Source organism: Streptomyces sp. KM273126 (assembly GCF_004337435.2).
GTDB classification, from domain to species: Bacteria; Actinomycetota; Actinomycetes; order Streptomycetales; family Streptomycetaceae; genus Streptomyces; species Streptomyces acidicola.
Genome location: NZ_SJXB02000001.1, coordinates 3,899,967 through 4,015,309, shown reverse-complemented (window position 1 = coordinate 4,015,309; position 115,343 = coordinate 3,899,967). Strand labels below are relative to the sequence as shown.

The following is a 115,343-nucleotide window of genomic DNA, read 5'->3' as shown; positions in this document are numbered from 1 at the left end:
AAGCCGCGACCGGACAGCGACACCGTGTCGCCCGGCTTGCCGACCGCCTTGTTGATCGCCACGGTTCCGATCCCGCCCCCGCTGACCACCTGTGCCTCGGCCGTCTTCCCGGGCCTCTTGGCGGTGCCGCCGCGCTCCTGGGCGACCACGGTCGTGGGCGCGCTGCCCGAGTTCTGCGGCAGGCGGACCTGTGCTACGAACGCGCCGGACCCGTTGGACTTGACCGTCGCGGCCGGCTTGCCCGCCGCACCGGGCTTCTGGCCGCCCTCCAGCCGGAGGTCCACGGTGGCCATCGCGCTGAAGCCCGCGCCCTGGACGGTCACCTTGCCGCCCGGCGCGGCCCGGCCCTGGCCGACCACGATGATGGGCTGCTTGCTGCCGAAGTTGACCTCCTTCGTCGGACGGCCCTCGGGCCTCTCGGCCTCGTGGGTCTCGGACTTCTTCGCGCCTCCTCGCTCACCGGTGGTACTGAGAGCACCGCCGAAGCCGCCGGTCCGGACGACCACCTGCGCCAGAGATCCGACGACCGCGAGGATGATGACAGCCATCAGGACCTGCTTCACACCGAAACGCTTCTTCTTGTCGGGACCGCCGGGGACGTTCTTTTCCTCGTTCTCAGGCACGATCCCGTTCTCGTTCTCAGGCACGACCTTCACCTCCCGCCCTGAGGCTATTCCACCCGGTAGATTTCCAGCTTGATATCGCCGCGTTGGATGTACCAGACCCTCTTCGAATTGCGCAGGCCCTGGAGGATCCAGTTCTCCCGGCCATCACCGTTGTTGTCGTCGATGGACTTGCGCATCTTGTTCGACATGATGATGTAGTCGATGTTCTGCCATTTCTTGCGGAACAGTTTGTCCCGCACGGCCGGGTCGGACGCAGCATTCCAGTGGGAATGCGCATACGGATAGAACGGGCGCACATCGTGCAGCATCATCCATATGTCGTCGTCCGTGATGATCCTTGCGTCGGGCGGGATGTGTTTGCGTATCCACTCGACCTGTTGCCCCTGCAGGGCGGTCAGGTTGAGCTTCGGGTCGTACTGGTCCGCAAGTTTCACGCGTCCTTCGGTGTTCGTCGTCATGAGGTATCCCGAGGTCGGTGACATGATCAGCAGGGCGATGACGAAACAGGGCAGCCCGACCCGCAGCCCGCGATAGACCGGGCCACCCTGCTTCAGCATGGGACGCATCCACTTCATCACCCGGTCCGTCGCCATTCCGATGTTGATGGCGAACATCGGAATCAGCGGAGCCACGTAAAAGTCCAGGACCACGCTGCCTCGCAGCAGGTAGAAGAAGTAGCCGAAAGAGAGCGCTCCACTGATCAGGAAACCCAGATCGCGATTACGGTCCTTCAGGCCCCAGAGCAGGCACAGGGCCATGGCGACCACTCCGACGTACAGGAAGAAAGCGTCCCGGAAAAGCCAGCTCTGGTACAGGAGCCCTTCGTGACTGAACAGTTTTCCCTCGGTGCGGTTTACCTGCCACCAGGCGGTGTAGAGGAGCGATACGTGCTCGGTGGGCGGGCTGTTCAGATTGAAGCTGAGTCCGCTCGGCAGGAGCTCGTTCTTGAGCGTCGCGTACATGAGGTACCCGCCGACCGGAATCAGCATCGTGAACGGCCAGAACATCTGCGTGAACCGGAGGTTGGACGTGCCCTTGATCCTGCGGTGCAGGAGATACAGGAAGGCCGGAACGAAGAAGAGAGCGTTCTCCTTGGTGATCAGGCCGATCCCCAGGGCCATCCCGCCCCCGACGGCGTCCTTGATACGGAACTCCGGGCGCAGCAGGGCGAGCAGCCCCAGCAGCACCCAGAACATCATCATGTTGTCCAGCAGGACCTGACGCTGGAAGTAGACGGCCAGCGGAGAGACGTTGTAGAAGAAGGCGGAGACCGAGGCGGCCAGCACACTGCCGGACAGCCTGCGGGTGACCTCGAACAGCAGGTAGACGCTGGCGATGTGCACCAGCAGCATCAGGAATCGGCCGGTGTTGATCGCGTTGCCGAAGGTCTCGAACTGCTTCGGCAGCGGATACGCCCACCCGGCGAGGGTGATCCAGCCGCCCGGAGCGTGGTCGTAGGAGTAGGTGTACGGAGAGAGTCTGGTCTCCCGTATCAGCGACCACGCCCGCTGCATGTAGATGCCCTCGTCGGTGAGGTACAGCGGGTACTGGAACAGATGCCAGGCGTGCGTGACGAGCCCGGTGGCCATGGCGAAGACCAGCGACATCCTGCCCTTCCGTCCCAGCGGGGGGAAGCGGCCTTTCGCCACGGACAGGTTCTCGTCCGGGCGCTGCCTGGCCTGCGCGGTGGTCTCGGGCGACGCGGCGGTCTCGGCCGGTGCCGTGGCCCCGTCCGGCGCCGCGGCCTTCTCGTGGACCACACTGAGCCGCGGTTTCTGCTGATCATGCGACACGGGACTCAGCTCCCTCGGCCTGGGCCCGGTGGGCGCCTACGTGCGCTGTCTTCTCCCAGTCGTGCCGCCCCTGCATCTGCCTCCGCATGGCGCGCATCGCGGCGTAGCACAGGACCAGTTGGTACGGGTACCAGGCGAGGGCCATGCGGAACACGGTGCTCGACGTCGCCTGCAGCCCGTGGGCTTCGGCGAACTCGTACAGTCCGACCACCGCGGTCAGGAAGTGCGCCACGAGCATCAGCACGGGCAGGTACGAGATGAGCGCGACCAGCACCGGCACCTTGAAGAGGAGGATCATGCCGAGGGAGAACAGCAGGTACACGCCCAGCAGCGCCTGCCCGTGCGGGAAGGCCAGCACATAGAAGGCGAGCCAGCGCTGTTTGCGGGTGGGCATCTGTTTCCAGGTGCCCTTGCGCAGGGTCTGCATGAAGCCCTGGCTCCACCGGGTGCGCTGGCGGATGAAGTGGCCGAGCGTGGGCGGGGTTTCCTCCTTGGTCACGTAGCGGTCGTCGTAGACGACCCGCACCCGTTCCCCCGCGGCGGAGACCCTCAGGCCCAGGTCGGCGTCCTCGGTGAGGTTGTGCTCGTCCCAGCCGCCGAGGCGCACCAGCAACTCCCGTGTGAAGAACACCGTGTTGCCGCCGAGCGGGATGGACCCCCAGTGGGCGTGGTAGTGCAGACGGCTCTTGAACCAGAAGAAGTACTCCAGGACGTTCAGGGCGGAGTACCAGGTGGACTGATAGTTCATCAACTGCACGCCGGCCTGGACGACATTGACCTCGTCCTGGATCATCACGGTGTTGACCAGGTCGAAGATCGCGGGGTGGATGTCGTCCTCGGCGTCGAAGATGGTCACCACGTCGTGGCTCGCGTGCGGCAGAGCGGCGTTGAGCCCGTGCGGTTTGTTGATCGGCTTGTCGTCGAAGACGATGACCTCGACGTTGTGCAGCCCCTCCCGGCCGAGTTCTTCGATCTTCTCCTCGGCCTTGCCGATGGTTCCGGTGTCGTCGGCCGAGCAGATCACGAAGACCTCCAGCAGATCGTCCGGATAGTCGGCGCGCACCACTCGCTCGATGGTCGTCTGGATGACGTCCTCTTCATGCCGGGCGGGCAGCAGCACGCTGAACGACAGCTGCGGCGGCAGGAAGGTCTCCGGTGCCGCCGCCTTCCGTTCGGCACCGGGCTGGTCCCAGGTGTAGAGCATCAGAAAGAGCACATGGGCCGACTGCACGGTGAGCAGGACGGAGATCAGGACCAGTCCTGCGTACAGGAGGAAGGTCATCGATTCCTCCCCCAGGTCCCGTGCCACACCCAGAGGGCGCTGGAGGTGTAGTTGACCGCGAAGGCGACGCCGATGGCGACCACGTTCGCGAGCACGAGATGGCGTCCGCCGTGCACCAGGGCCCACAGGACCAGCACGTTGACGGCGAGGCCGGCGAGCATGGACGCGTTGAACTTGCCGAACCGCTTCAGTGAGAGGGCTCGCATCCCGAAGGTCCACCGGTCGTTCAGCACGTAGTTGTGGATGACGGCCAGCTCGACGGCCGCGGCCGAGGCAACGACGAGCGGCACGCGCAGCAGACGGTGAAGGGCGTACAGCGCTACCGTGTTCACAACCGCACCCGCGCAACCGACCAGCGCGAACCTCAGCATGCGTCTTGCGGCAGGTCCTCGGAGCCTGCCGCCGCGCGCCGGGGACCCGGGAGGACTCCCGGAGGGTTCTCCATCCGATGTGCGCGGCACGTCGGCTCGTACGGGTGCCGTCCGAGAGCGGTGCATCAGGTGCATCGCGACTCCTCCAAGCGAAGAGAATGCCCCTCGGTCCCGCACGGCGAGACCACCGCAGACCAGCGTGCGCTCATGGACGGTCGCGTACATCACGTGAACGGGTGAGGGGTCTTCCCCGCCTTCGGGGGAGGCGTCGGCTCCCCCATTTGGGGGAGAGACGCCCGGTCGGCCTCAGGTATCGGGTTCACCGGGCCCTCGCGGTCCCCCGAAGAGGGGACCAGCTTCTCCCCCATTCGCGGGTGCAATGCCTCGCGCGGGACCCGGACCATGGGCGGGCAGGCGAGTTCCCGCCGGGTGCTCCGGTCGGGAGCCCGGGCCGGAACGGCCGGGGCCGCTCCATCACCGCGGCCCGGCCCCACATCCACCAGCACTACGGGGCTTCTGACGGATCTCCGTGGAAGAAGGAGCGGCGTTCGGTGCGTGCTCTCGGCGTGCGGCGTGGAGGGTCATGTGGCGGAGCCACTTGTCCCTTCGCGCCGTGCGGCGAGTGGGGGTACCTCCCACGCCCTCAAGGCAGTGGGGGAGTGCCGGGCGTCGCGACGCCGCGGAGATCCGTCAGAAGCCCCCTAGGGGTAGCAGGGGTAGGTGCTTCGCCATGACAGGACGTACAACCTCGGGCTCCGCGCTCGCCGGACGCGCCCTGGCCGCCGTCGCGGCGCTGGCGCTCACTCTCGCCATGCCGGGTAAGGCGGCTCCGGCGGTCTCCGGGGCGCTCCGCGACTCCGAGTGGGCTCTGACCTCGCTCAAGGCCGAACAGGCATGGAAGATCACCAAAGGTGAGGGCGTGACGGTCGCGGTGATCGGCACCGGAGTCGACGCGTCCCATCCTGACCTCAAGGGCCGCGTCATCAGTGGCTCGGACGTCTACAACACGCGCGACGAGGGCAGCGAGACGTTCCAGGGCACCTACGCCGCGGGCATCATCGCCGGAACCGGCCGCAACTACCGCGGCGACGGCCTGGTCGGGCTCGCTCCCGAGGCACGCATACTTCCCTTCCGGGTCTTCCTCGACAACACGAGCCCCACCAACGCGACCGCGAAGTCGATCAGGGCGGCCGCGCGTCAGGGAGCCCGGGTCATCGACGTCACTGTGGGCTTCCGCCGTTCGAGCCCCGCCCTGAAGGCGGCGGTCGAGTACGCGGTCCGGCACGGCGCCCTGGTCGTGGCCGGTGCGGGCGACACCGGCGGGACCGGCAACGCGCAGACCTACCCGGCGGCGTACCCGGAAGTCCTCTCGGTCACCGCCATCGACAAGAAGGGCGCGCTCTGGCCGGACGCCCACCGCGGCAAGCACGTGGACCTGGCCGCACCGGGTGTCGACATCCTGACGACCGCCCGGAACGACGACTACTGGACCGGTTCCGGTACCGGGTTCGCGGCATCCTGGGTGTCGGCCTCCGCCGCGCTGGTGCGCGCCCAGCACCCGAAGTGGACCGTGGACCAGGTCACACGGCGGCTGACCGAGACCGCCACCCCTCGGGGCCGGGGTCAGGGCTCCGCGATCGTCGCCCCCGCGGCGGCGCTGCCGCAGCGGGCGGCCCTGTCCGACTCCGCGTCCACGGTGTCCGCCGACAAGGACGCCGCTGCCACCCGCTCCTCGGACACGGGACCGATCATGGTGGTGTCGGCCGCGACGGGCGCGCTGATCGTGCTGGCCGCCGTCTCCTGGTTCCTGATCCGGCGCACTGTGTCGACCACGGACGACGGCTGACGGCGGCAGCGGCTTGTACACCTCTGCCTCCCCGTACACGCGCCTCGGAGTACCGGACCCGGGGCGCGTGTATCCGCACGCCTGGCGGGTGCGGATGACGGCCCTGCTGTCCGCTCTCGGCCTCCTGGTGACCTTGGCCACGGCGGCGACCACCGCTCCGTTCTTCACCGCTCCCAGTGTCGGTGCCGCGGCGCCGCTCATCCTGCCGCCGCCCCGTTTCCCCGCCGACACCCGCCTCTACACCGACCCCGACACTCCGGCCGCCCTCTGGGTGCACCAGAACGCCGGGGACCCCCGGGCGGCAGTCATCGCCAAGCGCATCGCGGACCGGCCGCAGGGGTCCTGGTTCACCGACCCGGACCCGTTGAGGGTGACGGAGCAGGTGCGGGCGGTGATCGACGCCACCCGGGTCCGGGACACGCTGCCGGTCCTCGTCGCCTACGCGGTGCACCGCCGTGACTGCTCCGGACACAGCAGCGGCGGCACCGGAGATCCCACCGCCTACCGGGAGTGGATCAGGGCCTTCTCCCGGGGAATCGGCCCCGGCCGCGCCGCGGTGATCCTCGAACCGGACGCCCTCGCGCTCGCCGACTGCCTCAGCCCCCGGGAGCGGCAGGAACGGTACGCGGCCCTGGCCTACGCGGGCCGTGTGCTGCAGCGCGAGGCCCCGAACGCCCGGGTGTACTACGACGCGGGCCACTCCGACTGGCACCCCGCGCGGGCTATGGCCGACCGGCTCCGGCGCGCCGGGGTGACCCGGTACGGGGACGGCATATCCCTGAACGTGTCGAACTTCAACAGGACGGATGACGAGATCCGCTACGGCCTCGCGGTGCTCGGGGACCTGGCCGACGCCCGGCTGAGCATGGTGATCGACACCAGCCGCAACGGTGCCGGGCCGATCCGGGGCCATCATCCCTGCGATCCCCCGGGCCGGCGGCTCGGCCACGTCCCCACCACCGACACCGGTGTCCGTGGGGTCGACGCCTATCTGTGGGTGAAACCGCCGGGACAGGCCGACGGCTGCGCCGCGGCCCCGGGGACGTTCGACGCGCAGTACGCCTACCTGCTGGCCCGCTGACCCGTTGAGCCGCTGACTCGCTGAGTCGCTGAGTCGCTGACCAGCGCGCTCCGGGCGGCACAGGGCTGCGTGCAACACCGCGAACACCGCCTTCACCAACCGATCCACAGCCATATCAAAGAGCTCAAAACGGCCGAATTCGGGCTACCTCAATTGAGGTAGCCCGAATTCGGCCGTTTGGTGTGCGCGGATTTCGATCCGTCGTACGTCGATTCGGGCGGGGCCTCTTTTCTAGCCTTCTGGGCATGGCAGAAAAACGCTCGAAGGAGTTCCCCGCCCGTGAAAAGAGTTCTCGTCGTGGAGCCCCATCCGCAGGTAATGGCTGCTCTCGCAGATCTCGTCACGGAAGCGCCGGGATGTGAACTCGTGGGCGCAGTGGCCACCGTCTGTGAGGCAATTTCGCTGGTCAGCGGAGTAAGCCCGGACGTGGTCCTGGTCGACACGGACACGCCGCACTGGCCGTACTGGCCGTCGCATCAGCTCGGCAAGGCGCTCTCCGAACTCCTCCCCATGGCCGCACTCGTCTTCATTTCAACGGCCACGGAACCGTACACGGAGTGCCCGGAAGCGTCGGCGACCACGCCCCCCATCAGCATTCTCAAAACTGCCGTACCCGAATTCCTCAGGAGTCTTACCGCATGAATTCCCCCATGGAAAACCACGCCGAAACGACCACGACCGCGACCGAAAAGAAGCGAGGTCTCAGCCGCCGCATGATTCTCGGGGCCGCAGGGGCGGCCGTCGCGGTTGCCGCCGTCGGAGGGACAGTCTCCGCGTTTACGATGGATTCCGTGAAGAGCGGCAGCAGCTCCAGCGCCGAGGCCGGGAGCCAGGGTCCGCTGCGCACCTCCGGGGCCGACATCGTGGACTCCAAGGGCAAGACGGTGACCCTGACCGGCGTCAACTGGTTCGGCCTGGAGACCGGCACTTTCGCACCGCACGGCCTGTGGACGCGCAACCTTGACTCCATGTTCCAGCAGATGGTCGACACCGGGTTCAACACGCTCCGGCTGCCTTACTCCAACGAGCTCTTCGACGCCAAGAGCAAGCCCAACGGCATCGACCTCAAGCAGAACCCGGATCTCAAGGGGCTGAACGGGCTCCAGCTCATGGACAAGGTCGTCCAGAGCGCCACCAAGCACGGGCTGATGGTCATTCTCGACCAGCACCGCCCGGACCAGTGGGGTCAGAGCGAGCTCTGGTACACCGACAAGCTCCCCGAGAGCAAGTGGCTGTCCGACTGGAAGATGCTGGCCCAGCGGTACAAGAACAACGACCTGGTCATCGGCGCCGACCTGCACAACGAGCCGCGCGGCCAGGCCACCTGGGGCGACGGCAACCCGAAGACCGACTGGAAGATGGCCGCCGAGAAGGCCGGCAACACGATCCACTCGGTCAACCCCAACTGGCTGATCTTCGTCGAGGGCAACGACAAGTACAAGGACGAGACGACCTGGTGGGGCGGCGAACTGCGCCACGTCAAGGAACACCCGGTGAAGCTCAAGGAAGCCAACAAGGTCGTGTACTCCCCGCACGAGTACGGCCCGGGTGTCTACAACCAGAACTGGTTCATGGACAAGGACTTCCCCAACAACATGCCGGCCTTCTGGGACAAGCACTGGGGCTACCTGAAGAAGGACAACACCGCTCCGCTGATGCTCGGTGAGTTCGGCGGCAGGAAGTCCACCGGCAACAGCACCGAGGCCGTCTGGCAGCAGAGCCTGATGAAGTACCTGAAGAAGAACGGCATCAGCTACACCTACTGGTCCTGGAACCCGAACTCGGGCGACACCGGTGGCGTCCTCAAGGACGACTGGAAGACCCTGGACCCGGGCAAGAAGGCGCTGCTCGGGGACTACCAGGCGCCGCTGCTGAAGGGCAAGCCGGAGAACTCGTCGAAGTAAGCCGAAGCAAGTCGGAGTGAGTCGGAGCAATCCGACGTACACCCCGGAGTGACGTACGCCCGAGGTGACGTGCACCCGGAGTGAGCGGCGAGAGGCCGCGGGCGCGATGCCCGCGGCCTCTCAGCCGTGTCCGCCCGCTTCCGCCCGGCCGATCGCCCAGGCCGCGTTGACCAGGCCGATGTGACTGAGCGCGTGCGGAAAGTTGCCGCGCAGCTGACCGTCGTCCGGGTCCGCCTCCTCGGCCAGCAGCCCGACGTCATTGGCGCAGGAGGCCGCCCGCTCGAAAACCGCCCGCGCGTCCGCGACCTCGCCCATCAGGGCGAGCGCGTGGGCGAGCCAGAAGGTGCACATGAGGAAGGGACCCTCCCCGCCAGCCGGGCCGTCGCCAAGGCCGTGTCCGTTGTCGAGGCCCGGTCCGTAGCCGAGGCCCTGCCCGTAGCCAAGGCCCTGCCCGTCGTCGAGGCGCTGACAGCGGTGGACCAGCCCGCTCGGGCCGGTCAGCCGCTCCCGTACGGCGGCGACCGTGGCCCGCGCCCGCACGTCACCGGGCGATGTGAAGCCGGTGATCGGCAGCATCAGCGCGGAGGCGTCCAGCACGGCGGATCCGAACGCCTGGCTGTACGCCCCCGCCCGGTCGCTCCAGCCGTACGCCTCGATCGCCACGCGGATGCCGGCGCGGGCCGCGGTCCAGGCGGGCACCCGGGCGGCGGCCCGGAGTTCGTCGGCCAGGGCGATGGCGCGGTCGAGCGCGACCCAGCACATGAGCTTGGAGTGCAGGTAGTGCTGCGGGTGGCCGCGGAACTCCCAGATGCCGTGATCCGGCTGGGGCCAGTGCACCGCGGCCGCGTCGGCCAGGCTCGTCAGAAACCGCCGTCCGTCCGCGTCGAGCCGGTGCAGTCGGCCACGCAGCCGGTACGCGGCGTCCAACAGCTCGCCGTAGATGTCGAGCCGGCGCTGACGCCACGCGTCATTGCCGACGCGCACGGGCCGGCTGCCGCCCCAGCCGGCCAGATGGTCGAGCGTGCGCTCGGTCAGCTCCCGTTCGCCTCCGACCCCGTAGACCGCCTGGAGGGGGTGGCCGTCGGCGGGGCCCTCCGCGGAAGCGGTCCGCGCCATCCAGGCGAAGAACGCCTCCGCCTCCCCCGGACAGGCGGCCACCGACAGCGCGTGCAGGGCGAAGGAGGCTTCCCGCACCCAGGAGAACCGGTGGTCCCAGTTGCGCTCGCCGCCCGCCGCCTCCGGCAGCGATGTCGTGGGTGCCGCGACAACCGCGCCGGTCGGGGCGAAGGTGAGCGCCTGGAGCACCTGGCCGCTCCGGCGCACCGCCTCCCGCCACGGTCCCTCGTACCGCTGGTTCCGCGCGGCCCAGGACCGCCAGGCGTCGAGCGTGGTGGCCAGGGCCGCCTCGATCTCGTCCTGGGTCCACAGCCTCCGCCGGGCGCCGGCCGGCACGCACTGCAGGGCGAAGCCGGCCCGGTCCCCGGCGTTCAGCACCAGCTGTCCGCGGGCCGTGGCGGCCCGAGCCTGGAGCCGCACCGGTGAGGACAGCAGAAGCGATCCGGAACCGAACGGGCAGAGCAGGCCCCCGTCGGCGGGCGCCAGCAGCGGCCGTACAGCGCCGTACTCCGGCCGCGGAACGTACTCCACCGCCATCCTGACCGACCCCCGGGTGCACTCCACCACCCGCAACAGCGTGTGCGGCACCTCCCGGCCGAGGTCACGGCCGCTCGCGCACGCCCCCACCTGCAACGCGTCGGTCACCACGACCGTGCCGGTGTCGGTCCGGAACTCCGTACGCAGCACCATCGACGCGTCCACGTACGCCCGGCGCACGGTGAAGACGCCGACCGGACGGATCCACCAGTGACCGGCGGAACGGTCCAGTAACCGGGCGAACACAGACGCGGAGTCGAAGCGGGGAAGGCACAGCCAGTCCACCGACCCGTCACGCGCCACCAGTGCCGCGCCCTGACGGTCCGACAACAGCGCGTAGTCGGCTATCGGCCGCGCCTCCGTTCCGACCACCACGGCGGCGCGAGCGGGGTCCCTCGTCCACTCGGACATCTCAGTCACGGCATCTCCATGAACACGAAGCGACACCGGCGAACTAGAAGGAAACCCGCCTCGCAACCGGCGCATTCCACCATCCGGGCCCCGGGCTGAACCCGCGCGTGGCGCCCGTATGCATGCAAACACCTGCAAAATCATGTCAAGCGAGCGCGCACGTGGAATCCGCTGCACGTGGCGCCGGGTTTCCGGCGGGGGCCGGCCCGGTGCACCGGGCCGGCCCCGGCGCCAGGAGACGTTCATGGTTCACGGCGCACCGCGGAGCAGACCTCGGCCGCCGCCGGCCACCGTCCCACGCGGCCATGCACAGGCAGGAGCGCCCATGACCATCGCCCACGTCTTCGGCCGGAACCTACGGGACCGCGCTCTTCGGGCCCACCTCCTGGCCGGGGCGGAGGCCGTCGAGGAGGGCCTGCTGGCGGCCGTCAAGAGCGACGTCCCCTTCATCGCCGAGTCCGGCCGGAGCCTTCTGCGCACGGGGAAGGGGTGGCGGCTGCGCCCCCTGCTGGTACTGCTGGCCGCACGCTTCGGCGACCCGCACGCTCCCGGGGTCGCACCCGCGGCGGTCGCCGCCGAACTGACACACCTCGCCGCGCTCGGGCACGACAGCGTGCGCGACACGGAGGCGGCCGCGCGCCCCGGGCCGGGCTCCGGAGTCCTCGGGGCCACCTCGGTCGCGGTCCTCACCGGCGACTTCCTGTTCGCCCGCGCCTCGCAGATCGTGGCCGACCTCGGCCCCGACGCCGTTCGCGCCCAGACGGCCGCATACGCGCGCATGGTCACAGGCCAGGTGCTGGCCCGGACGGGCCCGGGTGAGGGATGCGATCCGGTCGCGCACCATGTCGAGGTCGCCGCCGCCCGGACGGGCTCGCTGACCGGCGCCTCGGGGCGGCTCGGCGCCCTCGCGTCGGGTGCCGACGCCCGCGTCTGCGACGCCCTCGCCCGGTACGGCGAGCGGCTCGGCACCGCCCTCGGGCTCACGGACGACGTGCTGGGGGCCGCCACCGTCGACCCGCCGCCCACACACCCGGCGCCGCGGCGGGCCCTGCGGGACGCTCGGCGCCGGGCTCACCATGCACGGTCGGCACTCAGGGACCTCCCGGACTGCGCGGCCAAGGACACGCTGGCCGGGCTGTGCGACACGGTGACCGCCCTCGGGCCGGGACGTGACCGGCCGGGGGATGACTCGCCGTAGAGCGGTCACCGAGCCATTGAGCAGTCACCGGTCCGCAGAACAGTCACCCGCCCGTGGAACAGTCGCCGGCCCGTGCAGCGGTCACCGGCCCGTAGAGCGGTCACCTCCGCGGAACCTCAGGACGACGGTCCGTCAGGCGGACCACCGGTATTCCTCGTTCACGACGAGACCACGGGCGAGTTCGCCGGGCGGCACCAGCCCCAGTCGCAGGGCGTGCGCGACAGCCTGGGTCCGGCTGTGCACCCCGAGCTTGTCGAAGATGTGGCTCACGTACGTCTTCACGGTCTGCTGCCCGATGTGGAGGTCGCGCGCGATCTCCTTGTTCGCCTTGCCTCGGGCGAGCATGACCAGGACCTCCGACTCGCGCTCGGTGAGACGCGCCGGCCCGGTCGGGCCGCTGACCTGGTCCACCAGACGGGCGACCGCGGCGCTGGAGACGTACGTCCGCCCGGTCGCCGCCGCCTTCACCGCGTGCCGCAACTCGTCGGCCTCCGCGTTCTTCAGCAGGAAGCCCGTCGCGCCCGCCCGGACCGCCGCCATCACCATGCCTCCGTCGAGGACGCCGGTCAGCGCCACGACCCTGACCTCGGGCAGTTCCCGGCGGATCTGTTCTGTGGCCTCGATGCCGTCCATGACGGGCATCATGAGCTCCATCAACACGACGTCAGGACACAGCTCCCGGGCCAGCCGTACGGCCTCCCGCCCGTTCGTCGTCTCACCGGCCACCGCGATGTCGCCGTCAAGGCTCAGAAAGTCACGCAGGCCCTGTCGGACCACCGCGTGGTCCTCTGCGATCAGAACTTGAACTGCCACTGGTGTTCTCCGTTGTCGAGCACCGGCTCACGGGCCGCCACCACGGTTCTCCCGCGGTACGCGTCCCGCGACCTGCGCGGCCCGCATCGCCCCAGGCGTTCATTCCGCCGGCACCGGACACAGCCGGCACCGGGCACAAGGGAATGACACAAGGGAATGCTGTGGGGAATTCAAGACATATCGGAAACCCGCGGCGGCCCGCGCTCATTCCATATCCGGGGATGGAATGCGGCCGTCACGGCGGCCGGGTTCAGCCACCGCGACGCGAACGCACGGAACGCGGAGGCCGCCCAGCCACCCGGCCCTCTCCGCCCACGAACCGCCCGAACTGCCGGAACCGCCCGAACTGCCGTACCCGCGGCCGCCCCTGGGCCCAACCATGACGCCGGGTCAGCACCCAGCCGCGCCCCCAGCCTCCTGACCCGAACCACCACCCACTCGGCGAACGGCTCGCAGTACGGAAGGGCCAGCAGCACGAGCGCACCGGCCGCCCAGCCGCCCAGCACGTCGCTGAACCAGTGGGTGCCCAGGTAGACGGTGGCCAGGCCGACCACCACGGCGGCCAGCGCGGCCGCCACGGCCGCCGCGGTGCGATGGCGCGTGGCGAGATGGGCGAGCGTTCCCCAGATGACGAGGCAGTTGGCCGTGTGGCCGGACGGGAAGACGTCGCCGCCCCGGAGGAACTCGGTGGAGCCGATGGTGTGCGCGGAGCCGGGCCCCAGGCGCCCGGTCCCCAGCTTGACCGCACCGACGCTCACGTTGAGCAGCACCAGCGCCGTGAGGAAGACCAGCAGCGGGCGCGGGTTCCTGCTGCGCCAGTAGCGCCACCCCAGCCAGGCCAGCGCCGCCGTCATCGTCGGCCCCCGTTGCCCGGCGACGACGAGGATGTCCAGGAGCTCGCGCAACTCGGGCCACTGTCTGTACGGCCGCCACATGGCCAGGCGCCAGTCCAGCCGCAACAGGGGCGACCGGGCGAGCAACGCCACGAAGACGGCCGCGTACACACCGGCCACCAGAGCGAAGAGCGTCACCGCGCGGCCCCGGCGCACCGGCCGACCGCGCCCGCACGGAACGGCGCGGCGCGCAGGAGCGGCTTCGCGTAATCCGGGAAACCCTGCTCGCCCCAGAAACCCTGCTCGCCCCAGCGGAAGACCCATGATGCCCAAGTCGCCCTCCCGGCCCCTCGGGAACTCCGGCCACGCCCTCCGGCACGGAGTCCGGACACGACGTGACCGAACAGCACTCGGACAGGAAACCCGACCCCCTCCGCACGACATTCCCTTTTCGCGAAATACGACCTCAAATGTCCGAGAGGGCGGGTCAGGCTCCGGGGCTTCAGGAGGCCGGGGTGAAGTGCCCCTTGCAGGAGCGGGTGCCGATGGATTTGGTGCCGTCAGGGCACACGACGTTCTCCCAGCTCGCGCCCGACAGATCGGCCCCGTCCAGCCGCGCACCGCGCAGTGTGCTGCCGGACAGCTCCGCGTCCGACAGATCCGCGTCACGCAGGTCCGCGTGGCTGAAGTCGACGTTGGTGAGGGAGGCGGAACGCAGGTTCGTACCCCGGAGCCGGCCTCTCGCGAAACTGACGTTGGTGAGCATGGTCCGGTCGAGCGCCGCCCCGCCGAGATCGGCACCACGCAGGTCGACCTCGGCGAGGGTGCCGGCGGTCAGACGAGCGCGGCGGAGATCCGCGTCACGCAGGTCCACGCTCTCCAGGGACACATCGGCCAGCCGCGCCCCGAAGAGGTTGCCCCGGCTCAGGTTCGCCTCGGAGACCGAACCCGTCAGCTCCGAGCCCTCCAGGTTGATGCACCGGAGCTTCTTCTGCCACAGGTCCACCCCGTCGACGGTGCGGCCCGAGAGGTTCCTGCCCGCCCCGCCGGGACAGCTACGGCCCCGCTCGTCCTCCTCCTGCCCGCAGCCGACCGCAAGGGCGACGGACAGGGCGAGCACGGTCGCCCACAGCCCCGTGCGGGACACATACACGTTCACGAGCCACCTCGGGCGCGGTCGGGCGGTGCACCTGCGTGCACGCGCAGCAGACGGCAGTCGCCCCGTCCATGATCGGGGCCGTTCACGTCCTGCGCCTCCTCTTCGGCGCGAGCCCGGCCGCCACCAGCTGGGTCCTTATCCGCTTGCGGGCCCGGTGCAGGCGGCTCATCACCGTCCCCTCCGGCACATCCAGCACCTGGGCCGCCTCCCCGTAGCTGAGCCCTCCGATGTCCACCAGCCGGACGACCTGCTTGTGCTTGTCGGGCAGTGCGGCGAGCGCGGCGCCGACCACCGCGTCGAAGCTCTCGCCGAGCACCAGTTCCTCGGGCGATTCGACCACCCCGGCCGAACTCAGCCGGTCCAGGTCGGCGTCCGGGTCGTCGAGCAGACGGGGGGTACGGCGGCGGTGCCGGTTGATCTCGGCCCGGCGCATGATGGTCAGCAGCCAGGCACGCGGATGCTCGCCGTCGAACCGGCCGATGGCCCTGTAGGCGCGCAGCAGGGTCTCCTGCACCAGGTCCTCGGCGTCGGCGGGCTGCGCGGTCAGCGTCATCGCCACCCGCAGCAGCACTTCCACCTCGGGCAGCACGAACTTCGCGAACGCCTTGTCCCGCACCTCCGGCGGCTGCGCCATTGTGTCTCCCACGGGCTGGTGAAAACCCTCCGGACCAATCGGAGCATTCCACGGAATGTCCCGCCTTTTAACGCGGGTTTCCGATACATGACGAAGCTGAGTACCCAACGGCCGAACAGACTCTGGTGGGAATGCCGCGAAAAGCTGCGCCATCTACGGCTGCACGGTGCGGTCGGGGCGTTCGCGGACGGGCAGCTCACCGGAGTGCGGCACACGCGTGTCGCGGCTCATGTGGCCCGCTGCTGGGCGTGCAGCGGCGAACTGATCGCCCTCCGGCTCATGAAGGCGTCGATACGCGGCCATCCGCACCGGGCACCGACCTCGCCGGCCTAGAGCCTGCCCTCGAACTCCCTCTCCCACCTGTCCGAAGGGCGAGTGCCCAAAAGGCGCGGGAGGTACCCCCAGCCCGGACTCCGACAGCTCACCGGCAGCGCCGGCGGGAGCGCTCACCCACCCGGTGTCCGATCGTGCCGGTCGCCCGGGGCAGGGTCCAGCAGGGACTCGCCGAAGCCGCGCAGGCGTGCCACCGCCCGGGCGTCGGGCTGCTCCTGGCGTACGAGTGCGTTCTTGATCTCACGGTAGGTGCGGGCCTCCAGCCCGCAGTCGCGGCAGCCGTCCAGGTGCGCCCGTACGCGTCGGGCGGTGGCGTCGTCCGTCTCCCCGTCCAGGTATGCCTGCAGGACGCGGAGCACCTGGGCGCAGCTCATCCTCCCCGTCGGGTCCCGTCGTCTCGGCCACACCCTCATCGCTCACCTCGGTTCCGGACCGGCCACCGTGTCGAGTCGTCACTGGCCGCGGCGGCTGCGGCGCCCGGACCTCCGTCGGCCCCGCTCATCGCTCGGGACCGGCCCGGACGCCCGGCTGAGGCCTTCCCACGCGCAGGAAACCCGCCGACGGCACCGCAACATTCCCATCCACCCGCTGATACACCCGAATGCCGCTCAGGCCACCGGAGTCTGTTCCTCCCCCTCGCCCTGCGTCTCGTGCTGCAGCAGTCCCCGCGCGAACCCGCGCAGACGCTCGACCGCGTCCGGGTCCGGCTCCGCCCGGCGGACGAGGGCGTTCTTGATCTCCCGGTAGGTCCTGGCCTCCGGGCCACAACGGCGGCAGTCCGCCAGGTGTACCGCGACCCGGCACACGGTCGCGTCGTCCGTCTCCCCGTCCAGGTATGCCTGCAGGACCCGGCCCGCCTGCATACAGGTCATCGTGCGCTCAGCCGGTTGTCTCCGCTTGGACCACATGCTCACCGTTCACCTCGTCCCGGCACCAGCCCGGCTGCCGCCAGCCGGACGCGGATACGCCTGCGCGCACGGCGCAGTCGGCTCTTCACGGTCGCCTCGCTCGTGCCCAGCGACCCGGCCGCCTCCGCGTACGACAGACCGTCGATGTCCACCAGACGTACCACTTGTCGGTACCTCACGGGCAGGGCCGCCAGAGCGAAATCCACGACTTCGTGGAACGACGGGCCGACCACGACTGGTTTCGCCGACTGCCCGGAAACGCCCGCCGGTGACGGGCGGGGGCCGGTATCCCGGTCACGCCGCGGACGCGGTCCTCGGGCACGACGCCGGTCGGTGCGCTCTTCGTACATAAGAGTGAGGAGCCAGGTCCGCGGCTGCCGGCCGTCGCACCGCTCTAGGGTCCGGTACGCGCGCAGCAGGGTGGCGCGCACGAGCTCCTCGGCGTGGTCCGGTCGCGCGGTCAGCGTCGTCGCCACCCGGAGCAGCATCTCCACCTCGGGCAGCACGCACTCCGCGAACTCCCGTGTTCGCTCCGCCCGGTCATGCGGCGACCGTTCCTCCATGTGACGGAAACCCTTCGTTCCTGATTCGGCATTCCGTTCTCTTGCCCTGCGGAGCGGAAATCCGCTCCACGGGATCCTCTGTTCGGGCGCACAGGGCCACGCGGAGACCGCGCACTACCGGAACGGGAACCTTCCGAACGTTGGCCCATAAGGGGGTGAGGCGGGGCGAGCGAGGGAAAGGCAAAAGTAGGTTCGCCCCCCACAGGTACTGTCGATTGCCCTGTCCCCCCATGCCCGGAGGCGCCTCATGCTGCGAGGCATCGACGTCAGCTCGTACCAGTCGTCCTCGTACGACACGGACGGCCTTTCCTTCGTCTTCATCAAGGCGACGGAAGGCCGGACGTACACCAACCCCAAACTGGCCGCACAGACGAAGACCGCCAGAGACGCGGGCCTCGTCGTCGGCTTCTACCACTTCCTCTGGCCCGGCAACCTGACCGCCCAGGCCGAGTACTTCGTGAGCAAGGCCCCCGAAAAGGGGGGCGACATACTCGCCGTCGACTGGGAGACGACGGGTGACGGCACCCACGCGAGCAATGCCGAGAAGGACCGGTTCATACGGAAGGTGAAGGAACTCCGTCCGAACCACCGGGTCGTCCTCTACACGAACCGCAACTACTGGTTGAACGTCGACACGACCTCCTACGCGGGCGACGGCCTGTGGATCGCGGACTACGTGACCGCGGGCAAGCCCCGCATCCAGGCGAAGTGGCGTTTCCACCAGTACACCGACGACCCGCTGGACAAGAACGTCGCCGACTTCGCCAGCAAGTCCGCGCTGCGGACGTGGGCAGAGGCCTGACCTTCTCTCATCCCGGGTCCTTCCACCCGAGAAGGGAGAAAGAGGGTGCCCGCCGCGCAGCGCGCACGGGCACCCTCTCCTTGCGGGCTCACTTGTTGAGGTGCCCCCAGAACTCCTCGAACGAGAGCAGCTTGTCGCCGTTGAGGTCCTGGGCGGCTATGACGGCCTCGGCCACCGATTCGGTGACGTGCCAGTCGCCCTTCTGGGCCAGGGCGGTCTTGAACTCGGCGGCGGTGATGAACCCGTCACCGTCCTTGTCGATCCGCTGGAACTGCGTGCGTGCTTCCTCGATGTCCGCCACCGGTCCGCCCCTTCATCATGCTTCCGTGCTTTCGTGCCGTACAGCCTTGTCGGCGGGCTCAGACTAACCGGCGAGCCTGGCCCGCAACGCGGCGACCACCCAGGCGAACTCCTCGGTGTGCGCGGGCAGCGGCTCGGTGCCCCGGACGAGCGCGGTGAGCTCCCGGAAACGGGCCATTTCGGCGTGCGCGGCGGACTCCATGCGTTCGAGTACGGCGGCCCGGTCGGCGTTGCCGAGCAGCGGGCCCAGCACCTCTTCGGCGCGCGGCGACTCGGGGGCGATTCCCTGTTCCCGCGCCTGTGCCGCGAGCTGCACCAGGCGGCTCATGAACCACAGGGACGTGCCGGGCGGCACCTCCGGCCCCCGGTCCGCGGCGTTGAACTCGATCGTCCTGCGCATGCGCGCCCGGAATCCGGGGTCCTGCAACAGCTCCGCGAGCTCCACCCAGGCGTCCACCTGCTCGGGCGTCGGGTCATCGGGCAGATCGGCGACGCTGAACCGCATCCGGGTGCGGATGTCGGGGTCCGCGGTCTCGAGGCCCCCGAAGGTCTCCTCCATGAAGTCGTCGATGATGCGTGTGCGTTCGGCGGCCGACAGCCGCGCCAGCTTGTTCATGAGTGTCATCTCCTCCGCGGTCGAACCGCGTCGCGACACGGTCGACAGCACCGCCCGAGTCAGCTTCAGGGCACGGATCTGAGCGTCCAGGGCCGCCACATGCGTGACCGCGACCTCCGCGACCGTCGTCTCGCCCGCCACCACCCTGCGTACGTCGTCCAGGCCGAGGCCCAGCTCCCGTAGCGTGCGGATGAGTTCGAGGCGGGCCACCGAAGCCGCGTCGTACAGCCGGTAGCCGCCCTCGCTGCGGGTCACCGGGGGCAGGACGCCCGCGTCGGACCAGTAGCGGATGGTGCGCACGGAAAGGCCCGTGGCCCGCGCCAGCCGGCCGATGGTGAAAAGTCCGGTGCCGTCGTCGATCATGTCTGAGAGTCTGGGCCCTCCAGTGGCTGGAGACTCAAGCGAGCGCAGGCGCTTCCGGGCGACTTCTCGCGGCTTCTTGCGACTTCTTTTGATTTCTTGCGAAGGGGAACAGGCGTCTTGGCCGGCACTCTGCGGGACATTCTGGATGCGGCGGCTCGTGGGAGCTTCCCTCCCGCCGACGGGGGCGTGACCGTCGTCCGCCAGCACTCCCACCGCGACGCCGGCGTCCTCGCCTTCACCGCCCACTCGGTGGTCTTCACGGACGAGGATCCGGAGTGGGTGCACGAGACACTGGGCTCCCTGAGGTGCGATGCGCTGGCCGCGACCATGAACCCGCGGTTCCTGGTGGCGTTCATGGAGCGTACGGGGCGGTCGAACGACACCATCGACATGCTCGCCGTCGCGTCTCCGCTGCCCGGGGAGCCGTCGGTCGCGCTGACGGAGATCAGCGATCCCGGGCATCCTCGGGTCGTCCGGGCCCGGAAGTACCGTGACGACGTCCGGGTGTGGGCCGCCGACGGCGGTGTGCTCGTTCTGGGGCGCGGGGTCGCGGGGCGGCTGGAGGCCGCGGTCGAGGTGGCCGAGGAGGTACGGCACCGGGGGCTGGGGCGGACGCTTGCGGCGGCCGCGCGGCAGTTGGCGGGCGGGGAGCCTGTCTGGGCCCAGTCGGCACCGGGGAACGCTCGCAGCGTGCGAGCGTTCCAGGCGGCCGGTTACCGCCCCGTGGGGGCGGAGGTGCTGCTTGTCGCCCACTGAGCCGCAAAGCCGTGAGTTCCGGCCCCGGCTTTTCCTCGCCCCCGCCGCCCCTACCCGTCCCATCCCCGGGGGCGCCGCCCCCAGACCCCCGTTCGATGGCTTGGGGGCGGTGGGTTGTGTGCGGGTGGGTGGGTGGGTGGGTGGTTCATCGGCCTGAACGGCCTCGTCCTCAAATGCCGGACGGGCTTAGTGGCACCTGACCTCGGCTGAGCTCCCCAGCCGGGGCATTCCAGCCCCGGCCGCACATTCCAGCCCCTCCGGCGTTTGAGGAGCGGGGGTCCGGGGCGGAGCCCTGGGGATGGGACGGATAGGGGCGGCGGGGCGGGACAACCCTGCTAACGGTCCGGCACCCGCATTTCGAACCATGTCGTCTTGCCGCGAGGCAGCAGGTCGACACCCCAGCGATCCGAGAGTTTGTCGACGAGGAAGAGGCCCCGGCCGCTGATGTCCAGCTCCTGGACGGGCATGAGACAGGGAAGGCCTCGCGAGGGGTCGCGCACCTCGATCCGGATCCACCGGCGCTGGCGGCGCATACGCAGCCCGAAGACACGGGCCCCGGTGTGACGCACGGCGTTGCCGACGAGTTCCGAGACGAGCAGCACCGCGTCCTCGGTCATCTTCGGCGAGAGCCCCCAGTGGCGGAGCACGACGACCTGGGTCAACCGCCGCGCGGTGGCCGCGGACTCGGGGCGGGACGGCAGGGGAACCTCGGCCTCGGCGGGATTGCCGAACAACTCCAGCGCCTTCAGAGCCCGTTCGTCCTCGACAGCAGGCGACCAGCGCGCCGCGGTCGCACTCCCGTGCCGCCGCGGCTGTTCGACACCCTCCAGCCCCGCCATGCCCCCATCATGGCCGCCCATGGCTTGGTTCGGGGCCGTTCCTCAGGAATAGGCCCCCTGGGACCTTCCTTCCCGCGGAGTCCATCTGGCATATGCCGGAGGCAGGGAGGAGGGTGCCGCACACCTTCCGAGCTGCGGCGATTCACCGGAATTGGGCAATCACCAACGGGCCACCCCAGGGTTCACTTAAGACTGTCTTAAGGCTCCGATAAACCGCCCCATTGAGGGACGCGGGTAAGACACCACGTCAACTGCAAGTCGATCAGCGGAACTTGGGGAGTGGAACGCATCACCGCACGCACAGCACCGGGCGGGGTCACACGAACTTCGCCTTGCCCGGCCCCTCCTCGACGAAGCTCCGCATCCCGCGCTCCCGGTCCTCCGTCGCGAACAGCCCCGCGAACCAGTTCCGTTCCACTGCGAGCCCGGTCTCGATGTCCGTCTCCAGGCCCGTGTCGATCGACTCCTTGGCCGCGCGCAGCGCGATCGCCGGGCCCTGGGCGAGCTTCGCCGCCCACTCGTGCGCCTGCGTGTAGACCTCGCCGGCCGGTACGACCCGGTCGACGAGGCCCAGCGTCAGGGCCTCGTCGGCCTTCACCATGCGGCCCGTGAAGATGAGGTCCTTGGCCCGGGACGGGCCGATCAGCCGGGACAGGCGCTGGGTGCCGCCCGCGCCCGGGATCAGGCCCAGCAGGATCTCCGGCTGCCCGAGCTTCGCGTTCTCCCCGGCGATGCGGTAGTCCGCGCAGAGCGCGAGCTCACAGCCACCGCCCAGCGCGTACCCGGTGACGGCGGCCACGACCGGCTTGGGGATGCGCGCCACGGCCGTGAAGGAGTCCTGCAGGGCCCGGGAGCGCACGACCATCGCCGCGTGGTCCATGGCCTGCATCTCCTTGATGTCCGCGCCGGCCGCGAACACCTTCTCCCCGCCGTACAGGACCACCGCGCGCACGTCCGCACGGTTCGCGGCCTCCTCTGCGAGTTCCTTGAGGCGGTCCTGCGTGGCGATGTCCAGCGCGTTCATGGGCGGGCGGTCGAGACGGATGGTGCCGACGCCTTCTGCGACTTCGAGATGCACTGTCATGCAGGCAGGTTAACGGGCACTAACGGCATACGGCCCCGGTGCCGTACCTCACATGCTCACACCGGGGCCGTATGCCGTCGAAGTGCCGTCGAAGGCTCACGCCTTCCACTTCTCCCATGACATGTTCCACCCGTTGAGCCCGTTGTCCGGGTCGACGGTCCGCTCGTTGGCGTTCTTCACGATCACCACGTCGCCGGTCATCGAGCGGTTGAAGAACCAGGCTGCCGAGATGCTCTTGTCGTAGCCGCCGCGCACGTCGCGCAGGCCGATGCAGCCGTGGCTGGCGTTGTAGTTGCCGAAGGCGCCGCCGCCCCAGTAGTTGCCGTGGATGAAGGTGCCGGAGCTCGTCAGGCGCTGGGCGTGCGGGACGTCCTTGATGTCGTACTCGCCGTCGTAGCCGACGGTGTCACCGTTCATACGGGTCACGGTGAGACGTTCGCTGATGACCATCTGCCCGTTCCAGGTGTCGTAGCCGGGCTTGCCGGTGGTGACGGGGATGGTCTTGATGACCTTGCCGTCGCGCTTGACGGTCATCTTCTTCGTCTTGACGTCGACGGTGGAGATCTGGCTGCGGCCTATGGTGAAGGAGACCTTCTTGTCCTGCTCGCCGTAGACGCCGGGGCGGCCCTCGACGCCGTCGAGGTCGATGTCGACCGTCACCTTCGTGCCGGGCTTCCAGTACTTCTCGGGGCGGAAGTCGAGGCGGTCGTTGCCGAACCAGTGACCCTCGACGTCGACGGCCGGCTCGGTCCTGATGGTGATGGCCTTCTCGACGTCCTCGGGAGCCGTGATGCCGCGGGTGAAGCGGAGCGAGAACGGCATGCCGACGCCGACCGTGGAGCCGTCCTCGGGTGTGAAGGTGCCCACGAAGGTGTTCTTCGGCTTCAGCGTGGTGAACGAGGACTCCTCCGTGGCCTTGCGGCCCTCCTTGTCCTCGGCGACGGCACGGACCGTGTACCTGGTGTCCGAGGCGAGGTGGGTCGACGGCGCCCATCCGGCACCGTTCTCCGTGATCTCCCCCGCTATCTCGTCGCCCTTGGAGTCCTTGACCGTGACCTCGGTCAACTTGCCCTTGGCCGCGGTGACCTCAAGGGCACCGCTGGTCTTCACGTCGTCGGCGCCGCTCTTCGGAGCTATGGTCACCACGGCCACGGAGGCCTTGCTCTCCGCCGCGCCGGAACCCTTGTCCCCCTTCCCCCCGCCTGAGCCGGAGTCCGACCCGCCGTCTCCGCCGCCGCACGCGGTCACCGTAAGGAGCAACGCCCCCAGCATCAGCGCCGGTATCCCCTGGCTGCGCCGGCTCCTCCGCGTCCGCGCACCAACCGACGCCCCCGATATCGGTCGCCCGTTCACGTTCGTATCTCCCCTCGCACGGCCTGTTCAGGCCCGCACCCCCAACGCGTCCCGCGCGTTTGTGCGTACGTTAACCGCAAGATCGGGATGGCGGGGGCCTCGTGATGGTCACTGTTCCGTCCCAAGTAGGACCGTCGTGTTCGCCATCCCGTTCCGTCCGGCTCCCCCCATGTCGCCGCCCTGTCGGCCTACTTCACCGCGCCGCCCGCCTTCCACTCCTCCCAGCCCATGTTCCACCCTCCGAGGCCGTTGTCGGGAGAGACCGTCCTGTCATGGCTGTTGACGACCTCGACGACGTCTCCGATGAGGCTGCGGTCGAAGAACCAGCCCGCGGGCGTGCTCGAACTGCCGCCCTTCACATCGCGCAGGCCCACACAACCGTGGCTGACGTTGGTGTTTCCGAAGGCGTCCGGCGCCCAGTAGTTGCCGTGCAGGAAGGTGCCCGAGCGGGTGAGCCGCATGGCGTGGGGGACGTCCGGGATGTCGTACTCGCTCTTGCCGTCGGCCTTCCTGAAGCCGACCGTGGCGCCGTCCATCCGGGTCACCTCCAGCATCTCGGTGACGACCATCTTCCCGTTGTACGTCTTCGTCGTGGGCGCCCCCGCCGTGATGGGGACCGTGGCGAGGAGCCCGTCGCCGCGGGACACCCGCATGGTGTGGGCGGCCGCGTCGACCAGGCTGGCCTGGTGGCGGCCGACCGTGAACGAGAACGTCTTGTGCTGCAGGCCGTACACGCCACGCGAGCCCTCGACGTCCCTCAGCCGCAGTCCCACGGTGACCCGCGTGCCGGGCTTCCAGTAGTGCTCGGGGCGGAAGTCCACCCGGTTCGGGCCGAACCAGTGCGGGCGGATCTCCACGGGGGGCCGTGCGGTCACGGCGATGGCCCGCTCGACGGCGGCCCGGTTCTGGATCGCCCGGTTGAACTCCAGGGACACGATCATGCCGGTGCCGACGGTCGCCCGGTTCTCCGGCATGGCGTAGGCGATGAAGCGCTTCTCGGGGACGTACGTCGTGAAGGTGACGTGGCGGGCCGAGCGGCGGCCGCCTCCGTCGAGGGCCACCGCGTCGACGGTGTATCTCGCGGCGAGCGCGAGTCCCCCGGCGCCGGTGGGGCGCCAGGTCAGGCCGTCGGTGGAGATGCGCCCCCGTACGGGCGACTCCTGTGCGTCCCTCGACACGACGACCTTCACCGACTCCAGGCGCCCGCTGGGCACCCGCACCTCGAACGGCTCGTCGGCGTGCACGTCCTTGCTTCCGTCCGCCGGTGTGACACGGATGGTGCCGCTCGGTGCTCCGGGCTTGCCGTCGAACCCCTCCGGCGTGCACCCGGAGGCCGCGGCCACCAGTCCCACCCATGTCAGTACGGCAGCCAGCGTGACCCCGGCGCGTCGGGGAGCATGTGTGGTGATGGGCACTCGGACCTCTGTTTTTCCGGCCGGGGGCGGGAAGGGTGTCCCCCGGAAAAGTGCAGTACGTGCGGCCCAACGACGGCGCACGCCTCGGGGAAACGTGAGTGCGAGCCACCGTCTGGGCAGAACTGTGGGGAGAACGACACGAGGGGGAACCGAGGCCGGGACGCCTTGGGGGTCCTTGCACCGCCGCGCGACCCGGGCGGGCACAGTGCAAGGACCCCCAAGGGCCCCGCACGGTCGTTCCGCCGAGCCGCAGGAGGCCGTGAGGTGGCGAGCGCACCCGAGCAGGAGGCAGTCCAGGAGGGACGCGGACCATCCGCGCGCCCGGCCGCCGTGCTGAACGGCAGGCGGCGGCGCACGGCGGACGACACCGCGCAGACGCCCGTGTGGCCGGGGGCTCCCATGCCGCTCGGGGCGCGGTTCCGGGTGGGGCCGGACGGAGTGGCGGGAACCAACTTCGCGCTGTGGTCGGGCGGGGCGGAGGCGGTGGAGCTGTGTCTGTTCTCCGCCGAGGGCGTGGAGACGCGCCTCCCGCTCACCGAACTGACGCACGAGATCTGGCACGGCTTCGTGCCGGGCGTGCTGCCCGGCCAGCGGTACGGCTACCGGGTGCACGGCCGCTGGGACCCCTGGACCGGCGCCCGCTGGAACCCGGCGAAGCTGCTCCTCGACCCGTACGCCCGCGCCGTGGACGCGGGCGCGGGGAACGACTACGGCAGGCTGCCGCCCGAGGTGTACGGGCACGTCCGTGACTGGCCGCAGCAGCAGGTCGCGGACACCGTGCGCGACGACCGGGACTCGGCGCCGTACGTACCGAAGGGAGTCGTCGTCCACGACGACGCCCCCGACGACGAATGGGTCGACGACCGCCGCCCGAAGACTCCGTGGGCGGACTCGGTGATCTACGAGCTGCACGTGCGCGGCTTCACGAAGCTGCACCCGGGAATCCCGGAGGAACTGCGCGGCACGTACGCCGGGCTGGCGCACCCGGCGGCGATCGAGCACCTGGTGAAGCTGGATGTGACGGCCGTCGAGCTGCTGCCCGTCCACCAGTTCGCCCACGAGGACCATCTGCTGCGGCGGAACCTGCGCAACTACTGGGGCTACAACTCGATCGGCTACTTCGCGCCGCACGCGGCGTACGCGGCGTCCGGCACGACCGGCCAGCAGGTGGGCGAGTTCAAGCGGATGGTTCGGGCGCTGCACACGGCGGGCATCGAGGTGATCCTCGACGTGGTCTACAACCACACCGCGGAGGCGTCCGAGCTGGGCCCGATGCTGTCGCTGCGCGGGATCGACAACCGCGGCTACTACCGGCTGCAGCACGACGCCCGCCGGTACGCGGACTACACCGGCTGCGGCAACACCCTGCACGTGGTCCAGCCGCACGTCCTCCGGCTCATCACGGACTCGCTGCGCTACTGGGTGACGGAGATGGGGGTGGACGGCTTCCGCTTCGACCTGGCCGCGGCGCTGGCGCGCTCGATGCACGACGTCGACATGCTGTCCCCGTTCCTCGCGGTCATCGCCCAGGACCCGGTGCTGCGGCGTGTGAAGCTGATCGCGGAGCCGTGGGACGTGGGGGCGGGCGGCTACCAGGTGGGCGCGTTCCCGCCCCTGTGGACGGAGTGGAACGACCGGTACCGGGGTGCCGTACGGGACTTCTGGCGCGGCGCCCTGCCCGACGTACGGGACCTGGGGTACCGCCTGTCGGGGTCGAGCGACCTGTACGCGTGGGGCGGCCGGCGCCCCTACGCCTCGGTCAACTTCGTCACCGCGCACGACGGGTTCACGCTGCGCGACCTGGTGTCGTACGAGCGCAAGCACAACGAGGCGAACGGCGAGGGGAACCGGGACGGCACGGACGACAACCGCTCGTGGAACTGCGGGGCGGAGGGCGAGACGGACGACGAGCGCGTCCGCGCCCTGCGCCGCCGCCAGTTGCGGAACCTGCTGACCACCCTGCTGCTGTCGACGGGCGTGCCCATGCTGGTCGCGGGCGACGAGCTGGGCCGGACGCAGGGCGGCAACAACAACGCGTACTGCCAGGACAACGAGACCAGCTGGCTGGACTGGGGGCTGCTCCAGGAGCCCGGCTGGAAGGCGCTGTTCGACCTGACGTCCAGGCTGATCGCGCTGCGCCACGCGCACCCGGTGCTGCGCAGGCGGGCGTTCTTCTCCGGGCGCGCCCACTCGGCGGACGGACTGCGGGACCTCGCGTGGTTCACGGCCCGGGGCACCGAGATGACGGAACAGGACTGGTACGCGCCCGCCGCCACCCTCGGCATGTACCTCTCCGGCCGGGACATCCCGGGCCGTGACGCACGTGGTGTGCCGGTGGTCGACGAGAGCTTCCTGGCCGTGCTGCACGCGGCGGACCGCCCGGTGTCCTTCGTCCTGCCGGGTCCGCCGTGGGCCGAGCGGTACGAGGTGCTCGTCGACACCTCCCGCGAGGACCAGGAGGGTCCGCCGGGCGTGGAGCACCGGGCGGGGACGGAGATCACGGTGCCGGCGCGGGCGGTGTTGTTGCTGCGGGTTCTCTGAGAGCCGGATGACCGGATGGCCGGATGGTGCTGTGGGCATCCCCGTTCCGGGGGGTTCGAACGCGAGTGCCTCGAACACGCGGCTCGCAGGCCCGGGGACCGAATCCGCTCCGGCCAAAACTCGGTGGGCAGTGTCAGTGCCGATCCGTACGCTCCGAGTGATGCCCACACAACCCGCACCCGCCAAGGACCACTCGGACCGGTCCACCGTCCGTACTCTCGTGCGTCTGTGGCCGTATGTCCGGCCCGTCCGCGCCCGGCTGCTCACCGCCGCCGCGGTCGCGATCCTCGCCTCGTGCGTGGGCCTGGTGATCCCGCTCGTCCTCAAGTGGATGGTCGACGGGCCGATCGCCGACCGCGACCCTGCGGGCGTGTGGCTGGGGGCGCTGTACCTGCTGCTGCTCGGGCTCGCCGAGGCGGGGCTGTTCGGGTTGCGGAGGTGGCTGGTGGCGCGGCCGCTGGCGGGCGTCGAGGCGGGGATGCGGGCGGATCTGTACGGGCATCTGCAGCGGCTGCCGGTCGCCTTCCACGACCGTTGGGCCTCGGGGCAGCTGCTGTCCCGAGGGACGACGGACCTGATGCTGCTCCGTCTGTTCCTCGCCTTTCCGCTGACGTTCCTGCTGGTCAACGGGGTGACGATCCTGGTCGGCCTGTTCATCATGCTGATGCAGGACTGGACGCTCGGGCTGCTGATCCTGGGTCCGACCATCCCCGTCATCGTCACCTGCTCCGTCTTCGAGAAGCGGTACGCCGGCGTGGCGCGGCTCGCCCAGGACCAGGTGGGCGATCTGACGACGGTCGTCGAGGAGAGCGTCCTCGGGATCAGGATCATCAAGGGGTTCGGGCGGCACCGCAGCCAGGCACGGGCCTTCCGCGATCTGGCCCTGACCCTGCGCGGGACCGAGCTGCGCAAGGCCCGGCTGCTCTCCGCCATCTGGGCCGTGATCATCACCCTGCCCGAACTGGCCATCGGCGCGGCGCTGGTGCTCGGCACGATCCAGGTCGCGGACGGCGAGCTCTCCGCGGGCACGCTGGTCGCCTTCCTGTCCACCGCGCTCGCCCTGCGCTGGCCGATCGACTCGATCGGCTTCCTGCTGGCGATGACGCAGGAGGCCGCCACGGCGACCGAACGGTACTTCGAGGTCATGGACGCGGAGCCGGAGCCGGAGACCGCGGAGGGTGCCGCCGCGGGTACGGGCGGGGCGGCGGACACGAACGCCGGGCTCCGCTTCCACGACGTCCGGTTCCGTTATCCCGACGCCCCGGAGGACTCCCCTCCCGTCCTCGACCTCATCGACCTCCACATCCGCCCCGGCGAGTCCATGGCCCTGGTCGGGGCGACCGGCAGCGGCAAGACGACACTCACGGCCCTGGTCCCCCGTCTGCACGAGGTGACATCGGGGCGGATCACGCTGGACGGGCGGGACATCACCGCGATGCCCCGGCAGACGCTGCGCGAACTCGTCGCCGTCGCCTTCGAGGAACCCACCCTCTTCTCGGCGAGCGTCGGGGAGAACGTGCTGATGGGAGCGGACGACAGCGCGGGCAGGACTGAACTGGACCGGGCACTCGCCGTCGCCCAGGCCGGTTTCACGCACTCGCTGCCCCGGGGCACGGACACCCAGGTCGGCGAGCAGGGCCTGAGCCTGTCCGGGGGCCAGCGGCAGCGGCTCGCACTGGCGCGGGCGGTCGTGGGCCGCCCGCGCTTCCTCGTGCTGGACGACCCGCTGTCCGCCCTGGACGTCCACACGGAGGCCGCGGTCGAGGCGGCCCTGCGCCAGGTGCTCGACCGGACCACGGCGCTGATCGTGGCGCACCGCCCGTCCACGGTGCTCCTCGCCGACCGTGTCGCCCTGCTCTCCGGGGGCCGCATCGCCGCCGTGGGCACCCACCACGAACTGCTGCGCACGAACGCCGAGTACGCCTGGCTGATGTCGGGCGCGGACACCCCGCACACCCCGCACACCTCTCAGACCGCCGACGGCCGCGAGGAGGCCCACCGATGACGGCGCCCACGACGCCCGCGCCGACCACCACCGACGACGACCCGGACCTCCCCGGACGGGACGCCGCCGGCGACCCGTTCGACCACGACGCGCTGCCCACGCCGCCCGGCGCCACAGCCACTCTCCTGCGCTCCCTGCTGGCCCCGATGAAGGCCCGCGTCGCCCTCACCACGTTCCTGCTGCTGCTCCAGCAGGCGGCCGTGCAGGCGGGCCCACTGCTCGTCGCGTACGCCATCGACAGTGCCGTACCCGCGTTCCGCCGCGCCGACCACGGTCCGCTGATCGCGGTGGCCGTGGCCTATCTGCTGTGCGCGGTGGCGTCCGGCGGGCTCCAGTACGCCTTCATCGGCGTCGCCGCCCGCGTCAACCAGGACGTGCTGCTCGACCTGCGCGGCCGTATCTTCCGGCACGCCCAGGCGCTGAGCGTCGACTTCCACGAGCGATACACCTCGGGCCGGCTGATCTCCCGGTCCACGACGGACGTCGAGTCGCTGCGCGAGCTGCTGAACGAGGGTCTTCAGGAGCTCGTCACCGTCATCCTGTCCTTCGTCTACATCTCGGTGATGCTGCTCTGGCTGGACCTCTCTCTGGGCGCGGTCGCGGTGGCGTCGTTCGTCCCGCTGTACGCCCTGGTCCGGATGTACCGGCGGCGCGCCGCCCGGGTGTACAAGCTGCGCTCCACCGCGATCGCCGCCGTCATCGTGAAGTTCGTGGAGACGATGAACGGCATCCGCCCGGTGCGCGCGTTCCGCCGCGAGACCGCCAACGACGCCGAGTTCAAGGTGCTCAACCGGCGTCACGAGCGCACCAACGGCGACGCGATGCTGGAGATGGCCCGCTATGTGGTCGGCTCGCGCATCGTCGCCAACATCGCGGTCGCGGGGATCGTGCTGTGGGGCGCGTACCGGGTGGCCGACGGCACGCTGGCCCTCGGTGTGCTGGCGGCCGCGGTGCTGTACCTGCGCCGGCTGTACGACCCGATAGACCGGCTCGGCATGTTCCTGAACTCCTACCAGTCGGCGGCGGCCTCGCTGGAGAAGATCGCGGGCCTGCTGGCCCAGACGCCCTCGGTGCCGGAGCCGTCGACACCCAAGGAACTGCCCGCTCTTCAGTCCGCGTACCCGGGCCGCGAGGTCGTCTTCGACGGTGTGCGCTTCGCCTACCGCACCGGCGGCGAGGTGCTCCCCCGCTTCGACCTGACCCTCCCGGCCGGGCAGACGGTCGCCGTCGTCGGCACGACCGGCGCCGGAAAGTCCACCCTGGCCAAGCTGCTGGCCCGCTTCTACGACCCCTCCGACGGCCGTGTCCTCCTCGACGGCGTCGACCTGCGCGACCTCGCCGTGCCCGAGCTGCGGCGCGGCGTCGTCATGGTCACCCAGGAGGCGTTCCTGTTCTCCGGCACGGTCGCCGAGAACATCGCCATCGGCCGCCCCGACGCCACACGCGCCGACATCGAGCGGGCCGCGAAGGCGATCGGCGCCCACGACTTCATCAGCACCCTGCCGGACGGGTACGACACGGACGTACGCAAGCGGGGCGGCCGGATCTCCGCCGGGCAACGCCAACTGGTCGCGTTCGCCCGGGCGTTGCTCGCCGACCCGGCGGTGCTGATCCTCGACGAGGCGACCAGCTCACTGGACGTGCCCGGCGAGCGAGCCGTCCAGCGCGCCATGTCGACCGTGCTGAGGGGCCGCACGGCCGTCGTGATCGCCCACCGGCTGTCGACCGTGGAGATCGCCGACCGGGTGCTCGTCATGGAGCACGGCCGGGTCGTCGAGGACGGCGCACCGGCCGAACTCGTCGCGGACACGGGCCGGTTCGCGGATCTGCATCGCGCCTGGCGGGAGAGCCTCGCCTAGGTCCTGTGACGACAGGGCCCGGCGGACCGGAGATCGTTCGGAAAACGAGGGGGTGGCGGATGGTCGACGCGCACGGGGATCCGGGGGTGCCCGGCTGTCGCAGCGGTGGTGGGTATCTGTGGTGGCTGGTCACCCGTCAGTGGAGGAGATCCCTCGCCGGTGCGGTGATCGCCAGCGTCTGGATGGGGCTGCTGGCGCTGCCGCCCTACCTGCTCTCCCGCGCGATCGACGACGGCCTGGAGCCATCGGACGGGGCCGCGCTGGTCGGCTGGACCACCGCTCTGCTGGCCGCCGGGACACTCAACGCCTTTCTGGGACTCCTGCGGCATCGCACCATGACCCAGCTCCGGATGGACGGCAACTTCCGTACGGTCAAGGTCGTGGTCGACCAGGCGACCCGGCTCGGGGCCGTGCTGCCTGGGCGGACCGGCGCCGGGGAGGTCGTCACGATCGGCGTCGGCGACGTCCAGACGATCGCCTTCTCCCTGACCGCCGTCGGGCCCGGTGTCGCCGCGATCGTCGTGTACGGCATCGTGGCCGCGCTGCTGCTGTCGGTCTCGCTGCAGCTCGCCGTGGTGGTGCTGCTCGGGGTGCCCCTGATCGCCGTACTCGTGGGGCCGCTGATGGGCCGGCTACAGGGGGCGGAGACCGAGTACCGCGAGCGGCAGGGCGTGCTGACCGCCCGGATCGGCGACCTCGCGGGCGGTCTGCGGGTCCTCAACGGCCTCGGCGGCAAGGGGCTGTTCGCCGACGCGTTCCGGCGTGACTCGGGGGCCCTGCGGGCGCAGGGGTACCGCGTCGGGTCGGTGACGAGCTGGATGCAGGCCCTCGGCCTCGGTCTGCCGACGCTGTTCCTCGCCGTGGTGACCTGGCTGGCCGCCCGCCTGGCGGCCCAAGGCGAGATCTCCATCGGTGAGTTGGTGGCGGTGTACGGCTATGTCGCGGTCCTGGTGGTACCGGTGGCCTTCTTCGTCGAGTGCGGTTACCAACTCAGCCGGGGCGTGGTGGCCGCGCGGCGCGTCGTACGGTTCCTGGCCCTGGAGCCCGTCGCCAGTGGCCCCGACGCCCTGGACGCGCCGTCCTCCGAGGCGGTGCTGTGCGATCCCGAGTCCGGTGTGCGCGTGGTGCCGGGACGGCTGACCGCGCTGGTCGGCGCCCGGCCCGGCGACCTGGCCACCGTGGTCGACCGCCTCGGCCGGTACACCGAGTCGGCGGCCACGTGGGGCGTCGCGCGCCTCGACGGGATCGATCTGGCGCAGGTGCGCGAGCGGATCCTGGTCGCGGACAACGAGGCCGACCTGTTCGCCGGGACGCTGCGCGACCTGGTCTCCGGCCGCCGGGACCACGGGGTCGGCGACGACGACATCGCCCGCGCTGTGCGCGCGGCCGTGGCCGACGACATCGTGCGGGGTCTGCCGGACGGTCTCGACTCGGCCGTCGACGCGCAGGGCCGCAACCTCTCCGGCGGCCAGCGGCAGCGCGTACGCCTGGCCCGGGCTCTGCTCGCCGATCCCGAGGTGCTGCTCGCGGTCGAACCCACCTCGGCGCTCGACGCCCACACCGAGGCCACCGTCGCCGCCCGGCTGCGCGCCGCCCGCGCGGGCCGTACGACCGTCGTCACCACCACCTCTCCGCTGCTGCTGAACCAGGTGGACACCGTGTGCTTCCTGGTCGACGGCAAGGTCACCGCCACCGGATCCCATGACCGGCTCCTCGTCGAGGAGCCGGAATACCGTGCGCTGGTGGCCCGGGACACGGAAGTGGGCATCGAGGAGGGCTCCCGGTGAGCGCGCAGCTTCCCGTCGCCGAACCCGCCGAGGTGCGCCGCGCCGCGTTCCGGCTGGTCCGGGCCGACCGGCGAGCCTTCGCCGTCGTGCTCGGCCTCAACTCGGCGGCCGCCGGGGTGGGGCTGGTCGGGCCCTGGCTGCTCGGGCGGATCATCGACGAAGTCCGGGCCGGGAGCGGTGTGGACGTCGTGGACCGGATGGCGCTCGCCATCGTGGTGTGCGCGGTGGCGCAACTCCTGCTGGCCCGATGGGCCCGGTACATGGGACATCGCTTCGGGGAGCGGACCTTGGCGCGCATCCGCGAGACGTTCGTCGAACGCGCGCTGGCTCTGCCCGCCTCGGTGGTGGAGCGGGCCGGGACGGGCGATCTGACCGCGCGCGGCACCGCCGATGTCACCACCGTGGGCACCACCCTGCGCGACGCCGGCCCGGAACTGCTGATCACCTCGGTCCAGGCGCTGTTCATCCTGAGCGCGGTCTTCGTACTCGACCCACTGCTCGGCGCCTGCGGAAGTCTCGGTCTGCTCGGCATCTGGTTCGCCCTGCGCTGGTATCTGCGCAGGGCGCGTACCGCCTATCTCGCCGAGGGCGCGGCCACGTCGGAGGTCGCCGAGATCGTCGCGGCCACCGCGTCCGGCGCCCGCACGGTCGAGGCGTTCGGGCTGCAGCGGCGCCGGATCACCGCGAGCCGGGAGGCGCTTGAGACCTCCCGCCGCACCCGGATGCGGACCCTGTTCCTGCGCAACGTGTTCTTCCCTTCGGTGGAGATCTCGTACGAGATCCCGGTGGTCGCCGTGCTGCTGGTGGGCGGCACGCTGCACGCGGGGGGCGGGATGAGCCTGGGCACGGTGGTCACCGCGGCGTTGTATCTGCGGCAGCTGAGCGAGCCGCTGGACCTGCTTCTGCAGCGGGTCGAGCAACTCCAGTCCAGCAGCGCCTCGTTCGCCCGTGTGGAGGGCCTGGCCCGGGCCCCACGGACGGGCTCCGACCGCTCTCCGGCTCCGGCTCCGGCGGGCGACCGTATCGACGTGACCGGTGTGCGCTACGCGTACGACCGTGGCGGCGAGGTGCTGCACGGGGTCGACCTCACGGTGAAGCCGGGCGAGCGACTGGCGGTCGTCGGGCCCTCCGGTGCCGGGAAGTCCACACTGTGCCGGCTGCTCGCGGGCATCGACGCGCCGCGTTCCGGGTCGGTGACGGTGGGCGGGGTGCCCATCGCGGCGCTGGACCCCGAGCAGCTGCGGCGGCAGGTCGTGCTGGTCACCCAGGAGCACCATGTGTTCCTGGGCACGGTCCGGGACAACCTGCTCATCGCCGAACCGGGCGCCACCGACGGCGAGTTGTGGGCGGCGCTGGCCGCGGTCGGCGCCGGTGACTGGGCGGGCGAGCTGCCGGCCGGCCTGGACACCGAGCTGGGCTCCGACGGCTACCGGACGGACGGCTCGCAGGCACAGCAACTGGCCCTGGCACGCGTGGTGCTGGCCGATCCGCACACGGTGATCCTGGACGAGGCGACCGCGCTTCTGGACCCGACGACGGCACGGCACACGGAGCGTGCGCTGGCCGCCGTACTCGAAGGGCGCACGGTGATCGCCATCGCCCACCGTCTGCACACGGCGCACGACGCGGACCGGGTGGCGGTGATGGAGGACGGCCGCCTGACCGAACTGGGCACGCACGACGAGCTGGTGACGGCGGACGGCGCGTACGCGGCGCTGTGGGGGTCGTGGCACGGGGACAGGCCGTCACCGGGCTGACGGCTTACGACCCATGGCTCACCGCTTGGACATGAGCAAGGTGACGGCTCCGCATATCGAACACGTCCACCCGGAAAACGGAATATTTCGGCAAAGTTGTTGACGCGCTCCTGACAGACCTGAGCTTTCCTGCCACTCTTCCCACGGCTGCGTCACAGCAATCCCACAGACACCGCCGCACCGTGCCGCAGCGCATGTGCCGCACGTGGTTCCGCGTTCCACCTTGTTCTGCCCGGACGGCCACCCACCGTCCGTCTCCCCGGCCGCGCGAACCGCGGCCACGCAGAAGGAGTTCCGTGTTGAGACGCCAGTCCCACAGACGCACCTCGCACGCCACACAGCGTTCCCGCACCACGCAGCGTTCGCACTCCACCCGGCGGCGCGCCGCCGCCGGCGCGCTCGTCGCCGTCACCGCCCTGCTGGCCGCGGCCGTGCAGACCGGTGCCGCCACCGCGGCCCCGGGGAACGCACCGTCGGCCGCGGGCAAGGGCTCCGAGTCCGTCAGCCTCTCCCCCGCCCAGCGCGCCGAGCTGATACGCGAGGCCAACGCGACGAAGGCGGAGACGGCCGACGAACTGGGCCTCGGCGCCAAGGAGAAGCTCGTCGTCCGTGACGTGCTCAAGGACCGCGACGGCACCGTGCACACCCGCTACGAGCGCACCTACGACGGGCTCCCCGTGCTCGGCGGCGACCTGGTCGTCGAGACCTCCGGGTCCGGCAGGACCGAGGGTGTCGTCAAGGCCACGCGGGCCACCGTGAAGGTGGCGACCACGAAGGCCGCGCTGCCCGTCGCGAACGCCGAGAAGCAGGCGCTCGGCGCCGCCGCGGCGGAGAAGGCCGAGAGCCCGGACGTGGCCCGCGCCCCCCGCAAGGTGGTCTGGGCGGCGAGCGGCGAACCGGTCCTCGCCTACGAGACGGTCGTCGGCGGCTTCCAGAAGGACGGCACCCCGCAGGAACTGCACGTCGTCACCGACGCGACGACCGGCGAGAAGCTGTACGAGTGGCAGGCGATCGAGACCGGCACCGGCAACACGGTGTACTCCGGCACGGTCGACCTCACCACCACGCAGTCCGGGTCGACGTACAACCTCACCGACGGAGCGCGCGGCGGCCACAAGACGTACAACCTGAACCGCGGCACCTCCGGCACCGGCACGCTCTTCTCGGGCTCCGACGACGTGTGGGGCAACGGCAGCCCGTCCAACCTGGAGTCGGCCGCCGCCGACGCGCACTACGGTGCCGCGCTGACGTGGGACTACTACAAGAACGTGCACGGCCGCACGGGCATCCGCGGAGACGGCGTGGGCGCCTACTCGCGCGTGCACTACGGCAACAACTACGTCAACGCGTTCTGGTCCGACAGCTGCTTCTGCATGACGTACGGCGACGGCTCGGGCAACACCAACCCGCTCACCTCGATCGACGTGGCCGCGCACGAGATGACGCACGGTCTGACGTCGAACACCGCGGGCCTCAACTACAGCGGCGAGTCCGGCGGCCTCAACGAGGCGACCTCCGACATCTTCGGTTCGACGGTCGAGTTCTACGCGGGCAACTCCTCCGATGTCGGTGACTACCTCATCGGCGAGGAGATCAACATCAACGGCGACGGCACGCCGCTGCGCTACATGGACCAGCCGAGCAAGGACGGCGCGTCCAAGGACTCCTGGTACTCGGGCATCGGCTCGATCGACGTGCACTACTCGTCGGGTCCCGCGAACCACTTCTTCTACCTCCTCTCCGAGGGCAGCGGCAGCAAGACGATCAACGGCGTCACCTACAACTCGCCCACCTCGGACGGGCTCCCGGTGACCGGCATCGGCCGCGACAAGGCGGAGAAGATCTGGTTCCGCGCGCTCACCACGAAGTTCACCTCGACCACGAACTACGCGGGCGCCCGCACCGGCACCCTCGCGGCGGCAGGTGAGCTGTACGGCACGACGAGCGCCGAGTACACGGCCGTGCAGAACGCGTGGGCGGGCATCAACGTGGGTGCGCGGCCCGGCGGTGGCGGCGGTGGCGGTACGACGTTCGAGAACACGACCGCCGTATCGATTCCGGACAACGGCGCCGCGGTCTCCTCGTCGATCACCGTCTCCGGCCGCACCGGCAACGCGCCCTCGAACCTCGCGGTCGCGGTGGACATCACACACACCTGGCGCGGTGACCTCGTCATCGACCTGGTGGCCCCGGACGGCACGGCGTACCGCCTGAAGAACGCCAGCTCCTCCGACTCGGCGGACAACGTGAACGAGACCTACACGGTCAACGCGTCCTCCGAAGTCGCCAACGGGACCTGGCAGTTGAGGGTCCAGGACACGGCATCCCTGGACACCGGGCGGATCAACGGCTGGAGCCTGACGTTCCCGTAGTCCCCTCCTCAGGACCTCCTGAGAGACGGCTGTGAGTCAGTGGCGCCGTCGCGGTCGGCCAACTCCCGTGGCGGCGCCACCCTTTGCCCTTCGAAGGACTCGCTTTTGTCGGCCCTTTACCGAGGTCAGGACGGGTTCACACACCCGCAACATTCATCGGGCCGCCGCTTTTGAGCCAACATCACTTCGGGGTCCTGACATGCACACGCCCCTGGGTGCACTCTTCCATCAACCGCCGCACCAGCACCGCAACTTCACAACTGTGCCGGGTAGTTACCCCATTTCGCCCGGCTCCCCCACACAAGGAGCTCGTGTGACCCCCTCGTACGCGCGTCACAAGCGCACCGCTCTGGCCATCGCGACCGCCGTTGCCGCCGGAGCACTGCTCACCACCGGTCTGACCACCGGTGCCTCCGCCCAGACGGAGCCCTCCACCGCCACGACCAAGGCCGCCGCCGTCCCGGTCTCCCTGACGCCGGCCGCGCGCACCGCCCTGATCAAGAAGGCCGACGCCGCCGCCGGCGAGACCGCCGGCGAACTGGGCCTGGGCGCCAAGGAGGAGCTCGTCGTCCGCGACGTCATCAAGAACTCCGACGGCACGACCGCCATACGCTACGAGCGCACCTACGCCGGACTGCCCGTCCTCGGGGGCGACCTGGTCGTCCGCCAGTCGGAGTCCGGCGAGACCGCGGGCGTCACCAAGGCCACGAAGGCCACCATCGAGGTCGCCGACCTCACGGCGGACGTCACCAAGGCCGCGGCCGAGAAGCAGGCCCTGAAGGCCGCCAAGGCGGAGGGCTCCACCGAGTCCGAGGCCGACAAGGCCCCGCGCAAGGTGGTGTGGGCCGCGAGCGGCAAGCCGGTCCTCGCCTACGAGACGGTCGTCGGCGGCTTCCAGAAGGACGGCACCCCGCAGGAACTGCACGTCATCACCGACGCGACCACCGGCGCGAAGCTGTACGAGTGGGAGGCCGTCCAGACCGGCACGGGCAACAGCCAGTACAGCGGCAGAGTCACGATCGGCACGTCGCTCTCGGGCTCCACGTACCAGCTCAACGACACGACGCGCGGCAGCCACAAGACGTACAACCTCAACCGCGGCACCTCCGGCACCGGCACCCTCTTCACCGACGCCGACGACACCTGGGGCACGGGCGCCGCCTCCGACACCCAGACCGCGGCCGTGGACGCGCACTTCGGCGCCCAGGTCACCTGGGACTTCTACAAGAACGTCCTGGGCCGCAACGGCATCAGGAACAACGGCGTCGCCGCCTACTCCCGCGTCCACTACAGCAGCAACTACGTCAACGCCTTCTGGCAGGACTCCTGCTTCTGCATGACGTACGGCGACGGCTCGGGCAACGCCAAGCCGCTCACCTCGATCGACGTGGCGGGCCACGAGATGACCCACGGCGTCACGTCGAACACGGCGGGCCTCAACTACAGCGGCGAGTCCGGCGGCCTGAACGAGGCGACCTCCGACATCTTCGGTACGGCCGTGGAGTTCTACGCGGCGAACTCCTCCGACGTCGGCGACTACCTCATCGGCGAGAAGATCGACATCAACGGCAACGGCACACCGCTGCGCTACATGGACAAGCCGAGCAAGGACGGCGCGTCCCGCGACTCCTGGTCCTCGACCATCGGCTCCATCGACGTCCACTACTCCTCGGGGCCGGCGAACCACTTCTTCTACCTGCTCTCCGAGGGCAGCGGCAGCAAGACGATCAACGGCGTCACCTACAACTCGTCCACCTCCAACGGCTCCACGGTCACCGGCATCGGCCGCGACAAGGCGGTCAAGATCTGGTACAAGGCGCTGACCGAGTACATGACGTCGACCACCAACTACAAGGGCGCCCGCACGGCGACCCTGAACGCGGCGGCGGCGCTGTACGGCTCCGGCAGCACGGAGTACAACACGGTGAACGCGGCGTGGGCCGGGGTGAACGTCACCGCGTGACCCCCGCGTAGCCGAGTGTCCCGGGCGGTACCCGAAGGGAATGCCCCTTCGGGTACCGCCCTAGGCTGTGGCCCCATGCCCCCCAAGGACGGCCTCCCCCAGAACCACTCCTCCGACAGTGCCTTCACCTACGCGGACGTGGGCGCGACCCGGTCCGGTCACTGCCCGCCCGGCTTCAGGCCGCTGGACGTCAGAACCCGCATCGGCGAGGGCACCGACGTCTTCGACCGGGCCGCCCGTCTGCTGTTCACCTGGGAGCTGCACCGGGCGGTCGGCGTGGGCATCACCACCGACGCCCCCGAGGCCGCACCCGGCGTCGAGGTCACGGTCACCCTCGGCGGAGTCATCACGGCCCCCTGCCGCGTGGTCTGGACTCTGGACGAACCCCGCCGCAGGGGCTGGGCCTACGGCACCCTCCCCGGCCACCCCGAGTGCGGCGAGGAGGCCTTCGTCCTCGACCGCACGGGCGACGGCACGGTGTGGCTGACCATCACGGCGTTCAGCCGCCCGGCGAAGTGGTACACGCGTGCCGGCGGGGCGGCGGCCCGCGGCCTGCAGCACGCGTACGCACGTCGCTGCGGGGCAGTGCTGCGGAAACTGTGCGAGGACCTCGACGACTGACCCTGGAAGGGGGCCCGGCGTGCGGCCGTACCGCCCCAAACGGGGCGCGGGGCCGTACCGACACGCGGCCTCGCCGCGATGGGGGTTCCCCCGCTCATGGGGGTCCCCCCGCTCGAGCGAAGCCGAGAGTGGCGGAGAAGCCGAGAGTGGGGGAGCGGCCGGCCACAACGAACCCGCAGATCACGACGGACCCGCACACGACGCACCGGTTCCAGCGGAGCGTACCGGCTCCTTCACCAGCGCACCGGCAGTTCCCGCACACCCCTGATCAGCAGCCCCGGCACCCAGGGCAGCCCGGCCTCGTCCGCGTCCGGCGCGAGGTCGGGGCAGCGCTCCAGCAGGGTGCGGATCGCGATGCGGCCCTCCAGCCGTGCCAGCGGCGCGCCCAGACAGTGGTGCAGGCCGTGGCCGAAGGCCATGTGGCCGCGGGCGTCCCGGCGGATGTCGAACCGGTCCGGCTCCTTGAAGCGCTCGGGGTCACGGTCGGCGTCCGCCATGGCGATCAGTACGGTGGCGCCCGCGGGAATGGTCACACCGCCCGTCTCCACGTCTTCCAGCGCCAGCCGTTCCGTGCAGTTCTCCACCGGCCCGTCGTAGCGCAGCATCTCCTCGATCGCCCCGTCGAGCAGCCCGAAGTCGGCGCGCAGATCGGCGAGTTGGTCGGGGTGTGCGAACAGCGCCCGCACCCCGTTGCCGATCAGATTGACCGTCGTCTCGTGACCGGCGACTAGCAGCAGGCTGGACATGCCGATGAGCTCGTCGTGCGAGAGCCGGTCGCCCTCCTCGTCGGCGGTGTGGATCAGCGCACTGAGGAGATCGTCGCCGGCATTCGCCCGCTTGGCCGCGATCAGCTCGACGAGATACCCCGTCATGTCCTGGTAGGCCCGCGCCTCCCGCTCCCGACCCGTCCGCGCGACGATCTCGTTGGACCAGCCGCGGAAGGCGTCCCGGTCCAGCTCGGGCACGCCGAGCAGTTCACAGATGACGGTCATGGGCAGCGGGAAGGCGAACGACGCGATCAGATCGGCCCGCCGCTCCGGTGCCGCCAGCATCGCGTCCAGCAACTCGTCGGTGATCTGCTGGACGCGCGGGGCGAGCCTGTCGATACGACGCGGGGTGAACTCCCCCGCCACCAGCCGCCGCAGCCGGGTGTGGTCCGGCGGGTCCGACATCAGCATGTGCATGAAGGCAGGCGTGCTCTCCCCGGTGTTCTTGATCTGCTGGATGTCCCCGGCCCCCAGCCAGTCCCGGCTGAGCCGCGGATCGGTGAACGCGGCCCGGCACGCCTCATGGCCGACGACGAGCCACACCTCCTCCCCGTTGGGGGCGAGCACACGGTGGACCGGCCCTTCCGCACGGAGGCGGGCGTAGACGGGATAAGGGTCACGGGTGAATGCCGTACCGAGTTTCTGCAGGTCGACGGTGGGTTGGGTGACCATGCTGTTTCCCCCTGTCCAAAGGTCGAACAGCACGTTAACCGGGATCAGCGGCTGATCAGGGTCGGTTTTCGGTCGGCTGTGCGCCTGCCACCGAGGCTGCTGTGCCGAGGCACCGGGCGATGTGCGATCGTGGGTGGCAGAGCCCGACAGGCTCCTGGACGAGGTGCGCCGTACCCAGTCATGACAAGACGACGCGAGGAGTCTGTCATGGCGTGGATCATTCTGGTGGTGTCCGGAGTACTGGAAGCAGTGTGGGCGACCGCACTGGGTAAATCGGAGGGCTTCACCCGCCCCGTGCCGAGCGTCGTTTTCGTGCTCGGGCTGGTGCTGAGCATGGCGGGTCTGGCCTTCGCGCTCCGGACGGTGCCCGTGGGCACCGGCTACGCGGTCTGGGTCGGTATCGGGGCGGTACTCACCGCGACGTACGCCATGCTCTTCGACGGTGAATCCGCGGGCTTGCTGAAACTGCTCCTGCTGGCCGGCATCGTCGGCTGCGTGGCCGGCCTGAAGCTGACGCACTGAGACCTTCCCGCCCCGGTTCGGCACTGAGACCTTCCCACCCCGGTTCGCTTCTTGACCCTTCCAGCGGGACGCGATAGGCATGCCCATGCCAGGTCTGGACCAATGAGGGAGTGGATGCTCCATGGGCAGCGTGGACAGCGTGGACAGCGTGGACAGCGGCAAGGAAATCCGCAGGAGGTCGTTACTCGTCGGCGGGGCCGGAGCCGCGCTGGGCCTGGCCGGCTGGGGGCTGTCGGCCACCGACACCGTGGCGGCGCCGATCGGCAGCGGCTGGACGGAGGTGTCGGCCGACTACAACCTGCACCAACCGCCCGACAGGACGCGCCACACGGTCGGTGCCGACGGCGAGCACCACTTCTGGCTGTACGACAGCGACCCGAGCACCTTCCCCGGCCAGGACTCGGGTCCGCGCAGCGAGCTCCGCTTCCGTGACCAGTACACCTCCGGCGCGGCCCAGTTCGAGGCCGACATCAAGGTGGGCGCCGGGTCGCACGACGTCTGTGTGATGCAGGTCTTCGGGGGCTCGTCCTGGGCCACAGCCTTCATGACGCTGGCCACGCACGACAGCCTGACCTACTACCACTACGCGGACCAGGTCATCCACGCCCCCGTGTACGACACCTACCTGCGGCTCAACGTCGTCCACGACACCTCCGCCGGCGTCGTCCACGTCTTCGTGAACCGCCAGTTCCAGGCGAGCTATCCGGACCACGGCCGGGCCACGCACTACTTCAAGTGCGGGCTGTACGGCCGGGAGGGCATGTCGGCCCGCTCCGACTCGTACATCAAGAACATCCACCTGTACCGCAAGTAACTGCCCCTCGCCTCACCGCATCAGCACCCCCGCCCCCTCCCCCGCGTCCTCCGACGGCAGCGCCACCAGCCCGAGCTCCGCGCGTGACGCCAGCAGCCGGTGGTCCGGGAGGATGCGGACGGTGTAGCCGAAGGGGCCGGTGCGGTCCAGGGACAGCGGGCCCTCGTACACCCAGCGGCCCTCCTCGTCCGGGCCACCCGTCGGCTTCAGCGGGACGCCCGCCGCGTCCGCGATGCGGTCGTCCCCGTCCACCCGGCCGGAGACCGCCTGGACCTCCACGTCGTCCGGGGCCAGGCCGCCCAGACCGACACGCACGCGCAGGTCCAGCGTCGTCCCCAGCTCCGCCGTGGCCGTCGAGGCCGACGTCTCCACATGGTCCACCGTGACCCGGTGCCAGGCCGCGCGCACCCGCGCCTTCCACTCAGCCAGTTCCCGTGCCGCGTCGGGTGCCAGCTCCCGGTGGGCGCGGGCCGCGGGGGCGTAGAGGCGCTCCACGTACTCGCGGACCATCCGGCCCGCCAGCACCTTCGGGCCCAGATGCGTCAGGGTCCGGCGGACCATCTCGATCCAGCGGTCGGGCAGGCCGCCCCGGCCGCGCTCGTAGAAACGGGGGGTCACCCGCTGTTCCAGCAGGTCGTACAGCGCCGCCGCCTCCAGGTCGTCCCGGCGGTCGTCGCCCTCCCCCACCGCTGAACGATCCGTGCCGTCCGCCGTGGGGATCGCCCATCCGAAGTCCGGCTGGAACCATTCGTCCCACCAGCCGTCCAGGACCGACAGGTTCAGGCAGCCGTTCAGCGCCGCCTTCATCCCCGACGTCCCGCACGCCTCCAGCGGTCGCAGCGGGTTGTTCAGCCAGACGTCGCAGCCGGGGTACAGCTTCTGGGCCATCGCCATGCCGTAGTCCGGGAGGAACACGATCCGGTGCCGTACCCGCGGGTCGTCCGTGAACCGCACCAGTTCCTGCACCAGCCGCTTGCCGCCGTCGTCCGCCGGGTGCGCCTTGCCCGCCACCACGATCTGGACCGGCCGCTCCTCGTGCAGCAACAGGTCCATCAGGCGGTCCCTGTCCCGCAGCATCAGCGTCAGGCGCTTGTACGAGGGGACCCGCCGCGCGAAGCCGATCGTCAGGACGTCCGGGTCCAGGACCTCCTCGATCCAGCCGAGTTCGGCCGTGCCCGCGCCCCGCTGTCGCCAGGACGCGTACAGCCGCCGCCGTACCTCCGTCACCAGTTGCTCGCGCAGCGACCGCCGCAGGTCCCAGATGTCCTGGTCGGGGATGTCGGCCACCGCGTCCCAGCGGTCCGTGCCGTCGGCGGTCATCGCGTCCTCGGTGCACTGCGCGCCGATCTGGCGGACGCCCAGACGGAAGACCTCGGGGGCCACCCAGGTGGGGGCGTGCACGCCGTTCGTCACCGAGGTGATCGGGACCTCGTCCGGGTCGAAGCCCGGCCACAGGCCCGAGAACATCTCCCGGCTGACGCGGCCGTGCAGCAGCGAGACGCCGTTGGCCCGCTGGCCCAGGCGCAGCCCCATGACGGCCATGTTGAACAGGTTGGGCTCGCCTCCGGGGTACGTCTCCATGCCCAGCCCGAGGATGCGCTCCACGTCGATGCGCGGGAGTTCCGCGTCGGGGCCGAAGTGGCGGGCCACCAGCTCACGGTCGAAGCGGTCGATGCCGGCGGGGACGGGGGTGTGGGTGGTGAAGACCGTGCCGGCGCGCACCGCCTCCAGTCCGGCGTCGAAGTCGAGTCCCTGGTCGCCGAGTTCGGCGATGCGCTCCAGGCCGAGGAAGCCCGCGTGTCCCTCGTTGGTGTGGAAGACCTCGGGCTGCGGGTGGCCGGTCAGCCGGCAGTACGTGCGGACCGCGCGCACTCCTCCTATGCCCAGCAGCATCTCCTGGAGCAGTCGGTGTTCGCTGCCGCCGCCGTACAGCCGGTCGGTAACGCCCCGCTCGCCGTGCTCGTTCTCGTCCACGTCCGAGTCGAGCATCAGCAGGGGGACACGGCCGACCTGGGCCTGCCAGACACGGGCGCGGAGCCGGCGCCCGCCGGGGAGAGCCAGGGGGACCTGGGCGACGGAGCCGTCGGCCTCCCGCAGTGGCACCAGTGGCAGTTCGTGCGGGTCGAGCACCGGATAGTGCTCCTGCTGCCAGCCGTCGCGCGACAGGGTCTGGCGGAAGTAGCCGTGCCGGTAGAGCAGGCCGACGCCGATGAGCGGTACGCCCAGGTCGCTGGCCGCCTTCAGATGGTCGCCGGCGAGGATGCCGAGGCCGCCGGAGTACTGCGGCAGGGCCGCGGTGATGCCGAACTCGGGTGAGAAGTACGCGACGGCGGCCGGGAGTCCGGGCGGCTGGGTCTGGTACCAGCGCTCGCCGGTCATGTAGTCGCGCAGGTCGTCGGCCACGGCGGCCAGGCGCCGCAGGAAACGCCGGTCCTCGGCCAGTTCCGCGAGACGGTCCATCGAGACCCCGCCGAGCAGACGTACGGGGTCGCCGCCGGAGGAGGCCCAGCGCTCCGGGTCGACGGACTGGAAGAGGTCACGGGTCTCGGCGTGCCAGGACCAGCGCAGATTGCGCGCCAGGTCGCTGAGCGGGTGAAGGGCTTCGGGCAGGACGGGTCGAACGGTGAATCTGCGGATCGCCTTCACTGGGTTCCACCTTCGCGAGGACGTACGCGGCCGAGGGCCACACGCGCTGTGCGCCCCTTCGTCCCCCGACCGTAGCGGCGTGAGTGCCTCTACGACATGGCGCCTCGCTGGATGCGCCCCTCCAGTGCCACCGAGCGCAACCATCAACTGAGAAACCACGACGGCGACCAGCCAGGTCCGCGAGAGCGGCGCCGGTTCAGGCGCAAAACCTGCCCTTGTGGTACTTCGCACCGCACGAGAGGCTGCGCAGGGTCGTATCGGCCGGACACTGCTGTAATGGGCTGACTCCGGCCGTCATGGGTCGAGTTGAGGAGGGGAACTCACACATGGCACAGACGGCGAACAGGCGTCTGCGCTGGGCGGGAGGCCTGACCGCGGCGGCCACGGCCGCGGTGCTTTCGGCCATCACCCTGCCCGCGCACGCCGTCCCGCAGGGGCGGATACTCGGCGCCGGCGCGGCCGGCTCCGTGAGCGGCAGTTACATCGTGACACTCAAGGGGGGAACGAAGGCCCCCTCGGCGGCCGGAAAGGGCATCGCCGAGAAGTACGGGGCGAGAATCAGCCACACCTACAGCTCGGTCCTGAACGGCTATGCCGTGCGGGTGGGCGAAGGACAGGCCAGGGCGCTCGCGGCGGACTCCCGCGTGGCGTCGGTCGTCCAGGACACCCGGGTGGCCTACGACCACACACAGCAGAACCCGCCGTCCTGGGGGCTCGACCGCATCGACCAGACGAACCCGCCGCTCGACAAGTCGTACACATGGCCGGAGTCGGCGGGCAAGGGCGTCACGGTCTACGTCATCGACACCGGCATCCGGATCACCCACAAGGACTTCGGCGGGCGGGCGTCCTACGGCTGGGACTTCGTGGGCGGCGACAAGGTCGCGGCGGACGGCAACGGCCACGGCACGCACGTCGCCGGCACCGCCGTGGGCGCGAAGTACGGCGTCGCCAAGAAGGCGAAGGTCGTCGCCGTCCGCGTCCTCGACAACGACGGCGGGGGCACCACCGCCCAGGTCATCGCGGGCATCGACTGGGTGACCAGGCACGCGAGGAAGCCCGCGGTGGCCAATATGAGCCTGGCCGGCTTCGGCAACGCGCAGCTCGACGCGGCCGTCCGCAGCTCGATCGCGTCCGGCGTGACGTACTCGGTGGCGGCCGGTAACGACGGTCTTTCGGCGGGGCTCTACTCGCCCGCCCGGGTGAGGCAGGCGATCACCGTCGGTGCCACCGACAAGAGGGACCGGCGAGCGAGCTTCTCCAACTGGGGTTCGAGCCTGGACCTGTTCGCGCCCGGCGTGGCGATCACCTCCGCGTCGCACCGGAGCGACACCGGGAAGGTGACCTTCGACGGTACGTCGATGGCGGCCCCGCATGTCACGGGTGCGGCAGCCCTCTACCTCGCCGACCACCGCGGAGCCACCCCGGCCCAGGTGAGCCAGGCGCTCGTCAACCGTTCTGTTTCGGGCAAGGTGACGGGCCGTGGCCTCGGCTCACCGGACAAGATCCTGCAGGTCGACAACCCCTAGTACCAGGCCGAACGCCCGACCGGAGCGGCACGGCACGGACCGGGCTCGCCCTCACAGGACGAGGCCGGTCTTGTGTGTAGACATACGCGTGAGTAGTTAACAAAGTGCCGGAATGCCCACCCGCGTAGGGTGGGAAGGCTCCTCCGGTACGTCCCGCAGGCCCCACCTCCCCACACCCTCATCCGCCCACCCACGTTGACGCGGACAGGAGCGGTCATGCCCGCCATGCACCATTCGTCAGCACCCCCGACGACCGGCACCACCCCCGCACCCCCGTGCGCCGGCCGAGCGCCGACCCGCCCTCCCCGGCACCCGAACCCCCCACGATCGGACGCATACCGGTCCTCGACGTCCGCCCCCTCGTCCACCAGGGGCGCCGCCCCGCCAAGGCGGTCGTGGGCGAGGAGTTCGAGATCTCGGCGACGGTGTTCCGTGAGGGGCATGAGGCCGTCGCCGCCAGTGTCGTCCTGAAGGACCCCGAGGGCCGTACGGGCCCGTGGACGCCGATGCGTGAGCTGGCGCCCGGCACCGATCGCTGGGGCGCCACCGTGTCCCTGCCGCGCGAGGGCCGCTGGACGTACCAGGTCCAGGCGTGGGGCGATCCGGTCTCCACCTGGCGGCACCACGCACGCATCAAGATCCCGGCGGGCCTTGACACCGACCTGGTACTGGAGGAGGGAGCGCGCCTGTACGAACGGGCGGCGGCCGGAGTGCCGAAGAACGAGGGCCGGCGGGACGTGATCCTCACGGCCGTGGACGTGCTGCGGGACGAGACGCGTCAGGCGGCTGTGCGTCTCGCGGGCGCGTTGACGCCCGAGGTCGATGAGGTCCTCGCGCGGTATCCGCTGCGGGAACTGGTCACCGCTTCGGAGGAGTTGACGCTGCTGGTGGAGCGGGAACGCGCCCTGTACGGGTCGTGGTACGAGTTCTTCCCGCGCTCCGAGGGCACGCCCGAGTGCCCGCACGGCACCTTCCGTACCGCCGCCCGGCGGCTGCCCGCGATCGCCGCCATGGGCTTCGACGTCGTCTACCTGCCCCCGATCCACCCCATCGGGCGCACCTTCCGCAAGGGCCGCAACAACACCCTCTCCCCCGAGCCCGGCGATGTCGGCGTGCCCTGGGCCATCGGCTCCCCCGAGGGCGGCCACGACGCCGTCCACCCCGACCTGGGCACCCTCGACGACTTCGACGACTTCGTGGAGGAGGCCCGGTCGCTGGGGATGGAGATCGCGCTGGACTTCGCCCTGCAGTGCTCCCCGGACCATCCCTGGGTGGACAAGCACCCCGAGTGGTTCCACCACCGCCCCGACGGCACCATCGCCCACGCCGAGAACCCGCCGAAGAAGTACCAGGACATCTACCCCATCGCCTTCGACGCCGACATGGACGGCCTGGTCACCGAGACGGTGCGCGTCCTGCGGCACTGGATGGCCCACGGGGTGCGGATCTTCCGCGTGGACAACCCCCACACCAAACCGGTCGTCTTCTGGGAACGCGTCATCGCCGACGTCAACCGTACCGACCCGGACGTGATCTTCCTGGCCGAGGCGTTCACCCGCCCCGCGATGATGCACACCCTGGCCCAGACCGGCTTCCAGCAGTCCTACACCTACTTCACCTGGCGCAACACCAAGCAGGAACTGACCGAGTACCTCACGGAACTGTCCGGGGACGCGGCCTCCTACATGCGGCCGAACTTCTTCGTCAACACCCCCGACATCCTCCACGCCTACCTCCAGCAGGGCGGCCGCCCCGCCTTCGAGGTACGCGCCGTACTGGCCGCCACACTGTCACCGGCCTGGGGCGTCTACAGCGGCTACGAACTGTGCGAGAACACCCCCCTGCGCCAGGGCAGCGAGGAATACCTCAACTCCGAGAAGTACCAACTCACGCCCCGCGACTGGGAAACCGCCGAACGTGAGGGGCGCAGTATCGCGCCTTTGCTCGGCAGGCTGAACGAGATCCGCCGAAGCAGTCCGGCGCTGCGGCAGCTGCGGGATCTTCACTTCCACGACACCGACAAGGAGGCGGTCATCGCCTACTCGAAACGTGCGGGTTCGAACACGGTCCTGGTGGTCGCCAACCTCGACCCCCACCACACCCAGGAGGCCACGGTCTCGTTGGACATGCCGCAACTCGGCCTGGACTGGCACGAGTCCCTGCCGGTGCGCGACGAGCTCACCGGCGAGATCTACCACTGGGGCAGGAACAACTACGTACGTCTGGAGCCCGGCCGGGCACCCGCACATGTACTGACCGTCCTGCGACCGTCCCACCCGCAGATCGGAGGGTCACCCGCCATATGATCGTCAACGAGCCCGTTCCGGACACTTTCGAGGACACCCCCGCCAAGGACCGGGACCCTGAGTGGTTCAAACGCGCCGTCTTCTACGAGGTCCTTGTCCGCTCCTTCCAGGACAGCAACGGCGACGGCGTCGGCGACCTCAAAGGACTGACCGCCAAACTCGACTACCTGCAATGGCTGGGCGTGGACTGCCTCTGGCTGCCCCCCTTCTTCAAATCCCCCCTCCGCGACGGCGGCTACGACGTCTCCGACTACACCGCCGTCCTCCCCGAATTCGGCGACCTCGCCGACTTCGTGGAATTCGTCGACGCCGCCCACCAACGCGGCATGCGCGTCATCATCGACTTCGTCATGAACCACACCAGCGACCAGCACCCCTGGTTCCAGGAATCAAGAAAAGACCCCACCGGACCCTACGGCGACTACTACGTATGGGCCGACGACGACAAACAGTTCCAGGACGCCCGCATCATCTTCGTCGACACCGAAGCCTCCAACTGGACCTTCGACCCCGTCCGCAAGCAGTACTACTGGCACCGCTTCTTCTCCCACCAACCCGACCTCAACTACGAAAACCCCGCCGTACAGCAGGAAATGCTCGCCGGACTCCGCTTCTGGCTGGACCTCGGCATCGACGGCTTCCGCCTCGACGCCGTCCCCTACCTCTACCAGGCAGAAGGCACCAACTGCGAAAACCTCCCAGCCACCCACGAATTCCTCAAACGAGTCCGCAAAGAAATCGACGCACACTACCCCGACACCGTCCTGCTCGCCGAAGCCAACCAATGGCCCGAAGACGTCGTCGACTACTTCGGCGACTACCAGACCGGCGGCGACGAATGCCACATGGCCTTCCACTTCCCCGTCATGCCCCGCATCTTCATGGCCGTCCGCCGCGAATCCCGCTACCCCGTCTCAGAAATCCTCGCCAAAACCCCCGCCATCCCCACCCACTGCCAATGGGGCATCTTCCTCCGCAACCACGACGAACTCACCCTCGAAATGGTCACCGACGAAGAACGCGACTACATGTGGGCCGAATACGCCAAAGACCCCCGCATGCGCGCCAACATCGGCATCCGCCGCCGCCTCGCCCCCCTCCTCGACAACGACCGCAACCAGATCGAACTCTTCACCGCCCTGCTCCTCTCCCTCCCCGGCAGCCCGATCCTCTACTACGGCGACGAAATCGGCATGGGCGACAACATCTGGCTCGGCGACCGCGACGCCGTCCGCACCCCCATGCAATGGACACCCGACCGCAACGCCGGCTTCTCCTCCTGCGACCCCGGCCGCCTCTACCTGCCCACCATCATGGACCCCGTCTACGGCTACCAGGTCACCAACGTCGAAGCCTCCATGTCCTCCCCCTCGTCACTGCTGCACTGGACCCGCCGCATGATCGAGATCCGCAAACAGAACCCCGCCTTCGGCCTCGGCTCCTACACCGAACTCCCTCCACCAACCCCGCCGTCATCGCCTTCCTCCGCGAAGCCCCCGCCACCGACGACACCACCGACGACACCACCGACGACCTCGTCCTGTGCGTCCACAACTTCTCCCGCTTCGCCCAACCCACCGAACTCGACCTCAGCACCTACACCGGCCGCCACCCCGTCGAACTCATCGGAGGAGTCCGCTTCCCCGCCATCGGAGAACTCCCCTACCTCCTCACCCTCGCAGGCCACGGCTTCTACTGGTTCCGCTTGCGGCGGGAGCACGGCGAGTAGCGGTACGCACTACCGGTCACAGCATCTGGCCACCATGAGGGCGGGACGGTTTCCGCCGTCCTGCCCTGGGAACCCTTCACGCAACCCGACGCTCCTCCGCCACCCGACGCGGAAAGGACGCATTCCATGTCGGAAGTCGTTACGCACTCCGCTCGCACGGCCGGTCCCGGCCTTCTCGCGTCTCTCGATCCGCTGCTGCGGGAGTGGCTGCCGCGGCAGCGCTGGTTCGCGGGCAAGGGCCGGCCGGTCACCGGGTTCACCCTGGTCGCGGCCACCGAACTGCTGCCCGTGAACTCGAAGCTGGGGCTGCTCCACCTCCTCGTACGGGCCCATCAGCCGCTCGTACCCCTCCAGACCGCGGTGGCGCACCCGGCCGACTGCTACCAGCTGCTGATCGGGGTACGCGAGACCCTGCCTCCACGGCTCGCGCCCGCTCTGATCGGGCACTTGGAGGAGGGGCCGCTGGCGGGGCGCACGGTGTACGAGGCGCTGTACGACCCCCGACCCGCCGATGTGCTCCTCGAAGCACTGCGGACGCGGGCCCGCGTGGGCGATCTGCGCTTCGAACGGGACATGCGGCAGGAGATCCGGTCGGAGCTGGTGCCCCGCATGGTGACGTCCGAGCAGTCCAACTCGTCCGTCGTGTATGGAGATACGTTCATCCTCAAGCTGTTGCGGCGGATCGTGCCCGGCACCAATCCCGATCTGGAGCTGCCCCTGGTGCTGGCGCGCGAGGGGTGCCCGCGGGTGCCGGCCCCGGCGGGCTGGATGATGGCGGACCTCGCCTCCTCCGACGACTCCTACGTCCTGGGCGTGCTGCAGCCCTTCGTGCAGGGCGCGTCAGACGGCTGGGAGCTGGCACTGCGGGAGCTGGCCAAGGGAGAGGACTTCGGCGCGGAGGCGCGGGCGCTGGGGCGTGCGACGGCCGAGGTGCACACGGCGCTGGCGCGGGCCCTGCCGACGGTCACGCTCGGGCGGCCCCAACTGGAGCTGCTGGTGGCCGGGATGACGGAACGGCTGGACGCGGCCGCGCAGGCGGTGCCGGCGCTGCGGCGGTACGCCCCCGGGTTGCGCTCGGCCTTCGCGGCGCTGGCCGACCTGGCGGCCGAGGGCCGCACCTGGACGGCCCAGCGCATCCACGGGGACCTGCATCTGGGCCAGTGCCTGCGGTCGCCCGACGGCGAGTGGTCGCTCATTGACTTCGAGGGCGAGCCCTCCAAATCGCTCACCGAGCGCCGTATGCCCCAGCCCATCGTGCGGGACGTCGCGGGGATGCTGCGCTCCTTCGACTACGCGTCCCACGCCCACCACCCCACGGAGCCCGACTGGGCGCCCCTCTGCCGGGCCGCGTACTGCGCCGGGTACGCGGAGATCTCCGAGGTCGACCCGCGGACCGATCCTGTGCTGCTGCGCGCGTACGAGACGGACAAGGCGGTGTACGAGGTCGTCTACGAGGCCAGGCACCGCCCCGACTGGCTGCCGGTGCCGCTGGCCGCGATACGCCGGCTGGCGGCGAACGACGACACCCCCTGACGCTCTGATCTGTCCGTGCCCATGCCTGTGCCTGTGCCGAGGAGGCCGTACCCGTGACCCCCCGTCCCCCGTCCGACGACAGTACGAACGCCACCGAAGGCAGGGCCACCGCGAAGAAAACCACTGGGGCGAAGAGGAGCGCAGAGAAGAAGGCAGCGGAGAAGAAGGCCGTCGCGAACAAGGCCGTCGCGAAGAAGGCTGCCGCCAAGAAGACAGCGACGAAGAAGACCGCGACTAAGAAGACCGCGGCCAAGAAAACCGCGGCCAAGAAGTCAGCGGCGGAGAAGGCGACCGCGAAGACGTCCCCCAAGAAGACCGCCGCGAAGACGACCACCGCCACCAAGACGGCCACCGCCAAGACATCTGCCAAGAAGACAGCTGTCAAGAAGACGGCTGCCAAGAAAGCTGTCGCGAAAGCTGCTGCGAAGAAGCCCACGGCGTCGAAGAAGGGTGCCGAGGCAGTCCCGCGGTCTCCCGAGCGTTCGGTCCCGGAGGCCACCGCCACCGAAACCGTCGTACGCATCCCCGAGCCCACCGCGCCCGAACCGCCCGCCCCCACCGCGGACGTCCCGTCCATCCCCGAACCCCGGGCCGCTCGGGGCCCCGGTGAGCCGCCCCCGACCGTCCCCGAGCCGCGGGTGCCCTTCTCGCCCGCGGTGGACGGCGGGGACCGGGAGCGGTTGCTCAGTGGTACGCATCATCAGCCGCACGCCGTGCTCGGGGCGCATTCCGCGCCCGGGGGCGTGGTGTTCCGGGCGTTCCGGCCGTACGCGCTGGGGGTCACCGTCGTCACGGACGAGTTGCGGGCCGATCTGCACGACGACGGGGACGGCTTCTTCTCGGCCGTACTGCCGCTGAGGGCCGTTCCGGCGTCGTACCGGCTGCTCATCGCGTACGAGGGGACGGTGCAGGAGACCGAGGACGCGTACCGTTTCCTGCCCGCGGTCGGGGAGCTGGACCTGCACCTGATCGGCGAGGGGCGGCACGAGGAGCTGTGGAAGGCGCTGGGCGCGGAGCCGATGGTGCACCAGGGTGTGACCGGCACCCGCTTCACGGTGTGGGCGCCGAACGCGCGCGGTGTGCGCCTGGCCGGCACGTTCAACTTCTGGGACGGCACGGGGTATCCGATGCGCTCGCTCGGCTCCTCCGGCGTGTGGGAGCTGTTCGTGCCGTCGATCGGTGAGGGGGAGCTGTACAAGTTCGAGATCACCCGGCCGGACGGGACGAGGACCCTGCGGGCGGACCCGATGGCCCGCCGTACCCAGGTTCCGCCGGACACGTCGTCCGTCGTGCACGCGTCCCACTACGAGTGGGGCGACGCGGAGTGGATGACGCACCGGGCCGACCGCCCGGCCCACGAGGCGCCGTTCTCGGTGTACGAGGTGCACCTGCCGTCCTGGCGACCGGGGCTGACGTACCGGCAGTTGGCGGATCAGCTGCCCGCGTACGTGCGGGACCTCGGCTTCACTCATGTGGAGCTGCTGCCGGTGGCCGAGCACCCGTTCGGCGGCTCCTGGGGTTACCAGGTCACCGGTTTCTATGCGCCCACGGCCCGGCTCGGCACCCCCGACGACTTCAAGTACCTCGTCGACCGGCTCCACCAGGCCGGCGTCGGTGTCCTGATGGACTGGGTGCCCGCGCACTTCCCGCGGGACGACTGGGCGCTGGCGGAGTTCGACGGGCGTCCGCTGTACGAGCACCAGGATCCGGTACGGGCCGCGCACCCGGACTGGGGGACGCTGGAGTTCGACTACGGGCGCCGGGAGGTGCGGAACTTCCTGGTGGCGAACGCGGTGTACTGGTGCGAGGAGTTCCATATCGACGGGCTGCGCGTGGACGCGGTGGCGTCGATGCTGTACCTCGACTACTCGCGCGAGCCCGGTCAGTGGACGCCGAACGAGCACGGGGGTCGCGAGAACCTGGACGCGGTGGCGTTCCTCCAGGAGATGAACGCGACGGTGTACCGGCGTGAGCCCGGTGTGGTGACGATCGCCGAGGAGTCCACGGCCTGGGACGGCGTCACGCGTGCCACGCACCACATGGGTCCCGGTGGCTTCGGCGGCCTCGGCTTCGGGCTGAAGTGGAACATGGGCTGGATGCACGACTCGCTCGGCTACATGTCCAAGGACCCGGTGCACCGCAGGTACCACCACAACGAGATGACGTTCTCGATGGTGTACGCCTACAGCGAGAACTACGTGCTCCCGATCTCGCACGACGAGGTCGTCCACGGCAAGGGATCACTGGTGTCGAAGATGCCGGGCGACTGGTGGCAGCAGCGTGCCAACCACCGCGCGTACCTCGGCTTCATGTGGGCCCACCCCGGCAAGCAACTGCTCTTCATGGGGCAGGAGTTCGCCCAGGGAGCGGAGTGGTCGGAGGGGCACGGCCCGGACTGGTGGCTGCTGGACCCGGCGTACGGGGCGGAGGCGGACCACCGGGGCGTACGGGACCTGGTCCGCGACCTCAACTCCGTCTACCGCGAGGCTCCGGCCCTGTGGGAACGGGACACCGTCTCCTCGGGATTCGCCTGGGTCGCGGGGGACGCGGCGGAGGACAACGTGTTCGCGTTCCTGCGGTTCGCGGCGGACGGGGCGCCGTTGCTCGCGGTGTCGAACTTCTCGCCCGTGGTGCGGCACGAGTACCGGCTGGGGGTTCCGGACGACGTGCCGGCGTGGCATGAGGTCCTGAACACGGACGCCGGTGCGTACGGCGGCGGCGACGTCCGCAACCCGCATCCCGTCAAACCCGAGCCTCAGCCCCGTCATGGTCGGCCCGCGAGCATCCGTCTGACGCTGCCCCCGCTCACCACGCTCTGGCTCCGCCCCGCGTAACTGTTTCCCTCCGTCGTCCCTTCGACCCCGGTCCAAGGGGCGGAGCCCGCTGGGCCCCCGGCTCCGAGGCTGCGTCCCCGGAGCCGGGTCCTCCGGGTCAGCGTCCAGTCCTCACCGCCTGCCACGCCTCTGCCAGGCGGTCCGCCATCGCGGTCTGGTCCCACAGCTCGGCCGGGTCGTCGGGCATGGCGGCGTCGTAGACCTCCAGGCGGGCGACCTCCGGTATGCCACGGAGCCGGTCGCGGGCGGTCCTGGCCTCCGTCGCCTTCAGGCCCAGGGTTGCGCGGGTCTCCGGCGGCAGGAAGTTGTGCCCGTCGTCGGTGATGTGCGGCAGACCGGCCATGAGCAGGGCCGCCGCGGCGTGGTCGAGGTCGGTGGCTTCGGCGAGCCGGGAAGCAGCGGCGGAGTCGAAGGGGACCGGTCCGCCGCGCTCCAGTTCGTCCAGCAGCCGGCGCAGCCGCTCGGGCGTGGCCCAGCCTTCGGGCACCGATTGGACGTCGAGGAGACCTGCGGGGCCGGGCACGGTTCCCTGTTGCAGAAACGCCGCGATGTTCCGGGTGTCATGGCGATGGGACCGACCCCAGTCGCCGGCGAGCATGGTGATGTTCAGCGGCATCAGTGTGCCGTTTTCGTCAGACAGTGCGGCTCGTTGCTCGCTGTCCAGAAGCCCTCGCCGCAGGCCCGGTGCGGCCAGCGGTGAGCGGGCCCAGAACCTCAGCAGCCGGGCCAGCGCCAGGCGGTGCGCTGCACTGGTGACGGCGCTGACCGTACGGACCGCGAGGCCCCCGATCCGCCCGGGGAGCTCGGTCCAGTCGAACGCACTCACATTGTCCAGCCAGCGTTCCATCGCGGTCGCCGCGTCGATCGTGCCGGCGAAGAACGCCGAGGTCAGCTCGATCTGCGCCGCCGTGCCGCCGTAACCGACGCTGTAGTGGCCGACCAGCCCCTCCAGCGCCCCGCCCAGGTCCTCCTCCGACCCCCTGAGCCGTGCCCGGTGTGACCGCGTCAGCCGGGTCAGGATCCGGTCCCGGTGGGAGATCATCTCGGTGGTTGCCTGGACACACCCGACGACGCCCCGTACGAGCAGCGGATGGCCGGCCTCGGGCAACAGCTCCCGGACGGCGGTCCGCAGCGCCTCCTCCGAGGTGGCCGCTGCTTTCAGCAGACTCCGTACGGTGTCCTCGGTGATCTCCCGCAGGGCCCGCGATCCGGCGGGGTCGCGAGGCGTGAGGAAGTGCCAGAAGGCGGGCGGTGGTATGAGCCGCGTCCCGGCGGCCATCGGGTCGGGCTTGTTGTCCGTCCAGCCGTCGTTCTTCAGTTCGGCCTGCCAGTAGAGCTCACCCGTTTCGGCGTCGCGGGCAACCACCGGGTCGTACAGGCCGACACCGCCGCTGAGTACCAGAGGCTTCTCGGCGCCCGGTAGGTCGAGCAGCCCCCACAGGGAAGTGATCCCGGTCCCATGGAGGGTGCCGTGGACACCGTCGACGCGGTGATAGCGGACCTGTCCGGTCGTCTTGTCCTCGGCGACCCGCAGGCCCACGTGTGTGCCGTCGCTGCCCAGCGGCGACTCCTTGACGCCGTACGGCAGCGGCGCCAGGCACGAGCACGCGAAGTTCCACTGTTCGTCCTCGTCCAGCAGGGACGGGTCGAAGAACTGTGGCAGGCCGGCCTCGGCAAGGTCGCCGGTCGCCAGGTCGACGCGGTGCACCCGCGATTCCGGACCGTCCCCGCTGTGCCACCAGAAGTCCCGGCCGTCATGGAACATATGACCGTTCGGGCCGACCCGCTTCTCGTGGGAATCGAGGACCCGGTGGCCCATGAACCGTCGGCCGCTCGGAGCCATGAAGGTGTATCCGGGCCGAGCCGGTTCGTAGTAGAGCGACTCCCATGTCCTGGGCCGTAGGGCGAAGAACTCGTCCGGTGCGTCCGACCAGTAGTGCCGCTGGTTGCCGTTGACGTAGTGCAGGACGAGGAACTGCCCGTCGGAGAAGTAGACCTCGGGTGTGTAGTGGTACCGGGCGGCTTCGCCCGGTACCTGCAGCCGGTGTTCCGCGAGGCGGCCGCCCGGCCCTATCGCGATGGCCTTCCTGCGGTCATGGACGGTCAGGGCGGGCCAGCTCGCCCGGCACCAGAAGTTCTTGCCCCCGAGCTCCGCGATGGCCTCGTCCAGGGCGGCCCAGCCCAGCTCGTCCAGGATGCCCGCCCGCAGCGTACGGGTCAGCGGCGTCACCATGTCGAGCTCCGCGATGCGGGCCGGCAGGTCGGGTGCCACTTTCAGCAGGTCCGCACGGATGTTGTCCTCCATCCAGCGGAGTGCGAGGGTCGCGTCCGCCAGGCCACCCGACCGTACGCGCGCGAGCCTGGCGTCGACGATCGCGTGCAGGACGGGCTGGAGGGCCTTCTCCCTCCACAGCCGGTGGAACGCGTCCCCTCCCTGTGGCACGGACCGGACCAGCACCGGCCCGAACCGCTCGTCATCGATCAGCGCCTGCAGATCGATGTGAGCAGTTCCCTGCCAGTTCCTCAACGTCGCCCCCGGGCCGGGGTCCGCGACCGGGATTCCCGCGTCCAGGCAGCGGACCAACGCGACGGCGTCGATGCTGCAGTGGTCCTCGGGCGCGCCGACGCCGAACCGTACCGGCGTCCCCGTTTCCCGGACACGGTCCGCCAACAGGGGCAGCAGCCGCAGCAACTCCTCGGGAACCGAGGGGGACGAGGCCCCGCTGTAGCGGCCGAGCATCGCGGACAGCCACGCGCCCGTATCGGCGGAGAGCTCGTCAAGCGCGCCGGTCTCTTCGAGGAGGCCGCACCACCAGGCGTCCATCTCCGACAGGGATGCCTCGGTCAACCGCCACAACAGCCGCTTCTTCAGCGCCGTGGAGGCGGCGACCGCGGGCTTCAGCAGCTTGCGCTGCGACGTCCAGAAACTGTCCGCCGACCGCCACAGAGCCGGTGCGTCCACCAGGCTCTCCAGCAGCAGCCGGTGCTCGGTGACGACGTCCAGCTCCGCGGCCTTGGCGAGTTTGCCGATCTGCTTGAGCATCTCGGGCCAGGGGGCGAGCCCACCCGTCGTCCGCCGTACGGCCAGCTCCCGCAGCTCGCGGTACGCCTCCTCGGCGTCGGGTGCCTGGGACAACTCTCCGACGTACGCCTTGATGTCCTTGGCCGACAGGGCTCCGGCCAGGGCGAACTCCAGGAATACCGCGCGCCGCCGGGCCGGATCGTTGCCCACGGTGGCATGCCGGTCGGCCGCCCGTGCCCTGCCGAACATCAACGCGCCCTGTTTGTCCCGTCCGGCCGCGATGAACATCCGGCCGACCTCTTCCCAGAACACGGGCAGGTGGCCATCGGGAAGCGTCGACGCGATCCGCTGGAACTCATCCAACGCGGGACCCGGCCGGGGACCGACCAGACGCCCGGCCCGCGCCATCTGCATGCCTGCGGACAGGGCGACCTCGGCGTGTGCGAGGTCATGCACCATCGCCCAGGTCGGATAGCGGAGTTCTGGGCGATACCCGGCCGCCACGGGCTCCCCCACGTCCGGCGCGGAGTACCCGAGGTCGGCCAGGAGCCGGTCCTCGACCGGTGCGGCTGTCCGTCCCGTCAGCCGGATCAGAGGCCGCGCGCCCAGCAACGGATGGCCGTACCGTCGCGCTGTGATGTCCTCCCCGCCCGACGTCCCGGCCGGTGCCAGCCCCGCCGTCAGCGCTGCTGACATGTCGGTGGCCGCCGCGGCGTTCACGCTGCTGTTCGTCTCCACGTCATGCGTCATCGGTCGCCGGACCCCCGTGATCAGTTCCGCCGTAGATCAGTGCCGCCATCCGCCGGCCCTCGGACCAGGCCACCGGCCCCACCTCGCCGAGTGGGACCGCTTGTTCCGCATCGTCGACCCACAGGAGCCGTCCGGTCTCCGGGGACTCGTCGCTCCCCAGCCAGCAGCGTGCCTCCACCGTGACGCCGCGCTCGGTCATCCTCAGAGCGGCGAATCCGCCCCGCACGTCAAAACCGTTCTCCACGGCGCGCAGCCGAGCGGACCCGCGGTTCTCGGCATCCTCGTCACCGTGCACGTCGATGCCGGTGGCCTCGGGGTCACTCACCTCGCGCCGACGACGAACCCGACGGTTCACCTGCTCGACCCCCTGGGTGGCCGCTTGCTCCTCCAGAAGCCGCCGCCACGACCTGAGATCGTCATCGTCGAGCAGAACGGGGTGCACCAGCGTCACAGCCGACCCGGTCGGGGGCTCGTACAGCGCGCCGTCCGATTCCCGTATGCACACCTGCCCGTTCACGGACACCGTCTCCAACAGCCCGACCCGCCCGTCCGCTTGCACCACCAGGTGCTGCAGGCTGGTCTGCCAGCTGGGATCCGGCCAGACGCGTGCGAGGAGCCGGGCGGGGACCGGCACCCCGCTCAGCAACCACGACTCCACGGCGGCCCGGCACTCCTTCGCATGCCGGGTCAACTGCTCCTGCAGCACCGCGAACTGCTCACCGACCTGACTTCTCCGTACGGCGTGGGGGATGGATTTCAGAGCCGTGCCGTCGGTCTTGCGGCATCTCAGATTCGTCCCGTCCAAGGCCAGCTCATGGCCCCGAATCGCGGGCACCCACGCCAGTGAAGTCGTCATGCCGTCGAACTATGGCAGCAACCACTGACAACCGACCGCGAGGTCCCTCGAAGGCCAGACGTCCGCCAATACCCCTTGTGATGCCTCACCCCACGCCCGTCACCAGCCCTTCCGGCAGCTCCCCCTCGTGCACGACCCCCAACGTCTGCGTCGCACGAGTGAGCGCCACATACAGATCACTCGTACCGAACCGCCCCGGCTCCACGACCAGCACCGAGTCGAACTCCAGCCCCTTGGCCTGCCGGGGGTCGAGCAGCACGACCGTCCGCGTCAGGTCCGGCTCCCCGCCCGCCGTCACACCGTCCAGTCGCGCGGCGAGCACCCGGTGCAGGTCACGCGGCGCGATCACCGCGAGGCGCCCCTCGGCGGGCGTCAGCTCGGCGACCGCCTTGGCCACCTCGCCGGGCAGGTCGCCGAGGGCCTTGCGGACCCAGGGGCGCACACCCGTCGAGCGGACCGAGCTCGGCGGCTCGAAGGCGGGGTTCTCGGCCCGTACGATCCCCGCCGCGAGCTCCATGATCTCGGCCGGGGTGCGGTAGTTGACGCCGAGGCGGGTGTGCTCCCAGCGGTCCTCGACATACGGCTGGAGGATGCCGGCCCAGGAGCCGACGCCCGCTTCCTCGGCGGTCTGCGCGGGGTCGCCGACCAGGGTCATCGAGCGGGTGGGCGAGCGCCTCATCAGCAGCCGCCACGCCATGGGCGACAACTCCTGCGCCTCGTCGACGATGATGTGCCCGAACGCCCAGGTACGGTCGGCCGCCGCACGCTCGGCGGCGCTGCGGTGGTCGTCCTCCTCCTGCCGTTCCGCGAACCGCTCGGCGTCGATGATGTCGTGCGCGGACAGCACCTCGGAGCTTTCGGGGTCGCTGTCCTCCTTGTCCTCGAACTCGTACGTACGGGACGCGAACGACACGTCCAGCACACCCTGCGCGTACGCGATCTGCTCCTCCCGCTCGCGCTCGGCGACCGCCCGTGCCACCCGGTCGTCCACGCCGAGGAGTTCGGCCGCCTCGTCGAGCAGCGGTACGTCCGCCACGGTCCACGCCCGTGTCACCGGACGGCGGACGGCGGCCGCGTCCTCGTCGGACACGTACCCCTCGGGCGCGGCGAGGAAGTCGGCGAGAAGGCGCTGCGGGGTGAGCCGGGGCCACAACTGGTCGATGGCCGACCAGACTTCGGGGTTGTCGGCGAGTTCGTCGCGGATCTGGGTGATGTCGCTGGGGTCCAGCAGGTTGGAGCCGTCGTAGGGGTCGGTGCCGATGCGTTCGGCGACCATGTCGGTGAGCGTGTTGAGGATGCGGCCCTCGAAGTGCTCACGCGCCACGTTGTGCGGGAGCTTCGCCTCGCGGGTGTGCTCGCGGGCGACCCGTACGAGGTCGTCGTCGAGCATGAGGATCTCCCGGTCGTGCTCGATGGCGATCACCGGGTCGGGAAGCGCCTGCCGGTCACGTACGACGGCGGCGAGGACGTCGGCCATGTCCGCGCGGCCCTTGACTCGGGCCGCGTCCGGGGTGTCCCGGGCGGTGGCCTTCACTCCGGGGAACAGCTCGCCGACCGTCGCGAGCAGGACACCCGTCTCGCCGAGGGAGGGCAGTACCTCGCCGATGTAGCCGAGGAAGGCGGGGTTGGGGCCGACGATCAGGACGGCGCGCTTGGCGAGCAGCTCACGGTGCTCGTAGAGCAGATAGGCCGCTCGGTGCAGGGCGACGGCCGTCTTGCCGGTGCCCGGGCCGCCCTCCACGACCAGCACGCCGCGGTGCGGTGCGCGGATGATGCGGTCCTGGTCGGCCTGGATCGTCTGCACGATGTCGTGCATGCGGCCGGTGCGGGCCGCGTCGAGCGCGGCGAGCAGGACGGCGTCACCGGTGGGGTCCTCGTGGCCGGTCCGGGTCCGGTCGCCGAGGTCGAGGAGTTCGTCGTGCAGGGCGGTGACGTCACGGCCCTCGGTGGTGATGTGGCGACGCCGGCGCAGCCCCATGGGGGTGTGGCCGGTGGCCAGGTAGAAGGGGCGGGCGACGTCGGCCCGCCAGTCGATGAGGATCGGCGTGAGGTCGGCGTCGTCGGCGCGGATGCCGATACGGCCGATGTGGTGGCTGACACCGGAGGTCAGGTCGATCCGGCCGAAGCAGAGCGAACCGTCCACGGCGTTCAGCGCGGCGAGCAGCCCGGAGCGTTCGGCGACGAGAATGTCCCGCTCCAGCCGCGCCTGCATGGGCGTGTTCCCCTGTGCGAGCGCGTCCGAGACGGAGATCTCGGCGTCCCCGCGCAGGGCGTCCACGCGCGCGTACAGTCCGTCGATGAATTCCTGCTCACGCCGCAATTCATCGTCGGAGAATTCTTTGTGCGAGCCCCTGTTTGACAATTCCACTCCCGCCCGGATATACTTCGTTCAATTGAACTTCCCCGCGACAGACTTTCATCAAATCGCGAACCATTAAATATACGCAGAGAAATCCCCCGAGCGCAATTGCAGCTCTCAAGAACAGCTGCCCCTGCTCATCCTGTACGGGAGTCACCCCGACACCTCCGACTCGGCGGACATCCGGCTGCGCGCCCTGATCGCCGGCGGCCTGGAAAGCGACGGGTTAGAGGGCGTTGGAGGAGCTGTGCCGGTGCCTGCGGCTTCACGAGGGGCTGCTCCGCCCCGGTGAACAGTGCGGCTCGCATGGACAGGTCGCCCACCGAGCCCGGAGTGATTCACCCGTATGACTCCGCCGAGGCCCAGGACACCTCAAGCTGCACCCTGCCCACCCGCCAGTGCTCGGGCTCCGAGCCTGCGGCTCCAAAGTGCGCGACAGCAATGGCCCGCCTAGCGTGCGAAGTGCGTTGGGATTGCCCAACCGTGGGCGCGCCGACGCGTGAAGTCGGGACAAAGGAGCATTGGGTATGGCGAAGGTACTGTTCATCGTCAGCGGTGCCAGCTACTGGGTGCTTAAGGACGGCACGCGGCATGCCACGGGTTACTGGGCGGAGGAGTTCGCGAACCCGTACAAGATCCTCACGGATGCCGGTCACGAGGTGATCATCGCCACTCCGGACGGCGTGATTCCCACCGTCGACATGATGAGCCTGCGCCCGTCCTTCAATGATGGTGAGGACGGGGCTCTGAAGCAGGAGAACATCATCCGCGACGCCGAGGGGATGCGGCGGCCGCTCAAGCTCTCGGACGTACGGCTCGAGGACTACGACGCCGTCTACCTACCGGGCGGTCACGGGCCGATGCAGGACCTGGCGTTCGACCCCGACGCTGGGCGCCTGCTGACCGAGCAGCTGCAGTCGGGCAAACCCCTGGCGATCGTGTGCCACGCCCCGGCCGCGATGCTGGCCACCCGGATCCACGGTGTCTCGCCGTTCAAGGGATACAAGATCACGGCCTTCACCAACGACGAGGAGGAGGGCGTCGGATTGGCTCCCCGAGCCCCGTGGCTGCTGGAGACCGACCTCAAGGAGAAGCTCGGGGTCGACTTCAGCCGGGGTCCGAGCTGGGAGCCGTACATGGTCGAGGACCGCAACCTCATCACCGGCCAGAACCCGCATTCGGCCGGAGTCCTGGGCAAACGACTACTCGAAGTCCTGGCCTGACGGCGTCGCGGCGTGCTTCTGGCGGAAGGCGTCGAACGTCCCATCCTGCTGCCGCTGTCCACCACGATCAAGCATGTGAAACCCACCATCCTCATCGGCACGTCGACCGCCCACAACGCGTTCACCGAAGACGTGGTCCGCGCCGTCAGGACGTCGATCTGTCCGTCGGCCCATCCGGCTGCCTCGGCTTTCGGCCGTGCGTGGACCTGCTGGTAGTCGGGCAGGTCCCGCATGTCGTCCGTCACCAGGCCGTGGATGTCGACGAGCCAGATGTTGTTCTTGGCTAGGTCCGGTGTCGCGCCGGCGCGCAGCATGGCCGCGTGGATCTGGTCGGCCATGCCGGTGCCGGCGGTACCCGCGCCGAAGACCACGAGTCGCTGATCGGCTGGTTGGTGTCACGCGGCCCTTGCCGGGGGGCGCCATGTTGATGCGATGCCGGTTCAAGCCGAGACCGGCGTCTCCGGCTTCATCTTGTAGGCGTTCTTGATGGCCTGATGCCGGGTACCGAGGCCATCGGTGACCTTGCGCTCCCACGGAAGCTGCTGCAGCTGCTTGGTCTCGTCGATCATCGACTTCGGCTCCAGGTTCCGGAAGCTGTCGACCTCGCCGGCCGCCACGGCCGTCAACGTGGCGAAGACCGCCTCAGGGTCGAACTGCGCCCGCGGGAAGGCAAGTTGGGAGTAGTCGAACAGCCGCTCCGAGGGGTCGTCCTCCCAGCTCTCCCACGTCTGGAACATTCGGTCGTTGAAGCCGGTCAGGAACGGCCCCGGATTCACCGTGGCGACCTCGATGTTGTACTCCTGCAGCTCATACACCATGGTCTCGGCGATCGCCTCGATCGCGTGCTTGGACGCCGAGTAGATACCCGTGAACGGATTGACGTTCAGGCCCTCCCGTGAGGAGACCCAGACGATACGGCCCTCGCCGCGCTTGATCATCTGCTTAGCGATCCCCTGGGTGAGCAGAAGCGGCCCCGTGACGTTGACCTCGAACTGGTGCCGGATGTTCACGCCAGGGATGTCGACCGTCGAACCTCCTTCTCCGACACCCGCGTTGTTCACGAGGATCTCCACGCCCCAGTCGAGAGCCTTGCGTCGGTCGCCGTCATTGGTGACGTCGAGCTTCTCCACGTGCAGGTCGACCTTCCGCTCGGCCGCCTGCCACTTCAGGGTCTGAACCTGGGCATAGATCTCGACGCTGGCGATGACGTCGAATCCCTTCTGGGCCAGCCGCATGGCCGCCTCGAAACCGAAGCCGGAACCCGCTCCCGTGATGAGAACCTTCTTCAGCGACGAATTCGACATGGTGACACACTCCCTCTTCGTCTACCCGATTCGCGCGATTATCAAATTCTCAATAGCCTTCATCGCCTGCCACAGCGGCAGATTCCACGGCATCACCGCCAGCACCACGCCGATCGGCTGGTACGTCACAAAGGACTCCTTGGCGCCGACGTTCCCGGCGTCGTTCCGCAGATCCCGCAGGAATGCCGGGCCGTGGGCGGCGTAGAAGCGCAGTCCGTGGACGCACTTGGCCACCTCTTCGCGGGCGGCCTGGAGCGTCTTGCCCATCTCCGTGGTGGTCATCCGGCTGACGGCGTCGGCGTCCTTCTCCAGCACGTCGGCCGCCTGGTTCAGCCACTGAGCGCGCTGCTCCACGCTCGTCAGGCGGTAGGACTTCGCCGCGGCGGCGGCCCGGGCCAGCTTGTCATCAAGCTGCTCGGGGGTGAGTTCATCGAAGGTCTTAATGACCGCGCCCGTCACAGGATTAGTGGTGGCAATAGCCATAAAAGGAGCCTAGATCCGTCGGCCATTTGTAGCAAAAGATTTCATGTCTCCATGTATGGAGGCGCCGTGTGTCCTGTTTGCGCGAGCGCCATTGGCGTCGCACCGTACCCCGGGGAGGATCAACGCATCGGGCGGCGTCCGGCACTCCTGCTGCTCCGCGGTGGCCACAAACATCGGCGTAGTGGAGGGCCAGATCCTGTCCTCGAAGGCAGACGAGGCGAGGCTCGGTACACCGCTGCGAAGCGACATCGAGTCGCCATGTCGGACCTGGACAAGCTGCATTCTGCGATGGAGCCATCAGCTGACGCCGACCAAGCCGAACCGTTGATGGATGGCGGCGACATCGCCCACTCAGGGAAGCGACTTCGCCGCCGCGACGCCCTACCTCAACACCAGTAACGGGCCGAGACCCGGACCGTGCACATCTCCGCGGCGACCGTGAACCTGCTGCCCGGCAAGACCGCGCCGGCTGTGATCCTGTCGGACATCAGCAAGACGCAAGTTGCTGACCTGGCGCGGTGGGCGAAGATGCGCTGGCGGATCGAACACCACTACCGCGAACTCAAGCACGACCGGGGTGGTGGCGGACAGCTTGCTCACCCAGTAGCCGGTCGGCTCGTCGGCCTGGATTTCTTCGTGTCCGGAGCGGCGTCCGGGGGGCGCGTCACAGCACGTCGGACAGCTCCTGAAGCAGCCTCCGCTTGGGGCGGGCGCCCACCATCGCCCGTACGGGCTCACCGTTCCGGAACAGCATGAACGTCGGCATCGACAGCACCTTGTACGCGTTCGTGGTGACCGGACTGGTGTCGACGTCCAACTGGACCACCTTCAGCCGTTCGCCCTCCTCCGCGGCGAGGGCGCTGAGCACCGGCGCCATCTGCCGGCACGGCGGGCACCAGTCGGCGGTGAACTCCACCAGCACGGGCAGCTCCGCCCCGATCACCTCCGCGTCGAAATTCGCGTCCGTCACCTCGGCCACTCCCGTTGCTCTGCTCATGTCGCCCGCCCTCCCAGCTCACACTCGGGCTCCGGACCACCCGGAACCCCCGCCTCGGCCGCCAGCTCGTCCCGCGCCCTCTCGGCCCGCACGAGCTGGTCGGCGACCTGCGCGCGTACGGCCGTCAGCTCGCCGATCAGTGCGTCGAGCTCGCCGAGCTTGCGGCGGTAGACCACGAGCGAGGCCGGGCAGGAGTCGCCCTCAGGGTGCCCGGCCCGCAGACACTCCACGAAGGGCCGCGTCTCCTCCAGGCCGAACCCGAAGTCCTGCAACGTACGGATCTGCCGCAACAGCCGCAGATCACTCTCGTCGTACGTCCGGTACCCGTTGCCGCTGCGCCGCCCGGGGAGCAGACCCAGCGACTCGTAGTACCGCACCGCCCTCGCGGTCGTCCCGCCCCGCGCCGCCAGCTCGCCGATTCGCATGGGCCGACGGTATGCCTTGACGTCGGCGTAAAGGCAACGGCCGCCCGGGTCCGAGCCACCGAGGTGGCGGAGCCGGGCGGCCAGAACACGGAGCCGAGGCGAGCGGCCGGAACACGGAGCCGAGCCGAGCAGCCAGAGCAAAGGGCCGAGCCGTCGGAAAAAATGACCGAGCGGCCGGATATTCGGGGGAGAATCCGACCGCTCGGTGTCTGTGTGTTTTTTGAGGAACCCGGCGCCCCTTGTGCAAGGGGCGACCCGGCTCCCGTGGTGCGAGGGCGGCAGCCGCCCCCACGGCGGAGCTACGCCTTGGCCAGCGCCTTCTCGCCGCCCTGCTCGGCCTCCGAGTCCGTCACAGCCTCGGAACCCTCGTCGAGGAGCGTCCGCTCGTCGAACGGCAGCTGCCCCGCGAGCACCTGCTCCACCCGCTCCTTGTCGATCTCCTTCGTCCACGTACCGATCAGCACCGTGGCGACGGCGTTGCCGGCGAAGTTGGTCAGCGCGCGGGCCTCGCTCATGAAGCGGTCGATACCCACGATGAGACCGATACCGTCCACGAGCGCGGGCTTGTGGGACTGCAGGCCACCCGCGAGGGTGGCGAGTCCCGCACCCGTCACACCGGCCGCGCCCTTCGAGGCAACCAGCAGGAAGAGCAGCAGCGGGATCTGCTCGCCGATCGACATCGGCGTACCCATGGCGTCGGCGATGAAGAGGGACGCCATGGTCATGTAGATCATGGTGCCGTCGAGGTTGAAGGAGTAGCCGGTCGGAACGGTGATGCCGACCACCGGCTTGCTGACACCCAGGTGCTCCATCTTCGCGATGAGCCGCGGCAGCGCGGACTCGGAGGAGGAGGTGGACAGGATCAGCAGGAACTCACGGCCCAGGTACTTGAAGAACGTGAGGATGTTCAGGCCCGCGACGATCCGCAGCAGCGCGCCGAGCACGATGAAGACGAACAGGACGCAGGTGATGTAGAAGCCGAGCATCAGCACGGCGAGGCTCTTGAGCGCGTCCAGACCGGCCGACCCGGTGACGGCGGCGATGGCACCGAACGCACCGATCGGGGCCGCCCACATCACCATGGCCAGGATGCGGAAGACGAGGCGCTGGATGTGCTCGATACCGCGCAGGATCGGAGTACCGGCCGAGCCCATGGCCTGGAGCGCGAAGCCCGCGAGCACGGCGATCAGCAGGGTCTGCAGGACCTCGCCCTCGGTGAAGGCGGAGACCAGCGTGTTCGGGATGATGCCCAGCAGGAACTCGGTCGTGTCCTTGGCCTCCGCGTCGACCTGCGCCTGACCGGTCTGCTTGATCGCGTCGGTCACCGCGAGGCCGGTGCCCGGCTCCAGGATGTTGCCGACGACCAGGCCGATACCGAGGGCGACGAACGACATCACCACGAAGTAGCCGAGCGCTATGCCGCCGACCGCGCCGACCTTGGCGGCCTTCCGTACGGAACCGATGCCCAGGACGATCGTGCAGAAGATGATCGGCGAGATCATCATCTTGATCAGGTTCACGAACCCGGTGCCGATGGGCTTCAGCTCGACCGCGAAGTCGGGAGCGATGAGGCCCACGGCGATGCCGACGGCCACGGCAACGATCACGGCGATGTACAGGTAATGGGTGCGGTCCCGCTTGGCGGGTGCGGTAGGTGCCGTATCTGTGGTGCTGGCCACGGCTGCCCTCCTCGTCGACGACGTCGTCGGCTCGCTCTTCCGGCGTGCGGCTCACGTCCGGGGGATTCTGCGGGAACGAGCTCCCAGGATGGGAGATCGGCCCCGGGGTCGTGGGAGTGGGGGTCCCAGGGGTGGGAGACAGGCTCCCAGGGGTGGGAGACGGGCTCCCTGTGGCTCGGGATCGCGGGTCCCGAATCGGGAGTCGTGCACCCTTGCGACAGGGTGATCGCTCCCTTGCGATGGGGTGACTATCTCCCGCCCTGTGAGGGCGGTCACCCTTCCGTTCATTTAGTTCACGCTTATACGTGGATGCAGACTGTTGGCATGCGCTTCCCTCGCGCCTCCCGCGTGCTCAGACCCCGCAGCCTGGCAGGTCAGCTCTTTGCCGTCCAGGCCGTACTGCTGGCGGTCGTGGTCGTCGGGTACGCGCTGTTCACCTACGTCAGCGACCGCTCCCAGGCCGAGGAGGCGGCCGGCCGCCAGGCGACGGCCGTGGCCCGAGCGGTCGCGGACTCCCCCTCCGTACGCGAGGCCATCCACACCGAGAATCCCACAGCGGAACTCCAGCCGTACGCGCTGCAGGTGCAGCGCGACGCCGAGGTCGACTTCGTCACCATCATGAATACCGACGGCATCCGCTGGACCCACCCCGACCCGCAGCAGATCGGCCAGCACTTCCGCGGCCACATCGAGCAGGCGCTGCGGGGCGAGACCTTCACCGAGACGTACACGGGCACGCTCGGGGCGTCCGTGCGCGCGGTCACGCCCGTCGAGGAGGACGGCAGGATCATCGGCCTGGTCAGCGCCGGCATCAGGGTCGAGGCGATCAGCGCCCGCGTCCAGGAGCAGCTCACGGCACTGATCGGCGTCGCGGCGGGCGCCCTCGCCCTGGGCGGCCTCGGCACGTATGTGGTCAACGCCCGGCTGCGCCGCCACACCCACGGCATGAACGCCACCGAGCTCAGCAACATGCACGACTACCACCAGGCCGCGCTGCACGCCGTACGCGAGGGCCTGCTGATGCTGGACGGCCAGTACCGCGTCGCGCTGTTCAACGACGGCGCACAGGAGCTGCTCGGCCTGACCGACGACGTGGTCGGCCGCTCGGTCGCCGACCTGGGCCTGCCCACCCCGCTCACCGGCGCGCTGCTGGCCTCCGAGCCGCGGGTGGACGAGGTGCATCTGACGGCGACCCGCGTCCTGGTCGTGAACACCTCCCCCGTCTCCGGCGGTCATCGCCGTGGCACGGTCGTGACCCTGCGTGATGTGACGGAGCTCCAGTCGCTGATGGGCGAGCTGGACTCCGAGCGGGGCTTCACCCAGGCTCTCCGCTCCCAGGCGCACGAGGCCGCGAACCGTCTGCACACGGTCGTCTCCCTGATCGAGCTCGGCCGCGCGGACGAGGCGGTCGACTTCGCGACGGCGGAACTGGAGCTGGCCCAGGCCCTGACGGACCAGGTGGTCGCCGCGGTCAGCGAACCCGTCCTGGCGGCCCTGCTCCTGGGCAAGGCGGCCCAGGCCAACGAGCGGGGCGTGGAGCTGGTGGTCTCCGAGGACAGCCGCATCGACGACGGCCTCCTCCCGGAGTCCCTCTCCGCCCGCGACCTGGTCACCGTCCTCGGCAACCTGATCGACAACGCGGTGGACGCGGCGCAGGGGACGGCCCGGGCGCGGGTGACGGTGACGGCGTACACGACCGAGCCCGGTACGAGTACGAGTACGGGAACGGGTACGGATACGAGTACGGGTACGGATACGGGTACCGGCGCCTCGGCGGGCGCCGACTCCGAGCCCGGCTACGAGACCCGCCCCCAGGCCCGCTCCGAGCTAGTCCTCCGGGTCGCCGACACGGGCGCGGGCGTGGACCCGGCCCACGCGGAGGCCGTGTTCGAACGCGGCTTCTCGACGAAACCGGCGGGCCCCGGCGGCCGCGGCCTGGGCCTCGCCCTGGTCCGGCAGACCGTACGCCGCAATGAGGGCACTCTGACGGTGACGGAGGCCGTCGGGGGCGGGGCGGAGTTCGAGGCCCGGCTGCCGTTGCCTACGGTGGGGTCCGCCCGGGTCGGCGCGGAGACGGAGACCGCTCGGTCCGCCGTGCCCAGAGCCGTGCCTGGAGGCCACGTATGACAACCGAAACCATCCGTGTCCTGGTCGTGGAGGACGACCCGGTGGCCGCCGACGCGCACGTCATGTACGTCGGCCGGGTCCCCGGCTTCACGGCGGTCGGCAAGGCGCACACCGGGGCGGAGGCGCGCCGCGCACTGGACCGCATGCCCGTTGACCTGCTCCTGCTGGATCTCCATCTCCCGGACGTGCACGGCCTGCAACTCGCCCGTTCCCTCCGCGCCGCCGGCCACCACGCGGACGTGATAGCGGTGACGTCGGCTCGGGACCTGGCGGTCGTACGGGAGGGGGTGTCGCTGGGCGTGGTGCAGTACGTCCTGAAGCCCTTCACCTTCGCCACGCTGCGGGACCGCCTGGTCCGTTACGCCGAGTTCCACGCGGCGGCGGGCGAGGCGAGCGGCCAGGACGAGGTGGACCGCGCGCTCGCCACCCTGCGCGCTCCGGGACCGGCGGCGCTGCCCAAAGGCCTGAGTGCCCCCACGCTGGAGAAGGTCACCGTCGCCCTGCGCGACTGCGCCGGAGGGCTGACCGCGGCCGGGGTCGCGGAGGCGGTGGGAATCTCACGGATCACGGCCCGTCGCTATCTGGAGCACCTGGTGGAGGCGGGGCGGGCGGCACGCAGTCCGCAGTACGGGACGGTGGGGAGACCGGAGTTGCAGTACCGGTGGGTGAAGGAGCAGCACTAGTACTGCAACTAGGGCCTGTCCGGGCGGATCGGGCCCCAGCACCTGGAGCCAGGTCCGCCGAAGTCGCCAAGTGCGGGCCCGCGCAGACACATTGACCTGACAAGGGCGGCCCTCGTACGTTCACTGGGCAGCAAACTTCCGGCCACAACGAGGTAGGCCCGCAGGAGGTCGTTGCCCGTGCGCCCCACCGCAGTCCGCACCCGCTCCACCGCCGCCCGCTTCCGCCCCACTGCCCCACTCACCGCACTCGTCGCCCTCGCCCTCGCCGCCACCGCGCTCACCGCCTGCGGCAGTGGCTCCGGCAGCGACCCGGACACGGTGAAGGTGTCCTTCAAACAGTCCACGGACAACTCGGTCCGCGTCATGGACACCTTCCTCGCCGGTATCGAGAAGCAGTTCGAGAAGGCGAACCCGGGGAAGAAGGTCGAGCTCATCCCCATCAAGGCCCCGGACTCGGAGTACTACACCAAGGTCCAGCAGATGCTCCGCTCACCGAAGACGGCCCCCGACCTGGTGTACGAGGACACCTTCCTCATCAACTCCGACATCACGAGCGGCTATCTGAAACCCCTCGACCCGTATCTGGCCAAGTGGAAGGACTGGGACCAGTTCATCGACACGGCGAAGACGGCGGCCAAGGCCGAGGACGGGAAGACGTACGGCATCCCGGACGGCACCGACGCCCGCGGCCTCTGGTTCGACAAGGGCATCTTCGAGAAGGCCGGGCTGCCCTCCGACTGGCAGCCGAAGACCTGGGACGACGTACTTTCCGCCGCCCGCACCGTCAAGCGGAAGGTCCCCGGCGTCACACCGCTCAACATCTACACGGGCAAACCGGCGGGCGAGGCGGCGGCCATGCAGGGCTTCCAGATGCTGCTGTACGGGACGGGCGACGGCACGGGCAACGGAAAGTCCGACCCGCTGTACGACCGGGCGAGCAAGAAGTGGGTGGCCGGGAGCAAGGGCTTCAGGGACGCCCTGGCCTTCGTGGAGACCGTCTACAAGGAGAAACTCGGCCCGGACGTCTCCGTCGCCCTCGACCCGAACATCCAGACCATCGTCCGCGGTGAACTCCTCCCCAAGGGCAAGCTCGCGATCGACCTCGACGGCTCCTGGCTCCCGCAGGACTGGCAGAAGGGCGCCGGCCACGAGTGGCCGGACTGGTCCGAGAAGCTGGGCCTGGCATACATGCCGACGCAGACCGGACAGTCCCCCGGCAAGGTGAGCATGTCCGGCGGCTGGACCTGGGCGATCCCGGACAAGGCGGCCAACCCCGACCTGGCCTTCGAGTTCATCAAGACGATGCAGACGAAAGCCAACGCCCAGAAGTGGTACATCGCCAACTCGGGCATCGCGGTACGCAAGGACGTAGCCGAGGACCCTGACTACATCAGTGCGCAGCCCGGCATCAAGTTCTTCACCGACCTGGTCCCGAGCACCCACTACCGCCCGGCGTTCCCGGCGTACCCCAAGGTCTCGACGGCCATGCAGGAGGCGATGGAGGGCGTGACGACGGGTGACGTGTCGGTCGAGGAGGCGGCGAGCGGCTACGACGACACCCTGAAGTCGGTCACGAACGACCAAGTGATCGAGAAGTGAGCCACAAAGTAGACGCAGCAGAAGCGAGCCGGGAAGGGCGTGCGGCACCCGGAGAACCGGACCCGTCACGCCCGCCCCGCGCCCGCGACGTACCCGCTGCCCTGCCGCTGTCCCTCCCCCTCCGCCGCTCCCTCATCCGCGCCCTCCCCGTCACTCCCGCCCTCGTCCTCCTGCTGCTGTTCCTCGCGGGCCCGATCGCGTACTGCGCGTACATCGCGTTCACGGACCTCCAGCTCACCGGCCAGGCCCAGGAGTCGTTCGTCGGCTTCGACAACTTCCGTACCGCGTTCGAGGACCGGGCGTTCCGCAACGCCGTGTGGCTGACGCTGGTGTTCACGGTGCTGAGTTCGCTGATCGGGCAGAACACGCTCGGGTTGGCGCTGGCCTCGCTGATGCAGCGGGCGTCGAAGCCGGTCCGTACGCTCGTGGGCGGGATCGTGATCACGGCGTGGGTGCTGCCGGAGGTCGTGGCCGGTTTCCTCCTGTACGCCTTCTTCCGCCGCGAGGGCACCCTGAACGCCATCCTGGACTGGCTCCATCTCCCGTCCCAGAACTGGCTGTTCACGCTCCCGATCCTGGCGGTGTCGTTCGCGAACGTCTGGCGGGGCACGGCCTTCTCCATGCTGGTCTACTCGGCGGCCCTGAACGAGATTCCCAAGGAGATCACGGAGGCGGCCGAGGTCGACGGCGCGGGCGGCTGGCGCCGCCTCTGGCACATCACACTGCCCATGATCCGCCGCTCCATCGGCACGAACCTGATGCTGAACACGCTCCAGACCCTGTCGGTCTTCGGCCTGATCTGGGTGATGACCCGTGGCGGCCCCGGCGACAAGAGCCAGACGCTCCCGCTCTTCATGTACGAGCAGGCCTTCCAGAACAGCATGATCGGCTACGGCACGGCCGTGGCCCTGCTCCTGCTCCTGATCGGCTCGCTCTTCTCGGTCATCTACCTGCGCCTGCTCCGGACGGAGGTCTGAGCCGCCATGCCCCGCACCATGCCCCGTACGCTGAGCGACCGCCGCACGGCGCACCGTCTCGCGGCCGACATCGGCCTCCTCGCCGTGGCCGCCGCTTTCGCCCTCCCGCTCGCTTGGGTACTCCTGTCCTCCCTGGACCCGAACGCGGACCTGAGGGTGAAGGTGCCGGACGGCCTGACCCTGTCCAACTTCGACGCGGTCCTCACCCCGGACATCACCTTCACCCCCCTCCTCAACAGCCTGATCCTGTGCGGCGGCGGAACCCTCCTGACGGTGGTGTGCGCGGCCCTCGCGGCGTACCCGCTGTCCCGCTTCCGCTCCCGCCTCAACCGCCCGTTCCTGCTGACGATCCTGTTCGCGACGAGCCTGCCCATCACGGCGATCATGGTCCCGGTGTACGCCCTGTTCGTACAGGTGAACCTCATCGACACCATGCAGGGCACGATCTTCTTCTTCGCCGCCTCTCAACTCCCGTTCGCCATCTGGCTGATGAAGAACTTCATGGACGGCGTCCCGAAGGAGCTGGAGGAGGCCGCGTGGACGGACGGAGCGTCGTCGTCGCAGTCGCTGCTACGGATCGTGCTGCCGCTGATGGGTCCGGGTGTGGCCGTGGTGACGGTCTTCTGCTTCGTGATGATGTGGGGGAACTTCTTCGTCCCGTTCATGCTGCTGCTGACACCGGACCAGATGCCCGCCGCCGTGAGCATCAACGAGTTCTTCGGCAACCGGGGGATGGTGGTGTACGGGCAACTGGCCGCGTTCTCGGTGATCTACTCGTCGCCGGTGCTGGTGCTGTACGTGCTGGTGGCGCGGCGGTTGGGTGGGGGTTCGCGTTAGGCGGGGCGGTCAAGGGGTGAGGGGGTGTTGCTCCCCCGGCACCTGGGTGCGGGCGCGATCTTGGGTTGCGTCGAAGGGACCCAGCCCATCGATGGCAAGCCCTTGACGTGCAGCTTTCCCCACCAGCGGGCTTTTCCACCAGTGGCATTACATTTCCGATGTGAGAGCACGAATTCCTTGTCGATGCAATCGCCGTCGCCGTCGCTTTGTCCATGCCACTGGTCCGCCTGGAGACTCCGGCGGCGCGCACATACCCAAGCTGTGCGCCGGCTCTGGAGGTCACGTCCACGGACGTGGCACCGCGACGGCGGGCAGGCAACCGAATCCGCAGGTGCGACACTTTTCCCGAATGTGTCGCAGTTCCGCGGGTACATCACCTCCGTGACGCGGCCGCTCTGATCTTCCGCGGCAGCCCGCGATCGGCCTGACAGCCGTCCGTCCGACCGGAACGGCATCCGTATTCGGGTCACACCCCCGGCAAAACCGCCCACATCCGAGTCCCACCCCCGGGCTCCCGCGCCTCCCCGAAGCCCCACTCCCCCTCGCACGCCCGCACCACGCACCCCACCACCCGCAACGCCGCCCGCCGTCGCGCGTCGCACGCCTCCACCAGCCGCCGATGCGCGTGCCGTCGATGCCCGTCGTAGAGGACCACCCTCAGCGCCCCCTCCCGATACCGCAGCGACACATACACCTCAGTGTCCGGCGTGAACCGCCACGCGCACGCGACGAATTCGGCCACCACCTGCACGGCCGGGTCCACCATGCCGTCCAGCCCGTGCGCCTGGAGCATGGCCCGCGTGGACGCCCGAGCGATCCACGAACTCAACGGCCCGGCGGGCAAGGTGAAGCCGTACGCGAGCGTCTCGGGGCCCGGCGGAGGCGTACTGACCTCCGGGCGACTCTCCGTGAAGACGGGACAGGCCAGAACAGCGTTCATCGCTGACATGAGCAACTCCTTTGTTGTTGCAGGTGATCCGCGGCACATCGGACTCACGCGAGGGCACCTGGGCAGGCTGGCGCCACGCACTTCCGGCCCCACCGGACCGTAAGCGCCTCATCACTGACTGTAGAGCAATTGAGGAGTACGTGTACTACTCGATGTGGAACTCGGGTGGACCAACTGCACACCGCAACGGCAGACTGACACCGTCGAACGGCCGGACAGGAGAGGGCGCATGCCGCCGAGGAGTGCACCGACAGAGCGCCAGCGGCGCCTCGGCGAGGAGTTGCGCAGGATGCGTCTCGCGGCGGGGATGACCACGGAGCACGCCGCCGGCCTGCTGGGCGTCCCCCGCACCAATGTGCCCAACATGGAGTCCGGCCGCTCCGGCACAAGCCCCGAGCGCGTACGCGTCCTCGCGAGCAACTACGGCTGCACAGACCAGGACTACGTCGAGGCGCTGGCCGCCATGGCCACGAACCGAGCGAAGGGCTGGTGGGAGACGTACCGGGGCAAACTCCGGGACCCCTTCCTGGACATCGCCGAGCTGGAGTGGCACGCCCATCGGCTCCGCATCGCTGTCACCGTGCATCTTCCGGGGCTCCTCCAAACCGAGGAGCATGCCCGCGCCGTCTTCGCCGCCGTGATCCCGCCCCTGCCTCAGGCCGACATCGACCTCCGCGTGGCGCACCGCATCGACCGGCAACAGGTACTCGACCGCCCGGAACCCCCGGCCGTCGACGCGATCATCCATGAGGCTGCTCTCCGCATGGAGTTCGGCGGCCCCGAGGCGTCCCGGCGGCAGCACGAACACCTGCTGCGCATGTCCGAGCGCGACACCGTCACCGTACGGGTCATCCCCTTCAAAGCAGGTGGATTCCCCGGCGCCGGGCAGTCCGTCATCTACGCCGAGGCCGCCGTCCCCCGCCTCGACACCGTGGAACTCGACAGCACACACGGCCCCGAGTTCGTCGATACCGAGACACAGCTCAGCAAGTACCTGGCCCAGCTCGACGCGGCCGAGGCCATGGCACTCACTCCCGACGCCTCGCGCACCTTCATCCGCACCCTCGCCGACGACCTCAACGACCTCTAGGAGTCCCCATGCCGGACATCACCTGGGAGCCCCCCTATTGCGGCGAAGGCGCCAACTGCTTCCGCCTCGGCACCGACCCCCAAGGCAACGCCTACATAGCCATCGCCGGCCAGGAAGACACCTACCTCACCGACACCCGCGAAGCGCTCCGCACCCTCATCCAGGACATCAAGGCGGGAAAGGCCGACCACCTCCTCTAGTTCCCGTCAGGCGCCGCCGTGTTGTCAGTGGCCCCCGATACGTTTGGCAAGTGCCACGGGCCGCAAGGCCACGCCGTGCACAGCGCGACCGGTATGACCGACCGGTACGCCCCGAACGACGTAGGGACACGCATGGAACCCGTATTCGCCGACTTCTCCACCAACCCGGCCCAGCTGTCGAACGCCGTGGTCGCCCACCACCGCTGCGGGATCGCTCCCTCGCACCTCGCGCTGGGCGCCGGGGGACACATCAGGGTGGACTTCACGGTGGGCGAGCGGGAGGAGATCGCCGAGGCCGTCGTCACGGTGACCGTTCTTGGTGCGAGCGCTCCGATGGACGTCCTGCTCAACGGCAAGGCTCTCGCGGAGCAGCCGGCGATACCGGGGGACGGGGACAGGGGGCACAGCGACCCGCAGGTGACCGTCCTCAGTGCGCCGGGGGAACTGCTGGCCGCCGGTGACAACCTTCTTGAGGTACGCAACCCGGAGGGTGCGGAAGGACTGCTGCGGCTGCGTGCCGTCACCGTGGACCCCGCGCACGACCGGGACCGGTCGGAGCGTGCCCTGGCGGCCCGGACGACCAAGCGGTCCGTCGTCGCGTTCAGCACCGAGTTCCGCGCCCCCGGCTCCGCCACCTGGCAGACCGCTCCCCGGCTGCTCTTCCACATCGACAGCGGTGAGCGCGTCATGCCCGCACACCTCACCTGGCGCGGGGCGGACGGATCGGAGGCGGCGATCGGGCTGCGGGCGGACCTGTCCGGTTTCCTGGGCCACCGCAGGACCGCCGACGGTGCGGTCACCGAGTACCGCGGCACGCTCGCCGACCGCTGGGCCTACCCCGAGGGCACGGCCGGAGCTCCTCTGCACCGGTTCTCCACCGAGGAGGGGCACGACGGCGCCTGGTCCCCCTCCGGCGAGCTGCGGCTGCTGCTCGACGACGGCGGCGCGCCCGTGGAGCGCGTGTCCTGGACCGACCGGCGCGGCACCACCGCCTCGGTCGTCCTGAGCTCCGCCGGCGGGCCCGAGGTGCGGGAACCCGTCGGCGAGCTGCGGGACATCACCGGTACGGTTGCCCACATTGAGGCGAGCGACGAGTTCGAGATGGCGGGCGAGGTCGCGGAGAACCTGCTCAGCAAGTCCCGGAGCAAGTGGCTGGCGAACGACGACACCGCCGAGCTGGACTTCACCCTTGAGCACCCCGCCGCTGTCGCCGTGTACCGGCTGACCTCGGCGAACGACGCCGCCGACCGGGATCCGGAGGACTGGGAACTGCAGGGATCGCACGACGGCGATCACTGGACGACCCTGGACTCCCGCACCGGCGAACGCTTCAGGAAGCGCCACGAGACGAAGGAGTACTCCGTCGCCTCCCCCGCGTCCTACGCCCACTACCGCCTCAGCATCACCTGCAACCGCGGCTCCGACCTGACCCAGCTTTCCCGGGTCCAGTTCCTCGCCGCCGGGGCCCCGGCCGCCGGGCCGACACACGGTGCCGCCGACTTCACCGGCTACCGTGCGCCACGAGGGGGCGACCCCGTCGGATACCGGGGTACGACCGTCCCCGGCCCCTGGTCCGACGCCCCCCGTCAGGGGGAGGGCCACGGGCCGGAAGAGGGGCAGGCCCTGCAGAAGCTGCTCGCCGGCGACCTGGGCGAGACGGCCCGCGGCCTGGACGACGCCGCCCGGCTCATCGGCAAACTGGCGGCGTACCTGAAGACTTCCTGAAGAACTCCTGAAACTCCGGCGCCGCCACACTCCTTGCCGGTATCTCCCCACAGCGTCCTGATCCCCTGTGGGGAGATGCCACGGAAAGGCGGCGGCGGAGGTAACGCCACCGCCGTCCAACCTCTGCCGTACGTCAGGCCTTGCGCGTTCCCGTTCCCGTACCCGTCACGAGGACCGGGCCGTTGAAGGTGTTGGCCGTGCAGCCCGGGCCGGAGAGGGTGACCCTGTCACGGGTGCCCGTGATGGACAGTGCGCCTGTCACCGTGCTGCCGCAGATCTCGACCGTCCCCGCGCCGGAGGCCTGCACCGCGCCCGTGATGTCGGAGCCCCGCACCACGAAGCTCGCTCCCGAGGTGACCTGGACGGCGCCGGACAGCTGTGCGTTGTCCAGGCAGGTCGTACCGGAGGTGACCCGCAGCGCATCGGTGCGCTTGCCGGTGATGATCCGGGTGCAGGAGGGAGACTTCGGCACGCGGGAGCGGTAGTCCAGGGCGAACGCGAGCTTGCCCGGCTTGGCGTTGCTCAGCGGTACGGACAGGTCGCCGAACTCGCCCTTGGTCTCGACCTTGCCGTTGTTCCACGCGGCGAGCCGGCCCATCTCGTCGGCGGTGCGCCCGTCCGCGATCACCGTGCCACCGGGGACGTCCGACATCGCCCTGGAGGTGTCGCGGATGGCATCGAGGTAGGAGTCGAACGACGTCAGGTCGTACCGCGAGAGGTCGTCCCGGTCGCGCAGCCAGGAGCCCCACAGGAACTCCAGGAACTCCGCCGAACCGGCGGCCTGGTCGTAGCCGATGCCGCGCGTGAAGTACACCAGGCTGCGGTAGCGGTCGTCGTGGAAGCGGGACAGACCGAGCCGGGTCGGGAGCTGGTCCACGGTGATGGCGCGGCCGTTCTCGTCCTTCAGCCAGACCTGGTTGTCGTCCTTCATCTTCTGCCAGAAGGCCTCGGTCGACAGTCCGCTCAGGTTGGCCGTCACCCGCAGGCGTATGCGCGTCTTCGGGCCGCCGTCCGCCGCCTCCCAGAACGACGTCAGCGAGTGGTGGCCGTCCGTCAGATACAGCGTGCCACCGGGGCCGACGACCACGGTCTTCATCTGCGCGAGGCTGTCCTCGGTCTCCTGCGCGGCCGGGATCGAGCAGGTGAAGGAGGACGGGTTGGCGAGCGTGGCGCCCGCGTCCACCGAGGCGGCCTCTCCCTGCCCGTTGGTCTCGCACCAGTCGTCGAACCGCTTGTTGAACTTCCCGCGGTCCTCGTCCTTCGTGCTGGAGTACCGACCCAGCTTGTAGAAGATCTGGTCGTAGCCGAGGGAGGGCTGCGTGGGCCGGAGCTGTTCGAGGGTGACCTCGATCAGGTCACCCTCCTGGGCCGACATCGCGCCCGGCGCTGAGGGCGTCGCGGCGACCGCCGGGGTGACGGCCAGGGCACCGCCCAGCAGGAACGCGCAGCTCATGGCCGCGACTCCCTTGGCCAGGCCGCCTTCGCGCGACGTACGGGCACGGCGGGGGGCAGCCGTCGTGCGGACGCGGGCGGGCCGAACGGGGGTCGAGCCGGTCATGGACACTCCTACGGGACGAGTGGCGGGCACGGGCGAACGAAGCAGAGGCAGGGGCGCGTGGCTGGAACCACACCTGTGCCGGGAACGGCGCATCCCGGCGCACCCCAGCGCACATATCCAGCCAGCCGTACCGTCCCGGGGGACGACACTCGAGTGACCCATTGGCGTCCAGCAGGTAAACGAACGCGTATTGTCCCTGTCCGCAGCCGAGTTGACGAGGCGACACCGGTTCCCGCCTCCATGGACCGACGTTTGGTGCGATCCTCCGGATCGGCCAGTTGCAGTACACACGTCTCGAAGGTCAGACTTCGGTGAGGTACGGCAGTGACGACCGAGGGCCGACCCAAGTGGGCGGCACTGAAAAGGACTTGAGTGAGGTCCGCGGCCACCTCGATCCCGATGTCCAGGACCAGCCCCAGCACAGGCACAGGCACACTCACAGCCCCAGTCTCAGGCACAGTCCGAGACTCACCCGCAGAGCCAGCCAAAGGCGCAGGCCCAATCCCACGCGCGGAGCCAGACGCAGGCTCCCGCGGCGCCCGCCGGATCGGCGTCGGCTTCCCCCTCACCTCCGGCCGCGCCCCGCAGGGACTTGCGGCCCAGGGCATTGTCAGTGGTGGCGGGCACGATAGATCAACCATGACAACCACGTTGACTGGAGCAATCTTGCCTGTACGCACCCTGGCCATAGCGGTAGCAGTATCCGCGGGCCTGTCCCTGACTTTCGTCCCCACGGCGAGTGCGGTCACTGCTGCTACGGCCGACGACTTCAACGGAGACGGTGTCGCCGACCTCGTCGTGGCCACTCCCCAAGCCACTGTCGACGGAAGCCCCGGCGCCGGGTCGGTCACCGTGCTCTACGGTTCCTCTGACGGCGTGTCACCTGTCCGTTCGGTGACCATCACTCAGAACTCCGCAGGTGTCCCGAGCGCTGCTGAAGACAACGACCTCTTCGGCAGCGCCTACGCCACCGGCGACCTCGACGCCGACGGCTACACCGACCTCGTTGTCGGTTCCCCCGGGGAGCGGATGGATTACAACAGCGGTTCCTTCGGCAGCCTCACCGTCCTGTGGGGCGGCGCGGATGGCCTGCTGACGAGCGGCGGCATCGAGATCGACAGCCCGCTCGCCGACAGCCCCTGGGAAGCCGAGAAGGACTTCGGCAAGAAGATCGCCGTCGGTGACTTCGACGGCGACGGCACAGTGCAACTGGCCGCGCTCAGCCGTAACAAGCTGTGGGTGTACGACGACCTTGCGGGCCGCACAGCGCCGACCGACGCGAAGTACGCCGAGTATTTCTCGGCCTACATCGAGCCCCGCGCCCTGACCGCGGGCGACTTCACCGGAATTGGGCGTGCCCAGCTGGCCGTCACAGGACCCATGGCGTGTGACGGCCTCACGGACTGCCAGCACTCCGGCCTCTACACCTGGGGCGCCGACCGTCTCGATCGGGCCTCCCTTGCGGACCCGAGTGACGGGGCTCCCGGTGAGAACGAGGCCCCCACCGTTGCGGCCGCCACCGGGGACATCGACCACGACGGATACACCGACCTCGTCACCGGCCACATCCCTGCGTCGGCGACCACCGTAGGCGAGTACTCCGACGCCGCGGGCTTCCTCCACATCCGCTACGGCAGCGCAGACGGCCTTGGCGCCCACCGCACCTCCACGCTCGATCAGGACACCTCCGGTGTCCCGGGCACGAACGAGCCGGGCGACAACTTCGGCGCATCCCTCGCGGTCGGCGACGTCACGGGCGACGGCTACGCGGATGTCGTGGCCGGCGTGCCGGGCAAGACGGTCAACGGTGCGACGCAAGCCGGCGCGGTGGTCCTGCTCAAGGGCACAGTCGACGGCCTGACGGGCACGGACGCCCAGGCGTTCAACCAGGCCACCAGCGGCGTGCCCGGCCCCGCGGAGGAGAACGACTGGTTCGGCTCCGCCGTACGCATCGCCGACATCGACGGCAACGGCGCGGACATCGCAATCGCGGCGAAGGGCGAGGACGTCTTTCCCGGGTCGACCCGCGACGGCGCCGACTGGGTGCTGCGCGGCTCGGCGACCGGACCGACGACGAGTGGCGTGACCTCGTTCAGTGAGAAGTCCTTCGGCTTCACCTACCCCAACGCCGAGTTCGGCTCGGTCCTGGGCAGCTGATCCTCGGCTTGCCGCCGTAGGCCTGTTTTCACCTGGCTGCGGCCGTCACATGGCGGCCGCAGCCCGACCATAGATATCTGCACTCCGTAATTGTGGCCGAACAGACCGTAGTCATCGCAGCCCCGCGCCCCTACCGTGGCCGAGTGCGCCGATCACGAGCCCGAACCCAGCACCCCGCGCGGCCCCCGCACCCCTCGCACGCCGCGCAGACCACACCGCCCACAGCCCGCAACGCCCCCACCCGCCCCACTCCGCCCTTCGACTCCCCGGCCGCCCGCAGACTCCGTGCCGGGCTCGGCATGGAGCCGGAGCACGTGGCGTACGGGATGCGTTCCTCGTTCGGACTCCCCCACGTCACCCCGGACATGGTCATCGACTGGGAACGCGGCGCTGCCGCCCCCACCGGCGCCGAACTCACCGCTCTCGCGGGCATGTTGTGGTGCTCCGTGGACGACCTCGCCGGCAGGCCCCGGACGTTGCGCGAGTACCGCGTCGCCCGTGGTGTCTCCGCCGAGACCGTCGCCCACGTCGTCGGCCTCGAACTCCTCGCCTACCTGCGCATGGAGGAAACCGGGCAGTGGCGTGGCAACGAGCGCCAGTCCGCCGCCCTCACCGAACTGCTCGACCTCTCACTGGCGGAATTCGTCACCGTCTCGGGGAGGGACTGGAAGCTGGCCGAGCTGCTCCAGGGCGCCGTCACCACGCGCTGGCAGGGCTACGTGCGCCCGGCGGCCAAGCTGCTGCCCCTGGACCGGCGGCTCGTCGAGGACGTGCTCCGGGAGCTGCACAACGCGTACCGGAGCACGACAACGGCCGGTCTCACCTGGACCAACGGCACGGCCTGGACCGACGCCGACGACGCCGGCCGTTACTTCCTGGACCACATCGTCGATCGCTTCTGGTCGACGGTGTCGACGATGGAGAGCACCGGCCCGTACTGAGCGGAAGCCCAGGGCCGCGGTAGGCCGGGGACCCGCCCTGGAACACCGGCTTAGAACACCGACTCCGCCTCGTCCATACGGTCCTTCGGGACCGTCTTCAGCTCGGTCACGGCCTCCGCGAGCGGCACCATCACGATGTCGGTGCCGCGCAGCGCGGTCATCCTGCCGAACTCGCCCCGGTGCGCGGCCTCCACCGCGTGCCAGCCGAAGCGGGTCGCGAGGACGCGGTCGTACGCGGTCGGCGTGCCGCCGCGCTGGACGTGGCCGAGAATGACCGGCTTGGCCTCCTTGCCGAGGCGCCGCTCCAGCTCGTACGCGAGGGCCGTGCCGATGCCCTGGAAGCGCTCGTGGCCGAACTGGTCGATCTCGCCCTTGCCGTAGTCCATGGTGCCCTCGGCGGGGTGCGCGCCCTCGGCGACGCAGACGACCGCGAACTTCTTCCCGCGGGCGAAGCGCTCCTCGACCATCTTGGCCAGGTCGGCCGGGTCGAACGGCCGCTCCGGCAGACAGATCCCGTGCGCGCCCGCGGCCATCCCCGACTCCAGGGCGATCCAGCCCGCGTGCCGGCCCATGACCTCGACGACCATCACCCGCTGGTGGGACTCGGCCGTGGTCTTGAGCCGGTCCATCGCCTCCGTCGCCACCCCGACCGCCGTGTCGAAGCCGAAGGTGCGGTCCGTGGAGGAGATGTCGTTGTCGATCGTCTTGGGGACGCCGACCACGGGCAGACCGGCGTCGCTCAGCATCCGCGCCGCCGTCAGCGTGCCCTCGCCGCCGATCGGGATCAGGGCGTCGATGCCGAACTCGTGGATCATGTCGGAGGCGTTCTCGCAGGCCTCGCGCAGGCGGTCGCGCTCCAGGCGGGAGGAGCCGAGGATGGTGCCGCCGCGGGCGAGGATGCCGCCGACCGCGTTCAGGTCGAGGCCCCGGTAGCGGCCGTCCAGCAGGCCGGCGTAACCGTCCTCGAAGCCGATGACGTCGTCGCCGTAGTGGTCCACCGCTCTGTGCACGACCGACCGGATCACTGCGTTCAGACCCGGGCAGTCGCCGCCTGCGGTGAGAACTCCGATACGCATCGTGCTGTGTCTCCTGCTCGGTGCCGGTACATGCGTACGTACGCACGCGCTGCTGGTGCGTGGGGGTACTAGTGGGTCCATCCGATTGTTCCACGGTCCAGAGGGCGCTGCTGACAGCGTCCCTGCCACTCCACCCCATCCCCCCTGACGGGCGCCTTATCCAGCCACGGAGGTATTGTCAAGAGGGTTCTGCCCGCCACGGCGGGCGATTTTCGCGTGACGCCAAACGTTGCGAAATGCCCCGGAAAGACCCCGGAAGACCCCCGGAAGACCCCCGGAAGCCCCCGAAGACCGAACGGAGAATGACGCGTGACGCGCAGCGTGTACGTGACCGGGATCGACCGCGGCGACGGCCGCCAGGTCGTGGAACTGGGAGTCATGGAGCTCCTGACGCGCCAGGTCGACCGGGTGGGGGTGTTCCGTCCCCTCGTCCACCACACTCCCGACCGGCTCTTCGAGCTGCTGCGCTCGCGCTACCGCCTGACGCAGGATCCGGCCACCGTGTACGGCCTGGACTACCACGAGGCGTCCACCCTGCAGGCCGAGCAGGGCACCGACGAGCTGGTGTCCACGCTCGTCGGCCGCTTCCACCAGGTGGCGCGCGACTACGATGTCGTCCTCGTCCTCGGCACCGACTTCGCCGACACCCAGTTCCCGGACGAGCTGGCCCTGAACGCGCGGCTCGCGAACGAGTTCGGGGCCTCGGTGATCCCGGTGGTGGGCGCACGGGGGCAGACCGCGGAGTCCGTGCTGGCCGAGACAAGGAACGCGTACCGGGCGTACGAGGGCCTCGGCTGCGACGTCGTGGCCATGGTCACCAACCGGGTGGCCGCGGACGACCGCGTGGACATCCAGGTGGGGCTCGCCTCGCGCCTCGACGTGCCGGCCTACGTCCTGCCGGACGAGCCCGCGCTCTCCGCGCCGACCGTCGCGCAGATCACCCACGCGCTGGGCGGCAAGGTGCTCCTCGGCGACGACTCGGGGCTCGCCCGCGACGCACTGAACTTCGTGTTCGGCGGCGCCATGCTGCCGACCTTCCTGAACGCCCTCACGCCCGGCTGCCTGGTGATCACCCCGGGCGACCGCGCGGACCTGGTCGTCGGCGCGCTGGCCGCCCACAGTGCGGGCACCCCGCCGATAGCCGGTGTGCTGCTCACCCTGAACGAGCGGCCCAGCGACGACATCCTCACCCTCGCCGCCCGCCTCGCGCCCGGCACCCCGGTGGTCGCGGTGGAGCCCGGCTCCTTCGAGACCGCGTCCGCACTGTTCGGGATGGAGGGCAGGTTGAGTGCGGCCACGCCCCGCAAGGCGGAGACCGCGCTCGGTCTGTTCGAGCGGCACGTCGACACCTCCGAGCTGGCCGGGCGGGTGTCCGCGCCGAGCAGCGACCGGGTCACGCCCATGATGTTCGAGCACAAGCTGCTGGAGCGGGCCCGCTCCGACAAGCGGCGCGTCGTATTGCCCGAGGGCACCGAGGAGCGTGTGCTGCACGCGGCCGAGGTGCTGCTGCGCCGGGGCGTGTGCGAGCTGACGCTGCTCGGGCCGGGCGACCAGATCCGTAAGAAGGCGGCCGATCTGGGCATCGACCTCGGTGGCGCGCAGATCGTCGACCCGGGGACCTCCGAGCTGCGGGAGTCCTTCGCCGAGAGTTACGCCCTGCTGCGCGCCCACAAGGGGGTCACGGTGGAGCTGGCGTACGACATCGTCTCGGACGTCAACTACTTCGGCACCCTGATGGTCGAGGAGGGCCTCGCCGACGGCATGGTCTCCGGGTCGGTGCACTCCACGGCCGCGACGATCCGCCCGGCCTTCGAGATCATCAAGACGGCGCCGGACGCGTCGATCGTCTCGTCCGTCTTCTTCATGTGCCTCGCCGACAAGGTGCTGGTGTACGGCGACTGCGCGGTCAACCCGGACCCGAACGCCGAGCAGCTCGCCGACATCGCCATACAGTCGGCCGCCACCGCCGAGCAGTTCGGGGTCGAGCCGCGGATCGCGATGCTGTCGTACTCGACGGGCACCTCCGGCTCCGGCGCCGACGTCGACAAGGTGCGGCGGGCCACGGAGCTCGTGCGCTCCCAGCGGCCCGACCTGAGGATCGAGGGCCCCATCCAGTACGACGCGGCCGTGGAGCCGACGGTCGCGGCCACCAAGCTGCCGGACTCCGAGGTCGCCGGCCAGGCCAGCGTGCTGGTCTTCCCGGACCTCAACACCGGCAACAACACCTACAAGGCCGTCCAGCGCTCCGCCGGCGCCATCGCCGTCGGCCCCGTCCTCCAAGGCCTGCGCAAACCCGTCAACGACCTGTCCCGGGGCGCCCTCGTCCAGGACATCGTCAACACCGTCGCCATCACGGCGATCCAGGCCCAGGCCCCCGTCCAGAAGGCAACGGCCCAGTGAGCCCCGCGCGCACCCCGGTCCTCGACACCGGCGACGACACCTACCAGGCCGTCCAGCGCTCCGCCGGCGCCGTCACAGCCGTCCAGGCCCAGACCCCCACCGAAAAGGCAACCACCCAGTGAGCCCCACCCGCGTCCTCGTCCTCAACTCCGGCTCCTCCTCGGTGAAGTACCAGCTGCTCGACATGCGCGACAACAGCCGGCTGGCCGTCGGGCTCGTCGAGCGGATCGGTGAGGAGACCTCCCGGCTCAAGCACACACCGCTCCACGGCGGCGGCGCGACCCGCGAGTCGACCGGCCCGATCCCCGACCACGAGGCCGCCCTGAAGGCGGTGTCGGCGGAACTCGCCAAGGACGGACTGGGACTCGACTCACCCGAGCTGGCCGCGATCGGGCACCGGGTGGTGCACGGCGGGAAGTCCTTCACCGAGCCGACGGTGATCGACGAGGCCGTGCTCGCGGAGATCGAGCGGCTGATACCGGTGGCGCCGCTGCACAACCCGGCCAATCTGACGGGCATACGGACGGCACGGGCGCTGCGACCCGACCTGCCCCAGGTCGCCGTCTTCGACACCGCGTTCCACACGACGATGCCGGAGTCGGCGGCCCGCTACGCGATCGACGTGCGGACCGCGGACGAGTACCGCATCCGCCGGTACGGCTTCCACGGCACCTCGCACGCGTTCGTCTCGCGCGCCACCGCCGAGCTGCTCGGCAGGGCGCCCGAGGACGTGAACGTGATCGTGCTGCACCTGGGCAACGGGGCGTCGGCGTCGGCGGTCGAGAAGGGCCGGTGCGTGGACACCTCCATGGGGCTGACGCCTCTGGAGGGACTCGTGATGGGGACGCGGTCCGGTGACCTGGACCCGGCCGTCATCTTCCATTTGGCGCGGGTTGGCGGGCTGTCCACGGACGAGATCGACACTCTTCTCAACAAGAGGAGCGGTCTGATCGGTCTGTGCGGCGACAACGACATGCGCGAGATCCGCCGTCGTGTCGACGAGGGAGACCAACAGGCCCAACTGGCCTTCGACATCTACATCCATCGGCTGAGGAAATACATCGGCGCCTACTACGCGGTTCTCGGCCGGGTGGACGCGGTGGCCTTCACGGCCGGGGTCGGCGAGAACGCCGCACCGGTCCGCGAGGCGGCGATCGCGGGCCTTCAGGAGCTGGGCCTCGCGGTCGACGCCGAGCTCAACGCCGTACGGAGCGACGAGCCGCGCCTCATCTCGCCCGCGGGCGCGCGGGTGGCGGTCGCCGTGGTTCCCACCGACGAGGAGCTGGAGATCGCCACACAGACCTACGCACTGGTCGCACGGAAGTGAGACGGAAGTGAGACCGTGAGTGGGCGGGCCGGCGAGTGAGCCTCGCCACACCTGAGCGCATACCTGCCCATTTGTATCTTCCGCCAGACGGAATATTCCGTAGCGAAACAAACCGATAGGATCGTCCCATGCGCCGTTCGAAAATCGTCTGCACTCTCGGCCCTGCGGTCGACTCCCACGAAAAGCTCGTCGCCCTGATCGACGCGGGCATGAACGTGGCCCGCTTCAACTTCAGCCACGGCTCGCACGAAGAGCACGAGGCGCGGTACGTCCGCGTCCGCGCCGCCGCCGCGGAGACCGGCCGCGCGATCGGCGTCCTCGCCGACCTGCAGGGCCCGAAGATCCGTCTGGAGACGTTCGCCGAGGGCCCCGTCGAGCTGGTGCGGGGTGACGAGTTCACCATCACCACCGAGGACGTGCCGGGCGACAAGCACATCTGCGGGACGACCTACAAGGGCCTGCCGGGCGATGTCACCAAGGGCGACCAGGTCCTCATCAACGACGGCAACGTGGAGCTGCGGGTCGTCGAGGTCGACGGTTCGCGGGTGAAGACGGTCGTCATCGAGGGCGGCGTGATCTCGGACCACAAGGGCATCAACCTGCCCGGCGCGGCCGTGAACGTGCCGGCCCTGTCCGACAAGGACATCGAGGACCTGCGGTTCGCGCTCCGGATGGGCTGCGACATGGTGGCGCTGTCGTTCGTGCGCGACGCGGGCGACATCCAGGACGTCCACAAGGTGATGGACGAGGTGGGCCGCCGCGTCCCCGTCATCGCCAAGGTGGAGAAGCCGCAGGCCGTCGAGAACATGGAGGAGGTCGTGATGGCCTTCGACGGCGTCATGGTCGCCCGCGGCGACCTGGCCGTCGAGTACCCGCTGGAGCGGGTCCCCATGGTGCAGAAGCGCCTCATCGAGCTGTGCCGCCGCAACGCCAAGCCGGTGATCGTGGCGACCCAGATGATGGAGTCGATGATCACCAACTCCCGCCCCACGCGCGCCGAGGCGTCCGACGTCGCCAACGCGATCCTGGACGGTGCCGACGCGGTGATGCTGTCCGCCGAGTCGAGTGTGGGTGCCTTCCCGGTCGAGACCGTGAAGACGATGTCGAAGATCGTCACCGCGGCCGAGGAGGAGCTGCTCTCCAAGGGCCTGCAGCCGCTGGTGCCGGGCAAGAAGCCGCGTACGCAGGGCGGTTCGGTGGCCCGTGCCGCGTGCGAGATCGCCGACTTCCTCGGCGGCAAGGGCCTGGTGGCGTTCACCAAGTCCGGTGACACGGCCCGCCGGCTGTCCCGCTACCGCGCGGCCCAGCCGATCACCGCCTTCACCACGGACGAGTCGACCCGTAACCAGCTGGCGCTCAGCTGGGGCGTGGACTCGCACGTCGTGCCGTTCGTGAACAGCACCGACGAAATGGTCGACATGGTCGACCAGGAGATGATGCGGATCAACAAGTTCCACCAGGGCGACATCGTGATCATCACCGCGGGCTCGCCCCCCGGCGTCCCCGGCACCACCAACATGGTCCGGGTGCACCACCTGGGCGGCGGCGACCGCGACTGACGCCCGCACGGGCACCCCAGGCCCCCGTAGCGGCGTTGTACGAAACCGAGGGCGCCCCCTGCTCGGCAGGGGGCGCCCTCGGTGTGTGCGGCTCCCGAACGGGTCCTTGTGGGCTTCTCAGTCGGTGATGTACTGGTGCATCCGGGGGATGGTCAGCGTCCCGCCGAACTGGGCGGCCTGAACAACCGTCACGTCGGTGAAGTAGATCAGCGGGATGTTCAGCGGCGGCGGGTGCTCCGGGTCGAACGTGATCGGGATCAGACCGAGCAGGTTGCCGGAGATGCTCTCGGTGTACATGACCGTCTGGCCCTCACGGATGGTGGACGTGGTGCCCTTGCCCGCCTGCACGTGGTAGGTCTTGCCGGCCTGCTTGTCCTTGACGAGCTGGTGGAGGTCACCGATGTCGGTGCCGTCGGAGACCACGTACTTCAGGACCGGCTTGACCGTGCCGTTGGCCGTCTTCACCTTGACGATGCCCTGGTAGTCCGCGCCCTTGAGCAGCAGTGAGCTGGCCTCCAGGTACCAGGGGTCGTCGGCGAGCAGCGGAATGCCGGGCTCGACGCCGCCCTCCTCGTCCGTGGCGGCCGGGCAGTCCTCCGGGTCCGTGGTGGCGCTCGCGGAGGGGCTGGGAGTCGCGGCGTCCTCGTCGGCCGCCTCCTCCTTCGCCTCCTTTTCCGCCTTCTCCTCGGTGTCCTCAGTGTCCTCGGTGTCCTTGGACGCCGTGTCGGTCACGTCCTTGACCGTGTCCTCGACGGTGTCCTTGGCGTCCTCGGCGGCGCCGGCGACCTTGTCCGTGGTGTCCTCGACCGCGCCGGCGGCGCCCTCGGCGGCCGAGGCGGACGGGGACGGCTTCGCCGCGGCGTCCGCGGACTGCTTCTCGCCCGGCGTGAAGGCGTCCTTGATGGCGCCGCCGATGGCGTCGAGTACGTTGCCGCCGCCCTCGGACGGCGAGGGGGACGTCGTGGACGTGTCCTGGTCCGAGGACCCGGCCGGCGCGCTCGTGGACGGGGACGGCGCGGGCTGCGCCTTGTCGCCGGAACCTGAATCCGACGAAGAGTCCCCGCCCGAAGTCCCGCTGCCCGAGGAGTCCTTGCCCGAGGAGCTCTGCTCCTCCTTGTCGTCCTTGTCGTCCTTGTCGTCCGACGCGGAGTCGGTCGTCGAGGCGGAGGGCGAGGGCGTGGCCGACGCCTCCTTGTCCTCCTCGGCGGCCTCCAGTGCGTCGACGCAGTCCTTGTAGTCGCCGGCCTGGGCCGCCAGGCTCTTCGCCACGGGCTCGTCGTCGACCCTGGTGGCGGCCGGCTTGTCGTCGGCCCGGGCGAGCGTCGACGTGAACCCCATTCCCATGAGGACCGCCGTCGGCATCGCCGCCATGGCTATCGCCTTGCCCGCCGGGACCTGGATCCGGGTGAGAAGGGGCTTCTTGGGCGCCGCGTGCCGCGGTCCGGATCTCGCGCGGGACTCTCCCACCGCAGCCCCGCGAGTCTCCTCGTCAGCCGGCACTGTGCCTCCCGTTCGTCCCGTTCGTCGGGGTGGTACCTGACAGATCGTCGAACTCGCCGCCCGCCCCGTTCGTGGCTCCCGCTGCCGCCGGCTGAGGGGCGCCGGCGTCGTCCTTCCCGGTGACGGCGTCCGGCTGCTCCGCCTTGCCGGGCGCCCAGGACACGGCCATCGCACCGCCGACCATGGCGAGCAGGAAGCCGATCACGAAGCCACCGAGGTTGGAGACCGGGATGGACACCAGCGCCAGGAGGATCGCCGCGACGCCCGCGAAGGTCTGTACGTGCCGCTGGAACCAGAGACTGACCCCGAGGACCACCAGCAGCACGCCGATGATGAGGGAACCCGCGCCGCCCGTCGTGGCCATGGCCAGGGTGAGGTGACCGATCTGGAGGTTCGCGTACGGGAAGTACATGATCGGGAAGCCGCTGAGCAGGACGAACAGTCCCGCCCAGAATGGACGCGTGCCTCGCCAGGTGCGGAATCGCCGCCGAAAGACGCGGAGATAGTGTTCGTTCTGCCCCGTTGACTCGGCGCTCATGGACAACAGCTCCCTGGAACGGCGTTGCTGTGATTCACGTACGGGAAGCGCGGGGATGCGGTTCACGCACAGAGAAGTTCACGTACTTGAGAAGGGACGGGCGGGATGGGCGGGCGAAGAAGCCGCGACTCCCTCACCCGCCCGGTGAATGCCTAGTAGCACTCGTTGGCACCCTTGTGCAGCGACATCTTCAAGTTGCTGAGCTTGAAGGTTCCGGCGGTGGTCGCCCACGCCGTCTGCTTGACGTCGGTCAGCGTGGCCACGCGGGACTGCTGCCCGAAACCGAACGGGTTGGACTGCTCCTTGCCGCCCTTCATGCCCGGACCGGGACCGTCCTTGAGGTCGCCGGCCGCCACACCGATGTTGATGTCCTTGAACTCGGCGTCAGCGCTGAGTTCCTCGACATCGATGTACAGGTTGTCGGCTTCGACCTTCTTGCTACCCGTACCGGCGGTCAGCTTGAGGCTGACCGTGCCGACGAGCGGGATGTCCGGGGTGACCACCGACTGGCACATGTTGGTGATCGTGGCGTTCGTGAACGCCGAGACCGCCACCGGGCGGGCCACCTTCTCACCCTTGAGGGTGTAGCCCTGGTCGATGGCCCCGTACTGAGAGAAGCCCGTACCGTCGAGACGGTCCGCCGTCACCTTGAACGACTGGCCCGACACACTGAACGACGCGGCGAGAGCGCCCTGGGCGAGGGCGACACCTATTGCTGCTGTCGCGGCGACGCTGGGCACCATCACCACAGCGAACCGCTTCCATCTGGTCCCGCCACGCACCTGGGACTCCATATTTCCTCCTTCTCGGACGTACATCTCCTGGTCCGACTCGCCCCTTGACGGCGGCTCAGCCGGGCAGGGATGGGAGAAGTGCTACGTCCTCGGGAAGGAGAGCGCCTGCACTCGGAGGCACGAACCGCGCCCGAATCACCGGCGATCACCCCCGAGCGACAACCACTGGTCGCGCCTGACACGCATCACGCACAACCTGCCGGACAGGCTCTGCCGGCTGGGCAGAGACCCCCCTGTCCGAGAGCCGGCCCACTGCCGCCGGCTCTACTCGGTGGGGACCCAGAAAACCCGTTGACCCGACTGGCAGGCGGGGTAACGAGAATGGACCGAGCGTCGCCGATCGTGGTGCATTCTCGCCGCCCTCGCAAGGGGGTTCATTACTCGCTAGTAACGAACGGATAACCGATGTGCGACCCATCGACATCGAGCGGCAACTCAGGGTCGCCGCAGGCGAGTCGACAGACCAGCGGATCCACGGACAGAATCCGACAGATCGACGACCATGACCTACTCCAAGTAACAGCGGCCGCGATTACCAAGTTTTGGCAAAGCGCGGCCGCGGTGTCGCTCTGTCGGCAATTCTTTCACCTGGGCATCACAAGCCCCGGTGTTTAGGGACTGGTCAGAACAACGCGCGCGCCAGCGCCCGCCGCGCCGCCGCCACACGCGGATCCTCGGCGCCCACCACCTCGAACAGCTCCAGCAGTCTCAGCCGTGCGGCGTCCCGGTCATCCCCCGCCGTGCGCTGCACCGTGTCGATGAGCCGCCCGAACGCGTCCTCGACATGCCCGCCCACCAGATCCAGGTCGGCGGCGGCGATCTGGGCCGGTACATCAAGGGGGTTCTCGGCGGCGGCCTTGCGTACCTGCTGCGGGTCGGCGTCCTGCACCCGCTGCAGCAACTCGGCCTGGGCGAGGCCCAGTTTGGCCTCCGTGTTCCCCGGGTCGTCGCTCAGCACGTTCTTGTACGCCTGGACCGCGCCGCCCAGGTCGCCCGCGTCCAGCGCCTGCACGGCGGCTTCGAGCAGATGGTCGTACGGTCCGGCCGGGACCTGCGGGGCCGGCTCGGCGCTCCCCGGCTGGGCATCCGGATCCACCGTCAGACCCGTCAGACCGAAGCGCTCCTCGGCGACCTGCACGAGCTGGTCCAGGGTGCCGCGGATCTGGGCCTCCGGGGCGGCGCCCTGGAAGAGAGGCAGAGCCTGTCCCGCCACAACGGCGAAGACAGCCGGGATCCCCTGCACCCCGAACTGCTGCATCAGCATCTGGTTCGCGTCGACGTCGATCTTGGCGAGGACGAACCGTCCGTTGTACTCGACGGCGAGCCGTTCGAGCACCGGGCTCAGCTGCTTGCAGGGCTGGCACCACTCGGCCCAGAAGTCGATGACGACGGGCACCTCGGTGGACCGCTGAAGGACATCGTTCTCGAATCCGGCCTCGTCGACATCGATGACGAGGTCAGCGGGGGAAACGGCCCCTCCCCCACCCTGCCGGGCGGCTTGGGCGCGCGCCTGCTCCGCTTTCGACTTGGCCTCTTGGGCCGCCTTCACCGCGGCGAGGTCGACGACTCCGCTCATGGACATGTTCCGTGGCTGCATGAGTACATCCTCCCCCCTCCGCGCGCCCGTGTGAAAAGCGCTGTGAAAGCCTGTCCCGCCGCGTGGCGTTCGGCGCCTGGTCCCCACCCGGCGCCACCGTGGTTGTCACTCGCCCTGCCGCTTTCGATACGAGCCGTAGCGTAATCGTCCTGGAGGTCTCCACGGGACCACCCATCGGTGATCTCCCCCACTGCCTCACAGGAAACACACGTCCCGGAAAGGGCCGGATATGGTCGACGGATGCAGAGCCGCTCCTCCGCCTCACGCGCCACGGGCCGCCCGCGCAGCGCCGCCGCGGACGCGGCGATCCTGGAGGCGACCCGTGCGGCCCTGGTGGAGCTGGGCTGGTCCAAGCTGACGCTCGGCGACGTGGCGACCCGGGCGGGTGTCGCCAAGACGACCCTCTACCGCCGCTGGGCGGGCAAGAACGAACTGGTCGTGGACGCGGTGGCCGAGCTCTTCGACGAGCTGGAACTCCCGGACAGCGGCAGCCTGGCCGCCGACATCGAGGGCGTGGTCCTGCAGTTCGCGGCGATCCTGGACCGGCCGGAGGCGAAGAGCGGCCTGATGGCCGTGGTCGCCGAGTCAACCCATGACGGGGCGCTGCGCGCACGGATCCGCGCCTCGATCGTCGACCGTCAGAAGCGCCTGGTCCTGGAGGGCCGCGCGCACGCGCAGGCGCGGGGCGAGCTTCCTCCCGAGGAGGATCCCGGAACGGCCTCCCGCGCCGTGGACCTGATCTTCGACGTGGTCGCCGGCGCGGTACTGCACCGGACCCTGGTCAGCGCCGAACCGGTGACCGAGGACTGGGCCTGCAGACTCGCCCAGATACTCCTACAGGGCCTACCGGAAACGACGCCCCCACCGCCCACGTGAGACCCGGCTTCTTCGCCCCCGCCGCCCCTACCCATTCCCGTCCCTTCCCTGGGGGCTGCCGCCCCAGACCCCCGCATCGGCCTGAACGGCCTCGTCCTCAAACGCCGGACGGGCTGAAAACCCCAGCCCCACCCGCACAATCCAGCCCCTCCGGCGTTTGAGGAGTGGGGGTCCAGGGGGCGGAGCCCCTGCAGATAGGACGGGTAGGGGCGGCGGGGGCGAAAACAACCCCACGCCGCCCCGAACACACCGGCTCCTAGAACCCCGCCGGCTCCGTATAGACCCCCCACTCCTCCCGGAGGGCATCGCAGATCTCGCCCAGCGTCGCCTCCGCACGCACCGCATCCAGCATGGGCCCGATCATGTTGGCCCCACCCCGCGCGGCCACGAGCATCGCCTCCAGCGCCCGCCGCACAGCCGCATCGTCGCGCGCCGCCTTGCGCGCCCCGAGCACCCGCACCTGCTCCCGCTCCACCTCGTGGCTGACCCGCAGGATCTCCAGGTCGCCGGTGACCGACCCGGTGTGGACGTTCACGCCCACCACCTTCTTCTCGTCCTTCTCCAGAGCCTGCTGGTAACGGAACGCGGACTCGGCGATCTCGCCCGTGAACCAGCCGTCCTCGATCCCGCGCAGGATGCCGGAGGTGACCGGACCGATGGGATGCCGCCCGTCCGGGTGCGCCCGCAGCCCCCGCTCCTTGATCTGGTCGAAGATCTTCTCCGCGTCCGCCTCGATCCGGTCCGTCAGCTGCTCGACGTACCAGGAGCCGCCCAACGGGTCCGCGACGTTGCCGACGCCGGTCTCCTCCATCAGTACCTGCTGTGTGCGCAGCGCGATCTCCGCCGCCTGCTCGGAGGGGAGCGCCAGGGTCTCGTCCAGCGCGTTGGTGTGCAGCGAGTTCGTCCCGCCCAGCACCGCCGCGAGCGCCTCCACCGCCGTACGCACCACGTTGTTGTACGGCTGCTGGGCCGTCAGCGAGACACCCGCGGTCTGCGTGTGGAAGCGGAGCCACTGCGCCCGCTCCGACTTCGCGCCGTACACGTCCCGCATCCATCGCGCCCAGATCCTGCGCGCCGCACGGAACTTGGCGATCTCCTCGAAGAAGTCCACGTGCGCGTCGAAGAAGAAGGACAGCCCTGGCGCGAAGACATCCACGTCCAGGCCGCGGGACAGGCCCAGTTCCACGTACCCGAACCCGTCCGCCAGCGTGTACGCCAGCTCCTGCGCGGCCGTCGACCCGGCCTCGCGGATGTGGTAGCCGGAGACCGAGAGGGGCTTGTACGCGGGGATGTGGGACGCGCAGTGCTCCATCAGGTCGCCGATGAGGCGCAGATGCGGCTCGGGCTGGAAGAGCCACTCCTTCTGCGCGATGTACTCCTTGAATATGTCGGTCTGGAGCGTGCCGTTCAGCACCGTCGGGTCCACGCCCTGGCGCTCGGCCGCCACCAGGTACATGCAGAAGACGGGTACGGCCGGACCGCTGATCGTCATGGACGTCGTCACGTCGCCCAGCGGGATGTCCTTGAAGAGGACCTCCATGTCGGCCGCCGAGTCGATCGCCACCCCGCAGTGTCCGACCTCGCCGAGCGAGTGCCGGTCGTCGGAGTCACGGCCCATGAGCGTCGGCATGTCGAACGCCACCGACAGGCCCCCGCCGCCGTTCGCGAGGATCATCTTGTAGCGCTCGTTCGTCTGCTCGGCGTTTCCGAACCCGGCGAACTGCCGGATCGTCCACGTCCGCCCTCGATAGCCGGTCGGATAGAGCCCGCGGGTGAAGGGGTACTCCCCGGGCCAGCCGATCCGCTCGAAGCCCTCATAGGCGTCCCCCTGACGGGGACCGTACACGGGCTCCACCGGATCACCGGAGAGCGTCGTGAAGTCGGCCTCGCGCTTGCGCGCGGCGTCGTAACGGGCCTGCCAGCGTCGGCGGCCCTCCTCGATGGCGTCAGCGTCCATGGCTCCAATTTACTTGGACGTCCAAGTAAATGTCGACAGCTGACCGCCGCACGCGCATCCGTACGGCGGTAGGGGTCAGGCCTTGACGGCCGCGGGAGCGTCCTCCGCGATCTTCGCCTCGACCTCCTGGCTGACCTTGCGCTCCACGAAGAAGGCGGCCGTCGGGACCGTACCCGCCAGCAGCACCCACAGCTGCTTGCCGACCGGCCACTTCGCCTTGGAGCCCAGGTCGAAGGCGCAGACCAGGTACACGACGTACAGCCAGCCGTGCGCGAGGCTGACGACGTACGTGAAGTCCGCGGCCCCGTCCAGTTCGAGCCCGTACTTGGCGATCATGCCGAGGGTCAGCAGGATCAGCAGCACACCGGTGACGTAGGCCATGACGCGGTAGCGGGTCAGCACGCTCTTTTTCATGGGTACGAGCGTAACCACCGGTTTCGTACGGTCTTCGGGCGCCCCCGGGCCCCAGGACCCTACTCCTCCTCGAAGTCCTGCGCGGCCACCCGGAGGGGCCGGAGCATCGCGAAGATCTCCCGGCACTCCTCCGCGTCGTACGCGCCGAGCCCGAAGTCCATCGCCATCAGGTCGCGGGTGGCGGCCTCGCAGACCTCGCGGCCCTTATCGGTGATGGAGGCGAGCGTGCCGCGGCCGTCGTTGGGGTTCGGCCGTTTGTCGACGAGACCGGACTTCACCAGGCGGTCCACGGTGTTCGTGACCGACGTGGGGTGCACCATGAGCCGCTCACCGATCTTGGACATCGGCAGCTCGCCCTTCTGCGAGAAGGTGAGCAGCACCAGCGCCTCGTAGCGCGCGAAGGTCAGCTCGTACGGCTTGACGACCGCGTCGACCTCGGCGAGCAGGATCTGTTGCGCTCGCATGATCGAGGTGATCGCCGCCATGGACGGGACGTTCCCCCAGCGCTGCTTCCAGTGTTCGTCGGCGCGGGCGATGGGATCGAAGGAGAGGCTGAGCGGCTTCGGCACGGCATCGACCTTACCGGCCGGTTATATGGCGGTCAGCCCCGCCTCGTCCGTCGGTCTCCGGTCTCGCCGCCTTTCCTGCGCCTTTCCCCCGCCGTTCCCGCGCCTTTCCCGCGCGGCGCCCCGGTGTCGTATCCGAGTCACTCAGGCCCTCTGTGGAACCATGGGCGACCGAATCATCACTGTTTGCCTGAAATCGTCACTCATTGTCACCACCTCAGGGAACCTAGGGAGCAGCATGTCCCGGCTGATCCGTAACCTCGCGGCACTCGCGGCGCTCGGACTCGCGGCGGGCTGCTCGTCCGGGCCCGTGGACGGCGGAGCGTCGGCCGTCGCCGGCGGTACCACCGCGAAGGCCGCCAGGAAGGCCAGTCCGGCCCCCGGGTCGCCGTTCTGGGTCGATCCGTCCAGCCCGGCGGCCCTGCAGATGCGGCTCTGGCAGCGGCAGGGCCGGACGGAGGACGCCGAGTTGCTCAAGCGGATCGCGGACCAGCCGGCCGCGCTGTGGCCCGCGGGCGACGACCCGGCGCCGGCGATCAGGAAGGCCACGAAGGCGGCGGAGGAGGAGGGCCGCACGGCGCTGTTCGTCGCCTACAACATCCCCCACCGCGACTGCGGCCAGCACTCAGCGGGCGGCGCGTACGACGCGGCCGCCTACCGCGACTGGATCGACCGGTTCGCCCACGCCATCGGGGGCAGCAAGGCGCTGGTCGTTCTCGAACCGGACGCGGTGGCCCACATCGTGGACGGGTGCACGCCGCGCAGGTACCACGCGGAACGCGAGCAGCTGCTGCGCGAGGCGATCGACCGGCTGAAGGCGCAGCCCCGCACGAAGGTGTACCTGGACGCGGGCAACCCGACCTGGATCCAGGAGCACTGGAGGATGGCGGGGCCGCTGCGGCGCGCCGGCATCGCCGATGCGGACGGCTTCTCCCTCAACGTCTCCAACTTCCAGACCGACACGGCCACCAAGACGTACGGCCTGCGACTGTCCTCAAGGCTCGGCGGGAAGCACTTCGTCGTCGACAGCAGCCGCAACGGCAACGGCCCGCTGAACGGCGACCGCGGCACGGCCTGGTGCAACCCGCCGGGCCGCGCCCTGGGCACCCGCCCGACGACCGAGACCGGCGAACCCGCCCTCGACGCCTATCTGTGGATCAAGCGCCCCGGGGAGTCGGACGGCGAGTGCCGGGGCGGTCCCGCGGCCGGCACCTGGTGGCCGTCCTACGCCCTGGGGCTGGCCCGCAACTCCAAGGCGTAGTACGCGACTTCCCCACCTTCCCCCCACCTTTCCCCCCTCGTAACGCTCCTACTTGACCTGGATCCACCTGGCCTCCGACGGCGTGCCCTGCGCGTCCGTCACGAAGAGCATGTACCAGCCGGGCGGCACCAGGGTGCGGTCCCGCGGCACGTCCACCGTGATCGAGTCCCTGGTCCGGGTGAGTCCGAGGGCGATGGACCGCTGCTCCACGTCCGTGGTGTGGGTGACCGCGCTGGGCCGCATCAGCCGGGCCCTGGTGATGCGCTCCGGGTGGTCGCCGGCGAAGGTGGCCCGGCCGCGCCGGTCGGTCTCCTCGGGGCCGTCGCCGAGGACGGGACGGTTTCTGCCGTTCTTGTGGAGTGCGGGCGGGGTGTAGATCTCCATGCGCTGCTCGAAGTGGCCGAGCTTGGTGTTCTGCTGGTCGTCGTAGAGCGGGTCGGAGCCGAACGTGGCGATCCGGCCGTCGGGCAGGAGCAGGGCCTCGGAGTGGTAGTTGCGGCCGACCCTGGGTGCGGCGGCGGGCCGGAACACGTTGGTCTTCGGGTCGTAGAACTGGGCCTTGAGGATGTTGCTGGCGCTGCGGCCTCGGTAGCCGCTGGAGCCGTTGGTGGTGAAGACCGAGTCGTCCGGCATGATCACGCTGTTGAGGTAGCGGGTGCCCTGGGGCAGGTCGGGGCCGTTCTCGAACGCGGGGCGGGCCTTCGTCAGGTCGACGACCGCGGTGCGCCGGGTCGACTTCTTCGACTCCCCGACGCCTCCGCCGCCGAGGATCATCACCTTCTGGTCCTGGGCGGGCGGCAGGAGCAGGGAGGACGATGTCTCCGTCTGGTCCAGGTCCTTCAGACCGGGCACCCGCTCGAACTTGTTGGTTCTCAGGTCCCACAGCCCGGGCACGCGGCCCTTGTCGGCGGGTCCGTACCCGGCGTTGGACGCGGGGTAGAAGAGCTTGCCGCCCTTGGTGAGGAAGAGGGCGGGGTAGGTCGGGAAGTACCGCTTGGGGCCGGGCCTCCACTTCTTGGTCTCCGGGTCGTAGATCTCGTTGTCGCCCGGGTCGACCACGCCGACGTCGTCGAGTCCGGAGACGGCGAGGACGCGCCCGTCCTGCAGCCCCACGAGAGTCGGGTACCAGCGGGCCTTGTCCATGGGGTCGACGGGGACGTACTTCTCGGCCTTCGGGTCGAACTCGTACGCCGCCCTGATCCCCTGGAAGTCCTGCTTGTCCAGGGTGATCTTCTCGGAGATGCCGTACGTGTTGGCCGCCGCCCGGCCCTTGAGGCCGACGATCTCGTACTGGGCCTGCTTGTCGGTGACCGATCGCGGCCCCTCCTCGACCGCCTCCACCCAGACGCGGGCCTCACTCGCGGTGACCTTCGTCCTCCAGGGCTGCATGACGCCGTCGTCGTCGTAGGTGACGTCGAAGGTGCGCTTGGCCTTCGGCACGGTCACGTCGAACCGGCTGACGTACTCGATGCCGGCCGGCGAGCGGAAGCGCGTCCCCTTCTTCAGCACCACGGCCCTGTCGGGGCTCTCGTTCTTGATCCGCATCCCGCCGCCGGCCCGTTTCACCTCGCCGTCGAGCAGCTCGTAACGGGCGGTGCCGCCGGCCACCAGGAGGCGGCCGTCGGGGAGTTGGGCGTGTCCGGCGCAGAAGAAGTCCTCGGGGGTGGGGATCTTCTTGAAGGTGTTCTTCTTCGGGTCCCACAGGACGGTGTCGAACGACCCTTCGTCGAATTTCTTCTGCTCGTTCCCCGACCCCGCGACGATCAGCACCTTGCCGGTGTGCAGGAGGGCCGCGTGGATGGCGTTCGTGCGGTACTTCTCGGGGATGTCGACCTGGGACCAGGAGCCGTACTGAGCCCTGTAGACGGGCTGCGCGATCTTCCAGTCGTGGTACTTCTCCTGCGCGAAGCCCACGGCGGCGGGGGCGTTGAGCCCGAGGAGCAGGCCGACGCCGCCGATTCTCAGCAGGGTCTTCCTGGTGGTGTTGGTGTTCCTTGTCCGCATGGTCCGTTCCAGAGGCTTGTGGGCCATGGTCTAGGTGCCCCCTGTTCTGGTGCTGGAGATCGTGGCGCCGGGCTGGGCGGCGGCGCCGGGAACGGGCACCAGGGCGGTGCCGGAGAGGGCGCCCGGAAGCGGGACGGTGCCCTGAAGCGTGGGGCTGTGAACCGTGGTGCCCACGACGGTGATTCCGTGGAACGTGGTGCTGGAGACCGTGGTGCTGGGGACCCTGATGCTGGAGATCGTGATGCTTGGGATGGTGGTCCTGGGAGCGGGAGCGGTCGCCGGAACGGGAGCAGGAGCGGGAGCGTGAGCGGCAGCGGTCGTCGGAACCGGAGCAGGAGCGGCAGCGGTCGTCGGAGAGGGAGCGGAAGCGGGCGTGGGGGCGGGGGTGCGTGCGGGCGGCGGGACTTCCGGAGCGAGGGCGACGGGTGCGACCGGCGTGGCGGTGCGCTGCTTCTGTCGTGCGGCGTCCGCCCGGCGGGCCAGGCTCCCTTCGACGGTCCACACCGCGACCGGCGCGAGCGAGACCACCAGCGCGAGGACGGCCCAGGTGTGCAGGGCCACATGGCTGTGGTCGAGGAAGGCCGACGCGACCAGCGAGGACGCGAGGACCGCCGCCCAGAACAGGTGGACACGGAACGTCAGCAGCCGGTCCGGGCTGGCGCCGTCTCCCTTCGGGGTGACGACGAAACGGCAGGGCCGGCGGAGCACGGCGGCGGCGAGGGACCTGAGGTAGATGGGTGCGGAGAGCGCCGACATCGCCATCCCGGCGAGACCGCCCGAGCCCTCCGGTTCGTGCGGCGAGACGTTGTGCCGCCGGTTCCACAGATAGAGCCCGATCTGGAGGGCGGCGGCGTCGCTGTAGAGCATCAGCCACACGGAGGCGGCGACCTGGGTGCCGGACGCGCCGAACCACAGGAACAGTGCGCAACTGAGGATGCCCAGGAACCAGTTGACGGCTGACATCGGGTAGTAGACGAGCATCAGCGTGTACGAGAAGAAGCGGCCGGGCGGCATGGTGAACGGTGCCTTCCAGTACTGCTTGAGGAGCGTCTCGTACGTCCCGCGCGACCAGCGCATCTGCTGGGTGAAGAAGTCGGTCCAGGAGGCGGGGCCCTCGCCGACGGCCAGGACGTCGGGCGTGTAGACGGACCGCCAGTACCTGCGGGTCTCCGGGTTGCGGCGCCGGTGCAACTCGAAGCCGGTGGCCATGTCCTCGGTGATGGAGTCGTACAGACCGCCGATCTGCCGGACCGCCGAGATCCGTACGACGTTGTTGGTGCCGACGAACATGGGGGCGCGGTAGCGGTTGCCGGCGCGCTGGATGAGGGCGTGAAAGAGGAACTGTTGGGACTCGGCGGCCTTGGTGACAGGGCTGTCGTAGTTGCCGTACACCTGGGGCCCGACGACGAAGGCGACATCCGGATCCCGGAAGTACCCCATCATCCGTTCGAGGAAAATGGGGAGCGGGACGTGGTCGGTGTCCACGGAGGCGAAGAAGTCGTAGTCGTCGCCGTGCACCGTGATCCACGCGTTGTAGTTGCCGTGCTTGGTGCGGGCCTTGTGGACGCCCTTGGGGCGGTTCCACTCGGGCACGCCGTGCCGGGTGAAGTGCCGTACCCCGAGTTCGGCGCACAGGGCCTTGGCCTGCTCGTCGTCGCCCTCGTCGAGGAGCCAGACGTCGACGGGGCCGGTGTGGTGGATGCCGACGGCTCCTTCGAGGGTGGCGCGGACCATGGCGAGGGGCTCTTTGCCCGGGACGTACGTGGTGAGGAAGGCGACACGGGTGCCCTGTTCCGGAACGACGGGGACGGGATCGCGGGCGACCATCGTGGCGTGGGCGATGGAGATGACGTTCACGAGCATGAAGAACTCGATCAGGCCGACGCACACGAGCATCGTGATGTCGAGGCCGATCAACCATGCTTCGGCGCCCTCGCGTTCGACCCAGTGGGTGGGCCAGACGAGGTAGACGAGGAGCACGCCCGTGAGGACGGGCGCGAGGGTCATCAACAGGACGGCGCGTAAGGGGTGGGGTTCGCGAGCGAGGAGCTTGACGTACTGCACCCGGTACGGCACGGCCCCGGACGGGTCCGTGGCCCTTGACGGCTCCGTGAGTGGCTCTGTGAGCGGTCCGGCCAGTTGGCTGTAGGTGTCGTAGTCGTAGCCCTCGGGCCGCACAGCGCCCTCCAGAGATCAGAAAAGACGATTTCCATACGCGTGCACAATATCCACACAAAGTTGGACTTTTGGGTGCACGTCGCCCTGGAAACCTCCGAAAGGAGGTGTGCGGGGGCCTCCGGCGGTTGGGCCGGGGGTGGAGTGGGCGCCTGGGGTTCGGGGCGCCTTTTGGTCGTGGGGGTTCGCGTCACCTACGCGCGTGTCGTGGGTCGGGGGTGTGTCGGGGGTCTCCGTCCTCGGTCCGGCGGTTCCGGGGTGTGGTGAGGATGCCCGGCGGCGGACGCCGGCCGCTGCGGGCGGACACCCCCGACACACCCCTACCGCGCGTACGCGACTGCCGGGCGCGTCGGGGCGACGGTGCATGAGGGGCGCGCCCGTACGTTCCAGGGGGCGCAGGGGCACGCGGGACCGCCGGGCGCGTCCGCGCTCTTCAGGGGCACGCGGGCCCGCTGGGCGCGCCCGTGTCTTTCAGGGGCACGGGGGCACGCGGGGCCGCCGGGCGCGCCCATGCCTTTTAGGGGCGCGGGGAACTGCGCGACCAGCCACACACAACCCGCAGCCGCCCACCGACAGGAACCCGGCAGACGAGACGCCCCCAGCCACCCCGCGGCAGCGGTCCGGCGGCCCGACAGTCACGTCAAGAAGACAGATGCCGCTCCACCGTCGCCACCTTCGACGTCAGACCGTCCGTGACGCCGGGCCGGATGTCGGCCTTCAGGACCAGGGAGACACGAGGCGCCCGCTCCTCGACCGCGGCGACGGCGCGCTTCACGACGTCCATCACCTCGTCCCACTCACCCTCGATCGAGGTGAACATCGCGTCGGTACGGTTGGGCAGCCCGGACTCGCGGACGACCCGGACCGCTTCGGCGACGTACTCCCCGACATCCTCACCGACACCCAGCGGCGTCACGGAGAAGGCGACGATCATGCGTTGACGGTCCCTTCCTTACGGGCACGGGAGGCGATCACCGCGTCCTCGGCCTCACGGCGCAGCTTGCGCTCGGCGAAGAAACCGCCGGCGGGGAGGACGGAGAGGACGAAGTAGAGGGCGGCGGTCTTCACGGACCACTTCGTGCGGTTCCAGGCGTCGGCCCAGAAGATCACGTACAGGATGAAGAGGATGCCGTGGATCATGCCCATCGCCGGCACCGCGTTGAAGTCCGTGGTCCGCTTCAGCACCGAGCAGACGAGCAGGAGCAGGAAGGACACCGCCTCGGGGGCGGAGACGAGGCGCAGGCGGCGGAGGGCGGAGGCGGTCTTTATGTCCACGGGTCACCTTCGGTGGGAGAGTGGTCGAGCCTTGTGAACGCAAGCACAAGCGCCCCCATTGTGGCATCCGCAACCCGTACGGCCGGGGAGGGGGTGACCATTCGGCCGCTGTCGGCGCGCCGGGGTTTCCGCTCTCCTCGCGGCCGTCACCCTTAAGGGTCGTCTCGGGGTGGAGATCCACCCTGGGGCCCTGTCCTGTCGGCCCTGGCTGCGGCTACCTTCACTGCGTGGCGATGTTTCGACTTCAAGGCAGCAAGGTGCTCGCCGTCGACATGACCGGGGACGCCGTGAAGGCGAAGAACGGCTCGATGGTCGCGTACGACGGGCAGATGGCCTTCAAGAAGATGAGCGGCGGCGGGGAGGGGATCCGGGGGATGGTGACCCGGCGTCTCACCGGTGAGCAGATGACCGTGATGGAGGTGAAGGGGCACGGGACGTGCTGGTTCGCGGACCGGGCCTCCGAGATCAATCTCGTGAATCTCCAGGGCGACAAGCTGTACGTCGAGTCGAGCAACCTGCTCGCGACGGACGCGGGGCTGAGGACCGGGACCTCCTTCACGGGGCTGCGCGGGGCCTCGCAGGGGAACGGGCTGTTCACGACCAGCGTCGAGGGGCACGGGCAGGCGGCGATCATGTCCGACGGGCCGGCCGTGGTGCTGCGGGTGAGCTCGCAGTATCCGCTGGTCGTCGACCCGGGTGCGTACATCGCGCATCAGGGGAACGTGCGGCAGTCCTTCCAGTCCGGCGTGACGTTCCGCACGTTCATGGGTGAGGGCGGCGGCGAGGCCTTCCAGATCCGGTTCGAGGGGGACGGCCTGGTGTACGTGCAGCCGAGTGAGCGGAACACGATCGCGGGGGATGCGTGACATGCCCTTTCGTGAGATCAACTCGAAGATGATCGAGGCCACGATCGCCCCGGGGCAGCGACTCTTCAGTCAGCGCGGGGCGATGCTCGCCTACAAGGGCGAGGTGTCCTTCACGCCCAACATGCAGGGCGGTCAGGGCGGGATCATGTCGATGATCGGCCGCCGGGTGGCGGGCGAGGCCACACCGCTGATGACCGTGGAGGGCAGCGGCACGGTGCTCTTCGGGCACGGCGGCCACCACATCCAGGTGATCGAGCTCGCCGGTGACACGCTGTACGTCGAGGCGGACCGTCTCCTCGCCTTCGACGGCACGCTGCAGCAGGGCACGATGTTCATGGGTTCGCAGGGCGGGGTCATGGGCATGGTGCGGGGCCAGGTGACGGGACAGGGCCTGTTCACGACCACGCTGGCGGGGCACGGCTCCGTCGCCGTGATGGCGCACGGCGGCGTCATCGAGGTTCCCATCGCCCCGCAGCGACCGGTGCACGTCGATCCGCAGGCGTACGTGGCGCACCACGGCGACGTACGGAACAAGCTGTCCACCGCGCTCGGCTGGCGCGACATGGTGGGCCGCGGCTCGGGTGAGGCGTTCCAGCTGGAGCTGAGCGGCAGTGGCGCGGTGTACGTCCAGGCCTCGGAGGACAAACTGTGACCCCTCGTTCTCGCGTGCGACAGGGGTTCCCGCGACGGGAGTTCCCGGCTCACGTCGCATGTCCGCTGAGCACACGAACGCGTCTTACGGGATCATCGGCAGATCGCGCAAACATTCCAGGCGGTGACTCAGCGTGAGTGCATACGGAGCCCCCGGCGGTCCGGTGGTCCACGACCCGATGACGCTGCCAGTCGACGACAACGTCAACCACTACACCTTCTGCGTGGAGCTCAAGGGGAGCCAGTGGTTCCTGCAGAAGGGGAAGATGATCGCCTACTACGGGGCGATCGACTTCAACGGGATCGGGCACGGCCGGCTGGACCGTCTCGTCCGTACTTCGTTCCATTCGCCTCTGCACGCGAGCGACTGGGTCGTGGCGGAGGGCTCGGGCAAGATGCTCCTCGCCGACCGGGCCTTCGACGTGAACTCGTACGACCTGGACGAGGGCAACCTGACCATTCGCTCGGGCAACCTGCTCGCTTTTCAGCCAAGCCTGTCGCTCAAGCAGTCGATCGTGCCGGGCTTTCTCACGCTGATCGGAACCGGAAAGTTCGTGGCCGCCTCGAACGGTCCGGTGGTGTTCATGGAACCGCCGATCCGGGTCGACCCGCAGGCCCTGGTCGGCTGGGCCGACTGCCCCTCGCCCTGCCACCACTACGACCACGAGTACATGACGGGCGTGATGGGCGGTCTACGTGCGATGACGGGCATCGGCGGCGCCTCCGGCGAGGAGCACCAGTTCGAGTTCGTCGGGGCGGGCACCGTGCTCCTGCAGTCCTCGGAGGCCCTGATGGCGGAGCAGGCCACCGGAGCCGTCCCGCACGAGCCGGGCGTGCCGGGTTCCGGAGGGGCGCCAGGCCAGCACGGGCAGCACGGACAGCAGGCGGGCGCACCGCGCCTTCCCGGACAGCTCGGAGATCTCCAACGTCGCTTCGGGCTGTGAGCGGTAGTCTGCGGAGTGTGACATCGAACGCGTGCACCCAGTCACAAACCCCGTCACACAGTGCTCACTAGTTCGCCTTTCAACCTCTTAGGTAGACTTCATTCATGGAGACCGAGACGGCCACGCGCTGGCTGACCGATGCGGAGCAGTGCGCTTGGCGCACCCACCTGGACGTCAACAGGCTCTTGACGCACCAGCTCGAAAGGGATCTGCAGCCGTTCGGCCTGACAATGAACGACTACGAGATCCTGGTGAACCTCTCGGAGTCGGAGGCCATGCGGATGCGGATGAGCGACCTCGCGTCCGCCACCCTCCAGTCCAAGAGCCGCCTCTCGCACCAGATCACCCGCATGGAGAACGCGGACTTGGTACGGCGTGAGAACTGCGAGTCGGACCGCCGAGGGCTGTACGCGGTACTCACCGAGCACGGCCGGGAGACGATGCAGAAGGTCGCGCCGCATCATGTGGCGTCCGTGCGCAGGCACTTCATCGATCTGCTGCCGCCCGAGGCGATGGAGCAGCTGCACGAGTCGCTGACGCCCATCGCGCAGCACCTGCGGGGGCATCGGGGCAAGCCGTGACGCTCCGCTGAGAGCGGGTTGGGGAACTGCCGGTTGTCGGTTCGCTGCGGGTCAGTTGTGGCTGGCCGCTCCCCCACTCTTGGCTGCGCTCGAGCGGGGGGACCCCCATCGCGGCGGAGCCGCACATCGGCACTGCCTCGCGCCCCTTCAGGGCGCGGTCGGCACCCTCAGTTCGAAGAGTGCTCCGCCCTGTGGCGCTTCCCCGGCCCTGAGGGTGCCCCCGTGCCGTACGGCGATGTCGCGAGCTATCGCCAGGCCCAGGCCGGCTCCGCCGTCGTCGCGACTGCGGGACTCGTCCAGCCGGACGAAGCGCTCGAAGATCCGCTCGCGTTCCTCGGCCGGGACGCCCGAGCCGTCGTCGGCGACCCTGAGCACCACCCAGGTGCCCTCGGTGCGCAGGGCGACGTCGATACGGTCGCGGGCGTGCCGCTCGGCGTTGTCCAGCAGATTGGCGAGGACCCTCACCAGCTGGCCCCGGGATCCGGCCACCTCGGCGGAACCCACCCCGTCGAGGTGCACCCGGTCGCGCCCGCCGGCCTCTTCGCGGACCAGTTTCGCCAGGTCGAAGCGTGCGTCCTGCGGCCGCTCCCCCGCGTCCAGCCGCGCCAGCAGCAGCAGATCGGCCGCGAGCCGCTGCAGTCGTACGGTGTCCAGGACCGCGCCCTCCACGTCGAGCAACTCCGGGTGCGCGGCGCCCACTTCGAGCTGCGTGCGGAGCGAGGCGATGGGGCTGCGCAGTTCGTGGGAGGCGTCGGCGACGAAGCGGCGCTGGCGCTCCACGGACGTCTCCAGGGCGGCGAGGGTCTCGTTGGTGGTCCTGGCCAGCCGGGCGATCTCGTCGTGCGTGTCGGGCTCGGGCACCCGCCGGGAGAGGTCCTCCGAGGCCGTGATGGCGGCCATCTCGACCCGGATGCCCTCGACGGGCCGCAGTGCGCGCCGGGTGACGACGTATGTGGCGCAGCCCACGGTCACCAGCAGCAGCGGAAGACCGATCAGCATGGCCGTCTGCACCGTGCCGACGGCGCCCTCCTCCGCGGAGAGGGAGGCGCCCGCGTACACGGTCAGCGTGACCTTCTCGGACGTGGTCACGTCGACCGCGGCGATCCGGTAGTCAGCGGTGTGGCCGTCGACCGTCGCGGTGCCCGGCGTGATCGGTGCCTCCTCGGAGATCTCGCCGACGGCCGGGGGGTCGTCGTCATCGTCATCGTCCCGGTCCCGGCCTCGGCCCCGGCCCCGGTCCCGGCCCCCGTCGTCGGCGTCGTCATCGTCGTCACCGGTGGCGGGAGCAGCGCCGTCCGCCCGCCCCGAACCGGCCGGGGCCGGGGCCGGGCTCATGCTCTCGACGTCGTCGTCCCCCGCGACCACGCGCCCCTGCGGGTCCAGAACCTGGACCGGGCTGTCCCCGGCGTCGGGCAGGTCCAGTTCGGCGGACGGGACGCCGAACGCCAGGTCCAGGGCCACCTTTCGGGCCACGTTCGCGGCCCTGGCGTCGGCCTGGTCGATGAGGTTGGCCCGCAGGGCGAGCAGCACGGCGGTACCGGCGGCCACCAGGGCGACCGCGACGACCAGCGTGGCGTTGAGCGTGGCTCTGGCCCGTACGGACCCCAGACGGCGCCTCATCTCGTCTCCAGCCGGTATCCGGCCCCGCGCACGGTCTTGATGAGCCCGGCACCCAGCTTGCGTCGCAGGGTGCTGACGTACACCTCGACGATGTTCGGGTCGCCCTCGTACGCGAAGTCCCAGACGTGCTCCAGGATGTCGGCCTTCGAGACGACGTCGCCGGCCCGTACGACGAGTTGCTCCAGGACGGCGAACTCCTTGGCCGTGAGGACGGTCTCGTCCTCGCCGAGGAAGACCCGCCGGGCGGCGGTGTCGACCTTCAGCTTCCCGACCACATGCACGGGCGAGGCCCCGGCGGGCCCCCGGCGGCGCAGCAGCGCCTTCACGCGGGCGACGAGGACGACGTACGAGAAGGGCTTGGTCAGGTAGTCGTCGGCGCCCGTGTCGAGCCCTTCGGCCTCGTCGTACTCGCCGTCCTTGGCGGTGAGCATGAGGATCGGCACGTCGTGGCCGGCGGCTCGGAGGGTGGCGCACACGCGGTAGCCGTTCATGCCGGGCAGCATGATGTCGAGGATGACGAGGTCGTACGTCCCCTCGCCGGCCCGGTGCAGCCCGTCGATGCCGTCGTGCACGACGTCCACGGCGAAGCCCTCGGCCATGAGCCCCTTCGCGAGCGAAAGGGCCAGCCGCTTCTCGTCCTCCACGATCAACAGGCGCATGCGGACAGCGTCGCAAACCGAACCTGAAGGAGTCTTCAGGGGACTTCAGGTCGGCTTCAGCGTGCCTCGGCGAGATTGGTTCCCGTCGAAAGCGACCGCACCAGGTGGAAGCGGTCGCTTGATCCGTGAACGGGAGGAACCCCATGAAGCGCAACATCGTCATCGCCACCATCGCGGCCGCCGCCCTCGTCGGCGCCGGTACCGCGACCGCCCTCGCGGTCTCGGGCGACGACGAGGCGCCCGCGCAGCGGTCGAGCGTGCGGGTCCAGGACGACGACACCAACGAAACGGACGACAGGGACGACAGGGGCAACAGGGACGACAGGCACGATGCGGACGACAATGCCGAGGACGCCGCCGAGGCCAGGGCGGCGAAGGTCACGGCCGCCGAGGCGATCAAGGCCGCGCTGAGGGAGAAGTCCGGTACGGCAGTCGAGGCCGAACTCGAAAGCGAGGGCAAGAACCTCGTCTGGGAGATCGACGTCCTGTCCTCCGGGAACACCTGGTACACCGTCCATGTCGACCCGGGTACCGGCAAGGTGCTCGGCTCCCGCACCGAGCAGGAGGACGCCGACGACGCCGCCGAGGCCCGCGCCGCCCTCCAGAACAGCTCCGTCTCAGCCGCCGAGGCCGCGGAGGCCGTAGCCGCCAAGGGCACGGTCACGTCGGTCGAACTCGAAGACGAGGGGTCGGGCCACGGCTGGGACGTCGACACCACGGGAACCAACGGCGCGGAGAGCGAGTGGACCGTGAACCTGACCACAGCCAAGGTCACGGCGGACCGTTCGTCGGACGACTCGGACGACTGAGGGGGAGGGGTTTGTTTCGCCCCGCCGCCCCTACCCGTTCCCGTCCCCTGGGGGCTGCGCCCCCAGCCCCCGGCTATCGGCCTGAACGGCCTCGTCCTCAAACGCCGGACGGGCTGGGGGTGCCTGGCCTCGGCTGAAATCCCCCCGGCCCGGTCAGGGAAAACTCCAGCCCGACCGGGAAAAGTCCAGCCCGACGGGGAAAAGTCCAGCTCCGCCTCACACCATCCAGCGCCGCCTCACACCATCCGGCCCCGCCTCACACCATCCGGCCCCGCCTCACACCATCCAGCGCCCGCCCCGCACCACCGGCCCCGCCCCGCACCATCCAGCGCCCGCCCCGCACCACCCAGCCCCTCCGGCGTTTGAGGAGCGGGGGTCCGGGGGCTGGCCCCCGAAAACGGGGTCCGGGGCGAAGCCCCGAAGCAAGGGCCGGGGGCGAATCCCCTGAACCCGGGCCAGAGGGCGAATCCCCGAAGGCGGGCCAGGGGGCACCGCCCCGAAGTACGGGTCCGGGGCGCAGCCCCGGGATCGGAGGCGGGGGTCCAGGGGGCGCAGCCCCCTCGGCCGGGGTGAAGGGGCGAAGCCCCTCGGGATGGGACGGGTAGGGGCGGCGGGGGCGAGAACACCCCCCGCTCAGCCCTCCGTCAGGCCCGCCACCAGCTCGTCCGCCGCCCGGTACGGATCCAGCTCACCCGCCACGATCCGCTCCGCCAGCGCGCCCAGGTGACGGTCACCGTGCAGGTCGCCGATCCGCTCCCGCAGGGCCGTCACCGCTATGGTCTCGACCTCACGGGAGGCGCGGGACAGGCGCCGCTCCGCGAGCACCCCCCGCTCCTCCATCCAGGCCCGGTGCTTCTCCAGGGCCTCGACGACCTCGTCGAGGCCCTCACCCCGCACCGCGACCGTCTTCACGATCGGCGGCCGCCAGTCACCGGGACAGCGCGACTCGCCGAGCCCGAGCATGTGGTTCAGCTCACGGGCCGTCGCATCGGCACCGTCACGGTCGGCCTTGTTGACCACGTACACATCACCGATCTCCAGGATCCCGGCCTTCGCCGCCTGGATGCCGTCGCCCATGCCCGGTGCCAGGAGCACGACCGACGTGTCCGCCTGGGACGCGATCTCCACCTCCGACTGGCCCACGCCGACCGTCTCGACGAGGATCACGTCGCAGCCCGCCGCGTCCAGGACGCGGATCGCCTGCGGCGCAGCCCAGGCCAGCCCGCCGAGGTGCCCGCGCGTGGCCATGGAGCGGATGTACACGCCCGGGTCGGACGCGTGCTCCGACATACGGACGCGGTCACCCAGCAGCGCGCCGCCCGAGAACGGCGACGACGGGTCCACCGCCAGGACCCCGACCCGCTTGCCCTGCTTCCGGTACGCCGTCACCAGCGCGGACGTCGATGTCGACTTGCCGACACCCGGAGAGCCGGTCAGGCCCACCACGTACGCCCCGCCCGTCAGGGGCGCCAGCGCCGCCATGACCTCACGGAGCTGCGGGGACGCCCCCTCCACCAGCGAGATCAGCCTGGCCACGGCCCGCGGCCGGCCTTCCCTGGCCTGGGCTACCAGTGTGGGGACGTCCTGCATCACAGCTCCCGTTCAGTGAGTCCGAGTCCGGGTCGGTGAGATCCGGAGAATCCACAGCGATCAGAGAGACCAGCGAGGTCTACGAGACCAGCGAGGTCAGAGAGATCCGCGAGGTCAGCACGATCCGCGGTTGACGTACCGCGCCGCCCTCATACCTTCGGTACCCGCACGATCAGCGCGTCCCCCTGCCCACCGCCACCGCACAGCGCGGCCGCGCCCACGCCACCGCCACGCCGCTGCAGCTCCAGCGCCAGGTGGAGGACCAGACGGGCGCCGGACATGCCGATGGGATGGCCGAGGGCGATCGCGCCACCGTTGACGTTCACCCTTTCCGTGGATACTCCGAGGTCCTTCATTGACTGGACGGCGACCGCGGCGAAGGCCTCGTTGATCTCGATCAGGTCGAGGTCGGCAACCTCGATGCCCTCCTTCTTGAGGGCGTGCGTGATCGCGTTCGACGGCTGCGACTGCAGGGAGTTGTCCGGCCCCGCCACGTTGCCATGCGCGCCGATCTCCGCGATCCACTCCAGGCCGAGCTCCTCCGCCTTGGCCCTGCTCATCACGACCACGGCCGCCGCACCGTCCGAGATCTGGGAGGAGGAGCCCGCCGTGATGGTCCCGTCCTTGGCGAAAGCCGGACGCAGCTTGCCCAGCGACTCGGCCGTCGTCTCGCCGCGGATGCCCTCATCCTGGCTGAAAACGACCGGCTCGCCCTTGCGCTGCGGAATCTCGACGGGTGTGATCTCCGCCTCGAAGACACCGTTCTTCCGCGCGGCCGCCGCACGCTGGTGCGAGAGGGCCGCGATCTCGTCCTGCTCGGCCCTGCCGATGCCCAGCTTCGTGTTGTACTTCTCCGTCGACTCGCCCATGGCGATGTTCTCGAAGGCGTCGGTCAGCCCGTCGTGGGCCATCGCGTCGAGCATCTCGACCGCGCCGTACTTGTAGCCCTCGCGGGACTTGGGCAGCAGGTGGGGGGCGTTCGTCATGGACTCCTGACCACCCGCGACGATCACGTCGAACTCACCCGCGCGGATCAACTGGTCGGCGAGAGCGATGGCGTCGAGGCCCGACAGGCACACCTTGTTGATGGTGAGCGCCGGGACGTTCATCGGGATGCCCGCCTTGACCGCGGCCTGGCGCGCCGGGATCTGCCCCGCCCCGGCCTGCAGCACCTGGCCCATGATCACGTACTGAACCTGGTCGCCACCGATCCCCGCACGGTCGAGGGCGGCCTTGATCGCGAAGCCGCCGAGGTCGGCTCCGGAGAAGGACTTCAGCGAACCCAGCAGCCGCCCCATGGGCGTACGCGCGCCCGCGACGATCACCGATGTGTTGCCGTTCGTTCCAGTCATGAGGTGCGATCCCCTTCCAGCTTCACAGCCGAGGAGTGAACGAGGGTTTACTTCGAATGTACTGAGCGGTAGGCCATCGCGTCATCTGGCCGTCGGTGTGATCGCGCGCACGTTGCGTAACCACGTCGGTAGCGGTGCACTGAGACCATGCTGACGCGAATCGACCACATCGGGATCGCTTGTTTCGACCTCGACGCGACTGTCGAGTTCTACCGGGCCACGTACGGCTTCGAGGTGTTCCACTCCGAGGTCAACGAGGAGCAGGGCGTACGCGAGGCCATGATCAGGATCAACGGCACGGACGACGGCGGCGCGTCGTACCTCCAGCTCCTGGAGCCGACCAGGGAGGACTCCACCGTCGCGAAGTGGCTGGCCAAGAACGGCGAGGGGGTCCACCACATCGCGTTCGGTACGGCAGACGTGGACGGGGACGCCGCCGAGATCCGCGACCGGGGCGTGCGCGTCCTGTACGACGAGCCCCGGCGCGGTTCCATGGGGTCACGGATCACGTTCCTGCACCCGAAGGATTGCCATGGAGTACTGACAGAACTGGTCACTTCGGCGCCGGTTGAGTCACCTGAGCACTGACCCCCGTACATAGGGGCCGGTAGGGTTGGTCTCGGCCGTCACCTCGTGAGGAGGCGGCCCGGATTCTGCCGCCTTCCGACGACGGGATCCGAGGGCCGGGGTCCAGGTTTCGGGGGACGAGGGTTAGGGCGGCAGCCCGCGCTCCGCCGTTGATCTGACACCATTCCCCGGGGGCCCCGTTCGGCGGTTGGACGGAGCTCGTTTGGAGAAGCTTGCGACCAGGGGACGGATGGGACCGCGGAGTGCGGGGCTACGAACGCCAGGAGCGAGAGCCGGCGGCTGACGTCGACCACCTCTCTCGGTTCGAGGCCGAGATGGAGCGGCTGAAGACCGAGCGGGAAAAGGCGATCCAGCACGCCGAGGACCTCGGCTACCAGGTCGAGGTGCTGCGCGCCAAGCTTCACGAGGCGCGCCGCACCATCATGTCCCGACCCTCGTTCGACGGGTCCGACATCGGCTACCAGGCCGACCAGATGCTCCGTCAGGCCCAGATGCAGGCCGACCAGCTGCGCTCCGAGGCCGAGCGCGAGCTGAGCCAGGCACGCGCGCAGACCCAGCGCATCCTCCAGGAGCACGCCGAGCAGGCCGCCCGCCTCCAGGCCGAACTGCACGCCGAGGCCGTGTCGCGCCGCCAGCAGCTCGACCAGGAGCTCTCCGAGCGCCGCCAGACCGTCGAGTCGCACGTCAACGAGAACGTGTCCTGGGCGGAGCAGCTGCGCGCCCGCACCGAGCAGCAGGCCCGCCGTCTGCTGGACCAGTCCCGTACCGAGGCCGACCAGGCGCTCGCCGCGGCCCGCGCCGAGGCCGAGCGGGTCGCGAGCGAGGCCCGTCAGCGGCTCCAGGACGAGGCGGAGTCGGCCCGAGCCGAGGCCGACCAGATCCTGCGCCGGGCCCGCACGGACGCCGAGCGTCTGCTGAACGCCGCCTCCACGCAGGCCCAGGAGGCCACCGAGCACGCCGAGCAGCTGCGTTCCAGCTCCGCGACCGAGTCGGACAGCGCACGCCGTCAGGCCACCGAGCTGAGCCGGGCCGCCGGGCAGCGCATGGCCGAGGCCGAGACGGCGCTGCAGAAGGCCCGCGCCGAGGCCGACAAGGTGGTCGCCGAGGCCAAGGAGGCCGCGGCCAAGGCCCTGGCGAACGCCGAGTCGACGAACGAGCAGCGCACTCGGACGGCGAAGGAACAGGTCGCCCGTCTGGTCCAGGAAGCCACGAAGGAGGCCGAGAGCACCA

91 protein-coding genes, 4 pseudogenes and 1 riboswitch (2 of these 96 cut by a window edge) are annotated in these 115,343 nt (G+C 69.7%); of the genes and pseudogenes, 48 read left to right on the top strand and 47 right to left on the bottom strand.

Features of this window, described 5'->3' with window-relative positions; genetic code table 11:
- The 4 genes in view from E0500_RS17350 to E0500_RS17335 are tightly spaced (at most 23 nt apart) and all read right to left on the bottom strand, a layout consistent with a single transcriptional unit that may run on beyond the window.
- A protein-coding gene (locus E0500_RS17350) for a hypothetical protein (RefSeq protein ID WP_181587033.1) crosses the window boundary here: on the bottom strand, positions 1-647 show its beginning. 970 nt of this gene lie to the left of the window's left edge; 647 of the gene's 1,617 nt are visible here — the first part of the coding sequence; it begins with the start codon at positions 645-647; its stop codon lies beyond the left edge, outside the window.
- 23 nt (positions 648-670) lie between these two features.
- Entirely contained in the window at positions 671-2,419 is a 1,749-nt protein-coding gene (locus E0500_RS17345) for a glycosyltransferase family 39 protein (RefSeq protein WP_309505085.1), read from the bottom strand.
- Positions 2,409-3,701 (bottom strand): glycosyltransferase, encoded by a 1,293-nt coding sequence (locus tag E0500_RS17340; protein ID WP_131566044.1) that lies wholly within the window; start codon positions 3,699-3,701, stop codon positions 2,409-2,411. The genes E0500_RS17345 and E0500_RS17340 overlap by 11 nt, the downstream gene beginning before the upstream one ends.
- Entirely contained in the window at positions 3,698-4,072 is a 375-nt protein-coding gene (locus E0500_RS17335; RefSeq protein WP_228022752.1) for a GtrA family protein, read from the bottom strand. Before E0500_RS17335 ends, E0500_RS17340 begins: the two co-directional genes overlap by 4 nt.
- A gap of 730 nt (positions 4,073-4,802) precedes the next feature.
- Between E0500_RS17335 and E0500_RS17330 the strand changes: the two genes are divergently transcribed.
- The 4 genes from E0500_RS17330 (at position 4,803) to E0500_RS17315 (ending at position 8,903) form a co-directional block, all read left to right on the top strand.
- Entirely contained in the window at positions 4,803-5,918 is a 1,116-nt protein-coding gene (locus E0500_RS17330; RefSeq protein WP_131566050.1) for a S8 family serine peptidase, read from the top strand.
- 13 nt (positions 5,919-5,931) lie between these two features.
- The gene (locus tag E0500_RS17325; protein ID WP_258572827.1) at positions 5,932-6,999 is read left to right on the top strand and encodes a glycoside hydrolase family 6 protein; all 1,068 of its coding nucleotides are present in this window, start codon (positions 5,932-5,934) and stop codon (positions 6,997-6,999) included.
- A 279-nt stretch (positions 7,000-7,278) separates the two neighbouring features.
- Positions 7,279-7,641 (top strand): response regulator transcription factor, encoded by a 363-nt coding sequence (locus tag E0500_RS17320; protein WP_131566053.1) that lies wholly within the window; start codon positions 7,279-7,281, stop codon positions 7,639-7,641.
- 140 nt (positions 7,642-7,781) lie between these two features.
- Positions 7,782-8,903 (top strand): glycoside hydrolase family 5 protein, encoded by a 1,122-nt coding sequence (locus tag E0500_RS17315; protein ID WP_258572825.1) that lies wholly within the window; start codon positions 7,782-7,784, stop codon positions 8,901-8,903.
- A gap of 120 nt (positions 8,904-9,023) precedes the next feature.
- Here E0500_RS17315 and E0500_RS17310 read toward each other — a convergent pair whose 3' ends face one another.
- Positions 9,024-10,967: a glycoside hydrolase family 15 protein gene (locus E0500_RS17310; protein WP_131566101.1), complete on the bottom strand. Its 1,944-nt coding sequence runs from the start codon at positions 10,965-10,967 to the stop codon at positions 9,024-9,026.
- Positions 10,968-11,292: 325 nt separating this feature from the next.
- Between E0500_RS17310 and E0500_RS17305 the strand changes: the two genes are divergently transcribed.
- Complete coding sequence (locus E0500_RS17305; protein ID WP_131566056.1) at positions 11,293-12,165, top strand: polyprenyl synthetase family protein; 873 nt, start codon at positions 11,293-11,295, stop codon at positions 12,163-12,165.
- A 132-nt stretch (positions 12,166-12,297) separates the two neighbouring features.
- On the opposite strand, the gene E0500_RS17300 is transcribed toward E0500_RS17305, so the two are convergent.
- The 4 genes from E0500_RS17300 to E0500_RS17285 all read right to left on the bottom strand — a co-directional run bounded on the left by E0500_RS17300 (position 12,298) and on the right by E0500_RS17285 (position 15,604).
- Entirely contained in the window at positions 12,298-12,978 is a 681-nt protein-coding gene (locus tag E0500_RS17300; RefSeq protein ID WP_131566059.1) for a response regulator transcription factor, read from the bottom strand.
- Between the two features lie 170 nt (positions 12,979-13,148).
- Complete coding sequence (locus tag E0500_RS17295) at positions 13,149-14,009, bottom strand: phosphatase PAP2 family protein (protein ID WP_309505084.1); 861 nt, start codon at positions 14,007-14,009, stop codon at positions 13,149-13,151.
- A gap of 304 nt (positions 14,010-14,313) precedes the next feature.
- Positions 14,314-14,970 (bottom strand): pentapeptide repeat-containing protein, encoded by a 657-nt coding sequence (locus E0500_RS17290; RefSeq protein WP_131566062.1) that lies wholly within the window; start codon positions 14,968-14,970, stop codon positions 14,314-14,316.
- Between the two features lie 82 nt (positions 14,971-15,052).
- Positions 15,053-15,604: an RNA polymerase sigma factor gene (locus E0500_RS17285; protein WP_131566065.1), complete on the bottom strand. Its 552-nt coding sequence runs from the start codon at positions 15,602-15,604 to the stop codon at positions 15,053-15,055.
- Positions 15,605-15,691: 87 nt separating this feature from the next.
- Here E0500_RS17285 and E0500_RS17280 point away from each other — a divergent pair, with 87 nt between their 5' ends.
- Positions 15,692-15,937, top strand: a complete 246-nt coding sequence (locus E0500_RS17280) for an anti-sigma factor (RefSeq protein ID WP_131566068.1) — start codon at positions 15,692-15,694, stop codon at positions 15,935-15,937.
- Positions 15,938-16,050: 113 nt separating this feature from the next.
- On the opposite strand, the gene E0500_RS17275 is transcribed toward E0500_RS17280, so the two are convergent.
- The 3 genes from E0500_RS17275 to E0500_RS17265 form a co-directional block, all read right to left on the bottom strand.
- A complete protein-coding gene (locus E0500_RS17275; protein ID WP_131566071.1) occupies positions 16,051-16,311 on the bottom strand; it encodes an anti-sigma factor in 261 nt (86 codons plus the stop codon).
- Between the two features lie 234 nt (positions 16,312-16,545).
- Positions 16,546-16,800, bottom strand: coding sequence for a zf-HC2 domain-containing protein (locus tag E0500_RS17270; RefSeq protein ID WP_258572823.1), 255 nt, complete (start codon positions 16,798-16,800; stop codon positions 16,546-16,548).
- Between the two features lie 47 nt (positions 16,801-16,847).
- Positions 16,848-17,408 (bottom strand): RNA polymerase sigma factor, encoded by a 561-nt coding sequence (locus tag E0500_RS17265; RefSeq protein WP_131566077.1) that lies wholly within the window; start codon positions 17,406-17,408, stop codon positions 16,848-16,850.
- Between the two features lie 247 nt (positions 17,409-17,655).
- On the opposite strand from E0500_RS17265, the gene E0500_RS17260 reads away from it, so the two are divergent.
- Positions 17,656-18,210 (top strand): glycoside hydrolase family 25 protein, encoded by a 555-nt coding sequence (locus E0500_RS17260; RefSeq protein WP_131566079.1) that lies wholly within the window; start codon positions 17,656-17,658, stop codon positions 18,208-18,210.
- Between the two features lie 88 nt (positions 18,211-18,298).
- Here the strand turns inward: E0500_RS17260 and E0500_RS17255 are convergent, their stop codons facing one another.
- Positions 18,299-18,511 (bottom strand): EF-hand domain-containing protein, encoded by a 213-nt coding sequence (locus tag E0500_RS17255; RefSeq protein WP_131566082.1) that lies wholly within the window; start codon positions 18,509-18,511, stop codon positions 18,299-18,301.
- A 63-nt stretch (positions 18,512-18,574) separates the two neighbouring features.
- Positions 18,575-19,489, bottom strand: a complete 915-nt coding sequence (locus E0500_RS17250; RefSeq protein ID WP_131566085.1) for a MerR family transcriptional regulator — start codon at positions 19,487-19,489, stop codon at positions 18,575-18,577.
- Positions 19,490-19,606: 117 nt separating this feature from the next.
- Here E0500_RS17250 and E0500_RS17245 point away from each other — a divergent pair, with 117 nt between their 5' ends.
- Positions 19,607-20,245 (top strand): GNAT family N-acetyltransferase, encoded by a 639-nt coding sequence (locus tag E0500_RS17245; protein WP_181587032.1) that lies wholly within the window; start codon positions 19,607-19,609, stop codon positions 20,243-20,245.
- A gap of 335 nt (positions 20,246-20,580) precedes the next feature.
- Here E0500_RS17245 and E0500_RS17240 read toward each other — a convergent pair whose 3' ends face one another.
- The 4 genes from E0500_RS17240 to E0500_RS17225 form a co-directional block, all read right to left on the bottom strand.
- Positions 20,581-21,084, bottom strand: a complete 504-nt coding sequence (locus E0500_RS17240) for an ATP-binding protein (protein WP_131561189.1) — start codon at positions 21,082-21,084, stop codon at positions 20,581-20,583.
- A 316-nt stretch (positions 21,085-21,400) separates the two neighbouring features.
- Positions 21,401-22,168, bottom strand: coding sequence for an enoyl-CoA hydratase/isomerase family protein (locus tag E0500_RS17235; RefSeq protein WP_131561191.1), 768 nt, complete (start codon positions 22,166-22,168; stop codon positions 21,401-21,403).
- A 96-nt stretch (positions 22,169-22,264) separates the two neighbouring features.
- Entirely contained in the window at positions 22,265-23,521 is a 1,257-nt protein-coding gene (locus E0500_RS17230; protein ID WP_131561193.1) for an Ig-like domain-containing protein, read from the bottom strand.
- Positions 23,522-23,709: 188 nt separating this feature from the next.
- The gene (locus E0500_RS17225; RefSeq protein WP_131561195.1) at positions 23,710-24,936 is read right to left on the bottom strand and encodes an Ig-like domain-containing protein; all 1,227 of its coding nucleotides are present in this window, start codon (positions 24,934-24,936) and stop codon (positions 23,710-23,712) included.
- A 264-nt stretch (positions 24,937-25,200) separates the two neighbouring features.
- Here E0500_RS17225 and glgX point away from each other — a divergent pair, with 264 nt between their 5' ends.
- The 8 genes from glgX (at position 25,201) to E0500_RS17185 (ending at position 39,841) form a co-directional block, all read left to right on the top strand.
- Positions 25,201-27,477: a glycogen debranching protein GlgX gene (glgX, locus tag E0500_RS17220; RefSeq protein WP_131561197.1), complete on the top strand. Its 2,277-nt coding sequence runs from the start codon at positions 25,201-25,203 to the stop codon at positions 27,475-27,477.
- Positions 27,478-27,637: 160 nt separating this feature from the next.
- Positions 27,638-29,482, top strand: coding sequence for an ABC transporter ATP-binding protein (locus tag E0500_RS17215; RefSeq protein ID WP_131561199.1), 1,845 nt, complete (start codon positions 27,638-27,640; stop codon positions 29,480-29,482).
- On the top strand, positions 29,479-31,341 hold the full coding sequence (locus tag E0500_RS17210) for an ABC transporter ATP-binding protein (RefSeq protein WP_131561201.1): 1,863 nt from the start codon (positions 29,479-29,481) through the stop codon (positions 31,339-31,341). Before E0500_RS17215 ends, E0500_RS17210 begins: the two co-directional genes overlap by 4 nt.
- A gap of 59 nt (positions 31,342-31,400) precedes the next feature.
- The gene (locus tag E0500_RS17205; RefSeq protein ID WP_131561203.1) at positions 31,401-33,128 is read left to right on the top strand and encodes an ABC transporter ATP-binding protein; all 1,728 of its coding nucleotides are present in this window, start codon (positions 31,401-31,403) and stop codon (positions 33,126-33,128) included.
- Positions 33,125-34,885, top strand: a complete 1,761-nt coding sequence (locus tag E0500_RS17200) for an ABC transporter ATP-binding protein (RefSeq protein ID WP_131561205.1) — start codon at positions 33,125-33,127, stop codon at positions 34,883-34,885. The genes E0500_RS17205 and E0500_RS17200 overlap by 4 nt, the downstream gene beginning before the upstream one ends.
- 296 nt (positions 34,886-35,181) lie before the next feature.
- A complete protein-coding gene (locus E0500_RS17195) occupies positions 35,182-37,257 on the top strand; it encodes a M4 family metallopeptidase (protein ID WP_309505083.1) in 2,076 nt (691 codons plus the stop codon).
- 313 nt (positions 37,258-37,570) lie between these two features.
- Entirely contained in the window at positions 37,571-39,220 is a 1,650-nt protein-coding gene (locus tag E0500_RS17190; RefSeq protein ID WP_131561209.1) for a M4 family metallopeptidase, read from the top strand.
- Positions 39,221-39,295: 75 nt separating this feature from the next.
- The gene (locus E0500_RS17185) at positions 39,296-39,841 is read left to right on the top strand and encodes a DUF1990 family protein (RefSeq protein ID WP_131561211.1); all 546 of its coding nucleotides are present in this window, start codon (positions 39,296-39,298) and stop codon (positions 39,839-39,841) included.
- A 233-nt stretch (positions 39,842-40,074) separates the two neighbouring features.
- On the opposite strand, the gene E0500_RS17180 is transcribed toward E0500_RS17185, so the two are convergent.
- The gene (locus tag E0500_RS17180) at positions 40,075-41,280 is read right to left on the bottom strand and encodes a cytochrome P450 (protein WP_131561213.1); all 1,206 of its coding nucleotides are present in this window, start codon (positions 41,278-41,280) and stop codon (positions 40,075-40,077) included.
- Positions 41,281-41,416: 136 nt separating this feature from the next.
- Positions 41,417-41,478: riboswitch (guanidine-III (ykkC-III) riboswitch) on the top strand.
- A gap of 9 nt (positions 41,479-41,487) precedes the next feature.
- Here E0500_RS17180 and E0500_RS17175 point away from each other — a divergent pair.
- Positions 41,488-41,802, top strand: coding sequence for a multidrug efflux SMR transporter (locus tag E0500_RS17175; protein ID WP_131561215.1), 315 nt, complete (start codon positions 41,488-41,490; stop codon positions 41,800-41,802).
- 121 nt (positions 41,803-41,923) lie between these two features.
- Positions 41,924-42,616, top strand: a complete 693-nt coding sequence (locus E0500_RS17170) for a polysaccharide lyase family 7 protein (protein WP_220140530.1) — start codon at positions 41,924-41,926, stop codon at positions 42,614-42,616.
- Positions 42,617-42,628: 12 nt separating this feature from the next.
- Here E0500_RS17170 and E0500_RS17165 read toward each other — a convergent pair whose 3' ends face one another.
- On the bottom strand, positions 42,629-45,262 hold the full coding sequence (locus E0500_RS17165) for a glycosyltransferase family 1 protein (RefSeq protein ID WP_131561217.1): 2,634 nt from the start codon (positions 45,260-45,262) through the stop codon (positions 42,629-42,631).
- Between the two features lie 326 nt (positions 45,263-45,588).
- Here E0500_RS17165 and E0500_RS17160 point away from each other — a divergent pair, with 326 nt between their 5' ends.
- From E0500_RS17160 to glgB, 5 genes and pseudogenes are all read left to right on the top strand, one after another.
- Positions 45,589-46,791: a S8 family peptidase gene (locus E0500_RS17160; RefSeq protein ID WP_131561219.1), complete on the top strand. Its 1,203-nt coding sequence runs from the start codon at positions 45,589-45,591 to the stop codon at positions 46,789-46,791.
- Between the two features lie 216 nt (positions 46,792-47,007).
- Positions 47,008-49,097: pseudogene (locus E0500_RS17155) on the top strand (maltotransferase domain-containing protein).
- Positions 49,094-50,826 (top strand): annotated as a pseudogene (gene treS, locus E0500_RS17150) (maltose alpha-D-glucosyltransferase). The pseudogenes E0500_RS17155 and treS overlap by 4 nt, the downstream one beginning before the upstream one ends.
- A 126-nt stretch (positions 50,827-50,952) precedes the next feature.
- Positions 50,953-52,359, top strand: coding sequence for a maltokinase N-terminal cap-like domain-containing protein (locus E0500_RS17145; protein WP_131572302.1), 1,407 nt, complete (start codon positions 50,953-50,955; stop codon positions 52,357-52,359).
- A 53-nt stretch (positions 52,360-52,412) separates the two neighbouring features.
- Positions 52,413-55,193 carry a 1,4-alpha-glucan branching enzyme gene (glgB, locus tag E0500_RS17140; protein ID WP_181587031.1) on the top strand — a complete coding sequence of 927 codons (2,781 nt, stop codon included), beginning with the start codon at positions 52,413-52,415 and terminating at the stop codon, positions 55,191-55,193.
- Positions 55,194-55,290: 97 nt separating this feature from the next.
- Here the strand turns inward: glgB and E0500_RS17135 are convergent, their stop codons facing one another.
- The 3 genes from E0500_RS17135 to E0500_RS17125 all read right to left on the bottom strand — a co-directional run bounded on the left by E0500_RS17135 (position 55,291) and on the right by E0500_RS17125 (position 62,201).
- Complete coding sequence (locus tag E0500_RS17135) at positions 55,291-58,965, bottom strand: hypothetical protein (RefSeq protein WP_258572816.1); 3,675 nt, start codon at positions 58,963-58,965, stop codon at positions 55,291-55,293.
- Complete coding sequence (locus E0500_RS17130; RefSeq protein WP_131568501.1) at positions 58,955-59,821, bottom strand: DUF4132 domain-containing protein; 867 nt, start codon at positions 59,819-59,821, stop codon at positions 58,955-58,957. The genes E0500_RS17135 and E0500_RS17130 overlap by 11 nt, the downstream gene beginning before the upstream one ends.
- Before the next feature lie 85 nt (positions 59,822-59,906).
- The gene (locus tag E0500_RS17125; protein WP_131568503.1) at positions 59,907-62,201 is read right to left on the bottom strand and encodes an AAA family ATPase; all 2,295 of its coding nucleotides are present in this window, start codon (positions 62,199-62,201) and stop codon (positions 59,907-59,909) included.
- A 506-nt stretch (positions 62,202-62,707) separates the two neighbouring features.
- On the opposite strand from E0500_RS17125, the gene E0500_RS17120 reads away from it, so the two are divergent.
- Together E0500_RS17120 and E0500_RS17115 are read left to right on the top strand one after the other, a co-directional pair.
- The gene (locus E0500_RS17120) at positions 62,708-63,403 is read left to right on the top strand and encodes a type 1 glutamine amidotransferase domain-containing protein (protein WP_131568505.1); all 696 of its coding nucleotides are present in this window, start codon (positions 62,708-62,710) and stop codon (positions 63,401-63,403) included.
- Between the two features lie 12 nt (positions 63,404-63,415).
- Complete coding sequence (locus tag E0500_RS17115; RefSeq protein WP_131568507.1) at positions 63,416-63,619, top strand: malic enzyme-like NAD(P)-binding protein; 204 nt, start codon at positions 63,416-63,418, stop codon at positions 63,617-63,619.
- Here E0500_RS17115 and E0500_RS17110 read toward each other — a convergent pair.
- From E0500_RS17110 to E0500_RS17085, 6 genes and pseudogenes are all read right to left on the bottom strand, one after another.
- A pseudogene (locus E0500_RS17110) lies at positions 63,616-63,741 on the bottom strand (malic enzyme-like NAD(P)-binding protein); the annotation flags it as partial. The gene E0500_RS17115 and the pseudogene E0500_RS17110 overlap by 4 nt on opposite strands.
- Before the next feature lie 102 nt (positions 63,742-63,843).
- Positions 63,844-64,707: an SDR family oxidoreductase gene (locus E0500_RS17105; RefSeq protein ID WP_131568509.1), complete on the bottom strand. Its 864-nt coding sequence runs from the start codon at positions 64,705-64,707 to the stop codon at positions 63,844-63,846.
- Between the two features lie 21 nt (positions 64,708-64,728).
- On the bottom strand, positions 64,729-65,190 hold the full coding sequence (locus tag E0500_RS17100; protein WP_131568511.1) for an aldehyde dehydrogenase family protein: 462 nt from the start codon (positions 65,188-65,190) through the stop codon (positions 64,729-64,731).
- Positions 65,191-65,854: 664 nt separating this feature from the next.
- A complete protein-coding gene (locus E0500_RS17095; protein ID WP_131568515.1) occupies positions 65,855-66,187 on the bottom strand; it encodes a co-chaperone YbbN in 333 nt (110 codons plus the stop codon).
- Positions 66,184-66,612: a MerR family transcriptional regulator gene (locus E0500_RS17090; protein WP_131568517.1), complete on the bottom strand. Its 429-nt coding sequence runs from the start codon at positions 66,610-66,612 to the stop codon at positions 66,184-66,186. The genes E0500_RS17095 and E0500_RS17090 overlap by 4 nt, the downstream gene beginning before the upstream one ends.
- A 299-nt stretch (positions 66,613-66,911) precedes the next feature.
- Entirely contained in the window at positions 66,912-68,291 is a 1,380-nt protein-coding gene (locus E0500_RS17085) for a cation:dicarboxylate symporter family transporter (protein WP_131568519.1), read from the bottom strand.
- A gap of 324 nt (positions 68,292-68,615) precedes the next feature.
- Here E0500_RS17085 and E0500_RS17080 point away from each other — a divergent pair, with 324 nt between their 5' ends.
- From E0500_RS17080 to E0500_RS17060, 5 genes and pseudogenes are all read left to right on the top strand, one after another.
- Positions 68,616-70,418: a sensor histidine kinase gene (locus tag E0500_RS17080; RefSeq protein ID WP_131568521.1), complete on the top strand. Its 1,803-nt coding sequence runs from the start codon at positions 68,616-68,618 to the stop codon at positions 70,416-70,418.
- Positions 70,415-71,101, top strand: a complete 687-nt coding sequence (locus E0500_RS17075) for a response regulator (RefSeq protein WP_131568523.1) — start codon at positions 70,415-70,417, stop codon at positions 71,099-71,101. Before E0500_RS17080 ends, E0500_RS17075 begins: the two co-directional genes overlap by 4 nt.
- A 171-nt stretch (positions 71,102-71,272) precedes the next feature.
- On the top strand, positions 71,273-72,700 hold the full coding sequence (locus E0500_RS17070) for an extracellular solute-binding protein (RefSeq protein ID WP_165935144.1): 1,428 nt from the start codon (positions 71,273-71,275) through the stop codon (positions 72,698-72,700).
- A gap of 101 nt (positions 72,701-72,801) precedes the next feature.
- Positions 72,802-73,677 (top strand): carbohydrate ABC transporter permease, encoded by an 876-nt coding sequence (locus tag E0500_RS17065; protein WP_258573349.1) that lies wholly within the window; start codon positions 72,802-72,804, stop codon positions 73,675-73,677.
- An 18-nt stretch (positions 73,678-73,695) separates the two neighbouring features.
- Positions 73,696-74,534, top strand: a pseudogene (locus tag E0500_RS17060) (carbohydrate ABC transporter permease).
- Between the two features lie 446 nt (positions 74,535-74,980).
- Here E0500_RS17060 and E0500_RS17055 read toward each other — a convergent pair.
- Positions 74,981-75,463, bottom strand: coding sequence for an ATP-binding protein (locus E0500_RS17055; RefSeq protein WP_399119340.1), 483 nt, complete (start codon positions 75,461-75,463; stop codon positions 74,981-74,983).
- A gap of 229 nt (positions 75,464-75,692) precedes the next feature.
- Here E0500_RS17055 and E0500_RS17050 point away from each other — a divergent pair, with 229 nt between their 5' ends.
- From E0500_RS17050 to E0500_RS17040, 3 genes are all read left to right on the top strand, one after another.
- Complete coding sequence (locus E0500_RS17050) at positions 75,693-76,553, top strand: helix-turn-helix transcriptional regulator (protein WP_131571768.1); 861 nt, start codon at positions 75,693-75,695, stop codon at positions 76,551-76,553.
- A gap of 8 nt (positions 76,554-76,561) precedes the next feature.
- On the top strand, positions 76,562-76,753 hold the full coding sequence (locus E0500_RS17045; RefSeq protein WP_131571771.1) for a hypothetical protein: 192 nt from the start codon (positions 76,562-76,564) through the stop codon (positions 76,751-76,753).
- Between the two features lie 132 nt (positions 76,754-76,885).
- Positions 76,886-78,478, top strand: a complete 1,593-nt coding sequence (locus E0500_RS17040) for an alpha-1,2-mannosidase (RefSeq protein ID WP_131571773.1) — start codon at positions 76,886-76,888, stop codon at positions 78,476-78,478.
- A 133-nt stretch (positions 78,479-78,611) separates the two neighbouring features.
- Here E0500_RS17040 and E0500_RS17035 read toward each other — a convergent pair whose 3' ends face one another.
- The gene (locus tag E0500_RS17035) at positions 78,612-80,036 is read right to left on the bottom strand and encodes a ParB/Srx family N-terminal domain-containing protein (RefSeq protein ID WP_258572814.1); all 1,425 of its coding nucleotides are present in this window, start codon (positions 80,034-80,036) and stop codon (positions 78,612-78,614) included.
- A 666-nt stretch (positions 80,037-80,702) separates the two neighbouring features.
- Between E0500_RS17035 and E0500_RS17030 the strand changes: the two genes are divergently transcribed.
- Together E0500_RS17030 and E0500_RS17025 are read left to right on the top strand one after the other, a co-directional pair.
- Entirely contained in the window at positions 80,703-82,193 is a 1,491-nt protein-coding gene (locus tag E0500_RS17030) for an FG-GAP and VCBS repeat-containing protein (protein ID WP_165935244.1), read from the top strand.
- A 143-nt stretch (positions 82,194-82,336) separates the two neighbouring features.
- Positions 82,337-83,134, top strand: coding sequence for a helix-turn-helix transcriptional regulator (locus tag E0500_RS17025; protein ID WP_309505081.1), 798 nt, complete (start codon positions 82,337-82,339; stop codon positions 83,132-83,134).
- Between the two features lie 50 nt (positions 83,135-83,184).
- On the opposite strand, the gene E0500_RS17020 is transcribed toward E0500_RS17025, so the two are convergent.
- Positions 83,185-84,210, bottom strand: coding sequence for an ATP-dependent 6-phosphofructokinase (locus E0500_RS17020; protein ID WP_131570160.1), 1,026 nt, complete (start codon positions 84,208-84,210; stop codon positions 83,185-83,187).
- 309 nt (positions 84,211-84,519) lie between these two features.
- Here E0500_RS17020 and pta point away from each other — a divergent pair, with 309 nt between their 5' ends.
- From pta to pyk, 4 genes are all read left to right on the top strand, one after another.
- Entirely contained in the window at positions 84,520-86,610 is a 2,091-nt protein-coding gene (pta, locus tag E0500_RS17015; RefSeq protein ID WP_131570158.1) for a phosphate acetyltransferase, read from the top strand.
- Positions 86,607-86,732, top strand: a complete 126-nt coding sequence (locus E0500_RS43875) for a hypothetical protein (protein ID WP_258572812.1) — start codon at positions 86,607-86,609, stop codon at positions 86,730-86,732. Before pta ends, E0500_RS43875 begins: the two co-directional genes overlap by 4 nt.
- The gene (locus E0500_RS17010; protein WP_131570156.1) at positions 86,729-87,937 is read left to right on the top strand and encodes an acetate kinase; all 1,209 of its coding nucleotides are present in this window, start codon (positions 86,729-86,731) and stop codon (positions 87,935-87,937) included. Before E0500_RS43875 ends, E0500_RS17010 begins: the two co-directional genes overlap by 4 nt.
- 128 nt (positions 87,938-88,065) lie before the next feature.
- A complete protein-coding gene (gene pyk / locus E0500_RS17005; protein ID WP_131570154.1) occupies positions 88,066-89,496 on the top strand; it encodes a pyruvate kinase in 1,431 nt (476 codons plus the stop codon).
- Positions 89,497-89,613: 117 nt separating this feature from the next.
- On the opposite strand, the gene E0500_RS17000 is transcribed toward pyk, so the two are convergent.
- From E0500_RS17000 to E0500_RS16985, 4 genes are all read right to left on the bottom strand, one after another.
- Positions 89,614-90,996, bottom strand: coding sequence for a hypothetical protein (locus tag E0500_RS17000; protein ID WP_131570152.1), 1,383 nt, complete (start codon positions 90,994-90,996; stop codon positions 89,614-89,616).
- Positions 90,986-91,534, bottom strand: coding sequence for a DUF6114 domain-containing protein (locus E0500_RS16995; protein ID WP_131570150.1), 549 nt, complete (start codon positions 91,532-91,534; stop codon positions 90,986-90,988). Before E0500_RS16995 ends, E0500_RS17000 begins: the two co-directional genes overlap by 11 nt.
- 152 nt (positions 91,535-91,686) lie before the next feature.
- Positions 91,687-92,328 (bottom strand): DUF6230 family protein, encoded by a 642-nt coding sequence (locus E0500_RS16990; protein ID WP_131570148.1) that lies wholly within the window; start codon positions 92,326-92,328, stop codon positions 91,687-91,689.
- A 622-nt stretch (positions 92,329-92,950) separates the two neighbouring features.
- Positions 92,951-93,925, bottom strand: coding sequence for a tetratricopeptide repeat protein (locus tag E0500_RS16985; protein WP_131570146.1), 975 nt, complete (start codon positions 93,923-93,925; stop codon positions 92,951-92,953).
- Positions 93,926-94,165: 240 nt separating this feature from the next.
- On the opposite strand from E0500_RS16985, the gene E0500_RS16980 reads away from it, so the two are divergent.
- The gene (locus E0500_RS16980) at positions 94,166-94,801 is read left to right on the top strand and encodes a TetR/AcrR family transcriptional regulator (protein ID WP_131570144.1); all 636 of its coding nucleotides are present in this window, start codon (positions 94,166-94,168) and stop codon (positions 94,799-94,801) included.
- 256 nt (positions 94,802-95,057) lie between these two features.
- Here the strand turns inward: E0500_RS16980 and E0500_RS16975 are convergent, their stop codons facing one another.
- From E0500_RS16975 to E0500_RS16965, 3 genes are all read right to left on the bottom strand, one after another.
- Positions 95,058-96,758 (bottom strand): methylmalonyl-CoA mutase, encoded by a 1,701-nt coding sequence (locus E0500_RS16975; RefSeq protein ID WP_131571423.1) that lies wholly within the window; start codon positions 96,756-96,758, stop codon positions 95,058-95,060.
- Between the two features lie 75 nt (positions 96,759-96,833).
- Positions 96,834-97,172 (bottom strand): DUF3817 domain-containing protein, encoded by a 339-nt coding sequence (locus E0500_RS16970; RefSeq protein WP_131571420.1) that lies wholly within the window; start codon positions 97,170-97,172, stop codon positions 96,834-96,836.
- 59 nt (positions 97,173-97,231) lie between these two features.
- Entirely contained in the window at positions 97,232-97,741 is a 510-nt protein-coding gene (locus tag E0500_RS16965) for a MarR family winged helix-turn-helix transcriptional regulator (protein ID WP_131571417.1), read from the bottom strand.
- A 235-nt stretch (positions 97,742-97,976) separates the two neighbouring features.
- On the opposite strand from E0500_RS16965, the gene E0500_RS16960 reads away from it, so the two are divergent.
- Positions 97,977-98,999 carry a glycoside hydrolase family 6 protein gene (locus E0500_RS16960; RefSeq protein WP_131571415.1) on the top strand — a complete coding sequence of 341 codons (1,023 nt, stop codon included), beginning with the start codon at positions 97,977-97,979 and terminating at the stop codon, positions 98,997-98,999.
- Between the two features lie 48 nt (positions 99,000-99,047).
- On the opposite strand, the gene E0500_RS16955 is transcribed toward E0500_RS16960, so the two are convergent.
- From E0500_RS16955 to E0500_RS16940, 4 genes are all read right to left on the bottom strand, one after another.
- Positions 99,048-101,003: a kelch motif-containing protein gene (locus E0500_RS16955; protein WP_258572810.1), complete on the bottom strand. Its 1,956-nt coding sequence runs from the start codon at positions 101,001-101,003 to the stop codon at positions 99,048-99,050.
- A 30-nt stretch (positions 101,004-101,033) separates the two neighbouring features.
- Positions 101,034-103,181 (bottom strand): cellulose synthase catalytic subunit, encoded by a 2,148-nt coding sequence (locus E0500_RS16950; RefSeq protein WP_309505080.1) that lies wholly within the window; start codon positions 103,179-103,181, stop codon positions 101,034-101,036.
- 637 nt (positions 103,182-103,818) lie between these two features.
- Positions 103,819-104,112, bottom strand: a complete 294-nt coding sequence (locus E0500_RS16945; protein ID WP_131571760.1) for an MTH1187 family thiamine-binding protein — start codon at positions 104,110-104,112, stop codon at positions 103,819-103,821.
- Positions 104,109-104,453, bottom strand: coding sequence for a DUF3817 domain-containing protein (locus E0500_RS16940; protein WP_131571757.1), 345 nt, complete (start codon positions 104,451-104,453; stop codon positions 104,109-104,111). Before E0500_RS16940 ends, E0500_RS16945 begins: the two co-directional genes overlap by 4 nt.
- 233 nt (positions 104,454-104,686) lie before the next feature.
- Here E0500_RS16940 and E0500_RS16935 point away from each other — a divergent pair, with 233 nt between their 5' ends.
- The 4 genes from E0500_RS16935 to E0500_RS16920 all read left to right on the top strand — a co-directional run bounded on the left by E0500_RS16935 (position 104,687) and on the right by E0500_RS16920 (position 107,495).
- Positions 104,687-105,319 (top strand): AIM24 family protein, encoded by a 633-nt coding sequence (locus E0500_RS16935; RefSeq protein WP_131571766.1) that lies wholly within the window; start codon positions 104,687-104,689, stop codon positions 105,317-105,319.
- Between the two features lies 1 nt (position 105,320).
- Positions 105,321-105,971, top strand: a complete 651-nt coding sequence (locus E0500_RS16930) for an AIM24 family protein (protein ID WP_131571763.1) — start codon at positions 105,321-105,323, stop codon at positions 105,969-105,971.
- Positions 105,972-106,104: 133 nt separating this feature from the next.
- The gene (locus E0500_RS16925; RefSeq protein WP_131571754.1) at positions 106,105-106,914 is read left to right on the top strand and encodes an AIM24 family protein; all 810 of its coding nucleotides are present in this window, start codon (positions 106,105-106,107) and stop codon (positions 106,912-106,914) included.
- 104 nt (positions 106,915-107,018) lie between these two features.
- The gene (locus tag E0500_RS16920) at positions 107,019-107,495 is read left to right on the top strand and encodes a MarR family winged helix-turn-helix transcriptional regulator (RefSeq protein ID WP_131571751.1); all 477 of its coding nucleotides are present in this window, start codon (positions 107,019-107,021) and stop codon (positions 107,493-107,495) included.
- Positions 107,496-107,642: 147 nt separating this feature from the next.
- Here the strand turns inward: E0500_RS16920 and E0500_RS16915 are convergent, their stop codons facing one another.
- Both E0500_RS16915 and E0500_RS16910 read right to left on the bottom strand, forming a co-directional pair.
- Positions 107,643-109,115: a cell wall metabolism sensor histidine kinase WalK gene (locus tag E0500_RS16915; RefSeq protein ID WP_131571749.1), complete on the bottom strand. Its 1,473-nt coding sequence runs from the start codon at positions 109,113-109,115 to the stop codon at positions 107,643-107,645.
- Entirely contained in the window at positions 109,112-109,774 is a 663-nt protein-coding gene (locus E0500_RS16910; RefSeq protein WP_131571746.1) for a response regulator transcription factor, read from the bottom strand. Before E0500_RS16910 ends, E0500_RS16915 begins: the two co-directional genes overlap by 4 nt.
- Before the next feature lie 143 nt (positions 109,775-109,917).
- On the opposite strand from E0500_RS16910, the gene E0500_RS16905 reads away from it, so the two are divergent.
- Positions 109,918-110,583 (top strand): PepSY domain-containing protein, encoded by a 666-nt coding sequence (locus tag E0500_RS16905; RefSeq protein WP_131571743.1) that lies wholly within the window; start codon positions 109,918-109,920, stop codon positions 110,581-110,583.
- A gap of 633 nt (positions 110,584-111,216) precedes the next feature.
- Here E0500_RS16905 and meaB read toward each other — a convergent pair.
- Together meaB and E0500_RS16895 are read right to left on the bottom strand one after the other, a co-directional pair.
- Complete coding sequence (meaB, locus tag E0500_RS16900; protein ID WP_131570369.1) at positions 111,217-112,173, bottom strand: methylmalonyl Co-A mutase-associated GTPase MeaB; 957 nt, start codon at positions 112,171-112,173, stop codon at positions 111,217-111,219.
- A gap of 149 nt (positions 112,174-112,322) precedes the next feature.
- Positions 112,323-113,525: an acetyl-CoA C-acetyltransferase gene (locus E0500_RS16895; protein ID WP_131570371.1), complete on the bottom strand. Its 1,203-nt coding sequence runs from the start codon at positions 113,523-113,525 to the stop codon at positions 112,323-112,325.
- Positions 113,526-113,672: 147 nt separating this feature from the next.
- Between E0500_RS16895 and mce the strand changes: the two genes are divergently transcribed.
- A complete protein-coding gene (gene mce / locus E0500_RS16890; RefSeq protein ID WP_131570372.1) occupies positions 113,673-114,113 on the top strand; it encodes a methylmalonyl-CoA epimerase in 441 nt (146 codons plus the stop codon).
- 242 nt (positions 114,114-114,355) lie between these two features.
- Positions 114,356-115,343: the 5' portion of a polarized growth protein Scy gene (gene scy, locus E0500_RS16885; RefSeq protein WP_131570374.1), read on the top strand. 2,861 nt of this gene lie beyond the right edge of the window; the window shows 988 of its 3,849 coding nt (coding positions 1-988); the start codon lies at positions 114,356-114,358; its stop codon lies beyond the right edge, outside the window.

Coding starts and splice junctions, on each gene's coding strand:
- E0500_RS16955 (WP_258572810.1), bottom strand. CDS start 101,003: ATGCGGACAAGGAACACCAACACCACCAGGAAGACCCTGCTGAGAATC.
- E0500_RS17075 (WP_131568523.1), top strand. CDS start 70,415: ATGACAACCGAAACCATCCGTGTCCTGGTCGTGGAGGACGACCCGGTG.
- E0500_RS17080 (WP_131568521.1), top strand. CDS start 68,616: ATGCGCTTCCCTCGCGCCTCCCGCGTGCTCAGACCCCGCAGCCTGGCA.
- E0500_RS17175 (WP_131561215.1), top strand. CDS start 41,488: ATGGCGTGGATCATTCTGGTGGTGTCCGGAGTACTGGAAGCAGTGTGG.
- E0500_RS17270 (WP_258572823.1), bottom strand. CDS start 16,800: ATGCAGGCGGGCCGGGTCCTGCAGGCATACCTGGACGGGGAGACGGAC.
- E0500_RS17170 (WP_220140530.1), top strand. CDS start 41,924: ATGGGCAGCGTGGACAGCGTGGACAGCGTGGACAGCGGCAAGGAAATC.
- E0500_RS17035 (WP_258572814.1), bottom strand. CDS start 80,036: ATGACCGGCTCGACCCCCGTTCGGCCCGCCCGCGTCCGCACGACGGCT.
- E0500_RS17210 (WP_131561201.1), top strand. CDS start 29,479: ATGACGGCGCCCACGACGCCCGCGCCGACCACCACCGACGACGACCCG.
- E0500_RS16960 (WP_131571415.1), top strand. CDS start 97,977: ATGTCCCGGCTGATCCGTAACCTCGCGGCACTCGCGGCGCTCGGACTC.
- E0500_RS17305 (WP_131566056.1), top strand. CDS start 11,293: ATGACCATCGCCCACGTCTTCGGCCGGAACCTACGGGACCGCGCTCTT.
- E0500_RS17020 (WP_131570160.1), bottom strand. CDS start 84,210: ATGCGTATCGGAGTTCTCACCGCAGGCGGCGACTGCCCGGGTCTGAAC.
- E0500_RS17040 (WP_131571773.1), top strand. CDS start 76,886: ATGGAACCCGTATTCGCCGACTTCTCCACCAACCCGGCCCAGCTGTCG.
- E0500_RS16990 (WP_131570148.1), bottom strand. CDS start 92,328: ATGGAGTCCCAGGTGCGTGGCGGGACCAGATGGAAGCGGTTCGCTGTG.
- E0500_RS16980 (WP_131570144.1), top strand. CDS start 94,166: ATGCAGAGCCGCTCCTCCGCCTCACGCGCCACGGGCCGCCCGCGCAGC.
- E0500_RS16995 (WP_131570150.1), bottom strand. CDS start 91,534: ATGAGCGCCGAGTCAACGGGGCAGAACGAACACTATCTCCGCGTCTTT.
- E0500_RS17260 (WP_131566079.1), top strand. CDS start 17,656: ATGCTGCGAGGCATCGACGTCAGCTCGTACCAGTCGTCCTCGTACGAC.
- E0500_RS17340 (WP_131566044.1), bottom strand. CDS start 3,701: ATGACCTTCCTCCTGTACGCAGGACTGGTCCTGATCTCCGTCCTGCTC.
- E0500_RS17050 (WP_131571768.1), top strand. CDS start 75,693: ATGCCGCCGAGGAGTGCACCGACAGAGCGCCAGCGGCGCCTCGGCGAG.
- E0500_RS17310 (WP_131566101.1), bottom strand. CDS start 10,967: ATGTCCGAGTGGACGAGGGACCCCGCTCGCGCCGCCGTGGTGGTCGGA.
- E0500_RS17090 (WP_131568517.1), bottom strand. CDS start 66,612: ATGCGAATCGGCGAGCTGGCGGCGCGGGGCGGGACGACCGCGAGGGCG.
- E0500_RS16945 (WP_131571760.1), bottom strand. CDS start 104,112: ATGATCGTCGCCTTCTCCGTGACGCCGCTGGGTGTCGGTGAGGATGTC.
- E0500_RS17160 (WP_131561219.1), top strand. CDS start 45,589: ATGGCACAGACGGCGAACAGGCGTCTGCGCTGGGCGGGAGGCCTGACC.
- E0500_RS17095 (WP_131568515.1), bottom strand. CDS start 66,187: ATGAGCAGAGCAACGGGAGTGGCCGAGGTGACGGACGCGAATTTCGAC.
- E0500_RS16975 (WP_131571423.1), bottom strand. CDS start 96,758: ATGGACGCTGACGCCATCGAGGAGGGCCGCCGACGCTGGCAGGCCCGT.
- E0500_RS17105 (WP_131568509.1), bottom strand. CDS start 64,707: ATGTCGAATTCGTCGCTGAAGAAGGTTCTCATCACGGGAGCGGGTTCC.
- meaB (WP_131570369.1), bottom strand. CDS start 112,173: ATGCAGGACGTCCCCACACTGGTAGCCCAGGCCAGGGAAGGCCGGCCG.
- E0500_RS16920 (WP_131571751.1), top strand. CDS start 107,019: ATGGAGACCGAGACGGCCACGCGCTGGCTGACCGATGCGGAGCAGTGC.
- E0500_RS17215 (WP_131561199.1), top strand. CDS start 27,638: ATGCCCACACAACCCGCACCCGCCAAGGACCACTCGGACCGGTCCACC.
- E0500_RS16935 (WP_131571766.1), top strand. CDS start 104,687: ATGTTTCGACTTCAAGGCAGCAAGGTGCTCGCCGTCGACATGACCGGG.
- E0500_RS17055 (WP_399119340.1), bottom strand. CDS start 75,463: ATGTCAGCGATGAACGCTGTTCTGGCCTGTCCCGTCTTCACGGAGAGT.
- E0500_RS17330 (WP_131566050.1), top strand. CDS start 4,803: ATGACAGGACGTACAACCTCGGGCTCCGCGCTCGCCGGACGCGCCCTG.
- E0500_RS17235 (WP_131561191.1), bottom strand. CDS start 22,168: ATGACAGTGCATCTCGAAGTCGCAGAAGGCGTCGGCACCATCCGTCTC.
- E0500_RS17285 (WP_131566065.1), bottom strand. CDS start 15,604: ATGGCGCAGCCGCCGGAGGTGCGGGACAAGGCGTTCGCGAAGTTCGTG.
- E0500_RS17135 (WP_258572816.1), bottom strand. CDS start 58,965: ATGACGCATGACGTGGAGACGAACAGCAGCGTGAACGCCGCGGCGGCC.
- E0500_RS17275 (WP_131566071.1), bottom strand. CDS start 16,311: ATGAGCTGCGCCCAGGTGCTCCGCGTCCTGCAGGCATACCTGGACGGG.
- E0500_RS17315 (WP_258572825.1), top strand. CDS start 7,782: ATGGATTCCGTGAAGAGCGGCAGCAGCTCCAGCGCCGAGGCCGGGAGC.
- mce (WP_131570372.1), top strand. CDS start 113,673: ATGCTGACGCGAATCGACCACATCGGGATCGCTTGTTTCGACCTCGAC.
- E0500_RS16910 (WP_131571746.1), bottom strand. CDS start 109,774: ATGCGCCTGTTGATCGTGGAGGACGAGAAGCGGCTGGCCCTTTCGCTC.
- E0500_RS17100 (WP_131568511.1), bottom strand. CDS start 65,190: ATGGCTATTGCCACCACTAATCCTGTGACGGGCGCGGTCATTAAGACC.
- pyk (WP_131570154.1), top strand. CDS start 88,066: ATGCGCCGTTCGAAAATCGTCTGCACTCTCGGCCCTGCGGTCGACTCC.
- E0500_RS16930 (WP_131571763.1), top strand. CDS start 105,321: ATGCCCTTTCGTGAGATCAACTCGAAGATGATCGAGGCCACGATCGCC.
- E0500_RS16915 (WP_131571749.1), bottom strand. CDS start 109,115: ATGAGGCGCCGTCTGGGGTCCGTACGGGCCAGAGCCACGCTCAACGCC.
- E0500_RS17335 (WP_228022752.1), bottom strand. CDS start 4,072: ATGCTGAGGTTCGCGCTGGTCGGTTGCGCGGGTGCGGTTGTGAACACG.
- E0500_RS17130 (WP_131568501.1), bottom strand. CDS start 59,821: ATGACGACTTCACTGGCGTGGGTGCCCGCGATTCGGGGCCATGAGCTG.
- E0500_RS17265 (WP_131566077.1), bottom strand. CDS start 17,408: ATGGAGGAACGGTCGCCGCATGACCGGGCGGAGCGAACACGGGAGTTC.
- E0500_RS17120 (WP_131568505.1), top strand. CDS start 62,708: ATGGCGAAGGTACTGTTCATCGTCAGCGGTGCCAGCTACTGGGTGCTT.
- E0500_RS17145 (WP_131572302.1), top strand. CDS start 50,953: ATGTCGGAAGTCGTTACGCACTCCGCTCGCACGGCCGGTCCCGGCCTT.
- E0500_RS17250 (WP_131566085.1), bottom strand. CDS start 19,489: ATGATCGACGACGGCACCGGACTTTTCACCATCGGCCGGCTGGCGCGG.
- E0500_RS17240 (WP_131561189.1), bottom strand. CDS start 21,084: ATGGCGGGGCTGGAGGGTGTCGAACAGCCGCGGCGGCACGGGAGTGCG.
- E0500_RS16985 (WP_131570146.1), bottom strand. CDS start 93,925: ATGCAGCCACGGAACATGTCCATGAGCGGAGTCGTCGACCTCGCCGCG.
- E0500_RS16895 (WP_131570371.1), bottom strand. CDS start 113,525: ATGACTGGAACGAACGGCAACACATCGGTGATCGTCGCGGGCGCGCGT.
- E0500_RS17045 (WP_131571771.1), top strand. CDS start 76,562: ATGCCGGACATCACCTGGGAGCCCCCCTATTGCGGCGAAGGCGCCAAC.
- E0500_RS17205 (WP_131561203.1), top strand. CDS start 31,401: ATGGTCGACGCGCACGGGGATCCGGGGGTGCCCGGCTGTCGCAGCGGT.
- E0500_RS17280 (WP_131566068.1), top strand. CDS start 15,692: ATGACGAAGCTGAGTACCCAACGGCCGAACAGACTCTGGTGGGAATGC.
- E0500_RS17180 (WP_131561213.1), bottom strand. CDS start 41,280: ATGGTCACCCAACCCACCGTCGACCTGCAGAAACTCGGTACGGCATTC.
- E0500_RS17185 (WP_131561211.1), top strand. CDS start 39,296: ATGCCCCCCAAGGACGGCCTCCCCCAGAACCACTCCTCCGACAGTGCC.
- E0500_RS16905 (WP_131571743.1), top strand. CDS start 109,918: ATGAAGCGCAACATCGTCATCGCCACCATCGCGGCCGCCGCCCTCGTC.
- E0500_RS16970 (WP_131571420.1), bottom strand. CDS start 97,172: ATGAAAAAGAGCGTGCTGACCCGCTACCGCGTCATGGCCTACGTCACC.